The sequence below is a fragment of the Rathayibacter sp. AY1D9 genome, assembly GCF_002932395.1.
GTDB lineage: Bacteria > Actinomycetota > Actinomycetes > Actinomycetales > Microbacteriaceae > Rathayibacter.
Window position 1 is genome coordinate 1 of sequence record NZ_PSVQ01000009.1, and the last position, 88,763, is coordinate 88,763.

Sequence of the window (88,763 nt, forward strand, 5' to 3'; positions counted from 1 at the left end):
GGCGCGCCCTCGGGACCCTCGACCTCGAGGCCGAGGTGATCGCCTCCGACCTGGCCTCCGTCGACGCGCCCGCCGCCTGATCGGCACCGTCCTGGAGCAGCTCGCCGCCCGCTGACCCCCCGAGGTCCGGGCAGCCGTCCGCGCAGGAAGCCGACTCTCGGCACGCCGCTCCGCGGCCACTCGACCAGAAGGGGCGGACGACGGACGCCCTCCCACCGCACGGTAGACACATCGCGCCCTGGAAATGGGAGTCTTGATACGCCGCTCTGCGGCTACTCGACCAGCAGGAGGAGGGAGCGCCCTCTCACCGCAAGGTGGAGGGCGCGTCCGAGAATCGCGTGGCAGCGATTCGAGGCAGCCCGACGGAATACGCTCTGCGGAACGCACCCCGTCGGGAGGCCGACCGCGCTGAGCCGCGCAGGGAGCGGCTCAGAGTCGAGCTCAGCCCAGCGCTCGCTCGATCTTCTCCGTGATCTCGTTCTGGTCGAGGTAGTTGTCGATGACGACGACCTCGGCGAAGGTGCGGCCGATGCGGTCGACGAGCTCGCCGGAGGTGAGGATGACCTGCGCGTCGGCGGCGAGCGCGTCGACGGAGGCCAGGTCGGAGGCGATCACCTCGGCCTCGAGGTCGAGGGTCTCGAGGGCGCGCTCGGCGCCGAGCTTGAGGATGGCGGAGGTGCCGATTCCGGCGCCGCAGAGGGTGACGATCTTCATGCGCTTCTTCCGTGGTGCGGGTGGTGCGGGGTGCTGTCGGTGAGGACAGCGTTGATGCTGCGGAGGGTGCGGGCGGCGGCGAGGGCGCCGACCGCGTCCGGACGGCTGAGCACGTCGGCGAGCCCGGAGACGAAGCCGACGTGCCCGTGCGCCTGGGTGGCGGCGATCCCGATGACGACCGACACCGGGTCGTTGGTGCTGTGCCCGAAGGCGACGGGCTCGGCCAGCGTGACGACGGAGAGGCCGTCCGCGAGGACGTCGTTGCCGGGCCGGGCGTGCGCGAGGGCGAGCCCGGGCGCGATGACGATGTACGGCCCGAGCACGTCGACCTGCTCGACCATGCGCCGGGAGTAGGCGGCGTCCACCGCGCCGGTCCGCTCGAGAGCACGGCCCGCCTCGAGGACGACCTCCCGCCAGGATCCGGCGGAGTGGCGGAGGGCCACCGCCTCCTCGGGAAGCGCGTCGAGCGGCACCGTCAGGCCGCCTCGAAGCCGGCGCTGATCGTCTCGACGAGCTCGCGGCGCTCGTCGAGCGGCAGGAAGGCGGCGTGAGCCGCGTTCAGCTGGAAGGCCTCGAAGTCGTCGAGATCGTACCCGAACGCGTCCGACAGGAGGGCGAGCTCGCGGCTGAGGGTCGTCGCGCTCATCAGGCGGTTGTCGGTGTTCACCGTGACGCGGAAGCCCAGCTGGTAGAGCAGGTCGAAGGGGTGGTCGGCGAGCTCGGCACCCCACGCCGCGACGGCGCCGGTCTGCAGGTTGGAGGAGGGGCTGAGCTCGAGGGCGATCTCGCGGTCCTTCACCCACTCCGAGAGCTCGCCGAGGGTCACGTAGCTCGCGTCGTCGTCCTGGCGCTCGATGCGGATGTCCTCCGCGATCCGGACGCCGTGACCCAGGCGCAGCGCGCGGCCGTCGAGCAGGGCGGAGCGGATGCTGTCGAGGCCGTCCGCCTCCCCCGCGTGCACCGTGGTCGGGAAGTGCGCCGCCGCGAGCAGCTCGAAGGCGGGACGGTGCCTCGAGGCGGGGAAGCCCGCCTCGGCTCCGGCGATGTCGAAGCCGATCGCACCGCGCTCGCGGTGGCGCAGCGCCAGCTCGGCGACCTCGAGCGAGCGGTCGGCGTGCCGCATCGCGGTGATCAGCTGGCCGACGCGGATGCGGTGTCCCTCCGCCGCCGCCTCCTGCACGCCCTGCTGCAGCCCCTCCTGGACCGCCTCGACAGCCGCGTCGAGCGAGAGCCCGGCGCGCTGGTGCTGCTCCGGCGCCCAGCGCACCTCGCCGTGCACGACTCCGTCGGCGGCGAGGTCGAGCACGAACTCGCGGGCCACGCGCTCGAGCGCCGGCGCGGTCTGCATCACGGCGACCGTCGTCTCGAAGGTGGCGATGTAGTCGGTGAGGGAGCCGGAGTCGGCCGTGGCGCGGAACCACTCGGCGAGCGCGTCCGGCTCCTCGGCCGGGAGCGGCACGCCCGTCTCGCGGGCGATCTCGAGGACCGTCCCGGCCCGCAGCCCCCCGTCGAGGTGGTCGTGCAGCGACACCTTGGGGAGCTCGTCGATGAGGACGCCCTCGCCCGGGAGGAGGTACTCCTCGGTCTGATCGGTCACGGTGCTCCTCGCAGGTCGGCGGTGGTTCGCCGACCACCCTAGAGGGTCGGCGGGAGCGGCTCGCCGGGCGGCGCCTCCTCCGTGCCGGGCGGCGCGGGGCTAGGAGACGCGCTCCGCCACGAGGGGGCCGCCGCCGAGCACCTCGTCGCCGTCGTCGCCGATCCGGTAGGCACCGTCGAGCGCCTCGAGCGCCCGGGCGAAGCGCTCCGGCTCGTCGGCCGACAGCGTGAGCAGGGGCTGGCCCGCGCGGACGCGGTCGCCCGGCTTCGCGTGCAGGTCGATCCCCGCCGCGTGCTGCACCGCGTCGGACTGGCGGGCGCGTCCGGCGCCCAGGCGCCAGGCGGCGATGCCGAACGGCAGCGCCTGCTGCTCCACCAGGACGCCGTCGCGCTCGGCGACCACGACGTGGGTCTCGCGGGCCTCGGGGAGCGCCGCATCCGGATCCCCTCCCTGAGCGCGGATGACCGCGCGCCAGGTGTCCATCGCCGCGCCGCCGTCGAGGGCGCGCTCGACGTCCGCGTCCGGCTGCCCGGCGAGGGCCAGCATCTCGCGGGCCAGGGCCAGCGTCAGCTCCCGGACGTCCGAGGGGCCGCCGCCGGCGAGCACCTCGACCGACTCCCGCACCTCGTTCGCGTTGCCGATGGCCAGACCGAGCGGCACGTTCATGTTGGTCAGCAGCGCCGTGGTCCGCACCCCCGCGTCGTTGCCGAGGTCGACCATCGCCCGCGCCAGCTCCCGCGAGCGCTCGATGTCGACCATGAACGCGCCGGAGCCGAACTTCACGTCGAGCACCAGGGCGTCGGTCCCCTCGGCGATCTTCTTCGACATGATCGAGGACGCGATCAGCGGGATCGCCTCGACGGTTCCGGTGATGTCCCGGAGCGCGTAGAGCTTCTTGTCGGCGGGGGCCAGGCCCGAGCCCGCGGCGCAGATCACGCCGCCGACCGTCCGCAGCTGCTCCAGCATCTCCTCGTTGCCGAGGTCGGCCCGCCAGCCCGGGATCGACTCCAGCTTGTCGAGCGTTCCGCCCGTGTGGCCGAGCCCGCGTCCCGAGAGCTGGGGCACCGCCACGCCGAAGGAGGCGACCAGCGGCATCAGCGGCAGCGTGATCTTGTCGCCGACCCCGCCCGTGGAGTGCTTGTCGACCGTGCGCTTGCCGAGTCCGTCGAAGCGCATGCGCTCGCCGCTGGCGATCATGGCCAGGGTGAGGTCGCGGATCTCGTCGCGCTCCATCCCGTTCAGCAGGACCGCCATCGCGAAGGCCGCCATCTGCTCGTCAGCGACGTAGCCGCGGGTGTAGGCGTCGATCAGCCAGTCGATCTGCGCGGTCGAGAGCGTGCCGCGGTCGCGCTTGGTGCGGATGATGTCGACGGCGTCGAAGTCCTCGACGGGGGTGGTGCGGGTCATGCGGGGTCCTCGGTTCGGGAGTGGGAGCGGTGACGGCGGCCCTAGGAGGCGGCGTAGGCCTCGAGCGTGCGCGGGCCGAAGGCGTCGGGGATGACCTCGTCGATCGTCTTCACGCCCGACACGGTCTGGAGGAGCATGCCCTCGGCCGAGTGCTCGAAGAGCAGCTGGCGGCAGCGCCCGCAGGGCATCAGGACGCCGCCCTTCCCGTCGACGCAGGTGAAGGCGACGAGCCGGCCGCCGCCCGTCATGTGCAGAGAGGACACCAGCGCGCACTCGGCGCAGAGCGTGAGCCCGTAGGAGGCGTTCTCGACGTTGCAGCCCGAGATCGTCCGGCCGTCGTCCACGAGCGCGGCGACCCCGACGGGGAACTTCGAGTACGGGACGTAGGCGTGGCTCATGGCCTCGAGCGCGGCCTCGCGCAGCGCCTCCCAGTCGATGTCGGTCACGACGGCTCCTCTCAGGACTTCAGGTACGGCTTGCCGGCGGCGGCCGGTCCGCGGGACTGGCCGACGAGACCGGCCACCGCGAAGATCGTCACGACGTACGGCAGCATCAGCATGAACTCGCTGGGCACGGGCGAGCCGATGACGCCGAGCACGTTCTGCAGGTTGGTCGCGAAGCCGAACAGGAGCGACGCGAGCGTCGCCTTGATCGGGTCCCAGCGGCCGAAGATGACGGCGGCCAGGGCGATGAAGCCCGCACCCGCGGTCATCTCCTTGCCGAACGCGCCGACCGCGTCGAGCGTGTAGTACGCGCCGCCGACTCCGGCGATCGCCCCGGCGAGGGAGACGTTCCAGAAGCGCGTGCGGGCGACATCGATGCCCACGGTGTCCGCGGCCTGCGGGTGCTCGCCCACGGCGCGCAGGCGGAGGCCCCACTTGGTCTTGAACAGGCCCCACCACACCGCGAAGATCGCGAAGTACATCAGGTAGACGATCACCGTCTGGTTGAACAGGACGGCGCCCACGATCGGCACCTGGCTGAGCACCGGGATCGGGAGGCGGTCGAACTTCACCGGCGAGTTGAACGTCGACGCATCGGCGGAGAGGACCTGGGAGTAGAGGAAGCTCGTCAGGCCGGTCACCAGCACGTTCAGCACGACTCCGACGATCACCTGGTCGACCAGGTACTTGATCGCGAAGGCGGCCAGCACGAACGACACCAGGACGCTCGCGACCATCGCCGCGAGCAGGCCGAGCACCGGCTGGCGGGTGAGGGAGCCGACCATCGCCGCGGTGAAGGCGCCGGCGAGCAGCTGCCCCTCGATCGCGACGTTGACGACTCCGACACGCTCCGAGATGACGCCGCCGAGCGAGCCGAAGATCAGCGGAGTGGCGAGCCCGACGGTCCCGAGCAGCAGTCCCGAGACGGGCAGCGCGGCACCGGCCGACGCCCAGACGAGGAACCCGATCAGGAAGACCAGGGCGAAGACCGCCGAGAGCCAGAGCGGGATCCGGCGGCCGGCGCGGGTGAGCCCGGCCGACGCGACGGCCAGCGCGACCAGGAGGATCGCGACGACCACGCCCGTCCCCCGCGTCGGGAACGGGATGTCCGGCAGCGCGAAGAAGTCGGTCCCCGCGGCGAGGCGGAACGAGCTCGTCCCGTCGCGGCCGAGGGCCACGAAGAGGACGACGGCGAGCAGCGCGAAGACGCCGAACGCGATCGGCGCCTTCCAGCTGCGGATCACGACGCGGTCGGGGGCGGTGGCGACGGCGGTGCTCATGCGGACACCTCCGAGGTGCGGCGGGTGCGGCGCGTCGGGGCTGCCCCGGGCGTCGGGAGGCGGAAGATCGCGCGCACCAGCGGCGGTGCGGCGATGAAGAGGACGATCAGCGACTGCACGACGAGGACCACGTCGATCGGCACGCCCTCGGCGGCCTGCATCGAGTAGCCGCCCGCCTTGAAGGCGCCGAAGAGGATGCCGGCGAAGAACACGCCCCAGGGGCGGGAGCGGCCCAGCAGCGCGACCGTGATCGCGTCGAAGCCGATGCCCGCGTCGATCCCGGAGGTGAAGCCGGTCGTGACCGTCCCCATCACCTGGGCGCTGCCGGCCAGGCCGAGCAGGCCGCCGGAGAGCAGCATCGCGTACACGTAGCTGTTCTTCACGTCGATGCCCGCGACCCGTGCCGCGTGCGGGTTCTCCCCCACCGCGCGGAACTTGAAGCCGATCGTCGAGCGGTTCAGGAGCCACCAGACGAACACGGTAGCGAGGACCGCGAAGACGAAGCCGAGCGTGAGCGAGTATCCGGGGCCGAGGAGCGCCGGGAAGACCGCGGTCTCCTTCATCCCGGGCGACTTCGGGTTGTTCGAGCCGGGCGCCTGCAGCGCGCCGGGCGTCCGCAGGAGGTAGGAAATCAGGTAGAACGCGACGTAGTTGAGCATGATCGTGAGGATCACCTCGTGCGCGCCGGTGCGGGCCTTGAGCAGTCCCACGAGTCCGCCCCAGAGCGCGCCGCCCAGGATGCCGGCGGCGAGCGCGACGATCAGGTGCACGCCCCACGGGAGGTCGAAGGAGAAGCCGACCCAGCCCGCGCAGGCGGCGGCGATCAGCATCTGGCCGCGGCCGCCGATGTTGAACAGTCCGACGCGGAAGGCCAGCGCCACTCCGAGGCCGCCGGCGATCAGCGGGGTCGCGAAGGCCAGGGTGTCCGTCAGCGGCTTGATGCCGTTGGCGAAGCCCTCGCGGCGGAAGTTGTAGACCGAGCCCTGGAAGAGCGAGGAGTAGGCACCGGAGACGGACTGCCAGATCGCCTGCAGGGTGTCGAGCGGCCGGGCGAAGAAGTAGCCCGACGCCGCCTGGACGTCCTTGTCGGTCGCGGCGATCAGCACGCCGCCCGCGATGAGGGAGAGGAGCACGGCGAGCACCGACATCAGCGCGGTGCCGGAGAGGATCTCGCGCAGGACGCGGGAGGCGCCGCTCTCGAGCGGGCCGGAGCGCACCTCCTGATCCGGCTTCTGGCCGGGCTCGAGCCCGGACGCCTTCTCGGTCTCCGCGTCGGGATCGACCGCGGGCAGTTGCGCGTCGCTCACGCCGCCGCTCCCTTCTCGGCGGGCGCCTGCCCGGCCATCATGAGCCCCAGGACCTCGCGGGGCGTGTCGGCGGGGACGATGCCGATGATCCCGCCCTTGTACATGACCGCGATGCGGTCGGCGAGCGCCGCGACCTCGTCGAGCTCCGTCGACACCACGATCACGGGGACCCCGGTGTCGCGCGTCTCGACGATGCGCTTGTGGACGAACTCGATGGAGCCGACGTCGATGCCGCGGGTGGGCTGCGCCGCGATGAACAGCCGCAGCTCCCGGCTGAGCTCGCGCGCGAGCACCACCTTCTGCTGGTTGCCTCCGGAGAGGCGGCCGACGTGGGTGCCGATCCCCTGGGCGCGCACGTCGAACTCGCGCACCCGCTCCTCGGCGAAGCGCTCGAGCTCCTTCAGCCGCAGGCCCAGTCCCTTCACGAACGGACCGCGGTCGCTGCGGTCGAGCATGAGGTTCTCGGCGATCGTGAACTCGGCGACCAGACCGTCCTCGGTGCGGTCCTCGGGGACGAAGCCGACCCCCGACTCGAGGACGCGGCGCACGGACAGCCCGTCGAGGCGGCGCCCGTCCAGGGTCACCGAGCCCTCGACCCGCTCCTGCAGGCCCATGATCGCCTCGGTGAGCTCGGTCTGGCCGTTGCCCTGCACGCCCGCGATCGCGAGGATCTCGCCGCGGCGGACCTCGAAGGAGACGTCGTCGACGACGGCCTGGCCGTTGGCGTCGCGCACGGTGAGGTTCGAGACGACGAGGGCCTCGTCGCCCGGCACCGCCTGCTCCTTCTGCACCGTCAGCTCGACGGCGCGGCCCACCATCAGCGAGGCGAGCTCGGCGTTGCTCGCCGTCGGCGACGCCTCCCCCACGACTCTGCCGAGGCGGATGACGGTGATGCGGTCTCCGACCTCGCGCACCTCGCGGAGCTTGTGCGTGATGAAGACGATGGCGGTCCCGGCCGCACGCAGCTGGCGCATGATCGCGATCAGCTCGTCGGTCTCCTGCGGGGTCAGCACCGCGGTCGGCTCGTCGAACACGAGCACCCGGGCGTCGCGGGAGAGGGCCTTGATGATCTCGACCCGCTGCTGGACGCCGACGGGGAGGTCCTCGACCAGGGCGTCGGGATCCACGTCGAAGCCGAAGCGGTCCGAGATCTCGCGCACCCGGGCGCGCGCGGCAGCGAGGTCCAGGCGCCCGCCGGCCTTCGTCTCCTCGTGGCCCAGCATGACGTTCTCGGCGACGGTGAATACGGGGACGAGCATGAAGTGCTGGTGGACCATCCCGATGCCCGCCTTCATGGCGTCACCCGGACCGGAGAAGTGCTGGACCGCGTCGTCCAGCAGGATCTCCCCCTCCTCGGCCTGGTACAGGCCGTAGAGCACGTTCATGAGCGTCGACTTGCCCGCGCCGTTCTCGCCGAGGAGGCAGTGGATCTCACCGGGTTCGACGGTGAGATCGATGTGGTCGTTGGCCACGAGCGCGCCGAAGCGCTTCGTGATGCCACGCAGTTCGAGCTTCATGGGACCAATCTAACTTTCGGTTCGCGCCACGATGCGCCGTCGGCCGGGATCGAGGGACGCAGCGGAGCCGATCCGCCCGCCGGACCGACGAAGAGGCCGGCGGTCCCGAGGTGTGCTCGGGCCCGCCGGCCTCTTCGAGTAAGCGGCTAGGACGCCGCGGGAGCGGACGGGGAGGTGACGGTGATGGAGCCGTCGATGATGCCCGCCTTGATGGTGTCGAGCTCGCCCTGCAGGTCGCCCGAGACCTTCGACTCGAAGTCGTGGAACGGCGCGATGCCGACTCCGTCGTTCTCGAGGGTGCCCACGAAGGGAGTGGGGTCGAAGTCGTCGGCTCCGGCGGAGCTGGTGACGTCGGTCGTGCCGGCCTCGATGCCCTTGAGGATCGAGGTCAGGTACAGGTCGGCGCCGTCGGGGTAGGTCTCGTACAGGTCCGCGTCCACGCCGACCATCGCGATGTCCTTGCCGGAGTCGCGGATCGCCTCGATCGCCGACTGGAAGATCGGACCGCCGACGGGGAGGATGACGTCCGCGTTCTGGTCGATCAGCGACTGCGCGGCCGACTTGGCCTCGACGCCCGCCGCGAAGCCGCCGGTGAAGGAGCCGGTCTGCGCGTCGACGTCCCAGCCGACGACCTTGACGTCCTTCCCCTTCTGCTCGTTGTAGTACTTCACGCCGTCGGCGTAGCCGTCCATGAAGATCGTGACGGTCGGGAACTGCTGGCCGCCGTAGGTGCCGACGACGCCGGTCTTGGAGTACGACGCGGCCGCGTAGCCGGCGAGGAACGCCGCCTGCGAGGTGTCGAAGGTGATCGGCTTGACGTTCGGCAGGTCGATCGACGCGTCGTCGATGATCGCGAAGTCGATGTCCGTGTTCGCCTCGGCCGCGGCCGACGTGGCCTCGGCCAGCGCGAAGCCGACGGTGATGATCAGGTTGCAGCCCTGGTCGACGAGGCTGGTCAGGTTCGGGGCGTAGTCCGTCTCGGACTCCGAGGTGACGGTCTTCGGCGTGACGCCGAGGTCCTCCGAGGCCTTCACGAGGCCGTTGTAGCCGAGCTCGTTGAACGACTTGTCGTCGAACCCGCCCGCGTCGGAGACCATGCAGGGCAGGAAGTCGCCACCGGCGGCGGCGCTGGAGCCGCTCTCCTCGGGGGCGGAGGCGCAACCGGCGAGAAGCGCGGTGACGCCGAGGGCGGCGAGACCGCCGAACGCGGCCTTACGCGAGGTGATAGTCAAGATGTCGTCCTCCAGGAATGCGGCCCCGCGCGACGAGCGCAGCAGGGCGTCGATCCCCACACGTTACCCAATGTGACAAGCCGCTCAGCCGCCCGGACGGTGGTGGTCAGGAAGAGTTACACAGTGTTGATCTTCGCGACATGCGGAGCGTGTCGCGGGGCGGTCGGCTGTGCTCGATTCCGAGCCGCGGAGCGGCTCGGCGCGGTCGGCTGGGCTCGATTCCGAGCCGCGGAGCGGCTCGGCGCGGTCGGCTTCGCGACGGGTGCGTTCCGCAGAGCGGGTCGCGTCGGGCTGGCCTGAATCGCTTGGCACGCGGTTCCGGCTCGCGGCCCTCTCCCCTGCTGCCGGATGTCGAAGGCGTTCGGAGGAGCTCCGCGCTGCGCGCGGTCGGGCTCGACGCGATGCTCCTCCATGGTGGTCGAGTTGCCGCGGAAGCGGCGTATCGAGACCCGGCCACCAGCACCCAGGGCGATGGCCGAGGCCCTCATCGAGGGTGGTCGAGTGGCCGCGCGAACGGCGTATCAGGACCGCCGCACGCGCATGAGGCGAGGGGCGGAACGGCGAGGGGCGGAACGGCGAAGCGCGGCGCCTCCGAGGGGAGGGCCGCGCTTCGCCGGGTGTGACGGAGGGCTAGAGGACGTCGGTGCGGCCGGAGAGGCGCAGGGCGTCGACGACGCCCTTGACCTTCTGGGCGTTCTCGGTCGTGGTCACCAGGAGTGCGTCGGGGGTGTCCACGACGACGATGTCCTTCACTCCGATGAGGGCGATGGTGCGGTTGCCGCCGCTGACGACGATGCCCGTCGCGGAGTCGGCCAGAACACGCGCGTCCTCGCCGAGGATGGCGAGGTCCGAGCGGAGTCCGCTCGAGTGCAGCTTCGCGATCGAGGCGAAGTCGCCCACGTCGTCCCAGGAGAAGTGGCCGGGCACGACGGCCAGCTTGCCCGCGGCCGCGGCCGGCTCGGCGACGGAGTAGTCGATCGCGATCTTCTCCAGGCCCGGCCAGATGCGGTCGACGACCGCGCCGCGCTCCGGGGTGTCCCACGCGGCGGCGAGCTCGAGCAGTCCGGCGAGCAGCTTCGGCTTGGCGCGGCCGAGCTCCTCGAGGAGGCGGTCGGCGCGGGCGATGAACATGCCCGCGTTCCAGAGGTACTGACCGCTGGAGAGGTAGGCGCGCGCGGTGTCGGCGTCGGGCTTCTCGACGAAGGAGTCGACGGCGAGCGTGTGCGTCGCCCCGTCGATCCCGAGGTGCTTCCCCGTGCGGATGTAGCCGAAGCCCACGGCAGGCTCGGTCGGCGTGATGCCGATGGTCGCGATGTAGCCCGCGTCCGCCGCGACGACGGCCTCGGCGACCGCGTCGTGGAACAGCTGCTGACCGCTGATGACGTGGTCGGCGGCGAACGAGCCGATGATCACGCCCGGCTGGCGGCGCTCGAGGATGGCGGCGGCCAGGCCGATCGCGGCGGACGAGTCGCGCGGCTCGCTCTCGAGGACGACGTTGAGGTCCTCGAGGCTCTCGAGCTGCTCCTCGACGGCGGCGCGGTGCGCGCGCCCGGTCACGACCATGATCCGGTCGGCGCCCGAGATGGGCGCGAGGCGGTCCCAGGTGTCGCGGAGGAGGGTCTGTCCCGATCCCGTCAGATCGTGCAGGAACTTCGGGGCGTCGGCCCGGGAGAGCGGCCACAGCCTCGAGCCGATCCCGCCGGCGGGGATCACGCTGTAGAAGCGGTCGAGCGGGGCGCGGCCATCGGTCTCAGGTGATGTCATGTCCGCAGGATACAAGGGAGCCCGAGCGCGACCGTCCGTTCACCCGGGCGCGCGCCGCCGTTCATCCCGCCGCCGTAGCGTCCGGGGCGTGAGAGTCGCGGTCGTCACCGAGAGCTTCCTGCCGTCCTTGAACGGCGTGACCACGAGCGTCCTGCGGGTGCTCGACGAGTTCGCGGAGCGCGGGATCGAGGCGCTCGTCGTCTGCCCGGCCGCGGGGGCGCCGGGCCACTACGCGGGCCACCGCGTCGTGGAGCACCCGGCGATCGCCTACCGCGACTTCCCGGTCGGGATCCCCACGCTCGCCCTCACCCGGGAGCTGGCCGACTTCGAGCCCGACGTTGTGCACGTCGCCTCGCCCTTCCTCCTCGGCGCCCGCGCCATCGCCTCCGCCGGTCGGCTCGGGGTGCCGAGTGTCGCGATCTACCAGACGGACGTCGCGCGATTCGCGGCCCGCTACGGCATCCGCGGCGCCCGCGCCCTCGCCTGGCGGGTGATCCGCCAGATCCACGCCGGGGCGGACCTGACCCTCGCCCCCTCCACGAGCGCCCTCGACGACCTCGCCGCCGCCGGCATCGAGCGCACCGCGCTGTGGGGCCGCGGCGTGCAGAGCGAGCGCTTCCACCCGCGCCGCCGCTCCTCCCCCTACGCGCAGGCCGTCCGTGCCGGACTCGGCGCCGACGACGCGCTCGTCGGCTACATCGGGCGCCTCTCCCCCGAGAAGAGGGTGGAGCGGATGGCGGCGCTCGCCTCCCTCCCGCACGCGGAGCTGGTCGTGGGCGGCTACGGCCCCTCCTCCGCCCGGGTCGCCGCCGCCCTCGGCCCGGCGGCGCGGATGCTCGGCCGGCTCGACGGCGACCGGCTGCCGGCGGTCTTCGCCGCGCTCGACGTCTTCGTGCACACCGGAACGGAGGAGACGTTCGGCCAGACGGTGCAGGAGGCGCAGGCGTCCGGCACCGCGGTGGTCGCGCCGCACGCGGGCGGCCCCACCGACCTCATCGAGCACGGCGTGGACGGCCTGCTCTACGCGCCCGAGAGCGACTCCGACCTCCGCCGGCAGGTGGAGCGCCTGGTCCGAGATCCCGCACTGCGCGCCCGGCTCGGCGAGGCGGGCCGCCGCCGCGTGCTCCACCGCACCTGGAGCGCGCTCACCGACGAGCTCCTCGCGCACTACGCGACCGCGGGGGCGCCCGCCCTCGCCCTGCCCCGCAGCTAAGGCTCGCCTAAGCCGCGCCCGCCTGCGAGCGCGCTTAGAATCGGAGGGCGAGTTTCTCGTCGCTCCCCGCCCCGTCCCCGTCCACGCGACGTGGGAACAGGTCAGGCCGTCGGAGCACAACCAGGGAGGGTTGTTCGTGTCAGTTCAAGCTGCTCAAACCCTCGCACCCCGGAAGCAGGGGAAGATCCGGCGTCCGGCCGGCACCCTGTACCGCGGTCGCGAAGGCATGTGGTCGTGGGTGCTCCACCGGATCACCGGTGTCGCCATCTTCTTCTTCCTCCTCGTCCACGTCCTCGACTCCGCTCTCATCGCCGTGAGCCCCGAGGCGTACAACGCGGTCATCGGCACGTACAAGAACCCGATCATGGGACTCGGCGAGACCGGGCTCGTGGGCGCCATCGCGTTCCACGCGCTGAACGGCCTGCGGATCATCCTGGTCGACTTCTGGAGCTGGGCGACCCGCAACCAGCGCGTCCTCTTCTGGGTCGTCATGGGCCTCTGGGTCGTGCTGATGCTCGGCTTCGCGCCGCGCCACCTGATCAACGTCTTCAGCGAGGGGGGTGCGCATTGAGCACCGTCGCCGCACCGCGGACCCCGCACACCCCGACCCGCTCCTCCGGCACCAACTGGGAGAAGTGGGGCTGGATCTACATGCGCGCCTCCGGCGTCGTGCTGATCGTCCTGATCTTCGGGCACCTCATCTACAACCTGCTGCTGGGCGACGGCATCAAGGCCATCGACTTCGGCTTCGTCGGCGGCAAACTGGCGAACCCGTTCTGGCAGTGGTGGGACGTCCTCATGCTGTGGCTCGCGCTGATCCACGGCGGCAACGGCATGCGCACGCTGGTCAACGACTACGCGACCTCGCCCCTGCTGGCCAAGGCCTTCAAGGGCGGCATCCTCGTCGCCGTCGTCGCGCTGATCGCGCTCGGCACCTGGGTCGTCTTCGCGTTCGACCCGTGCCCCGCCGGCACCGCCGCGGACCTGCTGCCCTCCTTCTGCGCAGCGTGACCACGGTGCCGCGGATCGGAGAGGGGCCCGCGCCCCTCCCGGTCCGCGGCACCGCGTCCCGGCACCTCCCCCTCCCATCCCCGTACGACGGAGCACCCACCCCGTGAGCACACCAGGCCACTCCCACACCGGCGCCGACCAGAGCGCCTTCGCGCAGACCGTCGGACCCGACGGCGTCCACTACCACCAGTTCGACGTCGTCATCGTCGGCGCCGGCGGTGCCGGGATGCGCGCGGCCATCGAGGCCGGCCCCAAGGCGAGGACGGCCGTGATCTCGAAGCTGTACCCGACCCGCTCCCACACCGGAGCGGCGCAGGGCGGCATGGCCGCCGCCCTCGCGAACGTCGAGGAGGACAGCTGGGAGTGGCACACCTTCGACACCGTCAAGGGCGGCGACTACCTCGTCGACCAGGACGCGGCCGAGATCCTCGCGAAGGAGGCCATCGACGCGGTCATCGACCTCGAGAACATGGGCCTGCCCTTCAACCGCACCGAGGAGGGCAAGATCGACCAGCGCCGCTTCGGCGGCCACACCCGCGACCACGGCAAGGCGCCCGTCCGCCGGGCCTGCTACGCGGCCGACCGCACCGGCCACATGATCCTGCAGACGCTGTTCCAGAACTGCGTCCGGCTCGGCATCAACTTCTACAACGAGTTCTACGTCCTCGACCTGGTGATGACCGAGGTCGACGGAGTGGCCAAGCCCTCCGGCGTCGTCGCCTACGAGCTGGCCACGGGCGAGCTGCACGTCTTCCAGGCGAAGGCGATCATCTTCGCGACCGGCGGCTTCGGCAAGATCTACAAGACCACCTCCAACGCGCACACCCTCACCGGCGACGGCGTCGGCATCATCTGGCGCAAGGGTCTCCCCCTGGAGGACATGGAGTTCTTCCAGTTCCACCCGACCGGCCTCGCCGGCCTCGGCATCCTCCTCACCGAGGGAGCGCGAGGAGAGGGTGCGATCCTCCGCAACGCTTCGGGCGAGCGCTTCATGGAGCGCTACGCCCCCACTATCAAGGACCTTGCGCCGCGCGACATCGTCGCCCGCTGCATGGTCCAGGAGGTGGCGGAGGGCCGCGGCGCCGGACCGCACAAGGACTACGTGCTGCTGGACTGCACCCACCTGGGCGCCGAGGTCCTCGAGACCAAGCTCCCCGACATCACCGAGTTCGCCCGCACCTACCTGGGCGTCGACCCCGTCGTCGAGCCGGTCCCCGTCATGCCGACCGCGCACTACGCGATGGGCGGCATCCCGACCAACGTCAAGGCCGAGGTGCTCTCGGAAAACACGACCGTCGTCCCGGGCCTCTACGCCGCCGGCGAGTGCGCGTGCGTCTCGGTGCACGGCTCCAACCGCCTCGGCACCAACTCCCTCCTCGACATCAACGTCTTCGGCAAGCGCAGCGGCAACAACGCCGCCGACTACGCCAAGACGGTCGACTTCACCCCCCTGCCCGCCGACCCGGCCGGCGCGATCCGCGACATGCTCGCCTCGCTCCGCTCCGCGACCGGCACCGAGCGGATCGCCTCGATCCGCAAGGAGCTGCAGGACGAGATGGACAAGAACGCCCAGGTGTTCCGCACCGACGAGTCCCTCGAGGCCGTTACCGGGACCATCCAGCGCCTGCGCGACCGGTTCCGCAACATCTCGGTGCAGGACAAGGGCAAGCGCTTCAACACCGACCTCCTCGAGGCCGTCGAGCTGGGCTTCCTGCTCGACCTCGCCGAGGTCGTCGTCTACTCGGCGCGCAACCGCAAGGAGAGCCGCGGCGGCCACATGCGCGACGACTTCCCGAAGCGCGACGACGAGAACTACATGCAGCACACGATGGCGTACCTCTCCGGTGACGCCCACTCCTCCGACGCCGGTGACCACATCCGGCTCGACTGGAAGCCCGTCGTGATCACCCGGTACCAGCCGATGGAGAGGAAGTACTAGCCATGTCGACCGCTACCCTCGAGCAGCCGCCCGCCGCCCCCGCGGCCCCGGAGGCGTTCACCGTCACGTTCATCATCCGCCGCTTCGACCCCGAGGTGGACGCCGAGCCGCGCTGGCAGGACTTCGACGTCGAGATGTACTCGACCGACCGCGTCCTCGACGCCCTGCACCGCATCAAGTGGGACCAGGACGGATCGCTGACCTTCCGCCGCTCGTGCGCGCACGGCATCTGCGGATCCGACGCGATGCGGATCAACGGCCGCAACCGCCTGGCCTGCAAGACGCTGATCAAGGATCTCGACATCTCGCAGCCGATCTACATCGAGGCGATCAAGGGCCTGCCCCTCGAGAAGGACCTCGTCGTCGACATGGAGCCGTTCTTCGCCTCCTACCGCGAGGTGCAGCCGTTCCTGGTCGCCAACACCCCGGCACCCAAGGGCAAGGAGCGCGTGCAGTCGGTCGCCGATCGCGCCCGCTTCGACGACACCACGAAGTGCATCCTCTGCGCCGCGTGCACGTCGTCCTGCCCCGTGTTCTGGACCGACGGGCAGTACTTCGGCCCTGCGGCGATCGTGAACGCCCACCGCTTCATCTTCGACTCGCGCGACGACGCCGGTGGAGCGCGCCTGGACATCCTCAACGACAAGGAGGGCGTGTGGCGCTGCCGCACGACCTTCAACTGCACGGAGGCGTGCCCGCGCGGCATCCAGATCACGCAGGCGATCGCCGAGGTGAAGCAGGCCGTCATCCGCGGCCGCGCCTGATCCTCCCCCTCGCGAACGCGTCCGGCCCGCCGGGATCCTCGGATCCGGCGGGCCGGACGCGTTCCTGCGTGCAGGCGGGCGCGTGCACGGGAGCGCCGCGAGGCCTCAGTACGCTGGAGGAATGACCGAGGCGGCCGACACTCCCCGCGGGATCCCAGGCCTGTTCGAGCGGGTCATGCGGACGCGGCCGGTGCGGGTGATGCTCCACTACTCCGAGACCGGCGGGCCCCTCTTCGCCTCCGGACTCGCCTTCCAGGCCCTGTTCGCGGTCTTCGCGGCGCTCTTCGTCTTCTTCGCCGTCTTCGGCTTCTGGGTGCGCGACGACTCGGTGCTGCGCGACTCCCTCCTCGACCTGGTGACCCGCTCCGTCCCCGGCCTGATCGGCGGGAAGAACGCCCTCGTGTCGGTGGACGACCTGCTCGACTCGTCGATCCTCGGCTGGACGGGTGCGATCGCGGCCGCCGGCCTGCTCTGGACGGCGCTCAACTTCCTGGGGAGCCTGCGCCAGGCGGTCCGGCTGCTCTTCTCGCTCCCCGGACCCACGACCCTCTTCGTCCTGCTCAAGCTCAAGGACGCGGGGCTCGCCCTGGTCTTCGGGGCGGTGCTGCTGGTCTCGGCCGGTCTCTCCGTGTTCTCGACCTCGCTGGTGGACGTGGCGTTCGGCTTCCTCGGGATCGGCAGCGAGTCGATGCCGGCCCGTCTCGCCGGCAGCGCGGTCGGCCTGCTGATCATGCTCGCCCTGGACACGGGCACGCTCGCCGGCTCCTTCCGCATCCTCTCGGGCATCTCGATCCCCTGGAAGAACCTCTGGGCGGGGTCGCTGCTCGGCGGGATCGCTCTCGGCGCGCTCAAGGTCCTCGGAACGCAGCTGCTGGGCGGCGCCTCCCGCAATCCGCTGCTCGCCTCGTTCGCGGTCCTCATCGGTCTGCTGATCTGGTTCAACCTCGTCTGCCAGGTGATCCTGATCGCCGCGTCGTGGATCTCCGTCGGGATGAGCGACGCCGGGATCTCGGCGCGCAAGCTCACGCCGGAGGAGCGCGAGAAGGAGCGGGAGGAGCAGCTGCGCACCGCGCGCCGCACCCTCGCCGAGGCCGAGCGCGAGCGGCTTCGCGCCGCGCTGCCGGAGGCGTCCCTCCTGAAACGACGGCGCCTGGAGCGCCAGCTCGCGCAGCTCGAGGAGGAGCTCGAGCAGCTCGCCGCCTGACCCGGCGGTCCGCTTCCCGGTCTTCCCGGCGTCGCCGAGCCCGATTCCGCCTGCCGATTCTGTCCGTTTCTGTTGACTTCCCTCCTGAACGGGTCTAAAAAGAGGTAAACGCAGATTCGAGGTCGGCAACGACACCGCGGATCCGGCGCACCACCCACGGCGAGACGACGGAGTCCACATGTACGCACCGGAGCGGCACCAGGCGATCCTGGACCGCGCCCGCACCGACGGGCGCGTCGAGGTCCGCGACCTCGCCATCTCCCTCGCCGTGACGCCGGAGACGATCCGCCGCGATCTCACCAGCCTCGAGAAGCGGGGCCTGCTGCGCCGTGCGCACGGCGGCGCCATCCCCGTCGAGCGGCTGGGCATCGAGCCCGAGGTCGCCGCCCGCGAGGGACACCTCGCCGGCGAGAAGGACCGCATCGCCACCGCGGCCCTCGCCGAGGTGCCCGACGGCGGCTCGATCGCCATCGACGCCGGCACCACCACGGTGCGGCTGGCGGAGCTGCTCCCCCTGGACCGCCGGCTGACGGTCGTCACCCACTCCCTCCCCGTCGCGATGGCGCTCGTCGGCCGGCCCAACATCGACCTCCACCTCATCGGCGGGCACCTGCGCGGAGTCACGCAGGCCGCCGTCGGGCCGTGGGCCGCCCAGGCCCTCTCCACGGTCTCGGTGGACGTCGCCTTCATCGGCACGAACGGCCTCAGCCTCGAGCGCGGGCTCACCACCCCCGATCTCGACGAGGCCGTCGTCAAGTCCGCGATCATCGCCTCCGCGCGCCGGGTCGTGGTCCTCGCCGACCACTCGAAGTTCGGCCGGCAGGACTTCGGGCACGTCGCTCCGCTGTCCGCGGTCGACACCGTCATCACCGACGCCGATGTCGACGACGAGCTCGCCGACGACATCGAGTCGGCCGGCCCGGAGGTCGTCCGCGCATGATCGTCACCGTCACCGCCAACCCGAGCATCGACGTCACCCTCTCCACGAGCGGCTTCGCCGTCGGCGAGGTCAACCGCGCGCACGACGTGCGGCGCGACCCGGCCGGCAAGGGCGTCAACGTCGCCCGTGCCCTCGCGCGCAACGGCGTCGAGGCGACCGCGGTCTACCCGGCCGACGCCTCCACCGGCGTCGACCTGTCCACGATGCTCCGGGCCGCCGGAGTCCGCTCGGCCAGTGCGGCGATCGCCCACCCGATCCGCACCAACATCACCGTGGTCGACGACCGGACGGGCCGCACCACCAAGATCAACGAGCCCGGCCCCGCCGTCACGGAGGAGGAGGCTCACGCCCTCTCCGAGCTGATCGGCGAGCACGTCTCGGCCTCGCCCCGCTGGCTCGTCGCCTGCGGCAGCGTCCCCCCGGGATTGGGAGCGGACTTCTACCCCGCCCTCGGCCGCCTCGCCCTGCACTTCGGCGTCCCCCTCGCCGTCGACACCTCGGGAGCCCCCCTGACCGCGATCATCGCGGCCGGCACCGCCACCCTGGTGAAGCCCAACCTCGAGGAGCTCGAGGAGCTCCTCGGCCGCTCCCTGACGACGGTCGGAGACGTCGTCGCCGGAGCCCGTGAACTCCTGCAGCTGCCCGACGCGCGAGCGCTCGTCAGCCTCGGAGAGCACGGCGCCCTCCTCGTCACGGCGCACGCGTCGTGGTGGGCGGGCGCCCCCGCCGTCGTGCCCCTCAGCACCGTCGGCGCCGGCGACAGCACGCTCGCCGGCTACCTCTCGGCCGTCGACGCCACGGAGGCGGAGCGCCTCGCGACAGCAGTCGCGTGGGGTACCGCCGCCGTCCAGCTCCCGGGCAGCGAAGCCCCGGGTCCCGACTCCCTCCGCCTCGACGACGTCTCCGTCGTCGAGAACCCCGACCCCACCCTCCCGATTGGAGAACTGAGCGCATGACTGCTCTCACCGAGGCGTCGACGGTCATCGTCGACCTCACCGCCGCCACGAAGGACGAGGCCACCGCGCAGCTCGCGAAGACGCTCGCCGACGCCGGCCGCGTCACCGACCTCGACGGCTTCCTCGCCGACGTCCGCGACCGCGAGTCGCAGATGGCGACCGGCATGCCCGGCGGCATCGGGATCCCCCACGCCCGCTCCTCCCACGTCGTCTCGCCCAGCGTGGCGGTCGGCATCGCGAAGCAGGGCGTCGACTTCGGCGCCCCCGACGGCCCGGCCGACCTGATCTTCCTGATCGCGGCTCCGGACGGCGCCGACCAGGCGCACCTCAAGATCCTCGCCCAGCTCGCCCGCAAGCTGATCCACGAGTCCTTCACCGGTTCCCTCCGCGCCGCCGCCAGCGGCCAGGAGGTCGCGGACATCATCGCCCGAGAGGTCGTCGTCTCATGAGGATCGTCGCCGTCACGAGCTGCATCGCCGGCATCGCGCACACCTACATGGCGGCCGAGGCCCTCGAGCAGGCCGCGAAGAAGAAGGGGTACGAGATCCAGGTCGAGACCCAGGGCGCCGCGGGGTCCGATCCCATGTCGGACCGGACCATCGCCGACGCCGACGTCGTGATCCTCGCCGCCGACCTCGAGGTCCGCGGCAAGGAGCGCTTCGCCGGGAAGCCCACCCTCGAGGTGGGCACGTCGGAGGCGCTCGCGAAGGCGGCCGACGTCATCGACCGCGCCGTGGCGAAGGTGCAGGACGCGCCCGCCGCGAGCCCCGCCTCCGGCCCGCGCTTCGTCGCCGTGACCAGCTGCATCGCGGGCATCGCCCACACGTACATGGCGGCGGAGGCGCTCGAGCAGGCCGCGAAGAAGCGCGGCTACCCGATCCACGTCGAGACCCAGGGCGCGGCCGGCTCGGACGAGATGACCGCGGCCGACATCGCCGCCGCGGACGTCGTCATCCTCGCCGCCGACCTCGAGGTCCGCGGCAAGGACCGCTTCGCCGGCAAGCCGATCCTCCAGGTGGGCGTCGCCGAGGCCCTGTCCAAGCCGGACGAGGTCCTCGACCGCGCTCTGGCCCTCCGCGGCTCCGGCTCCGCCGCGTCCGCCCCCGCCCGCTCGACTCCGGCCGCGGCCCCCGCCGCGCCGAAGAAGGTCGGCGTCGGCACGCGCATCCGCCAGAACCTGATGACCGGCGTCTCCTACATGATCCCGTTCGTCGCGGCGGGCGGTCTGCTGATCGCGCTGTCGTTCCTGTTCGGCGGCTACCGGATCGTCGACTTCACGGCCCAGCAGATCATCGACGACGGCTTCAACGTCGCGAACATCACCGACTGGGCCGGAGTGATGTTCCTGATCGGAAGCGCGACCTTCGCGTTCCTGGTGCCGGTGCTCTCGGGCTTCATCGCCTTCGGCATCGCCGACCGTCCCGGCATCGCGCCGGGCTTCCTCGGCGGCGCGGTCGCGGTCACCGTCGGCGCGGGCTTCCTGGGCGGTCTCGCCTCCGGCTTCATCGCCGGCTACGCGGCCCTCTACATCTCGCGGATCAAGCTCCCCGCGGCGTTCAAGTCGCTGATGCCCGTCGTGATCATCCCCCTGATCGCCACCTTCATCACCGGCTTCCTGATGTTCGTGGTGCTCGGAGCGCCGCTCCGCGCACTGAGCGAGGGCCTGTCGTCCTGGCTCTCGGGCCTCTCGGGCGGCAACCTGATCATCCTGGGGATCATCCTCGGCCTCATGATGGCGTTCGACATGGGCGGTCCGGTCAACAAGGTGGCCTACGCCTTCGCGACCACCGGCCTCGCCTCCGTCCCCGCCGACGGCGACCCGAACTCCGTGCAGTTCAAGGTGATGGCGATCGTCATGGCCGCCGGCATGACCCCGCCGCTGGGTCTGGCCCTGGCCACGACGCTCCGCAAGCGCCTGTTCACCGACGCCGAGCGCCAGAACGGCAAGGCCGCCTACCTGCTGGGCGCGTCCTTCATCTCGGAGGGGGCCATCCCGTTCGCCGCGGTCGACCCGCTGCGCGTGATCCCGTCCGCCATGGTCGGCTCGGCCGTCACGGGTGCGCTCGTCGCGCTCTTCGGCTCCACCCTCCGCGCCCCGCACGGCGGCGTCTGGGTCACCGGGCTCGTCGGGCAGCCGATCCTCTACCTGGTCGCCATCCTGGTGGGCATGGTCGTCACGGCCGTCTGCGTGATCATCGCGAAGAGCATCAAGCGCGCCCCAGTGGTCGCCGAGGTGCCCGAGCCCGCCACCGCGCAAGCCGTCCCCGCCTGATCCCCTCCGACCGACCGTCCTGAGCGGTCCCGCCGGCGGTCGCCTCCGCGCTCCTCCCCCTCTCCGAGGGAGTCGCGCGAGGCGGCCGCCGGCTTCCGCGTTCCGGGGTGCGAGCGCGGCCGGGCGGCCCGCTCCGCGGCTCCGAATAGACTGCTCCGGTGACTCGCAGCACCCTCCGCATCGCCTCCGTCAACGTGAACGGCGTCCGCGCCGCCTACCGCAAGGGGATGGGCGACTGGCTCGCCGCGCGCGACGTCGACGTCCTGGCCCTGCAGGAGGTCCGCGCCTCCACGGACGACCTCACGGGGCTCCTCGGGGACGAGTGGGACGTGCTGCACGACGAGGCGACCGCCAAGGGGCGCGCCGGAGTCGCTCTCGCCTCGCGCAGGCGCGCCACGATCCACCGGGTGACGTTCGGCGCCGACGACTTCGACTCGGCCGGACGCTGGCTCGAGGCCGACTACGAGGTCGGCGGCCGCTCGCTCACCGTCGTCTCCACCTACGTCCACTCCGGCGAGGTCGGCACCCCCAAGCAGGTCGAGAAGTACCGCTTCCTCGACGCGATGGAGGCGCGCCTGCCCGAGATCCAGGCGCACAGCGAGCTCGCCGTGGTGATGGGCGACCTCAACGTCGGCCACCGCACGCTCGACATCAAGAACTGGAAGGGCAACGTCAAGAAGGCCGGCTTCCTCCCGGAGGAGCGCGCCTACGTCGACCGCTTCGTCGGCGCCGAGGGCGACCCGGACTACAACGCCGGTGCCGGACTGGGCTGGGTCGACCTCGGCCGCCGGTTCGCGGGCGAGGTGCCCGGACCGTACACGTGGTGGTCGCAGCGCGGCCAGGCCTTCGACACCGACACCGGCTGGCGCCTCGACTACCAGCTCGCCACGCCCGCGCTCGCCGACCTCGCCCGCAGCTACGAGGTCGACCGCGCCGCCTCCTACGACACCCGCTGGTCCGACCACTCCCCCGTGGTCGTCGACTACGAGCTCTGACCCTCTCCCCCGCGAACCGACCCCTCGAGGCCACCCATGACTCCCAGCACCCCGGGCGCCAAGCCCGTCATCTTCTCCGGCATGCAGCCCTCCTCCGGGTCGCTGCACCTCGGCAACTACATCGGCGCGCTGACCCAGTGGGTCGCGATGCAGGCGGACTTCGACGCCTACTTCTGCGTCGTCGACCTGCACGCGATCACGGTCCCGCAGGACCCGCAGCAGCTCCGCGAGCGCACCCGCGCGACCGCCGCGCAGTACATCGCCGCGGGCATCGACCCCGCGCGCTCGACCCTCTTCATCCAGTCCCACGTGCCCGCTCACGCCGAGCTCGCCTGGGTCCTCAACACCCTGACCGGCTTCGGCGAGGCCAGCCGGATGACGCAGTTCAAGGACAAGTCGGCGAAGCAGGGCGCTGAGGCCGCCTCGGTGGGCCTGTTCACCTACCCGATCCTGATGGCGGCCGACATCCTGCTGTACCAGACGGACGCGGTGCCGGTCGGCGAGGACCAGCGCCAGCACCTGGAGCTCACCCGCGATCTCGCCGCGCGCTTCAACTCGCGCTTCGGCGAGACCTTCGCCGTGCCGGAGCCCCACATCGTGCGCGAGACCGCGAAGATCTTCGACCTGCAGAACCCGGGCGCCAAGATGTCGAAGTCGGCGGAGTCGGACGCGGGCCTGCTCAGCGTGCTCGACGAGCCGAAGGCGACCGCGAAGAAGATCATGCGCGCCGTGACGGACACCGAGTCGGAGGTGCGCTTCGACCGGGCGGCGAAGCCCGGCGTCTCGAACCTGCTGACGATCTACTCGGTCCTCGCCGACCGCTCCGTCGAGTCGCTGGAGCAGGAGTACGCGGGCCGCGGCTACGGGGACCTCAAGAAGGGCCTCGTCGAGGTGGTCGCCGCCACCTTCGACCCGATCCGCGCGCGGACCGCGGAGCTGCTCGCCGACCCGGCCGAGCTCGACCGGGTCCTCTCCCTCGCCGCCGACCGCGCGTCCGAGACCGCGGAGCGCACGCTCGCCGCCGTCTACGACTCCGTCGGCCTCCTCCGCCGCGTCCGCTGAGGCGGCCGTGCTGCGGCTCGCGCTCTTCGACCTCGACGACACCCTCTTCGCCCATGCCCGCGCTGTGCGGGAGGGGATCGTCGCGTACGCCGCCTCGCTCGGCGCCGCCTACGCCGGCGAGCCGGCCGACGTGCAGCGCCGCTGGCACCTGCTCGAGGAGGAGCACTACCACCGCTACCTCGCGGGCGAGCTCGACTACGAGGGCCAGCGCCGGGCGCGCGCCACGGACTTCGCCGCGGAGGCCGGAGTCGGGCTGACTCCCGAGGAGGCGAGCTCCTGGTTCCGCGGGTACCTCGAGCACTACGTCGCCGCCTGGACCCTCCACGACGACGCGCTGCCCGTCCTCGACCGGCTCGACGCCGCCGGAGTCCGCCTCGGCGTCATCACCAACGGCGTGCTCGACTTCCAGCGGGGGAAGATCGACGGCACGGGCCTCTCCGGTCGCTTCGAGCACGTGATCGCCTCCGGCGACGTCGGCGTCGCCAAGCCGGACGCGAGGATCTTCGCGATCGCGTGCGAGCGGTTCGGGGTCTCTCCGGAGGAGGCCCTCTACGTCGGCGACCGGCTCGGCACCGACGCCGTCGGAGCGGCCGCTGCGGGCCTGCGCGGCGTCTGGCTCGACCGCGTCGGCGGTCCCGAGCACGGCCGCATGCTGCCGCCCGAGGCGGTCGAGCTGGGCGTGCGCCGGATCGCTTCCCTGGACGAGCTGGACGCGCAGCTCGGGCTGTCGGCGGACTGAGGCCCCGCCCGGTCCGGGTCTCGATAAGCCACCTGCAGCGACTACGCGACCAGCATGCAGGTCCGAATTGCCGGGTCTCGATGAGCCGTCTGCGGCGACCACTCGACCAGCATGGGTGTCCCCGAACCACCCCGTTGCGATACCCGTTGCGCCGTCGTCGGAACGACGAAGCGCCCCACCCGACCCGAGGGTCGGACAGGGCGCATCACCGTGAACGGACTCACGCCATCCGCTCGTCGCGCGAGGCGAACGTGGAGGACGCGTGTCAGCGTCGTCCCCTAGCCGGACGCGACCCGCTCCCCGAGACGCGACCACCTCGATGAGCCGACCGCGCCGCGGCAGGCAGGGACTGCCGCGGAGAAAACTACTGCACGTCCTCGTCGATCCAGTCGAAGGTCTTGGTGACGGCCTTCTTCCAGAGGCGGTACTGGCGGGCGGCCTCGTCCTGGTCCATCTGCGGGGTCCAGCGCGAGTCCTCCTGCCAGTTCTGGCGCAGGTCGTCGAGGTTCTCCCAGAAGCCGACCGCGAGACCGGCCGCGTAGGCCGCTCCGAGCGCGGTGGTCTCCGCGACGACCGGTCGGACGACCGGGACGCCGAGGATGTCGGCCTGGAACTGCATGAGCAGGTTGTTGGCGATCATCCCGCCGTCGACCTTGAGCTCCTGCAGGGGGACGCCGGAGTCGGCGTTGACCGCGTCCAGGACCTCGCGGGTCTGGAAGGCGGTCGCCTCGAGCGCGGCGCGGGCGATGTGGCCCTTGTTGACGTAGCGGGTGAGGCCGACGAGGGCTCCGCGGGCGTCGGAGCGCCAGTAGGGGGCGAACAGACCCGAGAAGGCGGGGACGAAGTACGCGCCTCCGTTGTCCTCGACCGTGGCGGCCAGCGCCTCGACCTCGGGGGCCGAGCCGATGAGGCCCAGGTTGTCGCGCAGCCACTGGATCAGCGAGCCGGAGACCGCGATCGAGCCCTCGAGCGCGTAGTGCACCTCGCCGTCGCCGAGCTTGTAGCCGATGGTGGTGAGCAGACCGTTCTTCGAGTGGACGATCTCGGTGCCCGTGTTGAAGATCAGGAAGTTGCCGGTGCCGTAGGTGTTCTTCGCCTCGCCCGGGTCGAACGCCGCCTGGCCGAAGGTCGCGGCCTGCTGGTCGCCGAGGATGCCGGCGATCGGGACTTCGCGCAGCAGCGACGAGGACTCGACGTGGCCGTAGACCTCGGAGGAGGAGCAGACCTCGGGGAGCATCGACTTCGGGACCCCGAAGGCCTCGAGGATGTCGTCGCGCCACTCGAGGGTCTCGAGGTCGAGGAACAGGGTGCGGGAGGCGTTGGTGACGTCGGTCTTGTGGACGCCGCCGTCGATGCCGCCGGTCAGGTTCCAGAGGACCCAGGTGTCCGTCGTGCCGAAGATCAGGTCGCCCGCCTCGGCCTTCTCGCGAGCACCCTCGACGTTCTCGAGGATCCAGACGATCTTGGTGCCGGAGAAGTAGGTCGCGAGCGGGAGGCCCACGATCGACTTGAAGCGGTCCGCGCCCTCGTCGCCGGCGAGGCGGTCGACGATCGACTGGGTGCGGGTGTCCTGCCAGACGATGGCGTTGTAGACGGGCTTGCCGGTCGTCCTGTCCCAGACGACAGCGGTCTCGCGCTGGTTGGTGATGCCGACGGAGGCGATGTCGTGGCGGGTCAGGTCGGCGCGGGAGAGAGCCTGGCCGATCACCTCGCGGACGTTGTTCCAGATCTCGATCGGGTCGTGCTCGACCCAGCCGGCGCGCGGGAAGATCTGCTCGTGCTCCTTCTGGCCGGTGGAGACGATCGATCCCTTCTTGTCGAAGATGATCGCGCGGGACGACGTGGTCCCCTGGTCGATAGCGATGACGTAGTCAGCCATGAATGATTACTCCTTCGTAACGGGGGTGAAAGGAAGCGCGGCGGTCTAGAGGACCGGGAGCAGCACGAGCGAGGCGAGGCCCGCGAGCACTCCACCGACGATCGGGCCGGCGACGGGCACCCAGGCGTAGCTCCAGTCGCTCGAGCCCTTGCCCTTGATCGGCAGGAGAGCGTGCGCGATGCGGGGGCCGAGGTCGCGGGCGGGGTTGATGGCGTAGCCGGTCGGGCCGCCGAGGGAGGCGCCGATCGCGATCACCAGGATGGCGACGGGCAGCGCGCCGAGCGCGGCCAGACCGCCGTCGCCCTGACGTCCGCCGCCGAAGCCGATGACGACGAAGACGAGGACGAAGGTGCCGATGACCTCGGTGACGAAGTTCCAGCCGTACGAGCGGATCGCCGGGCCGGTCGAGAAGACGCCGAGCTTGTTCGCCGCGTCGGGCTCCTCGTCGAAGTGCTGCTTGTAGGCGAGCCAGCAGAAGACGGCACCGAGGATCGCACCGATCATCTGGGCGAGGATGTAGACGAGGATCGAGACGATGTTGACGGGCACGCCGGATCCGAACTCGGTCGCTCCGCTCGCGACGAGGCCCAGGGTGACCGCGGGGTTGAGGTGCGCCCCCGAGTTGTACGAGACGATCACACCGGCGAAGACCGCGAAGCCCCAGCCGATGTTGACCATGAGGGTTCCGCCGTTGAGACCCTTGCTCTTCACGAGCGCGACGTTGGCGACGACACCGCAGCCGAGGAGCACGAGCATGGCCGTTCCCACGACTTCGGCGAGGAAGACCACTCCGAGATTGTCCACGTTGACCTTTTCCTTTTCGTAAGACGGACGCGCACAGGCGTCCGCGGCGGGCTTCGATGCCCGACGGTGTGAAGTTATCGGCGCCCTGTCCTAGCGACAAGGAACGGCGCGTGCACGTTTGTGCGTTGTCACGACGGAAGCCCCGGTCGAGGTGGTCCTCGGTCCGGGGCTTCCGTCGATCCGCGCCTGATCGCCGATCAGGAGGCGGGCACGGCCGTCGGGGTCTGCACCGAGGTGCCCCCGACGTCGACGCCGTTGTACTCCTTGAGGTGCGCGATGGTCGCGTCGACCTCCGACGCGCGGGCGGCGTCGTCCCAGCCCAGCACGGCGCCCGTGTGCTCGGCGAGCTCCTCGAGGAGCTCGCGGCTCAGGCCGCCCGTGAAGGCGTGGTTGGTGCGGCGCATCACCAGGTCGATGAGGTGCACCACGCTCTCGCGCTGGGCGAGGTAGCGGATCTCACCGGTGGTGAAGTCCTTGTCGAAGTCGAGCGCCTCGTCGTGTCCGTCGGCCAGGGCCTCGATGACCTCCTGCGCGCGGGTGCCGTAGCGCTCGAGCAGCTGGCCCGTGCGGGCCGAGGAGAGCCCGGAGCGGTGCTGGCTGATCCACTGCGCGCGGGACGCGTCGGTGCGCGGGAAGCCCTTGCCGCCTCCGATGGGGGTCTTCACGGTGGAGACGCGACGGGTCACGCCGATCCGCTTGAAGACCTCGTTCGAGAGGTGCTCCGACAGGGCGCGGAACGTCGTCCACTTGCCGCCGACCAGGCTGAGCACGGGCGAGCCGTTGCCGGGGAGCGTCGAGGGCTCGATGCGGTAGTCGCGGGAGACGAAGCCCGGGGCCTCGTCGTCGTGGCGGGGCAGCGGGCGGATGCCGGAGAACTTGAAGACGATCTGCGAACGGTCCACGCGGATGGCCGGGAAGACGTGGTTGACGAGCTCGAAGAAGTAGTCGATCTCCTCCTCCGTGCACACCGCCGGCTTCGTGGGGTCGGCGTCGATGTCGGTCGTGCCGACCATCACGCGGCCCTTGAGCGGGTAGATGAGGACGATGCGTCCGTCGCTGTGCTCGAAGAACATCTCGCGACCCTCGCAGGCCTCGACCAGCTCGGGGTTGTCGAGCACGATGTGCGAGCCCTTGGTGCCGCCCATGAATTTCGTGGACGTGCCGAGGGCCGTGTTGGTGAAGTCGGTCCACGGTCCGGAGACGTTGACGACGACGTCCGCCGCGAAGGTGAACTCCTCGCCGGACTCGCGGTCGCGGAGGACGACGCCCTTCTCGTCGGCGCCGACGGCCTCGACGTAGTTGGCCGCGCGGGCCTTCCTGCCGCCGATCAGCGCGTCGTGGAGCACGTCGAGCGCGAGGCGCTCGGGCTCGTGCACGGAGGCGTCGAAGTAGGTGGCGGTGTACTTGATCTTCGGGTCGAGCTTGGGGAGCTCGTTCAGCGAGCGCTTGCGCCCGTGGAACTGGTGGCGCGGGACCGTGCCGCCGTCGCGGGAGAAGAAGTCGTACATCGTGAGGCCGACCTTGATCAGCAGCGCACCGCGCTCCTGCGGCTTGCCCGACTTGTGGGTCAGGAAGCGCAGCGGAGCCGCGAGGATGCCCGAGAACGTCGAGTAGATCGGGATCGTCGTCTGCAGCGGCTTCACGTAATGGGGAGCGATCTTCAGCAGGCCGTTGCGCTCGTGCACGCCCTCGTTGACGAGTCGGAACTCGCCGTTCTCGAGGTAGCGGATGCCGCCGTGGATCATGTGGCTCGAGGCGCTCGAGGCACCGGAGACGTAGTCGCCGCGCTCGACGAGGGCGACGTCGACGCCGTTGAGCGCGAGCTCGCGGAAGGTCCCGATGCCGTTGATGCCACCGCCGATGACCAGGACCGTGGCGCGGGGGTTGTCGCGGAGAGCAGCGACGCTCTCGCGCAGAGCGGAGTTTCCGGGAGTTCCGTCGGACTGTGCCACTTCGTACTCGCCTTCGTGTCGTAGGGGTGTCGTCGAGGCCTCCGCACCAGCGTGCACCGGGGAGATGACCGATTGATTTCGCGGAGGAATACAGCCATCCTTGACCCGACAACACATCCGGTCAAGACGGGTGGAAATCCGTGCAGGGAGCGCTATGACCCCGGTGAGACCGGTCGTCGAACTCGACGAGACGACCCACGCGACCCATCCCGACAAGACGCGGGACGCGCTGCGTGCGGCCCAGCTGTACTACATGCAGGATCTGACGATGGACGCGATCGCGCACGAGCTGCACACGTCGCGCTCCTCCGTCTCGCGCCTGCTCTCGCACGCCCGCGCGACCGGCCTGGTCGACATCCAGATCCGCTCCCCCCTCGACCGGGCGAGCGCCCTCTCGGCCGAGGTGCGGTCCCACTTCGACATCACGGCGCACATCGTGCCGGTGCCGGACCACACCAGCGAGATCGACCGGCTCGAGCGGGTCGCCCTGTCCGCAGCGAGGATCCTCGGGCAGTTCATCGACTCGAACATGATCGTCGGCATCGCCTGGGGCTCCACGATGAGCGCGATCAGCCGCCACCTGATCGCCAAGGAGACGCACAACACGCAGATCGTGCAGCTGAACGGCGCCGGCAACACCGAGACCACGGGCATCAACTACTCGAGCGAGATCCTCCGCCGCTTCGGTGACGCCTACGCGGCGAAGGTCCAGCAGTTCCCGGTGCCGGCGTTCTTCGACGACCCGACCACCAAGCAGGCGGTGTGGCGCGAGCGCTCCACCCGACGGGTCCTGGAGCTGCAGCAGCGGATGGACGTGGCGCTGTTCGGGCTCGGGTCGCCGTTCGCGGCGGTCCCCTCGAAGGTCTACATCGGCGGCTACCTGGAGCCGAGCGACTTCACCTCGCTCAGCGGCTCCGGGGTCGTCGGCGACGTCGCGACGGTGTTCTACCGGTCCGACGGCAGCTGGGACGACATCCCCATGAACGAACGTGCAAGCGGTCCGGACCTCTCCACGGTGCGCCGCGCGTCGCGCCGGATCTGCGTCGTGTCGGGCGCCTCGAAGCTGCCGGGCCTGCGCGGCGCCCTGGCGGCCGGCCTCATCACCGACCTCATCCTCGACGAGGGAACGGCCCGCGCCCTCATCTCGGACTGACGCCTCCCGCCCCCTCCGCGGGACGCCGCTCGGGTACGCGGCACGCCGACACAGGCGCACCGGAGCGGCGTCTCGCGGGAGCGGTCAGGACTCGCGGGCGTGCGCGTCGAGGAACTCGTAGACCTCGGCGTCGTCGATGCCCGGGAAGGTCCCCGACGGGAGCGGCGCGAGCACGTGCGCGTGCAGGCGCGCGCTCGGCCAGGCGTTGCCGTCCCAGCGCGCGGCGAGCTCCGACGGGGCGCGTCGGCAGCAGGACTCGTCGGGGCAGCGGGAGAGCTCGCGGCGGTCGGTGTCGCGGCCTCGGAAGAAACGGGCCTCGGCGAACGGGACGCCCACGGTGATCGAGAACTCCTCGGTGGCGGTCGTGCCGGTCTGCGACGCCGACCAGAAGGTCCCCGCCGGGGTGTCGACGTACTGGTAGTACTCCGTCGTCCGGTTGGTCCGGGTGAACGCGGAGCGCGCCGACCAGTAGCGGCAGACCACCTGGCCCTCGACGGCCCCGGTGACGTCGGTCGGCAGCGGCAGCCCGTCGTTCTCGTAGGCCTTCTGGATCGAGCCGTCTCCCAGCACCCGCAGGAAGTGCATCCGGATGTCGAGGTGCGAGGTGAGCAGGTTCGTGAAGCGCAGGGCGGCGGCCTCGTGGGTGACGCCGAAGCCGTCGCGGAAGTCCTCCACCGAGATGTCCCGCTCGCGCTTCGCCTCCTGGAGGAACGCGACCGCCGGCTCCCGCGGCATCAGGCACGCGGCGGCGAAGTAGTTGATCTCGAGGCGCTGGCGGAGGAAGTCGGCGTAGGTCACCGGCCGCTCGTGCCCGAGGAGGCGGTGCGCCATCGCCTGCAGCGCCAGCGCCCGCAGGCCGTGGCCCCCGGGGATCGAGGCGGGCGGGAGGTAGATCCTGCCGTTCGCGAGGTCGATCACCGAGCGGGCGGAGTGCGGCAGGTCGCCGACGTGGATGATCTCGAAGCCGAGGTGCCGGGCCATCTTCGAGACGGAGCTGTGGGTCAGTGCTCCTCCGCGGTGCCCGACGGTGCGGAGCATCTCGCCCGCCACCTCCTCGATCTCGGGCAGGTAGGAGCTGCGCTCGCGCAGCTGGAGCCGCTGGGCGGTGTTGGCCCGGCGCGCCTCCTCCGGTGTGGCACTCGCCTCGCTCCGGCGCCGTGCGAGCTCGCGGTAGACGCCGAGGAACGCCTCCAGCACGGGCGTGCTCAGCCCCTTGTTGACCTTGAACTCGGGCAGGCCGAGCGAGCGGTACAGCGACCCCTTCTGCACGCGCGCCAGCTCGATCTCCAGCGCGGCCCGCTCGCTCGGCGGCTCGTCCGAGAGCAGCGCCGCCAGCTCGACGCCGAGCGCGGCCGCGAGGCGCTGCAGGAGGGAGAGGCGCGGCTCGCGGCGGCCCGTCTCGATCAGCGAGAGCTGGCTCCCCGACACGTCGACGCGCTCGGCGAGCTGCCCGAGGGTCAGTCCGCGCCGGGTGCGGAAGTGGCGCAGGCGCTGCCCGAGCAGCACGGCGTCGGAGCCCGGGGCGGGTGTCGAGGGATCGGTCACGGCGAGCTCCAGCGGTCGGTTGTGACGGAAGCGCAAAAAGGCGGTTTCTTGACCGCCTGAGCGCCGGGAATACCTCCTGATCCTCCTCCATCCTGGCTTCAGGCGCCACTGAGCGCCCCTCCCGGCCCGGCCGGCCTCTTCCCGGCTGCGGCCGGCGACTCCCCACCCCCGTCGACGACGACCACCGAAAGCGGAGCCAGCATGAGCATCTACAGCAACACCGTCCGACTCGAGCCGAGCACCATGACCGCGCCGACGTCCGTCCCCGCGCCCGTCGTGCCGCCGGCGCCCCTCGCCCTCCGCCGCTGGGTGCGCGAGACCGCCGCGATCCTCCAGCCCGACGCGATCGAGTGGAGCGACGGCTCCCCCGCGGAGTGGTACCGCCTCACCGAGCGGCTCGTCGCCTCCGGCACGCTCCTCCCGCTCAATCCGGAGTGGCGGCCCGGCTCGTTCCTGGCCCGCACCGACCCGGACGACGTCGCCCGGGTCGAGGACCGCACCTTCATCTGCACGACCGACGAGGCCGACGCGGGACCGACCAACAACTGGCGCGAGCCCGCCGCGATGAGGGCCGAGCTCGCTCCCCTCCTCGACGGAGCGATGCGCGGACGGACGATGTACGTCGTCCCGTTCTCGATGGGGCCCGTCGGCGGTCCGCTCTCGCAGCTGGGCGTCCAGGTCACCGACTCGGCCTACGCGGTGCTGAACCTGCGGATCATGGCGCGCGTGGGCTCCGAGCCGCTGGCCGCCTTCACCGAGGAGACCCCGTTCGTCCGCGGCGTGCACACCGTGGGGCTGCCCCTCCGCGACGCGGACGGCGTCACCCGCGAGGACGTCGCCTGGCCGTGCAGCCCCGTGAAGTACATCACCCAGTTCCCGGAGACGCGCGAGATCGTCTCGTACGGCTCCGGCTACGGCGGCAACGCCCTGCTGGCGAAGAAGTGCTTCGCCCTGCGCATCGCCTCGGCGATGGGGCGCGAGGAGGGCTGGCTCGCCGAGCACATGCTGCTGATCCGCATCGTCTCGCCCGAGGGACGGCGCTACCACGTCGCCGCCGCCTTCCCGAGCGCGTGCGGCAAGACCAACCTCGCGATGATGCAGCCCGCGATCCCCGGCTGGCGGGTCGAGACGCTGGGCGACGACATCACCTGGATGCGCCGCGGGGAGGATGGATGCCTCTGGGCGATGAACCCCGAGACGGGCTTCTTCGGCGTCGCTCCCGGCACCGGGGAGACCTCGAACCCGAACGCCGTGCAGACGCTCTGGGGCAACACGATCTTCACCAACGTCGCGCTCCGCGAGGACGGCGACGTGTGGTGGGAGGGCCTGACCGACGAGGTCCCGGAGCGGCTGACCGACTGGCGCGGGCAGCCGTGGACGCCGGCGTCCGGCACGCCCGCCGCGCACCCCAACTCCCGCTTCACCGCGCCGGCCGCGCAGTGCCCGTCGCTCTCCGCCGACTGGGACGCCCACGAGGGCGTGCCGCTGGACGCGATCGTCTTCGGTGGCCGACGGGCGAGCAACGTCCCGCTGGTCACGCAGGCCACCTCGTGGCAGCACGGCGTCTTCCTGGGTGCGACCGTCGCCTCCGAGAAGACCGCGGCCGCGGAGGGCACGGTCGGGGAGCTGCGCCGCGATCCGTTCGCGATGCTCCCCTTCTGCGGCTACAACATGGCCGACTACTTCGCGCACTGGCTCGCGATCGGCGCTGAGCTCGGCGATGCGGCGCCGGCGGTGTTCCAGGTCAACTGGTTCCGGAAGGACGCGGACGGCGAGTTCCTCTGGCCCGGCTTCGGCGAGAACGCGCGGGTGCTGCAGTGGCTCGTCCGCCGCCTGGAGGGGCTGGCGGAGGCGCGGCGGAGCCCCCTCGGCGACCTGCCGGTCGCGATCGACACGCACGGGCTCCGGCTCTCCGCGGCCCAGAAGGAGGAGCTGTTCTCCGTCCCGGTGGAGGCGTGGCTGGAGGAGTGCGCGCTCACGGAGGAGTTCTTCACGCGGTTCGGCGACCGGCTGCCGCCCGAGCTGTCCGCCGAGCTCCAGGCCCTGCGGCTCCGGCTCCTCGCCGAGAAGCTGCCGCTGGCGGCCTGATCCCCCTGACCGAGCCGGCTCCTGCCGGACACCCCTGTGGCCCGCGGGCGGATCATCCCCCTTTCCTCGCACCCCCGCGGGTCCACTCCCCCCTTCCGCTCCCACGACGACGGGCACCATGACCGACCGCATCACGCTCCGCTTCCTCGCCGCCCCGCAGGACGCCACCGCCGACGGCCGCAGCGCCCAGGCCGGCCGCGTCCTCGAGTGGATCGACAAGGCCGGCTACGCCTGCGCCGTGGGCTGGAGCGGCGGCTACTGCGTGACGGCGTACGTCGGCAACGTCCACTTCACCCGGCCCATCTCGGTCGGCAACCTGATCGAGGCGACCGCCCGCGTCATCCACACCGGGCGCACGAGCATGCACGTGCTGGTGCAGGTCGCGCAGGCGGATCCGCGGACCGGCCTCTACGAGGACGCCACGCACTGCCTCCTCGTGTTCGTGGCCGTCGACGACGAGAAGAGGCCGCGGTCGGTCCCGGAGTGGCGGCCCCGCTCGATCGAGGACCTGTCCCTCGCCGAGGGCGCCGCCGCGCGCATCGAGGGCCGCCGGAGGCTGCACGACGTGATGCGCGCCCAGGAGTACACCGAGGAGGGCACCGGTCCGCGGATCGTGTTCCGCTTCCTCGCGGCACCGGGAGACGTCAACTGGGGCGGCAACGCCCACGGCGGGATCGTGATGCGCTGGATCGACGAGGCGGCCGACGCGGTCGCGCAGCGCTGGACCGGCCGCGACTCTGTGGCCGTCTACTCCGGGGGGATCCACTTCTACCGTCCGGTGCGCATCGGGCATCTCGTCGAGGTGGAGGCGCGCCTCATCCACACGAGCGCCCGGAGCATGCACCTGGCGGTGCACGTGCGCTCCGGGGACCCGCGGACCGGCGAGCTGGAGCTGACCACGCAGTGCCGGAGCGTCTTCGTGGTGCGGGGCTCCGACGGGGCGGCCGAGCCGGTCCCGCCTCTCGAGCCGCGGACCGAGGAGGACCGGCGTCTGGACGCCCATGCGCGCGAGCTGATCCTCCTGCGCGCGGCGCTGCCGCCGCTCCCGCTCGCGGGGACGGCCGGCGCTAGGGTCGGAGCGTGAAGCTGCCGATCCTCGTCCTCAACGGCCCGAACCTGAACCTGCTCGGCACCCGCGAGCCCGAGCTCTACGGCTCGGACACCCTCGTCGACGCCGAGGCGCTGGCGGCGGAGGCGGCCGAGCGGCACGGCTTCACGGTCGAGACCTTCCAGAGCAGCTCGGAGGGCGCGATCGTCGACCGGCTGCACGCGGCTCGCGGCTCCGTCTCGGGAGTGGTGCTCAACGCCGGGGCGTACACGCACACGTCGATCGCGATCCGCGACGCCGTCCTCGCGACCGAGCTGCCGATGGTCGAGGTCCACGTGAGCAACGTGCACCGGCGCGAGCCGTTCCGGCAGCACTCCTACCTCTCGGACGTCGCGATCGCCGTGATCGTCGGCGCGGGGATCGCCGGCTACGGCTACGCGGTGGACGTGCTCGCGCGAGCGGCGGAGAAGCGATGAGCGGCCTCGGACGCTCCTTCGGCAGCGCGGTCGACGCCTACGACCGCGGGCGGCCCGGCTACCCCGACGACGCCGTCGACTGAATCGTGGGGCACGCCCCCGCGCCAGTGGCGGGCGCCTTCATCCCGGAGCGGGCCCGCGCGGCGGGAGCCGACGCCTCCGATCGGCTGCGCGCGGTGGACCTCGGCGCGGGAACGGGCAAGTTCACCGCGTCGCTCGCGTCCCGCGGCCTCGCCGTGACCGCGGTCGAGCCCGACGCGGAGATGCTCGCGCGGCTCGCCTCGAATCTGCCGGGGGTCCGCCCCGAGGAGGGGACGGCCGAGGCGATCCCCGCCGCGGACTCCTCCGCGGAGCTCGTCACCGCCGCGCAGTCGTGGCACTGGGTCGACGCCGAGCGCGCGGGAGCCGAAGTCGCCCGCGTCCTGGTGCCGGAGGGCGTGCTCGCGCTGGTGTGGAACATCCGCGACGAGTCGGTCCCCTGGGTGCGCCGGCTCGGCGAGGTCGCCGGAGCCTCCACCGCCGAGCGCTTCGAGACACTCCGGCCGCCGCTCGGCTCCGCTCTCGAGCGGGTGGCGTTCGCGGCCTTCGAGTGGTCCTTCGAGCTGGACCGAGCCGGGGTGCGGGACATGTTCGCGTCCCGCAGCTCCGTCATCGCGATGCCCGACGAGGAGCGCGCCGCGGTCCTCGCGGCGGTCGACGCCGTGGTGGACGAGGAGTCGGGCGGGAGCGGGACCGTCGCGATGCCGTACTCGACGCGCGTGACGATCGCGCGCCGCTCCTCCTCCGCCTGACTCCGCGCCGCGCGCCGCGGACCGCCCCGCCCGCCGACTACCCTCGGAGGGCGCCGCACCGGCGCGAGCACCGAGAGCACGAGGAGAGACGCACGTGAGCATCATCGCCGCCGCAGACGGGTCCGCACTGGGCAACCCCGGCCCCGCCGGCTGGGCCTGGTACGTCGACGACGAGCGCTGGGCCGCGGGCGGCTGGTCGCACGGCACGAACAACATCGGCGAGCTCACCGCGGTGCTCGAGCTGCTGCGCGCGACCGCGCAGGAGGAGGAGCCGCTGCACATCCTCTGCGACAGCCAGTACGCCATCAAGGCCTGCACCGAGTGGCTGCCGGGCTGGAAGCGGAAGGGCTGGCGCAAGGCCGACGGCAAGCCGGTGATGAACGTCGAGATCATCAAGGCGCTCGACGAGGAGCTGCAGGGCCGGGCGGTCACCTTCGAGTGGGTGAAGGGGCACGCCAACCACCGGATGAACGAAGCCGCCGACGTCCGCGCCCGGAGCGCCGCGACCGCCTACCAGCGCCGGCAGCCCGTCGACGCCGGACCCGGATGGCCGACGGCCGCCGCCGCGCCTGCCGCGGCCGCTGCGCCCCCCGTCGAGGACTCCGCCACCCTCTTCTAGCCGCGTTCCCCCTGGGGCAGCCGCAGCAGCCCCGTCGCCACCAGCTCGCGCACCCGCGGCAGCACCGAGTCGGACACCGCCTCCTCCTCGACCTGGAGGAGCGAGGCGACCGCCGCCGCGATCGCCGCCACCGTGAGCTCGCCGTCGCAGGCGCCGACCACGGCGGCGAGCGCCGTGTCGACCTCCTCGACCCGGGCGAAGCCGCCGCCCTGGCGCAGCCGCAGCACCGTCGGATCGTCGTTGCCCGGCCAGTAGTGCCGCTCCTCCGTGACGTCTCCGGCGACGACCAGGGCGAGACCCGCCAGAGCGCGATCGTCGATCGACGCGAGGGCCTCGGCCGCGTCGAGGCAGGCGGCGAGGTGGCCGCCCAGGCCCGCGGTCGCCACCGGCGTGGTGATCCGCTCGAGGCGGCGGATCGGCGGGCGGGGCTGCTCGGGCAGGCGGAGCGTGACGTAGCCGAAGCCGACGCCGGTCACCCCGCGCCGCTCGAAGTCGGTCAGCCAGGCGTCGACCAGCGCGTCGAACGCGGGGCCGCGAGTCGTGCCGCCGTCCCGGATCCAGGTCTCGGCGTAGACCGCCGGATCCTGACGCTCGCGCTCCACGACCCAGACGTCCAGCGGAGAGGCGGTCCCGCCCATCCAGGCGTCGAGCCCCTCGGGCCCCGCCTCGAGCGCCTGCTCCAGCGGGCTGCGGGCGTCGGCGAGCCAGTCCGCGATCCGGTCGAAGGCGTCCGCGCCCTCCCGGTACTCCCAGTTCCCCAGGAGCTGCGCGACACCGCCGGGCACCAGGTGCTCGGCTGCTCCGAGGATCACGCGGCGCACGATCTCGTCGCCCTCCAGCCCGCCGTCGCGGTACTCGTAGGAGGGGACGCCCTCGACTCGCGGCGTGATGACGAACGGCGGGTTCGTGACGATGTGGTCGAAGCGCTCCCCCGCGACCGGCTCGTAGAGGCTGCCGAGGCGGAACTCGATGTTCTCGATCCCGTTGAGCGCCGCGGTGAAGGAGGCGAGCGCGAGCGCGCGCTCGGAGATGTCGGTGGCGACCACCTGCTCGGCGTGGCGGGAGGCGTGCAGCGCCTGGATCCCGCAGCCGGTCCCCAGGTCGAGCACGCGGCCGACGGGTCGCTGGATCATCAGGCCGGTCAGCGTGAGGCTCGCGCCGCCGACGCCGAGCACGTGGTCCTCGTCGAGCGCGCGGCCGAGGGCGAGCTCCCCGAGGTCGGAGGCGATCCACCAGGAGGCCGCGCCGCGCTGGTCGACCACGTCGTAGGGGCGCAGGTCGAGGGCCGCGGTGACGACGGCTCCGGCCTCGACGCGCACCAGGCCGAGCTCCACCGCCCCCTCCAGCGCGAGAGCGCCGAACGCCTCGTCCGCGTCGTCGGCCGAGACGGGATCGGCCAGGAGGAACAGGCGGGCGAGGGTGGCCAGCGCGTCGTGGTCGCCGCTGCGCTCGAGGGCGCGGCGGGCGGGGACCCGGTCGCCGCGGTGCAGCGCCTCGGCCGCTTCGTCGCCCCAGAGCCCCCGCACGGCGTCCACGCCGTAGCGGGCGCGGATCAGATCGTCGCGCAGGAGGGCGATACGGGCTCGGTCGAACGGGTCTGCGGAGAACACCGCTCCATCCTCCTGCACGCGGGTCGGCCACCGGGGCCGCCGCGGCCGTACGATCGGAGGCATGCCGCTGACCGGAGAGTACGAACCCAGCACGTCCGAGTGGGCCCGCGAGCAGGCGGAGCTCTACGAGCGGACCGGCGGAGCCGAGGGGAACCTCCTCCGCGGCCGCCCCATCATCGTCCTGACCACCGTCGGCTCGAAGAGCGGGAAGCTCCGCAAGACCGCGCTGATGCGCGTCGAGCACGAGGGCGAGTACGTGGTCGTCGCGTCCAAGGGCGGCGCGCCCGAGCACCCCGTCTGGTACGGCAACATGCTCAAGGAGCCGCACGTCGAGCTGCAGGACGGGCCCGTGAAGAAGGACTACGCCGCGAGCGTGCTCGAGGGCGATCTGCGCGCGGCCTGGTGGGAGCGCGCGGTCGCCGCGTGGCCGGACTACGCCGAGTACCAGACGAAGACCGAGCGGCAGATCCCGCTCGTGCTGCTCACTCCCTGGTCCTGAGCGCGGCGGGCGGCTCGGCCCGTCGCTGAGGCGGCCGTCCTCCGGTCGAGGTCGCGCCGCACGGCAGGCGCCTCACGCGGGCGGCGAGCCCAGCGGATCCGGTCCGGCCTCAGACCCGGGCCGCGATGAGGTCGAGCACCTTCGGGCTCGAGAGCAGCGCGAAGTGGCCGACCACCGAGACCGCGATGTTCTCGTGCGCCCCGGCGAGGCGGCTCCCTCCGGGGATGTACTGGTCGCGCATCCCGTAGATCGACGTGATGCGCGCGTCGGCCTCGCGCTCGGCCAGCAGGGTGCGGATCAGCGGGCGGTGGGGTGCGAACTCCCGGAGCGCCCGCGCCGGGGCGATCCGTGCGAGCGACGAGCCGTTGAACGGGGTCGAGACGGCGATCATGCGCTCGATCCGCCCGTCCTCGCGGTCGTCGACGACCATCATGTGCTTGCCGATCAGGCCGCCCTTGCTGTGCGCGACGACGACGACTCCGCGCAGATCGTGCTCGCGCAGGTAGTCCTGGCCGAGTCCGGCCGACGCGACGATCGGCCGCGTGTTGTAGCCGAGCGCGGGCAGCACGTGGATCGGATGGCCCGCCGCGTGCAGCCTCTCGGCGATGGGCCGGAGGAACTGCCACGTCTCGTAGATCCCGGGGATGAGCAGCACCGGAGCGCCGTCGCCGGACGCGTACCGCGACACGTCCCAGCCCTCCCGCAGGTGCACGAAGCGCGAGCCGTAGGCGTAGCGGTAGTCGCGGAGGTACGCGCGCCGCAGCGAGGTCGAGCGGCGCGGGCGGGCGGAGTCACGCGCCGGCATGGGCCCGCTCCAGCTCCGCGATGTCGAGGCGGCTCATCGCGAGCATCGCCTGCAGAGCGCGCGCGGACGCCTCGGGGTCGGCGCCTCCGAGCAGACGCGGGAGGACCTCCGGCACGATCTGCCAGGACAGCCCCCAGCGGTCGCGGAGCCAGCCGCACCGGCTCTCCTCGCCGCCGTCCGCGATCAGGGCGTCCCACAGCCGGTCGAGCTCGGACTGGTCGCCGACGGTCACGACGATCGAGACGGCCTCGGTGAACGGGAACCGCGGCCCGGCGATGATCGCCTGGAACCGCTGCCCGTCGAGCTCGAACGTCACCGACAGCACCTCGCCGGGCGACGGGGAGCCCTCCGGCAGCACCTGGCTTCCGGTGATCCGCGAGTTCGGCACCAGCTCCGTGTAGAAGCGCGCCGCCTCCCCCGCGCCGTCGTCGAACCAGAGGAAGGTGCTGACCGCGCCCATCGGAGTCTCCGTCCTGCGCGGGAGGGTCTCCGCGGCTCCCTCAGTGTGCCGCGGTGGCGCCCTCCCCGCGACGGATCACAGCGGGTTGACGCCGAACGCCGTGGCCAGCTTGTCGATCTTCTTGGCGCGGCCCAGCCGGGGCAGGTCGCTGCCGTCGCGGATGACGCGGCCGCGGGCCTCGAAGTCGTCGAGGAAGTCGCGGGCCCAGGCGACGTCGGACGGCGTCGGGCTGATGACCTCGTTGATCACGGCGAGCTGCTCGGTGTCGAGGCAGAGCTTCCCGGTGAGGCCGAGCGAGACCGTGAGCGCGGACTGCTCGCGCAGCACGGGGTGGCTGTTCGAGACGGTCGGGCCGTCGATCGGGCCGGGCAGGTCGCCGATGCGCGAGGCGACGACCAGGCGCGAGCGCGGGTAGGCCATCGCGAGGTCGTCGGCGCTGGTGCCCGTGTCGCGGCGGTAGTCGCCGCTGCCGAACGCGAGGCGGAAGGTGCCGCGGGCGCGGGCGATCGAGACCGCCTCCTCGATGCCGAGGGCGGACTCGACCAGGGCGAGCACCGGGGTAGAGCCGCCGAGGCGGTCGAAGGTCTCGGTGACGTGCTCAGCGGCCTCGGTCTTGGCGAGCATGACGCCGGCGAGGCCGGGCAGGCCCTTCAGCGCGTCGACATCGTCGGACCAGAACGGGGTGGAGTGGTCGTTGATGCGGACCCAGGCGCGCTTCTCGCCGGTCAGCCACTCCGCGACGTCGGTCCGCGCGTCGGGCTTCGCCTTGGGGTCGACCGCGTCCTCGATGTCGAGGACGATCTGGTCGGCGCGGGACGCGTGCGCGGCGTCGAACGTGTCGGTGCGGGTGGCGTTCACCAGCAGCCAGGAGCGCGCGATCTCGGGGGCGACGTCGCGCCCCTTCCGCTTCGCGATGGCGGTGGTGGTGGTCTCGGGCAACGTCACGTTCGGGTCCTCTCGGTGGCGCGGTCCTCGCTCCGCGGACGCCACCGCTCTGCGACGGCGCCGGGGACAAGGGTAGCGGCTCCCCGTCGGCGGGGCTCCGGGCACTCCGGCGTCTCTCCACTCCGGGGCTGCGACGCCCCGAGCGCTCCGGATCAGCGGCCCTCCGGGCGCTCCCACAGCGTCAGCACCGTCGTCGGCACCCGGATCCGCTCGCGCGCGACGAACCCCGCCTCGGCGAGCACCGTGTCCGCCTCGCCCTCCGGCAGCGCCTGCCAGACCCGGTCCTCCCCGGCGAGCGCGGCGTGCAGCGCCTCGCCCTCCAGCAGGACGTCCGAATACGTGCCCGTCGTCCCGTACGGAGCGGCGAGGGCGACATCGTCCACGCCCGCGAACGCCTCCGGGTAGGCGGCGAGCGCCAGGCGAGGCCGGAGCGAGACCGTCCCGGAGGAGCCGAGGAGGACGGCGTCGCCCGGACGGGCCCGCTCCTCGACGGCGGCCGCCAGACCGCGGAGATCCTGCCCGGCCGGCTTCCCGGTGACCGTGCGCATCTGCACCAGGACCGGCACGGCGGCCACCGCGATCAGGGCGAGGAGGGCGACGCCCGTCCGGGCCCTGAACGAGTCGAGCGCGAGGCCGAGGAGGACCGCGAGAGCGGGCGTGCTCGACGCGAGGTAGCGCGGAGTGAACATCGGCTCGACGAGGAGGGTCCCGAGCACCAGCACCGCCGTCGGCAGCACGATCCAGAGGACGAGGGCCGGCAGGAGCGGCCCGCGCAGGCCGCCCCGCACCGCGGCGACCGCGAGGAGCGCGACGGCGATCCCGGCCAGCCACCACGCGGATCCGAAGAACGGCTCGACCAGGACGGTGAACGCGGTCACGGGCTGCGAGCGGAGCCAGCCGACCTGGCCGCTCTGCCCTGCGGCGAGGAGCAGCACCGGCACGGCGCCCAGTGCCGAGAGGGCGCTCGCCGGAAGAGCCCGCACGGCACCCCGGGGCGCCGCGGCCGCGGCGAGAGCGACGAGAGCCGGCAGCACCAGCACGGAGTAGAGGAACACGGCGTCCGCCAGACCTGCGACGGCCGCGAACGCGGTCCAGCGCAGGGCGCCTCCGGAGCGGGCCGCCCGCACGACGAGGACCGCCGCTCCCACCACGAGCGCGGTGGCCAGAGCAGAGGATCGCGCCTCGGTCCCCGAGAACGAGGACCGAGGGAGCAGCACGAGCACCGCGGCGGCGAGGAGTGCCGCCCGGGGCCGGTCGAACGATCGCAGCAGGACGACGACGCCCGCCGCCGCCGCTCCCGTGGCGAGAGCGGACGGCGCCCGCACCGCGAGCTCCGACTCCCCGGCGATCGCGATCCAGCCGTGCATCATCAGGCCGTAGACCAGGTGCACCGCGTCCTTCTCCTGCACGAAGGCGAGGAGCTCCCCCACCGGGAGCCGCGCCAGGCGGAGGGTCGCGGCCTCGTCGTTCCAGTAGGAGGGGATCCAGGAGCCGACGAGGGTCAGCGCGGTGGCGAGGGCGAGGACCGCGCTCGCGGGCAGGGTCCGGAGCGCGCGCATCCCGCCAGCGTAGAGGCCGGGCTCAGCGCGCCGAGCGCTCGGCGAGACCCTTCGCGTACGCGGCCTGGCCGACGTGCTGCGTGTCGTCGTCGATCACCGAGACCAGCCGCACCCCGAGGGTCACCGGCGGATCCCACTGCTCGTCGACGACGCGCTCGAGGTCCTCGTCGCCGAGCGTGTCGAGGAGGGCGAGCGTCTGCCGGTGCACGGCGTCGGCGTACTCCGCGAGCAGCGCGGCCGGCACCGCGGCGAGCGCCGCCACCTCGGCCGGCTCCTGCCCGTAGCCGGTCTCGTCGGGCCCGAAGGGCAGGCCGGACCGGCCGTGGAAGCCGTCGGCCGTCCACACCTGCTCGTGGCCGGCGAGCGGGGCGAGGTGGTCGTCCTGCACCCGGACGAGATGCCAGACGAGCCAGGCGGGCGAGTTCGAGCGGGCGTCCGCGCGGAACGCGAGCTGATCGGGGGTGCTGTCGTCGAGGACGGCGTGCACGTTCTCGTGCACCCGGCCGAAGGCGTCGCGGAGGAGGTCGATGGCTGCGCTCATGCCGCCAGCCTGCCGCTCCCGCGCCCGGTGCGGCACCCCCTCCGCGCGCCTCGGAGGAAGTGCGGAGGCGGGTGCCCGATACTCGGCCCGTGACCTCCGGATCCTCGAACCTGGCGACGAAGCCGTGGCTGACCTCCTACGCGGAGGGCGTGCCCGCCGAGATCGACCCTCCCACCCAGACCCTCGTCGACCTGCTCGAGGACTCGGTCGCGCGGTACCGCCGCGGCACCGCCCTCGAGTTCTTCGGCGCCGAGACCAGCTACGCCGAGCTCGGCGAGCAGGTCGCGCGCGCGGCGGAGGGCCTGCGGCGTCTGGGCGTGCGCGCCGGCGACCGCGTCGCGCTGGTGCTCCCGAACTGCCCCGAGCACGTCGTCGCGTTCTACGCGGCTCTCCGCCTCGGAGCGATCGTGGTCGAGCACAACCCGCTCTACACGCCGCGCGAGCTGCGGCGGCAGTTCGAGGACCACGGCGCCCGGTTCGCGGTCGTCTGGGACAAGATCGCCGACGTCGTCGCGACCATGCCCGCCGACCTGGGCATCGAGCGCGTCGTCTCCGTCGACCTCACCCGCTCCTTCCCGCTCGGCAAGCGCCTGGCGCTGCGGCTCCCCCTGCCGTCGGTGCGCCGGTCGCGCGAGAAGCTGACCGCGACCCCCCGCAGCCGCTCCCTGGTGCCCTTCGCGTCGCTGCTGAAGAACCGCCGCATCGCGCGCTCGCACCCCCGCCCGGTCCTCGGCGACACGGCCCTGCTGCAGTACACGAGCGGCACCACCGGGACGCCCAAGGGCGCGATCCTCTCGCACGCGAACCTCCGTGCGAACGCCCTGCAGGGCCGCGCCTGGGTGCCGGGCCTGCGCGAGGGCGACGAGACGTTCTACGCGGTGCTCCCCCTGTTCCACGCCTACGGGCTGACGCTGTGCCTGACCTTCGCGATCAGCATCGGCGCGAAGGTCGTGCTGTTCCCGGCCTTCGACGTCGGCCTCGTGAAGGCGGCCGCGAAGTCGTCGCCGCCCACCTTCCTCCCCGCGGTGCCGCCCGTGTACGACGCGCTGGCCCGCGCCTCCGAGCGCCACGAGCTCGACCTGCGCGGCATCCGCTTCGCGATCTCGGGAGCGATGAGCCTGCCGGTCGCGACGGTGGACCGGTGGGAGCGCGCGAGCCGGGGACTCCTGGTGGAGGGCTACGGCATGACCGAGAGCTCGCCGGTCGCCCTCGGGAACCCGGTCGGCCCGACCCGCCGGCCCGGCACCGTGGGCGTGCCGTTCCCCAGCACGACGATCCGCCTCGTCGACCCCGCCGATCCGTCGGTCGACCGCGGCCCGGGCGAGTCCGGCGAGCTCCTGCTCCGGGGGCCGCAGGTGTTCCAGGGGTACTGGAAGCGGCCGGAGGAGACGGCCGAGGCCCTCCTCCCCGGCGGCTGGCTGCGCACGGGCGACATCGCGACCGTCTCGGCCGACGGCTTCGTGACGATCGTCGACCGGGCCAAGGAGCTCATCATCACCGGCGGCTTCAACGTCTCCCCCTCCGAGGTCGAGGGAGTGCTGGAGTCGCACCCGGACGTGACGCGCGCGGCCGTCGTCGGGCTCCCCCGCGAGGACGGCGGCGAGAGCGTCGCGGCGGCCGTGGTCCTGCGGGCCGGGACGGCCGTGGATCCGGAGGCGCTGCGCGACTTCTGCCGGCTGCACCTGACGCCCTACAAGGTGCCCAGGCGGATCGTCCCGGTGGACGAGCTGCCGACCTCGCTGATCGGCAAGGTGCTGCGCCGCCAGGTGCGCGAGAGTCTGCTGGACTGAGGCGACCGGAGCGGGCGGTGGCCCGCGAGGAGGAGGACGACATGGCGAGGATCGTGCAGTACGAGCGGATCGGCGGGCCCGAGGTGCTCGAGACCGTCGAGGCGCCGGAGCCCGAGGCGGGGCCCGGCACCGTGGTGGTCGCCGTCCGCGCGGCCGGCGTGAACCCGATCGAGTGGAAGGTGCGCTCCGGCCTGCGCCCGAGCCCGCCGTTCGACGGTCCGCGGAGGCTCGGGTCGGACGGCTCCGGCGTGGTCTCCGCCGTCGGTCCGGGAGTGACCGGTTGGAGCGTCGGCGACCGGGTCATCGTCAGCGGCGCCACCGGCACCTACGCGACCGCCGTCGCGGTCTCCCCCGACTCCCTCGATCCGCTCCCCGACGGACTCGGCTTCGAGGAGGCGGCCGCGCTCGGCATCCCGGTCTCCACGGCCTACCAGGCGGTGGTCTCGCTCGGCGTCGCGGAGGGATCGACGTTCGTCGTCCACGCGGGCGCCGGAGCGGTCGGCCGGGCGGCGATCCAGTTCGCCGTCGACCGCGGAGCCCGGGTGATCGCCACGGCGAGCCCGGCGAATCACGAGGCGCTGCGCGCGCTCGGAGCGGTGCCGGTCGCCTACGGGCCCGGACTGCTCGAGCGGCTGCGTGCCACGGCGCCCGAGGGCGTCGACCGCGTGCTCGACGCGGCCGGGACGGACGAGGCGCTCGCCGCCTCGCTCGCGCTGGTGGAGGATCCGCAGCACGTCGGAACGGTGGTCGCCGGTCCTCGGGCGGCCGAGCTGGGCATCCGGGCCTGGAGCGGCGGCAGTCCCGTGCCGCTGACCGAGGAGGAGCAGAGCCTCCGCCGCGAGGGGGTGCCGCTGGCCGCCCGGCTGGCGAGCGAGGGGCGCTTCGCGGTCGCGACAGGTCCGCGCCTCCAGCTCGAGCAGGCCGCAGAGGCGCACCGGCTCAGCGAGGACGGCCACGTCCGCGGGAAGATCCTTCTCGTTCCCTGAGCCGGGCCGGCTCCCGGCATCCGTCTCCCCACCGCTTCCCCCGCTCTCACCGTCGAGAAGGAGTTCCCGTGTCCACTGACGACACCACCCCCGTGATCCTGGGGGGCGCCCGCACCCCGTTCGCCCGCTTCTCCGGAGCCTTCGCGCCGCTCTCGGGCGTCGAGCTCGGCGCCGCTGCCATCCGAGGGGCTCTCGAGCGCTCGGGCGCCTCCGCGGCCGACGTCGACGCGGTCGTGCTCGGCCAGGTGATCCAGGCCGGAGCCGGTCAGGGCCCCGCCCGGCAGGCCGCGGTCCTCGCGGGCCTGGGCTGGGACGTCCCGGCGGTCACGATCAACAAGCTCTGCCTGTCGGGTCTCACCGCGGTGATCGACGCGGCGCGGATGATCCGGCTCGGCGAGGCGCAGGTGGTCGTCGCCGGAGGGCAGGAGTCGATGACCAACGCGCCGCACCTCCTGCTCGGATCCCGCTCGGGCCTGGGTGTCGGTCCGCGTCCGCTCGAGGACGCACTCCTCCACGACGGCCTGCTCGATCCGTTCGACCGCCGCCTGATGGGGAGGGTGACCGACGACGGCAACGCCGCACGGGGCATCCGCCGCGAGCGCCAGGACGCCTTCGCCGCGCTCTCGCACCAGCGGGCCGCCGCGGCACGGTCCACCGGCGTGCTCGCCGAGGAGATCGTGCCGGTCGCGGTTCCGCAGCGGCGCGGACCGGACCTCGTCGTGTCCGCCGACGACGGGATCCGGGAGGACAGCACGGTCGAGACGCTCGCCCGGCTGGCCCCCGCGTTCTCGCCCGAGGGCACGATCACGGCGGGCAGCTCGTCCCCGATCACGGACGGCGCCGCCGCGCTGGTCGTCGTGTCCCGCGGCTGGGCCCGCGAGCGCGCACTGCCCTGGCTCGCGACCGTCGCCGAGCACGGGCAGGTCGCCGGACCGGACAACTCCCTGCATTCACAGCCGTCGGCGGCGATCCTCCGGGCGCTCGGCCGCCGCGGTGCAGCGGTGTCCGACCTGGACCTGATCGAGATCAACGAGGCGTTCGCCTCCGTCGTCCTCCAGTCGGCGGACGATCTCGGCGTCGAGCCCGAGGCGGTCAACCCCGACGGCGGGGCGATCGCGCTCGGCCACCCTGTGGGCGCCTCCGGGGCACGGCTGGCCCTGCACCTGGCGCTGGCCCTCCGGCGCCGGGGCGGCGGTATGGGCGTCGCCGCGCTCTGCGGCGGAGGCGGCCAGGGCGAGGCGCTGATCCTCGAGGGCTGACCGGCGGTCCGCCCCCAGGAGTGCATCGGCGCCTCCGGCTACGCTCGCGGGATGAGCATCCTGAGCGCCGACGGCCTCGCCTTCGTCACCGAGCGCCACCTGGCCACCCTCTCCACCCCCGGCCGCCAGGGCCGCCTGCACGTGGTCGCCGTGGGCTTCACCTACGAGGACGGCGTCGTCCGCGTCATCACCTCCCGCGAGAGCCAGAAGGTGCTCAACGTCCGGCGGGGCGGCACCGCGACGGTGGGGCAGGTCGACGGCATCCGGTGGCTGAGCCTGGGCGGTCCGGCCACGATCGAGGAGGAGCCGGACGCCGTGCAGCACGCCGTCGAGCTCTACTCCCAGCGCTACCGCACCCCGCGCCCGAACCCCCTCCGCGTCGCCATCCGCATCGACGTCGACTTCGCCCTCGCCTCCTCCGGCCTGCGCGCGGAGTAGCCGGGTGGCCCGCGGCGACGCGCTGGGCGGGGGCGGTGCCGTCTCCTCCCTCCGCACCTACCGCTACGTCCGCCTCTCCCTGGTGGCGGCCGTGGTGCTCCTCACGGCCGGCCTCGTCCACCAGGTCGTGATCGGAGGCCCGCTGCGCTCGATCAGCGCCTCGTACTACACCCCGGTCCGCTCCCTCTTCACCGGGGCGCTCTTCGCGGTCGGCGTCGCGCTGGTCGTCCTCGCCGGGAGGAGCGTGCGGCGCTTCCTCCTGCTGATGGCGGGCATGACGGCGCCGGTCATCGCGATCGTGCCGGTGCCCCTCGCCTCGGAGGAGCTGCAGCGCCTCCAGGGAGCGGTGTGCCCGGCGGGAGGGGCGTCGTGCCTTCCCACGACGGCCGCGGGTGATGTCGCCGCCTCCCTGCCCGCCTACCTGGTCACGGCCGCGGCCGTCCTCGTCGCCTCCGTGATCCTGCTCGCCCTCGACCGGGTCCTCGACCGCTGGGCGCTCGTCCGCACCGCGATCGCCGCCGCCCTCCTGATCGCTCTGGCGGCCTGGAGCACGCTTCCGTCGTTCCTGCGGCTCGGCCACTACGCCGCCGCCGGCGTCTTCTTCCTCCTCATCGCCGTCACCGCGGGTCTGCACGCCGTCGCGGTGCGCGAGGAGGGAGCGAGCGGGCCGGGGACGCCGCGCTTCTACTCCCGCTGCTACGCCGTTCTCGCGGTGCTGATCGCCGCGGTCGATGCGGCGCTGGTGCTCCTGCTTCTCACGGGGCGGGGAGCGGAACTTCTCGGCGAGCAGTGGCTCCTGCTCGGCGAGGCCGTCGCGCTCGCCCTCTTCGGGATCTTCTGGGTGCTGCAGACCGTCGAGAACTGGGATCGTCCCGACGTGCTGCTCGTCGCGCGGGGCTGAGGGGGCCGGTGGCGGCCCCCTCAGCCGCTCAGCGCTTGAGGGTGATCGAAGCGCTCCGCCCGAGGTTCCCTGCGGCGTCGGAGGCGTGCGCGACGATCGCGTACCGCCCGGCCGGGTAGGAGGAGGCCGAGACGGTCAGGCGCCACGTGCCGTCCGACGCCCTCGTCGCGTCGCCCAGCCGCGTGGCTCCGCTCCAGAAGCTCAGCTTTGTCGTGCCGACGTCGTCCTTGGCGGTGGCGACCAGGGTGACCGAGCCGCGCACCGTCGATCCGCTCGTCGGCGCGGTGATGACGGTCTTCGGAGCCGTCGTGTCGCGCGACGGCGCGGGCGAGCCCGTGGGTGCCGGAGCAGGAGCCGCGGTGGGCGCCGACGTGGGAGTCGGGGTCGGGGTCGGGGTCGGAGCCGGTTCGTCGCCGAGGCCCCAGGCCGTCCACAGCTCCTCCGCGATCATCGCCTGGCCGGCGACGTTCGGGTGGAAGTAGTCGACGTCCGTCGAGAGCTGGTCGAGCGAGATCGGAGCCGCCGTGAGGGCGCCGCCGTCCCAGACGCAGTCGTTCGCGGCGGATGCGCAGGCCGATTCGAGTGCCTCGTTGAAGTCGGCCTCCCGGTCCTCCGCCGCCGCGAGCGAGGCGGTGTAGGCCGAGCCGGTCAGCGGGGCTCCGGTCGTGGCGTCGACTCCGCGCTGGGTCCGGCAGACCCCGCCCCAGGCCCAGATCGCGGCGCCCGGCGTCGGCTTCACGGCCTCCCACTCCGACTCGATGTCCGGGACCGAGCCGACGAGCACCGTCGCCTCCGGCCACTCCTCGCCGATCGAGCGCAGGATCCGGGTCGCCGACGCGGCGAAGGAGGCCGCGGGCGTCATCGCGTAGCCGTCGCGGGAGTCGGGCGAGAGGCTCAGCGAGCAGAGGTCGTTGCCGCCGATCAGCAGCGTGACCACGTCCGGCTCCTCCCCGGCCGCGACCGCGGCGTCGATCCGCGACTCGACTCCGCTGATGACCGCGCCCGACTTCGCGTAGTTCACCGCGCGGACCGCCGTCCGCGGATCCGCCGCCGCCATCCGGCTCGCGATCGAGTCGACCGCGGGCGCCGATCCCGTCGCCCAGGAGTTCTCGACGCAGTCGCGGTTCACCCCGCAGGTCGTCGCCGCGCGCGTGATCGAGTCGCCGAGCGCGAGCAGCGTCTGCGTCCCGGACGCCTGCGCCGGCGGTGCCGCCAGGAGCCCCGCCAGGAGCGCGATCGCCCCCGCGCCGACCCCTGCCGCTCTCCGCCGTGCCCTGTGTGCTGTGGTCCCCATGTCGTCCCGTCCCCTGGTCGTCCGTCGCTCGAGTGCCTCGCGTGCTGCGAGAGCACGAGGGGCGAGCGTACGTCGCTGCGGATCCCCCGACGGACCGGAGGAGAACGGCTCCCGCCCGGCGCGGCCCGGATGGGGGACACGGAGGACGCACGGAGGCGGGCGGCCCACAGCTTCGGGCGCCCGATCGTCAGGACCTGCACGACCGGCCCGCGCGCTCTCCCGCCCGGAGAGCACGTGGACCGACGGCTCCTCCTCGATACTCTGAGGCGATGATCGGCCGTCGCCGTGGAGGGAAGAGGGATCAGCATGGACTACTCGAACGAGGACGATCTCAAGCAGAGGATCGGTATCGACTCCTGGAGGAATCTGTCGAAAGAGAAGTTCATAGCGTTCGCATCCGAGCTGCCGAACATGAGCGAGGAGCTCGCCCTGAAGGTCGTCGAGCAGTTCCCGGATTTCAAGAATCTCGTCCTCGACTCGTTCAGTGAAGTGCGAGATCAGGCGAGTTCAGCCGTTCGAGCCAACTGGAAGAGTCAGAAGAAGGTTCACAGGGCCTTCGCCGAGTACCGCGCCGTCCTGAACCGCGAACTGGATCGTGACACCCTGAGCGCGGCGGACCGCTACTCGGTCCTTCGGCTGTTCAAAGAAGCGATCGACGACGAAGCACTCAAGGATTCGGAGCACAAGGCGTTCGTGCTCCGGGCACTGGGCATCGTCGCGATGGTCGCAGTCGCCGGAGTCTCGACGGGAGTCGCCGTCCTCGGCGGTCGAGCCAGGATCGGCGGAGACGCCTAGTACCGAAGCCGATCCAACGGACCACTCCTCCGCCGACGAGCGCGTCGAGGCCGCGAGGCGGTCGACCCGCCGAACAGGCGAGGTTCCCGATCCGGCCGCCGGGAGAACACAGAAGGCCCGCTCTCTCGAGCGGGCCTTCCGTGGTGGTGGATCCGAGGGGATTCGAACCCCTGACCTCTTCATTGCGAACGAAGCGCGCTACCAACTGCGCCACGGACCCGTGCCTTCCGAGCCGTCACCGGCCCGAACAACTCGTCCACACTAGCACGGACGAGCAGGCGCCTCGCACTCGGGTCAGGCCCCGCGGCGGCGCTGCAGCGCCTGGTCGAGGTCGATCGCGTCGACGCCGTCCACGACGCCCATCGCGGCGAAGCGGGAGGAGGGACGCGGCGCCTCGGGAGCGGGAGCGGCGGCACGCGGGACGCGCAGCGGCGCCACCTCGGGAGCGGTCGCGGCGGCGCGCTGGGCGAGCTCCGCCTCCGCCGCGGCGGTGCGCAGGCGCTCCACGGCGTCGATCGACGCCATCGCGGAGGCGGCCACCGTGCCCCGGGAGAGGTAGAGCGGCTTGGGGAGCGGCTGCGGCGTCCAGCTCGCACGGTCCTCGGCGAGCTCCTCGGAGGCGTCGTCCGCCGCCTCCTCGGCGAGCTCGGCCTCGAAGACCTCGGCGCGCCGGCGCTCGGTCGCGGCGGCCGTCGTCGCTGTCGCGGCCGGAGCGGCGGCGCGGCGGCGACCCGGAGCCAGCAGGATCAGCGTGCCGAGCCCCGCGACGGCGAGGAGCAGGCCGACGAGCGGCACCGCACCCGTGCCGCCGAAGGGCAGCATCACGAGCCCGACCAGCGCGGCGACCGCCCCGACCAGCACGGCCAGCGCGGCGCCCTGGCGCCAGCGCAGGACCGAGGGCCCTGACCGCGTGCTCCGCCGTGCGCTCGCGGTCGCCCGTCGCAGCGCGTCGCGCGCCGCCTTCTCCGCCTGTGCCAGCTCCATCGCCTGTGCCTTCTCTTCGGCTCGTCGTCGTGTCTCGGTCACCCGGAGCCGGCGCTGCTGCAGCGCCACCTCGCGGGCCGTCGCCTCCGCACGCACGTGCTCGGGCACTTCCGCGGTCTCGGCGAGGATCCGCAGCGTCTGCTGCAGCCTCACCGCGTTGCGCTCGGTCGCGTTGTACGACCGCCTGCGCATCCACGTGGGGATCAAATAGGCGACCCACAGAACGGCGGCGAGCGCCCAGACGACGCCCCCGCCCAGCCAGTCGCTACTCATGCGGACAACGCTAGGAGCACCGGGCACTCCCGTCCGTCATTACGGGTAGGTGTGTCCGTGCGGATCGCGGATCAGCCGGGGCCCCGTCGGAGGGACACCGGCGCCGTCGGAGGGTCCGGAGAGACCCGAGCGGCGCGAGGCGCGGAGGTCCGCGTCGGTCGGCAGGCCGACCTCCGACGGGACCTGCCCGTCGAGGTAGCGGCGGAGCACGCCGCGGGGCACCTCCTCCGCCACGAGGGCGAAGCAGAAGTGGTCCCGCCAGTCGCCGTTGATGTGGATGAAGCGCCGCCGCAGGCCCTCGTAGCGGAAGCCGAGCTTCTCGACCACGCGCAGGCTCGGCCGGTTCTCCGGGCGGATGCAGATCTCGATCCGGTGCAGGCCCAGGTCGAGGAAGGCGTGGTCGGCAGCGAGTGCCACGGCGATCGGAGTGATCCCCCGCCCGGCGTAGCGCTCGGACACCCAGTAGCCGATCGACCCGGAGGAGAGCGAGCCGTACCCGATGTTCGAGATGTTGAGCTGCCCGGCGAGCTCGCCGTCCCAGTCGATGAGGAACGGCACTCCCCCGCCGGCCCGCGCGTTCTGCTGCAGCGAGCGGATGCTGGCGCGCACGTCGAACGCGGCGCCTCCCCGGGGGTCGGACGCCTCCCACTGGCGCAGCCACGACCGGTTCGCGATCAGCTCCCGCTCGAGAGGGCGGGCGTCGCGCACGCGGATGGGGCGGACGGTGACACGACCCTCGGTGAGCGTCGGGATCGGGAGCGGCATGATGCGACCCTACTGCTCCGCCGCACTGCGGGAGGGGGACTGGACTCCGCGGCGTTCCGTGCTCTCGGGGAACGGACGAACGGACGGGATCCCGTGCCGCAGCAGGGGGTCCCGTCCGTTCCGGAGGAGCGCTCGCCGGGGCTCAGAGGCCGGCGACGAAGTCCTTCAGCCAGGGCTTGAGGTCCTTGCCGAGGTCGTCGCGGTCGGAGGCGAGCTGCACGATGGCCTTGATGTAGTCGAGCTTGTCGCCGGTGTCGTAGCGGCGGCCGCGGAACACGACGCCGTAGACGCCGCCGAACTCGGCCGGGTCCTGCGCCATGCGCTCCAGCGCGTCGGTCAGCTGGATCTCGCCGCCCTTGCCCGGAGCGGTGTGCTCGAGCACGCCGAACACGTCGGGCTTCAGCACGTAGCGGCCGATGATCGCGAGGTTCGAGGGGGCGTCCTCCTTGGAGGGCTTCTCGACCAGCCCGGTGATCCGCACCACGTCGTCCTCGTCGGTCGCCTCGACCGCCGCGCAGCCGTAGAGGTGGATCTGGTCGGGGTCGACCTCGAGCAGCGCGACCACCGTGGTGTCGCGCTGCTCGGCGACGTCGATCATGCGGGAGAGCAGCGGGTCGCGGGCGTCGATCAGGTCGTCGCCGAGGAGCACGGCGAAGGGCTCGTCGCCGACGTGGCGCTGCGCGCGGGAGACCGCGTGGCCGAGGCCCTTCGGCTCGCCCTGACGGACGAAGTGCACGTCGGCGAGGTCGCTGGCGTACTTGACGTGCTCGAGCTTCTTGTCGTCCTTCTTCTGGGACAGGTTCTGCTCGAGCTCGGGCACCGAGTCGAAGTGGTTGGCGAGCGCGTTCTTGTTGCGCCCGATGATCACGAGCACGTCCTGGAGGCCGGCGTCCGCAGCCTCCTCGACCACGTACTGGATCGCCGGCTTGTCGACGACCGGCAGCATCTCCTTGGGGATGGCCTTCGTCGCCGGCAGGAAGCGGGTGCCGAGACCTGCGGCGGGGATGACTGCTTTGCGGATTCGAGTGCCCATGGGGCGCCATCCTAGCGGCGGGGGAAGTCGCGGGAGTTTCGCGCCAGGACCGGCGACGGAAGGCGCCGGACCCCGTTCCGGGGCGGTCCGGGACGAGCGTCCCTCAGGGTCGTCCGCGCGGAGGCCGGCGCGGGGCCCGGTTCTAGACTGAGCGCATGCCAGCCGACATCACGCACGAGAAGCGGGCGCTGCGCGCCGAGCTGCGCGAGCGCCGCCGCACGCAGACCTCGACCGCTCGCGACCAGGCCGCGGAGCAGATCACCGCCCACCTGATCGAGCTCGCCACCCGCGTGGGGGCCCGCTCCCTCGCGTGCTACCTCTCCGCTCCGGACGAGCCGAGCACCCGGCCGTTCCTGGGCTGGGCCGAGAGCCACGGCATCCGCGTCCTCTTCCCCGTCTCGCGCCAGGACGGCCTGCTCGACTGGGCGGTCGGCGACGGCCACACCGAGACCCAGGGCCTGTTCGGCATGCCCGAGCCCGTCGGGCAGCTGCTCGGCCCCATCGCGATCAACGACGTCGACCTCATCGTCGTCCCGGCCGCCACCGTCGACCGGCAGGGGATGCGGATGGGCTGGGGGCGCGGCTACTTCGACAAGACCCTCGGCTCGATGGAGAAGTGCCCGCCGGTCTACGCCGTCGTCTTCGACAGCGAGCTCGTCGACCGGGTGCCCAGCGAGGTCCACGACCAGGCCGTCGACGGAGTCGTCACTCCCTCCGGCATCGTCGACCTGCGCCACTGACCCCGTCCTCCTTCTCCCCCACCCGCCTCCGAGGAGCCCCCTGTGCCCACCTACTCCTACCGCTGCACGCAGTGCGGCAACGCCTTCGACATCCAGCAGAAGTTCACCGACGACACGCTCACCGAGTGCCCGAGCTGCCAGGGGGCGCTGCGCAAGGTGTTCAGCGCGGTCGGCGTGACCTTCAACGGCTCGGGCTTCTACCGCACCGACTCCCGCTCCGGCGGGAAGTCGAGCGAGGGCGGCTCCTCCTCCTCGGGTGCCGGCTCGTCCGGCTCGGGCGCATCCGGCTCCGGCTCATCCGACTCGTCGTCGGGCTCCTCGGGATCGGGCGGCTCCTCCTCCGGATCCTCGGGTTCATCGGGCTCGGGCGGCTCCTCGTCCGGCTCGGGGTCCTCGGGCTCCGGATCGTCCTTCTCCTCGTCGTCCTCGGGCTCCTCCGGGTCCTCCTCCTCGGGTTCCTCCTCCGGGAGCTGACCCGCCACCCACCGCTCACGGCAGAAACGGAACCATCATGATCAACGGCTTCAAAGAGTTCATCCTCCGCGGCAACGTCATCGACCTGGCTGTCGCCGTGGTCATCGGCGCCGCCTTCACGACCATCGTCAACGCGATCGTGACGGGGATCTTCAACCCGCTCATCGGCGTGATCTTCGACGCCTCCTCCCTCGAGGCCCTGGTCTGGCCCATCCGACCGGGAGAGAACGGCGAGGACCCGACCGTCATCGCCTACGGCTCGGTCGTCTCGGCCCTGATCCAGTTCGTGATCGTCGCCTTCGTCCTCTACTTCGCGTTCGTCCTGCCGATCAACCACCTCAAGAACGCTGCCTTCGCCAAGAAGGCCGCCGACGCCCCCGCCGCGGAGGACAAGGCCCCCACCGAGCTCGAGCTCCTCGCCGACATCCGCGACCTGCTCGCCAACAACGGCACCGCCACCACCGCGAACTCCGGCAAGCACGTCGACTGAGTCGCTCTGTCTCCTTCCGCCGGAGGCGGAAGAGGACCGCGGTCGGCTTCCCGATGGGGGAACGCTTCGCAGAGCGTTGTGCGAACGGTGCGTCCGAAACGTCGGCACGCGTTTCGGACGGCACCTGCACCTTCGGGAGGTCGCCGAACGGGACCTTCGGCGTCTCCGACGGGGGCTGATCGGCCCTGTCTCCACGCGCTCCTCGATACCGGCGGGCACCGGGCGGGAAGCGGTCGGTCAACGGGCACCGGACGGGTGCAGTCGGTCAGCGGGCGCTGGGCGTGCGCGGTCGCCAGCGGGCGCCGGGCCGAAGCGGACGGTCAGCGCGCACCGGACGGAAGCGGTCGTCAGCGGGCATCGGACGGGAAGCGGTCGGCCACCGTCGACGGGCCCGACGTGAGCGGTCGCCAGACGTCCGCGTGATGTGGTCGCCCGTCGAGCAGGGGCGTGCCGGGGTGAGGTCCGGGACCGGCGTCGACTCGCGGACCGCCAGCCGCGCGGGTGGAATCAGTAGTGCGGGGGGACGTCCTGGCGCAGGCGCGCGTCGTTCGGGCCGGTGTCGGGGCGCGCGGGCGGCGCGGAGGGGTCGGCGACCGGAGCATCGTGCGGGGACGGATCGGTGCCGGGCTTCGCGGGGAGCGTCGCCCGCCGGCCGCCGCGGGTGCGCCGCAACGGGCGGTCGGCACCCGCGGGGGCGCCGGGATCCTGCGCCACGATCAGTCGCGCGGCAGCGGCTCGACGGGCTGCGTCTCCCCCGACGCCGGAGCGGCGGCGGCAGCAGGAGCGGCGGGAGCAGCAGCGGTGGGAGCAGCAGCCTCGCCGGCGGCGGGAGCAGCGGTCTGCTCCTCCCCCGCGGTCGCACCGATCAGCCCGGCCACCCGCGCGGCCACGGCCTCGGGGTCGGCGAACAGCTCGAAGTTGTGCACCCGCAGGTAGTGCCAGCCCAGCCGGCGCAGTAGCTCCGGACGCAGGCGCAGCGACACGCGCAGGCTCTGCGTGCTCACGTCGCGGTCGGTCTCGACCACCACGGCACGGGTCCCGTGCGCGGCGACGAGGGCCAGCTTGCCCTTGTGCCCGATGTTGACCCGGAGTCCGCGGCGCTCGAGGCGCGCGGCGAGATCCACCAGCATCGGCTCCGAGTAGTCGTCGCGGTCGCTCGGCTGGACGCGGTCCTCCGCCTCCTGCAGCACCTGCGCGAGCGCGACCATGCCGTAGCGCATGCGCGACTCGTCGATGTCGCCCGGGCGGAAGCACGAGACGATGTCCATCGAGCGGCGGGCACGGGTCATCCCGACCGCCAGCAGGCGCTCTCCGCCCGGCTCCGCGAGAGCGCCGAAGTTCGACAGCAGGCGGCCGTGGGGCGTCCGGCCGTAGCCGATCGAGAAGATGACGCGGTCGCGGCTCTGCGCGACCGACTGCTCCAGCGTCACGACGGCGAAGGGCTCGGGACGGTCGCCGAGGATGAAGTCGCTCAGATCGGTGCGCTTGGCGAAGGCCGTCAGCACCGCCTGCTGCACCCGCACGGCGTGGCGAGGACTCGCGGTGATGACCATCAGCGACTCGCGCGGACGGATCACCGCGTGCTCGAGCACCAGCTCGACCACCTTCGCGACCTCGGCGTCGACGGACTCGACGGCTCCGGAGTCGTTCTCGGGCATGCCGTGCCCGCTCGCGATGTAGTGGAAGCGGAGCGAGTCGTGTCCGAGGAACGAGCCGGCCCAGGGCAGCGAGTCGATGCGGCCGCCGTAGAAGCGGCGGTTGACCAGCTCGGCCAGGTCCTCGCCGCCCGCGCGGTAGCTGCGGGTGAGCGTGACGGTGTTGAGCAGCTCGCCGAGGCGGGCGAGCGCCGACTGGGCGTGCAGCGCTTCCACGTCGGTCCGCGAGGCGGTGGAGCCGAACTCCGGCGTCTCGTCGACGCGCAGGCCGAAGGGAGTGGGGGTCTGCGTGACCGGGTCGCCGAACGCGACGACCTGCTTGGCCCGGCGGATCGCTCCGACGTTCTCGGCCAGCGTGGTCGCCCCGGCATCGACGAGGAACACCGCGTCGAAGGTCGTCTCGGTGCCGATGCGGTGCACCTCGTACGGCGAGGCGAGCCAGGCCGGAGCGAGCACGCGCGAGAGGTGCGGAGCGGCCTTCTGCAGCTCCTGAGGGGTCGTCGCCGCCTCGGTGCGCAGCAGCGCGCGCAGCGCGTCGCGCTCCTGCGGCCAGTCGACGAGCCCGATCTTCCAGGTCTCGGAGAGCTTCCAGGCCAGCAGCTCGGCGCTCGAGGCGGCGTGCGCCTCGTCGACGAGCTTGAAGTCGGCCTCGAGCCGGTCGAGCACGCTCGTGTTGCCGCCGAGCAGCGCACGCTCGTCGGTCAGCATGATCTCGAGCGCCGAGCGCCACCAGGCCAGGTCCAGCTCGCCCGCGACCAGCTCGGCCGGCACGTGGCGGCGCGAGAGGTCGGTGAGTAGCGGGTCCAGGCCCCAGTCGCGCAGGGTGGCGAGGAGGGTCGTCCGCTCCTGGAGGTTGGCCAGCACCTCGCTGTCCTCGGCGAGGCCGGACACCATCGAGGCCAGCTCGGCGAGAGGGAGCGAGGCGAGCTGCAGGTTCGTCCCGCGGCGGCCGAGCGGCTCGTCGAGACGGCTCAGCTGGTCGGTCACCTGCTGGTAGGCCACCTGCACGTCGGCGACGCCGACCGGGACCTCGGGGATCGTGCCGGCGACCGCGTAGCGCTGCCACAGCGTCCGCTGCTGCTGCACCCGGCGGAGCGCCGCGTTGAGGTCGGTGACGTGCGCGCCGGGACGCAGGTACTCGCGGGCGAGCTTCTTCAGGCGCCGGCGGTTGGTGGACGACATCTCGGCGGCCTCGCGGCGCGGCGAGGTGGCGACGATGAGGTCCTGGATCGAGCGGTCGAAGACGGCCGGCTGGAACTTGTCCAGCGTCTCGCGGACGTCCTGCAGCAGGCGCAGGTAGATGCCGAGCTCGGCGACCGACTCGAACGGGCGCATCCGCGTCTGGCCGATGACGTCCTGGGCGCGGTCGAGCAGGCGCGGCAGGTCGCGCAGGTGCAGTCGCTTGGCCAGCTCGTGGGCGACCTCGGCGTCGGCGGTGGAGTCGAACTGGGCCCCGTACCAGGGCGAGTCGCCCGGGCCGTAGCGGAACTCGCCCAGGCGCGCCGACTCGATCAGCATCCGGGTCGCCTCGGGGCGGCTGTGCGCGAGAGCGGTGACGGAGCGGCGGTCGAGGCGGGCGGCGGTCGACGGGGGCGTCCGCAGCTGCGAGAGGCGGGCGAGCTCCTCGAGGGCCTGCAGCGCCGAGACGCCGAAGCTCTCGTCGCGCCGGGAGAGCGCGCCGCGGTAGTCGAGCAGCACCTTCCGCAGCCGGAGCAGGGCGTCGTCGATCTCGCTGATGGAGGGGCGCGCGGCCTTCTCGTTGCGGCCGATCGACTGGATGAGGTCGCGGCGGAGCGTGCGGGGCCCGACCGCGATGCCGCCCAGGCCCGCCGAGAGCAGGCGCTGGTGGATGCTGTCGAGGCTCGACCGGCGGGCGCTGACGACCAGCACGCGCTTGTGCTGGGCGGCCAGGGCGCCGATCGCGTTGACGATGGTCTGGGTGCCGCCCGTGCCGGGGAGGGTCTTCACGACGAGCGAGTTGCCGGCCGCGATGTTCGCGATCACCTGCTCCTGCTCGGCGTCCGCGTCGAGGAGGAGGTTGTCGGTCGCCGGAGGACGCTCGTCCTGCGGGATGATCGACGCCACCTTCTGCGACTGCTGCAGCGCCCGCTTGGCGGCCGGGTTCCCGGCGACGGCGTCGAGGACGGGGTGCTCGAGCATCCGGGCGTCGCGGAGCATGTCGCCCGCCACGTCGGCGAAGCTCGAGACCACGAGGCGCGGGTGCACGGCGAACCACGGCAGGTGCGAGGTCAGGCCGCGCAGCTGGTCGATGACCGGCTGCGGCTTGAAGACGCCGTTCTGCACGGCCAGCTCGACGAACTGCTCGGGGTCGATCGTGATGCCGAACTGCTGCTTGAGGGCACGCGCGAGCTGCGGGTTGAAGTAGGGCTGGCCCTTGAGCTTGAGCTCGAAGTCGCGGCCGTAGCGGCGGATGGCGAGCGGGCGCAGGAGCACGGGTGCGGTGAACTCCGTGTCGCCGGCGCGCCACTGGGCGAGGCCGATGGCGAGGTGGACGCCCTCGATGCCGCGGACCGAGCGCAGCTCGATCCCCTTGTCGGTGATCGCACCCGCGGCGTTCTTCGCGGTGCGCAGGGCGAGCTCGTCGCGGATGAGCGAGGAGAGGAGCGTCGTCTTGCCCGAGATGAACGGGGGCAGCCCGCCGGGGTGCGTGGTCGAGAGCTCGATGCGCGTCCGGGGCGAGTCCACGAAGTGGAGCAGGGGCGACGGACCGCCGACCTTGGCGAGCTCGTCGCGCCACGACTGCCACACCGGATCGGCCACGTTGCCGCCCTGGTAGCCGGCCTCGCCGCTCGTCACCTGCACGGGAGAGGTCGCCGTCGGGGAGAGCCGATGCGCGGACGCCTCCCCCTGGTCACCGGATTCGGGTGAGGTCGCCACCGGTCCGGCTCCTGGGAAATCGTCGACTCGTTGCACACGGACACCCTAAACCGGGCACCTCCGAAAGGCCGTAGCGACGCGGGTCGGCGGCACGGCACCTCCGTACGGCTCACCGGGCCGGAGCATCGGAGGAACGCGGAGCCCAGGGTCGGATCGGCGAGCGCGCCCGCCCGATCGGGGCGGGCGGGGGGCTCAGGAGGGCCAGACGGCCAGGGGCGGCGCCGTCTCGACCCGGCGCTCGTCGCCGACCACGCGGATCCGGCTGCTCACGCGATCGTGCCCGGCGGCAGCGGCGACCGCGGTCATGACGAGCTGAGCGTGGTCGCGCGCGAGATGCCCGAAGGCGCTCCGCAGATCGACGGGACGGCCGGTGGCGAGCGACACGGCGATGCGGGCGACCGCCTCCTCCGAGAGGTCGAGGAGGCACGCCTGCTCGGCGAGGACGGCGAAGTCGATCCGCGGCGCGGCCTCCGTGGCGGCACCGGCCGCCCACGGGTGCTCGGGGCGGAGGCATCCGGCGCGGACGAGGAGCTGCTCCGCGGCCTCGAGGCCGGGCCCGGCGAGGACGGGGATCATGCCGCGGTCCGCTCGGCGCGGCGCCCGGAGGCGCGGACCCCGACGGACACGACGGCCGACAGCAGGCAGGCGACGCCGGCGATCAGCGGCGCGAGCCAGCCGAGGACGCTCACCTCGTCGACGTCCGTGCCGAAGTACTGCCAGTGCGCGATGGCGTAGACGGAGAGGGAGAAGAAGCAGAGCGCGACGCCCGTGAGCGCCGACACCAGGTCCGCCGGACGGACGAGGGGCTCGTGCTCCGCCGAGGCGGCCTGCTCGCTCGCGGGCTCGGAGAGGGCGGCGGCCGGGACCTGCGGGAGGGTCGCGGTGGCGGGGTGCTGCGTCATGTCTCCGAGGGAACCAGCCGCGCGGTGTCACGGTCGTCACTCGCTGGCATGACGTCCTGAGCCGAGCGGATGGTGGCGCAGTCGGCCGGTCAGGGAGCGACGGGGACGTCCGCTCGGGCCGGTCGGCGTCCGAGCGACGACTGGAACCGCAGCAGGTACCCGTCGGGATCGGCGACCACCAGCTGACGGACGCCCGCCTCCTCCGCTCCGACCCGGTACCAGCGGGTCTCGAGCGGCGAGAACAGCGGCGTCCCGGCCTCGGCGAGCGCCGCTGCCGTCCGGTCGGCGTCGTCGACGTGCAGCTGCAGGTTCATCCCCCGGCCGAGCGGGCGCTCCAGCGGTGCCGCGATCCAGTTGCGGCCCCGCCCCGCCTCTTCGAGCATCACGTGCGCGGAGCCGAGGACCAGGTACGCGAAGCCCTCCTCGGGCCGGGCGTAGTGGATCCGGAACCCGCAGGGACCGCACCAGAATCCCAGGCTCCGGTCGAGGTCGGCGACGAGCAGCTCGGGGACGAGATCGGGATCGGCCATCCGCGCGGTCTACGCCTCGGCGCTCTCGGGGCGCTTCGTGCGGCCCGGGAGCAGGAGCAGGCCCGAGACGCCCACGACGATCAGCAGGATGGCCGCGACCGTGACGAAGGAGGCCAGCGCCAGCACGGGCATGATGATCGTCAGGACGCCCGCGATGACCGAGGCGATCCCTGCCGCGATCGGCAGCCACGCGGGGCCGGCGACGGTGCGGCCGCTGGTGATGCTCGAGACGCCGTCGAGGATCCAGCCCGCGCCGATCACGAGGCCCAGGACGCTCAGCGACTCGAACGGGTTCGACAGGCACAGGATGCCCGCGACCAGGATCAGGGCGCCGAGCAGGCCCGCGAGCCAGCGCACCCGGGCATCGAGCCGCGAGGCGGTGAAGGCCAGCAGCAGGCGGAAGACGCCCGCGGCGATCAGGTGGATGCCGAAGACGATGGCGACGGTCAGCAGCGTCGGACCGGGGATCAGGACGGCGATGACGCCGAGCACGATCGCGATCAGCGAGACGGCGATGATCCACCAGCGCTCGACGGAGGTGCGGGACATCGTGGGCGCGGCGGTCTCGGACATGGCGTTCCTTCGCGTCGGGGAGTGCGGACCCCTCGAACGTTAGGGCACCGGGGCGGGGTGGCGCGGGGCCTTGCGCCCGCCCGCCCGAGGACGCAGGTCAGTGCCGCGATCCGGTGCGCGCCGCGGCACGGTGCCGCCGCACGCGGCGCACAACGAGCGCGAGCAGCAGCACGCCGAACGCGCTGTAGATGATCGCGTCGAGCACGCCCGCGTACTGGTCGACGAGCTCGTACTGCGTGCCGAGGGCCGCGCCGAGGCCGATCAGCAGGCCGTTCCAGACGCCGGAGCCGAGGATCGTCAGTCCCGAGAACAGCAGCAGGTTCATCCGCTCGGCCCCCGCGGGGAGCGAGATGAGGCTGCGCACGCCCGGGATGAGGCGACCGAAGAGGACCGCCCAGGTGCCGTGCCGGCGGAACCAGCCGACCGCCTTCTCGAAGTCCTCGCGGTCGACCAGCGGGAGCTTGGAGAGCAGGCGGATCGAGCGCTCCGTGCCGATGCGGTGGCCGAGCGCGTAGAGGATCAGGCCGCCGAGGTAGGCGCCGAGGGTCGCCGTGATCACGACCAGCACCAGGTTCATCCGGCCCTGCTGGGCGAGGAAGCCGGCCAGCGGCAGCACGAGCTCGCTCGGGATCGGCGGGAACACCGTCTCGATCAGCGTCAGCAGGCCGACGCCCGCCTCTCCGAGCGCGGCGATCACCCGCGCGGCGACGCCGACGAGTCCGGAGAGCTCGTCGATGCTGTCGGAGGAGGAGGCGGTCGCCACGGAGGCGGGGGCGAGGGCGAGGGTCGCGATCGTCATGACTGAGAAGCTACTCAGTCCGCCGAGCGCGCACCTGGGAATCCGGCGGCCCGCTCAGGGGCGGCCGGTGAGCACGACGGTGTCCGATCCCTGCAGCCGCACCTCGACCGAGGCGATCTCGGACAGCGGGAGCCCGGTGGCGAGGCTGGGCTCCATCGTCGTCCCCGGCGCGCTCGTCCACGATCCGACGGCCTCGGTGCCGCCCGAGGTGTCCGTGACGTAGAGGACGTAGCCGGCCGAGCCCGCGTACTGCTCGGCCGTGTCGGCCCAGCTGCAGTCCATGTCGATCCGCGTGCCCCACTGCTGCGGCACGAACCGCACGGAGGCCTCGACGGGGACGCCCGGAGCCGCGGCGAGCGAGACGGTCGAGCCGACGGTCTCGACGGGGGCGAGGGTCGGGCCGATCGCGAGCGGCAGGGCGACGGCGGCGGCGGCCGAGACGCCCGCGGCGGCGAGCACCAGGCCCGCGATGCGCAGCCGCGTGCGGCGGCGGACGGAGTCGGTGGCCGCGGCGAGGCGGGTCAGCAGTGCCGCCGGAGCCGGATCGCCGGCCGCCTCCGGCTCCTCGACCAGGCGCATCGCCTCGTCCTGGGGCAGGTGGGCCAGCAGGCCCGGCAGCGGGACGAACTCGGCGAGGGACTCGCGGCAGCCGGGGCAGGCGCGCAGGTGCAGCTCGTACTCGCGGCGGTCGGCAGCGGTCAGGGATCCGAGGAGGTACGCGGCGTCCCAGTCGCGGAAGGGGTCGTCGTGCCGGTCGTCGGAGGAGGGGTCGCGGCTCACAGCTCCGTCACCCCCCGCTCCTGCAGTGCGAGCTTGAGGGCCCGCATCCCGTAGTGCATCCGAGACTTGACGGTGCCCGGGGCGATCCCCAGCAGCGCGGCGATCTCGGTGACCGTGCGGCCGCCGTAGTAGGCGTGCACGATGACGGCGCGGTGGTCGTGGCTCAGTCCGCTGAGCGCGTCCGAGAGCAGCCAGGCGTCGAGCACCTGGTCGGTGCGGTCGGCGGTCGGGCGCTCGGGGACCTCGTCCGTGCCCAGCTCCCGGGCGTAGCGGGCGCTGCGGCGGTCGTCGATGACGAGGTTCCGGGCCACGGTGTAGAGCCAGGAGCGGGCGGCGGCCTCGCCCTGGGCGAGGATCTCGGGGTGCTTCCAGGCGCGCAGCAGCGCCTCCTGCACGACGTCCTCCGCCATCTGGCGGTCGCCGGTCAGGCGCAGCACGAACCGCCAGAGCGCGCTGGCGTGCTCGTCGTGCAGCGCACGCAGCATCTGGGCCTGATCCTCGGACATCTCCACCTCTTCCTGCACCAACGTAACGGGGGCCCGAACGGTTCAGCCGGTTCGCGCGAGCGGCCGCACTCTGGTACTCCGGAGTCGATGACCTTCCCCGATGCCGACGACGCCGCCCGCGTGCGCTCCTTCCTCCGCGACAACCGCTCGCGGATGCTCGACGACGTCCGGCACCTCGTGATGATCGAGAGCCCCAGCGACTCCCTCGAGGCGCTCGGCGAGCTGCACGCCTTCCTGGTGCACTGGGTGGGAGAACGGCTCGGGCACGACGCCGACGTGCAGCACGAGCGTGCGCAGGACGCGCCGACCGCGACCAGCTGGACCGTCCCGGCGAGCGGCGGCGCGAGACCGCACCGGGGCACGCGTCCGTTCGTGGCGCTGCTCGGCCACTACGACACGGTGTGGCCCCTGGGCACGACCCGCTCCTGGCCCTTCGCCGTCGACGGCGACCGCCTGAGCGGCCCGGGCAGCTACGACATGAAGGCCGGGCTGGTGCAGATGGTGTGGCTGGTGGCCGCGCTCCGCCACGCCGGCGTCCCGCATCCGGCCGTCCGCCTGGTGATGAGCGGGGACGAGGAGATCGGCAGCGCCGCCTCCCGCCCGTTCCTGGAGCGGCAGTGCGCGGGCGCCGACGCGGTCCTGGTGTTCGAGGGCGCGATCGGCGACGCGGTCAAGACGGCGCGCAAGGGCATCGGGCGCTTCGTGATCGACGTGGTCGGGGTCGAGGCGCACGCCGGGGTCGAGCCGGAGAAGGGGGCGAGCGCGATCCACGAGCTCGGCTCGCTGATCCCGCGGGTGCTGGCGATCGCGCGGGAGGAGGAGGGCACCTCGGTCAACATCGGAGTGGTCTCCGGCGGCTCGCGGGTCAACGTGACGACGGCCCGCGTGCGCCTGGAGCTGGAGGCGCGGATCCGCGGATCCGCCGAGGCCGCCCGCGTCGAGGCCGAGCTCGACGCGCTCACCGCCGCCGACCCGCGCATCCGGCTGGAGGTGCGCGGCTCCTGGGAGCGGCCCGTCTTCGAGCGGACCGCCTCCGTCGCCGCGCTCTACCGCAGGGCCGAGCGGGTCGCGAAGCGGATCGACGTCCCCCTCCGCGAGATCGCGGTCGGCGGGGCGAGCGACGGCAACCTCGTCGCCGCGCTGGGCCTGCCGGTCCTCGACGGGCTCGGCGCCCCGGGCGAGGGTGCGCACGCGCGCAGCGAGGCGATCGGCATCGAGGGCATGCTGGAGCGGACGGCGCTCGCCGCGCTGCTGGTCGCCAGCTTCGGCGACGAGCACTGACCGGCTGCAGAGGAAGGACGAGCGGATGACCCTGTACGAATCGCGCCCCGTGGGCGTCGTGATCGAGGCTCCGGCCGCGGAGGTGTACGCCTTCGTCTCCGACCCGGCGAACCTTCCGCGGTGGGCCGCGGGCCTCGCCTCCGCCGCGCTCGAAGAGGTCGACGGACGCTGGTTCGCCGACTCGCCGATGGGCCGGGTCGAGGTGCGCTTCGCCCCGCAGAACCCGTTCGGCGTCGCGGACCACGAGGTCACGCTCCCCGACGGGACGGTGGTGGACAATCCGCTCCGGGTGCTCGTGAACGGGGACGGCGCCGAGGTGGCCTTCACCGTGCGGCGGCGCCCCGGGATGAGCCTCGACGACTGGGACGAGGACTGCGCGCGGGTCGCGGACGACCTCGAATCGCTCCGGCTGCTGTTCGAGCGCGGGGCGCTGTAGGTTCGTCACAGCTCCGGCGCAGGGCCGGCACCCGTGAGAACGAGGACGCGATGACCTCCCCCGATCGTCCGAGCACCCGCCCCGCGAGCGGCATCGAGCTCAACGGCCTCGACACGATCCAGGAGTCGGAGCGGCACGGCCGCCCTCGCGACCTGTTCTGGCCGTGGTTCGCCGCGAACGTGTCCGTGCTCGGGCTGAGCTACGGCTCCTTCCTCCTCGGCTTCGGCCTCTCCTTCGGGCAGGCGACGCTCGTCAGCGTGATCGGGATCGTCGTCTCGTTCCTCTTCTGCGGTCTGGTCGCCGTCGCCGGCAAGCGCGGCTCCGCCCCCACGATGGTGCTCAGCCGGGCGGCCTTCGGGGTCGACGGCAACCGCCTCGTCTCGGTGATCTCCTGGCTGCTCACGGTGGGCTGGGAGACGGTGCTGGCCTCACTCGCGGTGCTCGCGACGGCGACGGTGTTCGAGGAGTTCGGCTGGGACGGGGGCGTGCTCACCAAGGTGGTCGCGCTGATCGTGGTCGCCGCGCTCATCGTGATCGCCGGGATCGCGGGTTTCCGCCTGATCATGCGGCTCCAGCTCGCGATCACCGTCGCGACCGCCGTGCTGACCGTGGTCTACGTCGTGCTCGTCCTCGACCGGATCGACCTCGCCGCCGTCGGCGCCCTGCCCGCGGGCTCGGCCGCCGCGGTCATCGGCGGGCTCGTGTTCATGATGACCGGCTTCGGGCTGGGCTGGGTGAACGCCGCGGCCGACTACTCCCGCTACCTCCCCCGCGGTGCCCGCACGAGCGGAGTGATCGCGTGGACGACGATCGGCGGAGCGGTCGCGCCCGTCGTGCTGGTGGTGGTCGGCCTGCTGCTGGCCGGCTCCTCGCAGGAGCTCTCGGACGCGATCGCCGCGGACCCGATCGGAGCGCTCGCCGGGATCCTGCCGACCTGGTTCCTGCTCCCCTTCATCGTCGTCGCGCTGCTCGGCCTGATCGGCGGGGCCGTGATGGACATCTACTCCTCGGGCCTGGCGCTGCTCAGCACGGGGCTCAAGGTCTCGCGGCCGGTGGCCGCCGGGATCGACGGCGTGCTGATGGTCCTCGGAGCGGTCTACGTCGTGTTCGTCGCGGGCGACTTCCTCGGCCCGTTCCAGGGCTTCCTGATCACCCTCGGCGTGCCGATCGCGGCCTGGCTCGGCGTCTTCCTCGCGGACCTCCTCCTCCGTCGGCGCGACTACGACCAGGAGGCTCTGTACGACTCCCGCGGCCGCTACGGCAGCGTCTCGGCGGTCCCCGTGGCCCTCGTGCTGATCGGCGCCGTCGTCGGCTGGGGCCTGGTGGTCAACTACTCCCCCGGGTTCGAGTGGGAGGGCTACCTCCTCGGCCCGCTCGGCGGCCGCGACGGCGACTGGGCCGGCGCCAACCTCGGCGTCCTCGTGGCGCTCGTGATCGGCTTCGCGGGAACGCTCGCCCTCTCGCGCGGGGCCGTCCGCCGCCAGGAGGCCTCGGCGTGAGCCTGCTCGTCGCGATCGACCTGCAGCACGTCTTCGCCGACGCCGAGTCGCCGTGGGGATCCGGCGGATTCGAGCGCGCGGCCGAGGGGACCCGCCGGCTCCTCCCGGCGTTCGGCGAGCGGGTCGTGACCACCCGCTTCGTCGCCCCGGAGCGGCCCGCCGGCGCGTGGATCCCCTACTACCGCGAGTGGCCGTTCGCGCTCGTCCCCGAGAGCGACCGGCTCTACGAGCTCGCGGCCGGGTTCGAGGGCCACCGCACGATCACCGCCACGACCTTCGGCAAGTGGGGGCCCGAGCTCGAGGCCGAGCTCGACGACTCCCGCGAGCTCGTGCTCACCGGCGTCTCGACCGACTGCTGCGTGCTCTCGACGGCGCTGGCGGCCGCGGACGCCGGAGTGCGGGTCAGGGTCGCCGCGGACGCCTGCGCGGGCGCCTCCGAGGCCGACCACCAGCGCGCGCTCGACGCCATGTCCCTGTACGCGCCGCTGATCGAGATCACGACCGTGGACGCGGTGCTGGCGGACCTGCGCGCCCGGGGCTGAGACCGCGGTCGGGACGCGAGCCGCTCGCGCCGGTCGGCCCCGCGCGTCGCGGGGCGACCCCGTCACCCGGCATGATGTCGGCATGTCCTCCACCGACGAGCGCGTCAGCCCGGCTTCCCGCACCCTGGTCATCGGCGAGGCGCTGATCGACATCGTCGAGCGCGACGGCAGCGCCACGGAGCACGTCGGCGGCTCCCCGGCCAACGTCGCCCTCACGCTCGCCCGACTCGGGCGACCCGCGACCCTCGTCACCGACATCGCCGACGACGAGCGCGGCCGCCGCATCAGCGCCCACCTCGAGGCCTCCGGAGTGGAGGTCCGGCACGGCGACTCGGAGCGCACCAGCACCGCTCGGGCGGTCCTCGCCGCGGACGGGTCGGCCCGCTACGTCTTCGACCTCTCCTGGAACCCGCCGGCGGCGGACCCGGAGGGCGCCTCCCACGTCCACACCGGTTCCATCGCGATCTTCCTCGAGCCGGGCGGATCCGCCGTGCTCGAGCTCCTCGAGGCTCTGCCCGCCGGAGTGACGGCGAGCGTCGACGCGAACATCCGCCCGGCTCTGGTCGGCGCGCACGCCGAGGCGCTCGCGCGCTTCGAGCGGATCGCCGCCGCGTGCGAGGTCGTGAAGCTCAGCGACGAGGACGCGGAGTGGCTCTACCCGACGATGCAGCTCGACGAGGTCCTCAGCCGGCTGCTCTCCCTCGGGTCGCAGCTCGCGGTCGTCACCCGCGGCGCGGAGGGACTTCTGCTGGCCTCGGCCGTCACGCGGGTGACCGTGCCCGCCGCCCGGATCGTGGTGGCGGACACGATCGGCGCCGGCGACTCCGCGATGGGCGCGATCCTCGACGAGGCGTTCCGCCAGGGCCTCGGCGCCGCGAACGGGATGCTGCTCGACGGCCCCGCCCTGCACGCGATCGGCCGCCACGCCGCGCACGTCGCCGGCATCACGACCTCCCGCTCCGGCGCGAACCCGCCCACCCGCGACGAGCTCTGAGGACCGGGGGCGGACCTTCTGCAGGACGCCCCTGGTGCTCGCGTCGGGACGCGGAGATACTGGGCGCACCTCGACGGAAAGGCGTGCCGTGCCCACTTCACTGAGCCCCTACATCGGCTTCGACGGCTCCGCGCAGGAGGCGATGGAGTTCTACCGGGACGTCCTCGGCGGCGAGCTCAGCTCCAGCCGCTTCGGCGACTTCGGGATGAGCGCGGATCCGGCCGACCAGGACCGGATCATGCACGCCCAGCTCGTCACGCCGAGCGGGATGATCCTGATGGGCTCCGACTCCCCCTCCTCGAGCCCGGCCGAGAGCGGCGCCCGCATCACGATCGCGCTCTTCGGCGACGACGACGCCGAGCTGAGCGGCTACTGGGACGGCCTGGCCGAGGGCGGCACGGTCGTCGAGCCGCTGGTCGCCTCGCCCTGGGGCGACCGCTTCGGGATGCTGGTCGACCGCTACGGCGTCGGCTGGATGGTGAACATCGCCGCTCCGCCGGCCTGACGCTCCTCCCCAGCGCGGGATCGGGGCACGCCTCCCCCGGGTGCGTCCACCCGTCCCGCCGGGCGCCGCGGCAGGCGCAGAATGGAGGGGCCGCTCCCGCTCCGGGAGCCGTCCCACCTCTCACGAAGGCTGCAGATGACGATCACGCTCGGGTACAAGGCATCGGCGGAGCAGTTCGGCGCCCGGGAGCTCGTCGAGCTCGCGGTCGGCGCCGAGCGGCACGGCTTCGAGACCGCGGTCGTCTCGGACCACTTCCAGCCGTGGCGGCACACGGGCGGGCACGCGCCGTTCTCCCTCGCCTGGCTCGCCGCGGCCGGTGAGCGCACCTCCACCATCACCCTCGGCACCTCCGTCATGACCCCGCACTACCGCTACAACCCCGCCGTCATCGCCCAGGCGTTCGGCACGCTCGGCGTGCTCTACCCCGAGCGGATCATGCTCGGCGTCGGCACCGGCGAGGCGCTGAACGAGGTCGCCACCGGCTATCAGGGCGCGGGCGAGCAGACCTGGCCCGACTTCAAGGAGCGCTTCGCCCGCCTGCGCGAGGCCGTGCGGCTGATGCGCGCGCTGTGGGCGGGCGACCGCGTCACCTTCGACGGCGAGTACTACTCCACGCACGAGGCGTCGATCTACGACAAGCCCGAGAGCGGCGTGCCGGTCTACATCGCGGCGGGCGGCCCCGTCGTCGCCAAGTACGCCGGCCGGGCGGGCGACGGCTTCATCTGCACGTCGGGCAAGGGCATGGAGCTCTACACCGAGAAGCTGCTCCCCGCCGTCGAGGCGGGCGCCGCGGCGGCCGATCGCGACTCCTCGACCATCGACCGCATGATCGAGATCAAGCTCTCCTACGATCCCGATCCGGCGCTCGCGCTCGAGAACACGCGCTTCTGGGCGCCGCTCTCGCTGTCGCCGGAGCAGAAGCACTCGCTGACCGATCCGGTCGACATGGAGCGCGCCGCCGACGAGCTGCCGATCGAGCAGGTCGCGAAGCGCTGGATCGTCGGCTCCGACCCCGAGGAGACGGTCGCGCAGATCAAGCCCTACGTCGACGCGGGCTTCACCCACCTGGTCTTCCACGCCCCGGGCGACGACCAGCAGCGCTTCTTCGACGCCTTCGAGCGCGACCTCGCGCCGCGGCTGCGCGCGCTCTGACCTCCCGCCTCCGCCACGACCCCCTTCGGAAGGGCCGCTCCCGCATGACCACGGCCACCCTGCTCGCCCGGCTCGACCGCGGCGAGGCGCTGACGCGCGAGACCGCCGAGGAGCTCCTCGGCGCGCGCGGCGACGACCTCGACCTGGTGCTGGAGGCCGCCGGCCGCCTGCGCGACGACGGACTCGCCCGCCGCGGACGGCCCGGCGTCGTCACCTACTCGCGGAAGGTCTTCGTCCCGCTGACCAAGCTCTGCCGCGACCGGTGCCACTACTGCGTCTTCGTGGAGACACCGGGCGGGCTCGCGGCCAAGCGCGAGTCGACCTTCATGGAGCCGGAGGAGATCCTCGAGGTCGCCCGCGCCGGTGCCGCGCTCGGCTGCAAGGAGGCCCTGTTCACGCTCGGCGACCGCCCGGAGGACCGGTGGCCGATCGCCCGCGCCTGGCTTGCCGAGCACGGCTACGCCTCGACGCTCGAGTACGTGCGCGCGATGGCCGTCCTGGTGATGAGCGAGACGGGCATGGTCACGCACCTGAACCCCGGCGTGATGTCGTGGGCCGAGCTGCAGCGGCTCCGCCCGGTCGCGCCCTCGATGGGCATGATGCTCGAGACGACCGCCGAGCGCCTCTGGTCCGAGAAGGGCGGCGTGCACTACGGCTCCCCGGACAAGGACCCGGCGCTGCGCCTGCGCGTGCTCGAGGACGCGGGACGCAGCCGCATCCCCTTCACCACCGGCGTGCTGCTGGGCATCGGCGAGAACGCGGCGGAGCGGGCGGACGCCCTCTTCGCGATCCGCGAGTCCCACGAGCGGTGGGGCCATGTGCAGGAGTGCATCGTCCAGAACTTCCGCGCGAAGCCGCGGACGGCCATGCAGAACGAGGTCGACCTCGAGCTGCAGGAGTACGTGGCCAACGTCGCGGTCGCGCGCCTCGTGCTGGGCGCCGAGGCGACGATCCAGGCGCCGCCGAACCTCACCGACGAGCAGGAGCTCGGGCTGCTGCTGCGCGCCGGGGTCGACGACTGGGGCGGTGTCAGCCCGCTCACGGCGGATCACGTGAATCCGGAGCGCCCCTGGCCGAACATCGACGACCTCGCGCGGCTCACCGCGGCGGCCGGCTACCGGCTGCACGAGCGGCTGACCGCCCACCCGCAGTACCTCCGCGACTCGGCCACCTGGATCGATCCGCGGGTCGCTCCCTACGTCGAGGCGCTCGCCGACCGCGGGACCTGGCTCGCCGACGAGGCGGCAGCGGTCCTCCCCCGGCCCTACCGCGACTCGCTCGACGCCATGCCCCGACCGGTCGCGCCCGCCCTCGGCGCCGTGCTCGCCCGGGCGGAGACGGACCCCGCCGGTCTCGAGGACGCCGACTACCTCGCCCTGCTCGCAGCCGACGGCGACGACCTCGACGCCCTCTCCGCTCTGGCGGACGACCTGCGGCACGACGCCGCCGGCGACGAGGTCTCGGTCGTCGTCAACCGCAACATCGACACCTCCCTCTGGGGAGACGGCGGGCTGACCGTCGAGCGGCTGGAGGAGCTCGCCGACGAGGCGGTCGCGCTCGGCGCCACCGAGCTCTGCCTCCAGGGCGCGATCGGACCGGAGCACCCGGGCGACGATCTGCTGCTGATCGTCCGCACGCTGAAGGAGCGGCAGCCCTCGCTGCACCTGCACGCCTACCGGCCCGGCGAGATCCTCGAGGTCGCCCGGCGCACGGGCCGAACCCTGCCCGCGATGCTCGACGCTCTGCGCGAGGCCGGCGTGGACTCCGTCCCGGGGACCGCCGCCCGCATCCTCGACGACGACGTCCGCGCCGTCCTGAGCGAAGGGACGGACCCGACCGTGGCCGAGTGGCGCGAGGCGATCACGGCCGCGCACCGCAGCGGCCTCCGCTCCACCTCGACCATGGTCTACGGACACGTCGAGACCCCCGAGCAGCAGCTCGCGCACCTGCGCACGCTCGCGGCGATCCAGGACGAGACCGGCGGCTTCACCGAGTTCATCGCGATGCCCTTCGTCCCGGCGGAGGCGCCTCCGGCCGTGGTGCGCGCGAGCCGGGGCGGGCCGACCCTCCGCGAGACCCGCGCCGTGCACGCCGTCGCACGGCTCGTCCTCCACGGCCGGATCGCCCACGTGCAGACCGCCTGGACCAAGCTCGGACTGCACGCGGCGCAGGTCCTCCTCCGCGGCGGGGCGGACGACCTCGGCGGTCTGCTGCTCGACGGCGCCCTGCGGCCCGAGGCCGGAGCGGAGGCCTACCGCTCGCTCGACATCGCGACCGTCGCCCGGCTGAGCGGCGAGATCGGCCGCGGCTGGCGCCAGCGCACCACGACGTACGGCGTGATCGCGCCGGAGAGGGCGCTGCGGGCGGAGCCCGTCGCAGCGGCGGGTCCGCAGCGGATGCGCCTCCCGGTCCGCGGGACCCGCCGGGCGTCATGACCCGCTCCGAGTACCTGCGGCGCCAGGCCGATCTGGTCCGGGAGGAGCGGATCGAGTCGGGCAGCGCCACCGTGCGGCTGCTGACCGCGGGCGCCGAGAGCCCGCGCGCGGTCCTGCTGCTGACCGGCGTCGGCCGGGGCGCGCGGAGCGACACCGGGCTGCTGCTGCCGATGCTGGCGCGGCGCCACCGCGTCGCCGCGCTCGAGCTCGCCGATCTCGGCGACCCCTGGCTCGACGGACCCGCCGCGGTCCGCGCCTCCCTGGACGCGCTCGGCGCCGACGAGGCCGTCCTGATCGGCCACTCGCTCGGAGCCGCCGTGGCCCTCGCCGCGGGCGATCGGCGGGTGCGCGCCCTCGCCCTCGTGGCCGGATGGCTGCGGCCGACGGAGCGCCTCCTCCGCGCGGCGCGCCTCTGGCCGATGCTCCCGCCCGACGCGCAGGAGGAGGCCGCTCGGCTCCTCGCCGTCCGCTCGGCCACCGCCTCCTCCCCGTGGGGCGCCGACGTCGCCAGGATGCTCGCCGCCTCCGCCCGGGCCGACGTCGCTGCGGCCGCCTCGGACTGCCGGGTTCCGACCCTCGTGGTCGGCTGCTCCGCCGACGCTGTCGCCGGAGTCGAGGGCGCCGAGGCCCTGCTCGGCGCGATCGACGACGCCCGCTACGCCGTCCTCGACGCCGGTCACGCGGTGCTCGCCGAGCGGCCCGCCGAGCTCCTCGCCGTCCTCAAGCACTTCCTCGCCGATCCGCACCGCGACCCGGCGGGCAGCGTCCTGGCGAGGACGACGGTCTGATGGACGTCGACGTCGTCGTGATCGGCGCCGGGTTCGCCGGGCTCGGAGCCGCGGTCCGCCTGGAGCGCCGCGGCGGGACCTCGTTCGTCGTGCTGGAGCGCGCCGAGCGGATCGGCGGGACCTGGCGGGACAACGTCTACCCCGGAGTCTCCTGCGACATCCCCTCGCACCTCTACTCCTACTCCTTCGCCCCCGAGGCCGACTGGTCGGCGTTCTACGCCCCCGGGGCCGAGATCCAGTCCTACCTCGAGCGCGTCGTCGAGAAGGAGGGCCTGGCGCCCCGGCTCCGGCTGGGGACCGAGGTGCTCGAGGCGGTCTTCGACGAGGAGGCGCACCGCTGGCGGGTGCGCACCTCCCGGGGCGACTACTCCGCCGCGGTCCTCCTCGTCTGCGCGGGGCGCCTCTCCGAGCCCCGCCTCCCGGCCGTCCCGGGCCTGGATTCGTTCGCGGGTCCCGCCTTCCACTCCGCACGCTGGCGGGACGACGTCGACCTCGACGGGAAGCGCGTCGGCATCGTCGGCTCGGGAGCCTCCGCCGTGCAGATCGTGCCGCACCTCGCCGAGCGCGCCGCCGAGGTGGTGCTCTTCCAGCGCTCGGCCCCGTACGTCGTCCCCCGCCGGAACCGCCCGTACCCGCCGGAGGAGCGCCGAACCCTCTCCCGCGCGCCCGGGGCCCTCGCGAGGCTCCGCGAGGAGCTGTTCTGGCGCGCCGAGCTCGGCTTCGCCGGCCGCGTCGCCGTGCCCGAGGCCATCGACCGGCTGCGGGCGGAGGCGCTCGGCCACCTCGAGGCGCAGATCATCGATCCCGCGCTCCGCGCCGTGCTGACTCCGGACTACGAGATCGGCTGCAAGCGCGTGCTCCTCTCGGACGACTACTACCCCGCTCTCGCGCAGCCGCACGTCCGCGTCGTCCCCGGTCCGCTCCGGCGCCTCACGGAGGGGGCCGCGCTCGGCGACGACGGCGTCCCGCACGGGGTCGACGTGCTCGTCTTCGCGACCGGCTTCCACTCCACGCGGCCGCCCTTCGCCCGGCGCATCCGCGGCCGCGGCGGCGTCCTCCTCGCCGACCGCTGGGCCGACGGCATGGTCGCGTACGAGTCGACCGCGGTCCACGGCTTCCCGAGCCTCTTCGTCGTCAACGGCCCCAACGCGAGCCTCGGCCACAACTCCGCGGTGCACATGATCGAGACGCAGATCGCCTACGTGCTCGCCGCGCTCGACCACCTCGCGGTCTCCGGCGCCGACCGGCTCGAGGTCACCGCCGAGGCCGAGGCCGCCTCCGTCGCACGGCTCGACGCCCTCAGCGCCGACACCGTCTGGACCAACGGCGGCTGCGAGAGCTGGTACCTGGACGACAACCGGCGACTCACCCTGCTCTGGCCCGACTTCGCCTTCGCCTTCCGCGAGGAGCTCGGCCGGTTCGACCCCTCCGCCTACACGACCTGACCGCGGCTCGCTATCGTGACCGCATGACCGACCGCGTGCTCGCTCCCGAACGGCCCGCCGACGGTGCGAAGCCGAAGGGACCGGCCTCGTACTTCCCGAGCATCGAGAAGACCTACGACCGTCCCGTCCAGGACTGGCTGGACCTCGCCGACGAGCGTCTGCGCTCCGAGCCGCACATGCAGGTCGTCACCTGGCTGAAGACCGAGCACGGCCTGGGCCACGGCCACGCCAACGCGATCGTCGCCTACGTCCGGGCCGCCCGCGCCTGACCGGTCCGCCCGTCGTCCGCACAGGCTAGGCCCGCCGGCCTCCCCGGACCACCCGTCGTCGGCGCCCGCGCCGTCCGGGGATAATCGGGGCATGCGCGAAGACGACGATGTCGATCTGGTGATCGACGCGTGGGCCGGGGCCCTGCCCGACCTCGATCTCGCGCCTCTGGACGTCGTCTCCCGCCTCCGCCGGCTCAGCCCGCGCGTGCAGGAGGTGCGGCGGCAGTCCTTCGCCGTCAGCGATCTCGCCCCGTGGGAGTTCGAGCTCCTCTCGCTGCTGCGGCAGCGCGGGGAGGGCGGGATGACGCCCTCGGCCCTGGCCACGCACCTCGCGCTGTCCAGCGGCAACCTCGCCAGCCGCGTCGACCGCCTCGGGGCCCGCGGGCTCGTGGTCCGCGAGCAGAACGCCGCCGACTCACGCAGCAAGATCGTCTCGCTCACCCCGCGGGGCACGAAGCGGGTCGACGAGGCGATGCGGAATCTCGTCGCCGCCGAGGGCGAGGTGCTCGCCGACCTGGACGCCGCGCAGATGTCGGTCCTCATCGAGTGCCTGCGGCGGATCAGCGACACCCTCGACCGACTGCAGTGACGCGCTACGCCCGACGAGCCTGAGAGGTCAAGCCCGTTCGGAGAGACGGGCACCGGACGTAGCGTGAAGCGTGCACGGTCGAGGCGTCAGCCACCCGTGCGAATGATCGCGAAAGCGGAGAGCACCATGACACAGATTTCTTCTATCCAACCCGCGCGATGGAGCCGGAACGGAGTCAGGATCGTCGTCGTTCCCGGGGCGGAGCTGCCCCGGTTCCGACTCGAGATCGACGCCCGACTGACCACCGCGCCCTCCCTCGTCCCCACCGGACCCTTCTCGACCGTCGAGGAGGCCGAGCGGGCCGCCGAGGTCGCCGCCGGCCTGCTGGGGGCGAAGATCCCGGCCTGAGCGCACACCCGTCGAGACGGCCGGATCAGCCCGCGAGCTCCGCGAGCGATCCGGTCGGGACCGCGATCCACCCCTCGGCCTCCGCCGCCTCCTGCAGTTCGGGAGGCACCGGCAGGGTCGCGCCCAGGGCGTGGGCGCGGGCGTTGAGAGCGGCGACGACGGCGTCGAACGCGTCGTCGGAGCGGCTCATCAGCGCGAGCGCGGGCGCCGGCACATCGAGCCAGGGCGCGGCCCGTCGCAGCGACTCCGCGGCGAGCGCCACGGCCTCCGGTCGCGTCTTGTACCCCGTGGTGTCCACTCCCCAGAGCCGCAGCGCCGCCGCCGGGTACGCCTCGACGAGCCGTCCGCGCCCGGAGCGGTCGACGTCCTCTCCGCTCGCGGCGAAGGCGTCGAGCAGCTCCGCACAGCGCATCGCGGTCATCCCGAGCCGGTCGGTCGAGACGCTGAGCGGCCAGCGGCCGGTGACCTCGCGCGCCACCCGGTCCGTCTCGCGGTACGCGAGGCGGCGGCGCCAGTCGCGTCCCGCGAGCGTCCGCGGCGAGACCTCCCGTCGCGTGTGCGCGGAGACGAACGCCGCGAACTCCACCGGCCAGCCGAACGCGCAGTCGATCCCGATGACCGCCGCGTCCCGTGACGCATCGACGATCGTCGCGTCCTCGGCGCCGAGTACGAGCGAGCGGACGACGGCCCGGCCGCCGGAGAACTCGAGGGCGGCGAGAGCGGTGCGCACCGGCTCCGCAGCGAGGTCGACACCGATCGTGAGCACGGGGACAGGGTAGGCGCTCCGGCGCTACGCTCGAGCGATGACGCCACCCGCTCCCTCCTCCCGGGCGGAGTCGGCCCGCGTGCCGGTCGCGCTTCTCCGCCTCCTCGTGGCCGCCGCCGTTCTGGTGGCCGTGATCGCGACGGCCGTCGACACCGCCTCTCGGACGCCGCTGAACCCGTTCAACTTCTTCGGCTTCTTCACCATCCAGAGCAACATCGTGCTGGCCGTCGTGCTCGGAGCCACCGCCGTGCTCGCGCTCCGCCGCCGTCCCGCGCCCGGCGGGCTCCTACTGGTGCGGGGTGCCTTCACCGGGTACATCATCGTCGTCGGCCTCGTCTACAACACCCTCCTCACCGATGTGGCGGGCGGAGTGGCGCTGCCGTGGGCCAACACCGTCATGCACGTGCTGTTCCCCGTCTACGGACTGCTCGACTGGCTGCTGCTCGCGGATCGCCCTCCGCTGCCGTGGCGCAGGCTCTGGCTGGTCGTGGTCTACCCGATCGTCTGGCTCGTCGTGGTGCTGATCCGCGGAGCGACGGACGGCTGGGTGCCCTATCCGTTCCTGGATCCCGCGACCGGGTACGGGCAGGTGTCGGTGTTCGTCGTCGTGATCGCGGTCGCGTTCCTCGCGTCGGGGGCGCTGGTCTGGGCGATGAGCCGGCTGCGGATCGTGCCGGTGGCAGGCGGCTGAGAGGACGCTCGCCTTCCAGACGGTTCCGCCCGCCGGACGACCGGATCCGCTGCCGTCGCGCACATCCGGCCCGTTCTGGGGTCACCCGTTCGGGGTCATCCGGGGCGCCGCTCCCCTAGCGTCAGCACCGACGGTTCCCCCACCGTCCTCCCCCTCGAGAACGGTCCCCCATGAGCCTCTCCCTCTCCCGCCCGCCGACCCCGAGCCGCCGCGTCCGCGCCCTCGCCGTCGGAGCCGCGCTCGCCCTCGCCGCCGCGCTGCTCCCGGCGCAGGCCGCCGCCGCCGCCACTCCCGCCACCCTCTCGGTGCTGAGCCTCGGCGACTCCATCACCCAGGCCTACGGGACCTGCGGCTCCTTCGCGGACTGCCCCCGCAACAACTGGTCCACCGGCACCAGCTCCTCCGTGAACTCCTTCGCCTCCCGCTTGCGGACCGCGCTCCCCGGCACCACCGTCACGACCGCGAACTTCGCCACCACCGGCGACGTCGTCGCGCAGGTCCCCTCGCGGATCGACGCCGCGGTCGCCGCCGGCGTGCGGCCGGACGTCGTCACCCTGCTCATCGGCGGCAACGACCTCTGCTCGCCCGACAACCGCGTCGCCTCCGACGGCTACACGATGACCCCGGCGAGCACGTTCCGCACCGGAGCCTCCGCCGCGATCACGAAGATCCGCACCACGTGGCCCTCCGCCCGCATCGTCCTCTCGTCGATGCCGAACGTGGCCTCCGAGTGGTCGGTCGTGAAGACCGGAGTCGGCGCGCTCGTCTGGGCGGGCGGCGACCTCTGCCGGACCACGCGCGGCGTCAGCTCCACCGGCCGCAGGCTCAGCAGCACAGCCGCTGCCGCCTCCGCCGCTGCCGCGAAGACGCGGACGACGCAGTACAACACCGCGCTGCAGACGGCGTGCAGCGCCGCCGGTCAGCTCTGCGACTGGGACGGCGGAGCGCTCACCGCGACCCCCGTCACCAAGGGCCTGATCGGGACCACCGACTACTTCCACCCGAGCGTCGCGGGTCAGGCGAAGATCGCCTCGATCCAGTGGGCGGCGTCGAACTTCTCGAAGTAGCGGCCTCCGGAGCGGCCGCTCACGCGTCGAGCGGCCGCTCACCCTCGCGGCGGCGACGCTGCTCCTCGGCGAGCCGCGCGTAGTGCGCCTCCTCGCGCTCGAGGTCGGCGAGCTGCTCCTCGGTGCTCTTCGGAGCGGGCCGCACCACCATCGGCGGCGGCGCCTGCTTCCGGCGGCGGGGCACTCGGCCGCCCGGCACGAAGGATCCGCCGTCGCCGCGCTTCCAGTCGTGCCCGAGCAGGAACCACAGCGAGACGCCGATGAGCGGGAGGAAGAAGATCAGCAGGATCCACACGATCTTGGGCAGGTTCTTGATGACGTTGTCCGGCTGCCGTACGACGTCGACCAGCGCGAGCACGGTCAGGACGATGATCACCAGCGAGAAGACGAACCCCATGCAGTCGAGGGTACGACGCCGAGGGCTCCCCGTCGCCGCTGTGCCGGCCGACGTCCGTGGCGCCTGCGGTCGAGGAGCGGCTCCGACGCATCTGCCCCGTGCCTCCGCGCTGTTCGGCGCCGATCCCGGGCACACGCCTGCTCCCCACGAACGCGTGCCACCATCGGACGATGACCGAGACGCCGCCCGCCCCCGCCTCGACGCCGGCGAGGAAGCGCCTGACCGCCGCGCGTCTCGCCCTGCTCGCCGGCCTCGTCCTCGCCGTCGCCGGACTCGCGGCCCTCGCGCTCGTGCCTCTGCAGTTCGCGAACATCGACCGTCAGGGCTTCGACTACGTGTGCAGCGTCAGCCTGGGCGGCGTCCCGCCCGAGGCAGGCGACCTGGTCCGCGGCTTCTGGTCGTGGTGGCCGCTGGGCGCGGCCTGCGAATGGACGCTGCTCGACGGCACGACGGTGGTCGACCTCCCCGACTGGTCGACGACCGCCGTCGCGATCGTGGGGGCCGTGCTGCTCGTCGTCGGCGCGGCACTCGCGATCGCGTCGCCGCTCCTCCGCAGGCGCGCTCCGGTCCCGTCCGTCTAGCGGTCGAAGAGGTTCCCGAGGTCGCCGAGCCCCGGCAGCTGGAAGTCGGAGCCGAACTCCGACACCTGCTCCCCCAGCCCGGACACGTGCTCACCCGCACCGGAGACGAACTCTCCCGCGCCGCCCGTGATGTCACCGAAGTCGCCCAGATCGCCGAACCCGCCGGCGAGGTTCTCGAAGTCCACGCCGAGGCCGGACGCCTGCGCGAGCAGCGGACCGGCGACGCTGCTGATCACGGCGCCGCCCGCGACCGCCGCGAGCAGTCCGCCCGCCGCGCCGAGCCCGATGCCCGCCGCCGCTCCGACGCCGGCACCCGCGAGGGCGCCGCGGGTCCCCGGCTTCGAGAACATCTTCTTGAGGAACCCCGGGTCGTGCGCCTCGCCGCGCGTCGCCGCGCGCGCCAGGTCCTCGGGTGCGGACGACCGCGGCTGCTCGTTCGCGGGCAGCTCGTCGCGGAGCCGCGCCTCGACCTGGGTGCGCTGCGCCGGCGTCAGCTTCGCGAACGCGTCGCGGTGCACCTGCTCGAGCTGCTCGGGGTCGGCGGTGCGGAGGAGGTAGTCGTAGCGCGCGATCGCTGCGCGGTCCTCCTGCGTGACCACCGGCTGCTGCCCGGGCCGGGCGTCCTGCGGGCGCGCGGAGGGTCGCCGCGGTGAGCCGTACTGCTGAGGCGGCTGGGCCTGCCCGCTCCGCGAGTCGCCTGTCACCTTGTCGGCGGCGGTGCGCACGAGGTCGCGCCAATCGGTCGTCCCGCTCGAGGACGACCCCGAGCCGCTCTTCGAATCGAGCGCCTTCGACGCCATGCCGAGAACGCGCTTGAACATGCTCACAGAGAACCTTCCGTCGAGTACCAGCCTCGATCATGGCGGCGCCGCCTGAGCGAAGGCCCGCGAGACGCCCTCAGAAGGCCGTGAGCGCTCGGAGCCTTGGGCGTCGCTCCGAGAGCGCATCCGTGCTCTCCGCCTGATCGAGGAGCTCGCGCACGTACCGCGGGCGGAGGACGGCCCGCCACATCCCGCCGAGAAGGGGGTCTCGGATTCCGCCGGCCACCGCCTGCGGATGGCCGCCATGCGACCGGCTATCGCGAGCAGCGCACTGAAACCCGCGCGCCGTCTGTCCGCGAACGTGTCCCGCTGGATGGAGAGGCTCAGGACGAGGACGGCCGAGAACCCGCGAAGGAGCTCCTCGGTCGTGCGTCCCTGCCGCCGAGGAGTCCCCACCCGGGCAGGACCATCGAGGGCTCGGACCGTCGTCGCCTCGACCAGCACAGCTCGGAGTGCTGGGCGGGCGGCAGACCGTGGCGTCAGACGGAGCGACGGCGCGGTCTTCCGATGGACTGATCCCGATCGCGGATCGTGGTGCCCCTGGAGGGACTCGAACCCCCAACCTGCTCCTTAGGACGGAGTCGCTCTTCCATTGAGCTACAGAGGCTGGCCGAGCCAGTGTACCCGCCGTGCCCCGCCCCCCGCGAAGCGACGACAGGGCCCCACCACAACGCCAGCGAAGCACGCCACGGCCCTCGTCGCGGCGACTGCGCGGCACACCCCTCTTGACACGAAGGCCTCCCGCCTCCATGGTTAGTTACAACACCAACTAACCACTCAACCCAGCACCGAAGGAGCCCGCGTGGACGACTCCCGCCCGCTCTTCCTGCAGATCGCCGAGCAGATCGAGAACGACATCATCGACGGCGCGCTGCCGGAGGAGTCGCAGGTCCCGTCGACCAACGAGTTCGCCGCGTTCCACCGCATCAACCCGGCCACCGCCGGCAAGGGCGTGAACCTGCTCGTCGACGACGGGGTGCTCTACAAGAAGAGGGGGATCGGCATGTTCGTCGCCGAGGGGGCGCGCGACCGGCTGGTCGAGAAGCGCCGCACGCAGTTCCGCGACCAGTTCGTCGCTCCGCTGCTCGCCGAGGCCGCCAAGCTCGGCCTCAGCACCGAGCAGCTCGCCGACATGATCACAGAAGGGGGATCGCGATGAGCGCGGTCATCGAGGTCCACGACCTCACCAAGAACTACGGACGCATGCGCGCCGTCGACGGCATCGGCTTCGCGCTGGAGGAGAACCGCATCCACGGCCTCCTCGGCCGCAACGGCGCGGGCAAGACGACACTGATGTCGCTGCTCACCGGCCAGGAGTTCGCCAGCTCGGGCGAGATCCGCGTCTTCGGGCAGTCGCCTGTGGAGAACGCCGCCGTCCTCTCCCGCACCTGCTTCATCAAGGAGAGCCAGAAGTACCCCGACGACTTCAAGGTGAAGCACGTCCTGCGCAGCGCTCCCTGGTTCTTCGACGGCTGGGACGAGGCGTTCGCCCGCGAGCTCGTCGAGGACTTCCGCCTCCCGGTCGACCGCAAGATCAAGAAGCTCTCCCGCGGACAGCTCTCGGCGATCGGAGTGATCGTCGGTCTCGCCTCCCGCGCCCCGCTCACGTTCTTCGACGAGCCGTACCTGGGGCTGGACGCCGTCGCCCGGCAGCTGTTCTACGACCGCCTCCTCCAGGACTTCGCCGAGCACCCGCGCACGGTCGTCCTCTCCACCCACCTCATCGACGAGGTCAGCAGCCTGCTCGAGCACGTCCTCGTCATCGACCAGGGCCGCCTCGTCGTGGACAGCGACGCGGAGGAGCTGCGGGGTGCCGCGGCGACCGTCATCGGACCCCGGCAGGCCGTCGAGTCGTTCACCGCCGGCCGCGAGGTCATCGCCCGCTCCGCTCTCGGCAGCCGCGCCTCGGCCACGCTCCCCCGGCTCGACGACGCCGGCCGCGCCTCCGCCGCCCGCCACGGGCTCGAACTCGAGTCCGTCCCCCTCCAGCAGCTCGTCGTCCAGCTCACCACCGGGAAGGCCTCGGAATGACCGCCCTCACCGGCGCCCCCGCGCGCCACGACACCGCCGCCGGCCGCCTCGGCAGCATCGTCCGCCTGCACTTCGCGAACCCCGCCACCATCCTCTACACGCCGCTGATCATCACGGCCGTCATCCTGTCGGGCAACCTGGTCGTCTGGTGGCTGATCCTCCGCGGGCTCGACTCCGGCGAGCGCCTCGAGGCGCAGGAGGGGATGACCTACTCCGGCGCGTCCTTCTTCCTCTTCGTCTACATGATGGTCGTGGCCGTCCAGTCGGTGAACGTCACCTTCGGCCTCGCCCTCGGCTACGGCGCCACCCGCCGCGACTTCTCCCTCGGCACGGCCCTCACCTTCGTCGCCCTCTCGGTCTTCTACACCGGCGTCTTCGTGGTCCTCGGGATCGTGGAGCGGGCGACCGACGGCTGGGGCTTCGGCGGCAGCTTCTTCCGCTCGATCTACTTCGGCGGGGACTCCGTGGGCGAGCAGGCCGTCGCGGTGCTCTGCGCCCTGCTCTTCTTCTTCTTCATCGGAGCGGCGACGGCGGCGGTCTACGTGCGCTGGCGCCAGCGCGGGATGCTGCTCTTCTTCGGGATCCTCGGCGCCCTCCTGCTGGCCGTGATCACCCTCCTCACGCTCACCGAGAACTGGCCCGCCGTCGGCTCCTTCTTCGGCAGCGTCGGATACGCGGGCGGCTACGCCCTCTCGCTCATCCCGACCGCGATCGCCGGAGTCGCGGGCTGGGCGATCCTCCGCCGCGCCACCCCGCGCAGCAGCTGACACCACCGCCACCGATCCGAGAGGACCGACCATGACCGCCCCCGCCCGCAGCTCCGCCTCCTCGCGGAGGATCCTCTCCGTTCTGAGGCTCCACCTCGCCCACCCCGGGACGGTCCTCGGCTGGCCGCTGCTCGTCCTGCTCGCCGTCCTCGCCGGCAACCTCGTGATCTGGTGGCTCGTCCTCCGCGGGATCGGGGCCGAGCGGGGCGGCGGCGACTCCGGCATCCTCCTCGTGGGGCCGGGGATGCTGATCGTCGTCTTCCTCTTCATCGGCTCCATCCAGGCCACGACGGCCACCTTCGGGCTGGCCCTGAGCTACGGAGCGACCCGGCGCGACCACGTCCTCGGCAGCGCCCTCGCCTTCGCGGCACTGTCCGTGCTCTGGTCGGCGATCGTCGTGGTCCTCGGGGCGATCGAGGAGGCGACCGGGGGCTGGTGGCTGGGCGGCGCGCTCTTCCTCGCCTCTCCCCTCGACGGCCCGTGGCTCGAGCGCTTCGTCGTCCTGCTCTGCTCGCTCCTCGCCGCCTTCGCCCTCGGCGGAGCAGCGGGAGCGGTCTTCCTCCGCTGGCGTGAGCGCGGAGTGACGGCCTTCCTCCTCGCCCTCGGAGCGGTGGCACTCGCGGTGGTCGTCGTCGTCGCTCTCGCCGGGGGCCGGCCGGTCGTGGTGGACGTCCTCGAGAGCGCGGGCACCGCCGGAGCCGCCGCTCTGCTCCTCGTCCCCGCCGCGCTCCTGACGGCGGTCGGCTCGCTGGTCCTCCGCCGGGCGACGCCGCGCGGCTGACCCCCTCCGGAACCGGGCCTGCAAGGCCCTTCCGCCCCGGGCGTCCGGATGCCAGCGTGGGCACATGGCCGACTCCCCCGCTCCGTCCCTCCTGCCCGTCCCCGAGCACAGCTGGATCGCGCGACCCGCCGACGCCGAGCTGACCCAGGACACTCTCGACACGGTCGACGCCTGGTGGCGCGCCGCGAACTACCTCGCGGTCGGACAGATCTACCTGCTCGCGAACCCGCTCCTGAAGACCCCGTTGAGCCGGGAGGACATCAAGCCCCGCCTGCTCGGCCACTGGGGCACCACCCCCGGCCTCAACCTGATCTACGCGCACCTGAACCGCGCGATCCGCGAGCGCCGCCAGCCGACCCTCTACATCACCGGTCCCGGCCACGGCGGACCGGGCATGGTCGCCAACGCCTACCTCGACGGCACCTACAGCGAGATCTACTCCCACATCGACGAGTCGGAGGAGGGGCTGCGCCGCCTCTTCCGCCAGTTCAGCTTCCCCGGGGGCATCCCCAGCCACGCCGCCCCCGAGACCCCGGGCAGCATCCACGAGGGCGGAGAGCTCGGGTACGCGCTGAGCCACGCGTACGGAGCGGCCTTCGACAACCCGGACCTCCTGGTCGCGGCGGTCGTCGGCGACGGCGAGGCCGAGACCGGCCCGCTCGCCACCAGCTGGCACTCCAACAAGTTCGTGAACCCGCTCACCGACGGCGTCGTCCTGCCGATCCTGCACCTCAACGGCTGGAAGATCGCGAACCCGACCGTCCTCGCCCGCATCCCGCAGGAGGAGCTCGACAGCCTCCTCCGCGGTTACGGCCACGAGCCGTTCCTCGTCGAGGGCGGCTTCGACGGCGAGGACCCGATGCGCGTGCACGAGCGGTTCGCCGACGTCCTGGACACGGTGCTCGACCGCATCGCGGCGATCAAGGAGCGCGCCGCCGCCGGCGACCTCTCACGCCCGGCCTGGCCGATGATCGTGCTGAAGACCCCGAAGGGCTGGACCTGCCCGACCGAGATCGACGGCGTCCAGGTGGAGGGCACCTACCGCTCGCACCAGGTCCCGCTGCCCAACGCCCGCGACACCGAGGCGCACACCCGCCTCCTCGAGGACTGGCTCCGCTCCTACCGGCCCGAGGAGCTCTTCACCGAGGAGGGCGGCGTGGTCGACCGCGTCCGCTCGCTGGCCCCCGAGGGCGAGCTGCGGATGAGCGCGACCCCGCACGCGAACGGCGGGCTGCTGCGGCAGACCCTCGACCTGCCCGACTTCCGCCGCTACGAGGTCGTCGTGGAGCAGCCGGGTGGCACCGTCGCGGAGGCGACGAAGGTGCTCGGCGAATGGCTCGCCGACGTCATCCGCGCCAACCCGACCAACTTCCGCCTCTTCGGGCCGGACGAGGTCGCGAGCAACCGGCTGCAGTCCGTCTACGCCGCCACCGACAAGCAGTGGGACGCCGAGCTCAGCCCCCTCGACGACCACCTGGCTCGCGCCGGGCGGGTCATGGAGGTGCTCTCGGAGCACCAGTGCCAGGGCTGGCTGGAGGGCTACCTGCTCACCGGCCGCCACGGGCTCTTCACCTGCTATGAGGCGTTCATCCACATCATCGACTCGATGTTCAACCAGCACGCGAAGTGGCTGGACGGCACCCGCGACATCGAGTGGCGCCGCCCGATCGCGAGCCTCAACTACCTGCTCTCGAGCCACGTCTGGCGCCAGGACCACAACGGCTTCAGCCACCAGGACCCGGGCTTCATCGACCACGTCGTCAACAAGAAGCCCGAGGTCGTGCGCGTATACCTGCCCTTCGACGCGAACACGCTCCTCTCGACCTACGACCACTGCCTCCGGAGCATGGACTACGTCAACGTGGTCGTCGCCGGCAAGCAGCCCTCGCCCCAGTGGCTCACGATGGCGGAGGCGGTCGCGCACTGCACGCGCGGCCTCGGCATCCTGGAGTGGGCGAGCAGCGAGCGGCAGGGCGAGTCCCCGGACGTCGTGCTCGCCTGCGCGGGCGACGTGCCGACCCTCGAGACCCTCGCGGCGGTGAGCATCCTCCGCGAGAAGCTGCCGGACCTCGCGATCCGCACGGTCAACGTGGTCGATCTGATGCGCCTGATGTCGGAGTCGGAGCACCCGCACGGCCTCTCCGACCGCGAGTTCGATGCGGTCTTCACCCCCGACCGCCCGATCGTGTTCGCGTACCACGGCTATCCGTGGCTCATCCACCGACTGACCTACAAGCGGACCGGCCACGGCAACCTGCACGTGCGCGGGTACAAGGAGAACGGCACCACCACCACTCCGTTCGACATGGTGATGCTCAACGACCTCGACCGCTACTCGCTGGTGATCGACGTCATCGACCGGACCCCCGGCCTCGGCGCCCGCGCCGCCGGTCTCCGCCAGGAGATGCAGGACGCCCGCATCCGCGCCCGCGCCTACACCCGCGAGCACGGCGAGGACATCCCCGAGGTCGCGAACTGGACCTGGGCCGGCGAGCGCTCCGGCAACGCCAGCGCCAACACCGGCAACGACAACGAATGACGCGGCGCGAGGGACGACCTCAGCGGCGTTGTCGTCAGGCGCGATACCGCCGGTATCGCTTCCTCCTCCGCCTTGCCGAGCCCGCCCCTCGCACCGCGTCCACTCGAACGGCGGAACGTCGTCATCGGATATCCGCGGGGGCGATGCCGACTCCGCAGCGTCAGGCTGCGGGCGCCAGGTAGTCGTCCCAGTCGGGCTGCGTCCGCTCCGCGCCGCGCACGAGCCAGGAGCCGGCGCGCGGCATCCGGGGGACGGTGCGCAGACGCCATCCCATCTCGTGCGGGGTGCGGTCGCTCTTGACGTTGTTGCAGCGCTGGCAGCAGGCGACGAGGTTCTCCCAGGTGTCCCGGCCCCCGCGCGACTTGGGCTGGATGTGGTCGATCGTCGCCGCGTGCTGACCGCAGTAGCCGCAGCGGTGGTTGTCCCGGCGGAGCACGCCCCGGCGCGACACCGGCACGCTGCGGCCGCTCGGGATGCGCACGTACCGGGTCAGCACGATCACCGAGGGCCGCACGTGGTCGCCGTGCGCGCTGTGCACCGGATTGCCCTCGTCCGCGGCGATCACGGTCGCCTTCTCCGTCATCAGCAGGACCAGGGCCCGCTTGAACGACACCACCGCGAGCGGCTCGTAGCCGGCGTTGAGAACCAGAGTGCGCATCAGTGACCTCCGTGCTGTCGCACGCCGTCGCGCGAAGGCGCCGCGACCACGAGCAAGGGCGCCGTCGTGATGACGGCGCCCTGCGAGGCCGCGGCGGAGTGCCGCGCGATGACGTGGAGTCGTATCCGCGTGTCGGAGGAGTGCACCGCCGCGGTGAGGACCCGCGCGCGTATCGAATCGGCCGGCCGCACGCGCGAGCGCAGCCCCACGCTGTGGCGCCCGCTCCGCTCGGCCATCCCGGCACTCCGTCCCTCGACGAATCGATCCGCTCGCCACGCGAGCGGACTGGGGTTCAGGTTAACCCTTCACGCCCGGAACACCAGGGGTCGGTCCGGATTCGTCACGCGGCGTTCACACGGCGGGACGACGAGAGCCCGCCCCCTCCAGGAGGGGACGGGCTCTCGAGCGGATCGACCGGGTCAGCCGTTGATGCGCACGATCCGGTAGTCGGAGGTCCACAGCGGCTGCACGCGGACGCTCGCGCCCTCGTACGGCGCGTGCAGGATGTTGCCGTTGCCCGCGTAGAAGCCGTCGTGGCCGTCCATGATGACGAGGTCGCCGGGCTGCGCGTCGGCGAGCGAGACGGGGGTGCCCATGGCGCCCTGGCCCGCAGCCGAGTGCGGCATCGAGATGCCGTACTGGGCGAAGACGTACATCACGAAGCCGGAGCAGTCGAAGCCGCTCGGGTCGGCTCCACCGAAGACGTAGGGCACGCCCTGGTACTGCATCGCCGTATCGAACACCGCCGAGAGGCTGTAGCTGGTGGTCGGGGCGGCGGCCGCGATCTCGCTGGCCGAGGCGCCGGAGTAGGAGTTGAACTCCTCGGCGGTCTCGGCGCGCGCCTCCGCGACGTCGCTCGTGTCGACGACGGGCTCGGCCACCACGACGGGCTCGGGCTCCGGTGCGGGCGGCGGGGGCGCCGCCTCGGCCGAGAAGCCGTCGCGGGCGATCGCGGCCTGCACCACTCCGCCGTCGACGGCGACGGTCTGCGCGGAGCCCTGGCGGAGGAGGTCGGCTCGCGACGCCGCGAACAGGCCGTCGTCCTGGCTGCCCGGAGTGAAGGCGTAGGCGGGGAGCGCCATCGTCGCGACCAGCGCGCCGGCGAAGCCGACCATCGCGACCTTGCCGACGACACGGCCCCGGCGCTTGCGCGGGGTCCCGGCCGGCGACGGCACGAAGTCGGTGATGTCCGCGCGGCGGGCAGGAGCTGCGGGAACGGCGCGACGGGAGACGGGTGCGTCCCCGTGGATCCGGGCGCGGATGACCGGGGGCCGGTTCTCGAAGGTCGCGTCGCCGGAGCGGTCGGGGTGGTTGGAGCGGAACCGGTCGGGTGAGCCACGGATAGCCGTGGTACGCGAACACGATCGGGCGGTCGGGGGTGAAGAC

General features: G+C 72.6%; 88 protein-coding genes and 2 tRNA genes. 50 read left to right on the forward strand and 40 right to left on the reverse strand.

What is annotated here, in order from left to right:
- Positions 1-441: 441 nt before the first annotated feature.
- From C5C50_RS05765 to C5C50_RS05810, 10 genes are all read right to left on the reverse strand, one after another.
- Positions 442-714 carry a PTS sugar transporter subunit IIB gene (locus C5C50_RS05765; protein ID WP_104226416.1) on the reverse strand — a complete coding sequence of 91 codons (273 nt, stop codon included), beginning with the start codon at positions 712-714 and terminating at the stop codon, positions 442-444.
- The gene (locus C5C50_RS05770) at positions 711-1,187 is read right to left on the reverse strand and encodes a PTS sugar transporter subunit IIA (protein ID WP_104273082.1); all 477 of its coding nucleotides are present in this window, start codon (positions 1,185-1,187) and stop codon (positions 711-713) included. The genes C5C50_RS05765 and C5C50_RS05770 overlap by 4 nt, the downstream gene beginning before the upstream one ends.
- A gap of 2 nt (positions 1,188-1,189) precedes the next feature.
- Positions 1,190-2,311 (reverse strand): adenosine deaminase, encoded by a 1,122-nt coding sequence (locus tag C5C50_RS05775; RefSeq protein ID WP_104268398.1) that lies wholly within the window; start codon positions 2,309-2,311, stop codon positions 1,190-1,192.
- Between the two features lie 99 nt (positions 2,312-2,410).
- Entirely contained in the window at positions 2,411-3,718 is a 1,308-nt protein-coding gene (locus C5C50_RS05780) for a thymidine phosphorylase (RefSeq protein ID WP_104263199.1), read from the reverse strand.
- Positions 3,719-3,759: 41 nt separating this feature from the next.
- Positions 3,760-4,164 carry a cytidine deaminase gene (locus tag C5C50_RS05785; RefSeq protein WP_104223180.1) on the reverse strand — a complete coding sequence of 135 codons (405 nt, stop codon included), beginning with the start codon at positions 4,162-4,164 and terminating at the stop codon, positions 3,760-3,762.
- 11 nt (positions 4,165-4,175) lie between these two features.
- Positions 4,176-5,441 (reverse strand): ABC transporter permease, encoded by a 1,266-nt coding sequence (locus tag C5C50_RS05790; protein WP_104223181.1) that lies wholly within the window; start codon positions 5,439-5,441, stop codon positions 4,176-4,178.
- Positions 5,438-6,748, reverse strand: a complete 1,311-nt coding sequence (locus tag C5C50_RS05795) for an ABC transporter permease (protein WP_219814082.1) — start codon at positions 6,746-6,748, stop codon at positions 5,438-5,440. The genes C5C50_RS05790 and C5C50_RS05795 overlap by 4 nt, the downstream gene beginning before the upstream one ends.
- Positions 6,745-8,265 carry an ABC transporter ATP-binding protein gene (locus tag C5C50_RS05800; protein WP_104226419.1) on the reverse strand — a complete coding sequence of 507 codons (1,521 nt, stop codon included), beginning with the start codon at positions 8,263-8,265 and terminating at the stop codon, positions 6,745-6,747. The genes C5C50_RS05795 and C5C50_RS05800 overlap by 4 nt, the downstream gene beginning before the upstream one ends.
- A 146-nt stretch (positions 8,266-8,411) precedes the next feature.
- Positions 8,412-9,497, reverse strand: a complete 1,086-nt coding sequence (locus tag C5C50_RS05805) for a BMP family protein (protein ID WP_104246690.1) — start codon at positions 9,495-9,497, stop codon at positions 8,412-8,414.
- Positions 9,498-10,127: 630 nt separating this feature from the next.
- On the reverse strand, positions 10,128-11,261 hold the full coding sequence (locus C5C50_RS05810) for a mannose-1-phosphate guanylyltransferase (protein ID WP_104223184.1): 1,134 nt from the start codon (positions 11,259-11,261) through the stop codon (positions 10,128-10,130).
- An 88-nt stretch (positions 11,262-11,349) separates the two neighbouring features.
- Here C5C50_RS05810 and C5C50_RS05815 point away from each other — a divergent pair, with 88 nt between their 5' ends.
- The 13 genes from C5C50_RS05815 to C5C50_RS05880 all read left to right on the forward strand — a co-directional run bounded on the left by C5C50_RS05815 (position 11,350) and on the right by C5C50_RS05880 (position 24,356).
- Positions 11,350-12,474: a glycosyltransferase family 1 protein gene (locus C5C50_RS05815; protein WP_181065415.1), complete on the forward strand. Its 1,125-nt coding sequence runs from the start codon at positions 11,350-11,352 to the stop codon at positions 12,472-12,474.
- Between the two features lie 136 nt (positions 12,475-12,610).
- Positions 12,611-13,045, forward strand: coding sequence for a succinate dehydrogenase, cytochrome b556 subunit (gene sdhC, locus C5C50_RS05820; RefSeq protein ID WP_374952907.1), 435 nt, complete (start codon positions 12,611-12,613; stop codon positions 13,043-13,045).
- Positions 13,042-13,485 (forward strand): succinate dehydrogenase hydrophobic membrane anchor subunit, encoded by a 444-nt coding sequence (locus tag C5C50_RS05825; protein WP_104223187.1) that lies wholly within the window; start codon positions 13,042-13,044, stop codon positions 13,483-13,485. The genes sdhC and C5C50_RS05825 overlap by 4 nt, the downstream gene beginning before the upstream one ends.
- Positions 13,486-13,687: 202 nt before the next feature.
- Positions 13,688-15,424, forward strand: coding sequence for a succinate dehydrogenase flavoprotein subunit (sdhA, locus tag C5C50_RS05830; protein ID WP_374954495.1), 1,737 nt, complete (start codon positions 13,688-13,690; stop codon positions 15,422-15,424).
- Positions 15,425-15,426: 2 nt separating this feature from the next.
- A complete protein-coding gene (locus C5C50_RS05835; protein ID WP_068254543.1) occupies positions 15,427-16,188 on the forward strand; it encodes a succinate dehydrogenase iron-sulfur subunit in 762 nt (253 codons plus the stop codon).
- Positions 16,189-16,309: 121 nt separating this feature from the next.
- A complete protein-coding gene (locus C5C50_RS05840; protein ID WP_104223189.1) occupies positions 16,310-17,392 on the forward strand; it encodes a YhjD/YihY/BrkB family envelope integrity protein in 1,083 nt (360 codons plus the stop codon).
- A 178-nt stretch (positions 17,393-17,570) separates the two neighbouring features.
- On the forward strand, positions 17,571-18,332 hold the full coding sequence (locus C5C50_RS05845; protein ID WP_104273084.1) for a DeoR/GlpR family DNA-binding transcription regulator: 762 nt from the start codon (positions 17,571-17,573) through the stop codon (positions 18,330-18,332).
- Positions 18,329-19,288 (forward strand): 1-phosphofructokinase family hexose kinase, encoded by a 960-nt coding sequence (locus C5C50_RS05850; protein ID WP_104226424.1) that lies wholly within the window; start codon positions 18,329-18,331, stop codon positions 19,286-19,288. Before C5C50_RS05845 ends, C5C50_RS05850 begins: the two co-directional genes overlap by 4 nt.
- Complete coding sequence (locus C5C50_RS05855; protein WP_097166616.1) at positions 19,285-19,737, forward strand: PTS sugar transporter subunit IIA; 453 nt, start codon at positions 19,285-19,287, stop codon at positions 19,735-19,737. Before C5C50_RS05850 ends, C5C50_RS05855 begins: the two co-directional genes overlap by 4 nt.
- The gene (locus C5C50_RS05865; protein WP_104232839.1) at positions 19,734-21,560 is read left to right on the forward strand and encodes a PTS fructose-like transporter subunit IIB; all 1,827 of its coding nucleotides are present in this window, start codon (positions 19,734-19,736) and stop codon (positions 21,558-21,560) included. Before C5C50_RS05855 ends, C5C50_RS05865 begins: the two co-directional genes overlap by 4 nt.
- Before the next feature lie 158 nt (positions 21,561-21,718).
- Positions 21,719-22,555, forward strand: coding sequence for an exodeoxyribonuclease III (locus C5C50_RS05870; protein ID WP_104223192.1), 837 nt, complete (start codon positions 21,719-21,721; stop codon positions 22,553-22,555).
- 36 nt (positions 22,556-22,591) lie between these two features.
- Complete coding sequence (gene trpS / locus C5C50_RS05875; protein ID WP_104273085.1) at positions 22,592-23,617, forward strand: tryptophan--tRNA ligase; 1,026 nt, start codon at positions 22,592-22,594, stop codon at positions 23,615-23,617.
- Between the two features lie 7 nt (positions 23,618-23,624).
- A complete protein-coding gene (locus C5C50_RS05880) occupies positions 23,625-24,356 on the forward strand; it encodes an HAD family hydrolase (protein ID WP_104273086.1) in 732 nt (243 codons plus the stop codon).
- A gap of 364 nt (positions 24,357-24,720) precedes the next feature.
- On the opposite strand, the gene glpK is transcribed toward C5C50_RS05880, so the two are convergent.
- The 3 genes from glpK to C5C50_RS05895 all read right to left on the reverse strand — a co-directional run bounded on the left by glpK (position 24,721) and on the right by C5C50_RS05895 (position 28,991).
- Positions 24,721-26,235, reverse strand: a complete 1,515-nt coding sequence (gene glpK / locus C5C50_RS05885; RefSeq protein WP_104226427.1) for a glycerol kinase GlpK — start codon at positions 26,233-26,235, stop codon at positions 24,721-24,723.
- Positions 26,236-26,280: 45 nt separating this feature from the next.
- Entirely contained in the window at positions 26,281-26,991 is a 711-nt protein-coding gene (locus C5C50_RS05890; protein ID WP_374952909.1) for an MIP/aquaporin family protein, read from the reverse strand.
- Positions 26,992-27,236: 245 nt separating this feature from the next.
- On the reverse strand, positions 27,237-28,991 hold the full coding sequence (locus tag C5C50_RS05895; RefSeq protein WP_258061232.1) for a glycerol-3-phosphate dehydrogenase/oxidase: 1,755 nt from the start codon (positions 28,989-28,991) through the stop codon (positions 27,237-27,239).
- Between the two features lie 154 nt (positions 28,992-29,145).
- Between C5C50_RS05895 and C5C50_RS05900 the strand changes: the two genes are divergently transcribed.
- Entirely contained in the window at positions 29,146-30,144 is a 999-nt protein-coding gene (locus tag C5C50_RS05900) for a sugar-binding transcriptional regulator (RefSeq protein WP_104223198.1), read from the forward strand.
- 84 nt (positions 30,145-30,228) lie between these two features.
- Here C5C50_RS05900 and C5C50_RS05905 read toward each other — a convergent pair whose 3' ends face one another.
- Complete coding sequence (locus tag C5C50_RS05905) at positions 30,229-31,689, reverse strand: helix-turn-helix domain-containing protein (RefSeq protein WP_104273087.1); 1,461 nt, start codon at positions 31,687-31,689, stop codon at positions 30,229-30,231.
- Between the two features lie 243 nt (positions 31,690-31,932).
- Here C5C50_RS05905 and C5C50_RS05910 point away from each other — a divergent pair, with 243 nt between their 5' ends.
- The 5 genes from C5C50_RS05910 (at position 31,933) to C5C50_RS05930 (ending at position 36,711) form a co-directional block, all read left to right on the forward strand.
- Positions 31,933-33,777: a phosphoenolpyruvate carboxykinase (GTP) gene (locus C5C50_RS05910; protein WP_104273112.1), complete on the forward strand. Its 1,845-nt coding sequence runs from the start codon at positions 31,933-31,935 to the stop codon at positions 33,775-33,777.
- 118 nt (positions 33,778-33,895) lie between these two features.
- Entirely contained in the window at positions 33,896-34,861 is a 966-nt protein-coding gene (locus C5C50_RS05915; protein ID WP_104246700.1) for an acyl-CoA thioesterase, read from the forward strand.
- Positions 34,858-35,301: a type II 3-dehydroquinate dehydratase gene (gene aroQ / locus C5C50_RS05920; RefSeq protein WP_104226430.1), complete on the forward strand. Its 444-nt coding sequence runs from the start codon at positions 34,858-34,860 to the stop codon at positions 35,299-35,301. The genes C5C50_RS05915 and aroQ overlap by 4 nt, the downstream gene beginning before the upstream one ends.
- Before the next feature lie 86 nt (positions 35,302-35,387).
- Complete coding sequence (locus tag C5C50_RS05925) at positions 35,388-36,092, forward strand: class I SAM-dependent methyltransferase (protein WP_104273088.1); 705 nt, start codon at positions 35,388-35,390, stop codon at positions 36,090-36,092.
- Between the two features lie 94 nt (positions 36,093-36,186).
- Entirely contained in the window at positions 36,187-36,711 is a 525-nt protein-coding gene (locus C5C50_RS05930; protein ID WP_104223203.1) for a ribonuclease H, read from the forward strand.
- On the opposite strand, the gene C5C50_RS05935 is transcribed toward C5C50_RS05930, so the two are convergent.
- Positions 36,708-38,384 (reverse strand): methyltransferase, encoded by a 1,677-nt coding sequence (locus C5C50_RS05935; RefSeq protein WP_104223204.1) that lies wholly within the window; start codon positions 38,382-38,384, stop codon positions 36,708-36,710. The genes C5C50_RS05930 and C5C50_RS05935 overlap by 4 nt on opposite strands.
- On the opposite strand from C5C50_RS05935, the gene C5C50_RS05940 reads away from it, so the two are divergent.
- A complete protein-coding gene (locus C5C50_RS05940; protein ID WP_104223205.1) occupies positions 38,383-38,820 on the forward strand; it encodes a nitroreductase family deazaflavin-dependent oxidoreductase in 438 nt (145 codons plus the stop codon). The genes C5C50_RS05935 and C5C50_RS05940 overlap by 2 nt on opposite strands.
- A gap of 109 nt (positions 38,821-38,929) precedes the next feature.
- On the opposite strand, the gene C5C50_RS05945 is transcribed toward C5C50_RS05940, so the two are convergent.
- The 5 genes from C5C50_RS05945 to C5C50_RS05965 form a co-directional block, all read right to left on the reverse strand.
- A complete protein-coding gene (locus C5C50_RS05945) occupies positions 38,930-39,625 on the reverse strand; it encodes a triacylglycerol lipase (protein ID WP_104249466.1) in 696 nt (231 codons plus the stop codon).
- Positions 39,612-40,085, reverse strand: a complete 474-nt coding sequence (locus C5C50_RS05950) for a VOC family protein (protein WP_104273089.1) — start codon at positions 40,083-40,085, stop codon at positions 39,612-39,614. Before C5C50_RS05950 ends, C5C50_RS05945 begins: the two co-directional genes overlap by 14 nt.
- Before the next feature lie 75 nt (positions 40,086-40,160).
- Entirely contained in the window at positions 40,161-41,024 is an 864-nt protein-coding gene (locus C5C50_RS05955) for a CoA ester lyase (RefSeq protein WP_219814084.1), read from the reverse strand.
- Positions 41,025-41,182: 158 nt separating this feature from the next.
- Positions 41,183-42,589, reverse strand: a complete 1,407-nt coding sequence (locus C5C50_RS05960) for a glycosyltransferase family 39 protein (protein ID WP_104273090.1) — start codon at positions 42,587-42,589, stop codon at positions 41,183-41,185.
- Positions 42,590-42,611: 22 nt separating this feature from the next.
- Positions 42,612-43,130 carry a DinB family protein gene (locus C5C50_RS05965; RefSeq protein WP_104223209.1) on the reverse strand — a complete coding sequence of 173 codons (519 nt, stop codon included), beginning with the start codon at positions 43,128-43,130 and terminating at the stop codon, positions 42,612-42,614.
- Positions 43,131-43,219: 89 nt separating this feature from the next.
- On the opposite strand from C5C50_RS05965, the gene C5C50_RS05970 reads away from it, so the two are divergent.
- The 5 genes from C5C50_RS05970 (at position 43,220) to C5C50_RS05990 (ending at position 48,504) form a co-directional block, all read left to right on the forward strand.
- Positions 43,220-44,920 carry a long-chain-fatty-acid--CoA ligase gene (locus C5C50_RS05970; protein WP_104273091.1) on the forward strand — a complete coding sequence of 567 codons (1,701 nt, stop codon included), beginning with the start codon at positions 43,220-43,222 and terminating at the stop codon, positions 44,918-44,920.
- Between the two features lie 41 nt (positions 44,921-44,961).
- The gene (locus tag C5C50_RS05975; RefSeq protein WP_104273114.1) at positions 44,962-45,906 is read left to right on the forward strand and encodes an NADP-dependent oxidoreductase; all 945 of its coding nucleotides are present in this window, start codon (positions 44,962-44,964) and stop codon (positions 45,904-45,906) included.
- Between the two features lie 68 nt (positions 45,907-45,974).
- Positions 45,975-47,165, forward strand: a complete 1,191-nt coding sequence (locus tag C5C50_RS05980) for an acetyl-CoA C-acyltransferase (RefSeq protein ID WP_104273092.1) — start codon at positions 45,975-45,977, stop codon at positions 47,163-47,165.
- 51 nt (positions 47,166-47,216) lie between these two features.
- Positions 47,217-47,603: a pyridoxamine 5'-phosphate oxidase family protein gene (locus C5C50_RS05985; RefSeq protein ID WP_104223212.1), complete on the forward strand. Its 387-nt coding sequence runs from the start codon at positions 47,217-47,219 to the stop codon at positions 47,601-47,603.
- Positions 47,604-47,607: 4 nt separating this feature from the next.
- Entirely contained in the window at positions 47,608-48,504 is an 897-nt protein-coding gene (locus tag C5C50_RS05990) for a hypothetical protein (RefSeq protein ID WP_104273093.1), read from the forward strand.
- A 28-nt stretch (positions 48,505-48,532) separates the two neighbouring features.
- Here C5C50_RS05990 and C5C50_RS05995 read toward each other — a convergent pair whose 3' ends face one another.
- Positions 48,533-49,798, reverse strand: coding sequence for a GDSL-type esterase/lipase family protein (locus tag C5C50_RS05995; protein WP_104273094.1), 1,266 nt, complete (start codon positions 49,796-49,798; stop codon positions 48,533-48,535).
- 306 nt (positions 49,799-50,104) lie between these two features.
- On the opposite strand from C5C50_RS05995, the gene C5C50_RS06000 reads away from it, so the two are divergent.
- The gene (locus tag C5C50_RS06000) at positions 50,105-50,593 is read left to right on the forward strand and encodes a hypothetical protein (protein WP_104226443.1); all 489 of its coding nucleotides are present in this window, start codon (positions 50,105-50,107) and stop codon (positions 50,591-50,593) included.
- Positions 50,594-50,737: 144 nt separating this feature from the next.
- On the opposite strand, the gene C5C50_RS06005 is transcribed toward C5C50_RS06000, so the two are convergent.
- The 4 genes from C5C50_RS06005 to galU form a co-directional block, all read right to left on the reverse strand.
- Positions 50,738-50,813, reverse strand: a tRNA-Ala gene (locus tag C5C50_RS06005).
- A gap of 74 nt (positions 50,814-50,887) precedes the next feature.
- Positions 50,888-51,850: a hypothetical protein gene (locus C5C50_RS06010; protein ID WP_104223216.1), complete on the reverse strand. Its 963-nt coding sequence runs from the start codon at positions 51,848-51,850 to the stop codon at positions 50,888-50,890.
- A 39-nt stretch (positions 51,851-51,889) separates the two neighbouring features.
- Complete coding sequence (locus C5C50_RS06015) at positions 51,890-52,615, reverse strand: GNAT family N-acetyltransferase (protein WP_104273095.1); 726 nt, start codon at positions 52,613-52,615, stop codon at positions 51,890-51,892.
- A gap of 142 nt (positions 52,616-52,757) precedes the next feature.
- Complete coding sequence (galU, locus tag C5C50_RS06020; protein WP_104223218.1) at positions 52,758-53,648, reverse strand: UTP--glucose-1-phosphate uridylyltransferase GalU; 891 nt, start codon at positions 53,646-53,648, stop codon at positions 52,758-52,760.
- Positions 53,649-53,803: 155 nt separating this feature from the next.
- Between galU and C5C50_RS06025 the strand changes: the two genes are divergently transcribed.
- From C5C50_RS06025 to mscL, 3 genes are read left to right on the forward strand one after another with little or no spacing between them, the layout of a single operon-like run.
- Positions 53,804-54,388 carry a 5-formyltetrahydrofolate cyclo-ligase gene (locus C5C50_RS06025; RefSeq protein ID WP_104223219.1) on the forward strand — a complete coding sequence of 195 codons (585 nt, stop codon included), beginning with the start codon at positions 53,804-53,806 and terminating at the stop codon, positions 54,386-54,388.
- A 42-nt stretch (positions 54,389-54,430) separates the two neighbouring features.
- On the forward strand, positions 54,431-54,862 hold the full coding sequence (locus C5C50_RS06030; protein ID WP_104273096.1) for an FmdB family zinc ribbon protein: 432 nt from the start codon (positions 54,431-54,433) through the stop codon (positions 54,860-54,862).
- Between the two features lie 37 nt (positions 54,863-54,899).
- Entirely contained in the window at positions 54,900-55,352 is a 453-nt protein-coding gene (gene mscL, locus C5C50_RS06035; RefSeq protein ID WP_181027096.1) for a large conductance mechanosensitive channel protein MscL, read from the forward strand.
- A 507-nt stretch (positions 55,353-55,859) separates the two neighbouring features.
- On the opposite strand, the gene C5C50_RS06040 is transcribed toward mscL, so the two are convergent.
- From C5C50_RS06040 to C5C50_RS06080, 9 genes are all read right to left on the reverse strand, one after another.
- Positions 55,860-56,066 carry a hypothetical protein gene (locus C5C50_RS06040; RefSeq protein WP_104273097.1) on the reverse strand — a complete coding sequence of 69 codons (207 nt, stop codon included), beginning with the start codon at positions 56,064-56,066 and terminating at the stop codon, positions 55,860-55,862.
- A gap of 2 nt (positions 56,067-56,068) precedes the next feature.
- Positions 56,069-59,905, reverse strand: coding sequence for a DEAD/DEAH box helicase (locus C5C50_RS06045; protein ID WP_374954494.1), 3,837 nt, complete (start codon positions 59,903-59,905; stop codon positions 56,069-56,071).
- Between the two features lie 192 nt (positions 59,906-60,097).
- Positions 60,098-60,481: a hypothetical protein gene (locus tag C5C50_RS06050; protein ID WP_104238332.1), complete on the reverse strand. Its 384-nt coding sequence runs from the start codon at positions 60,479-60,481 to the stop codon at positions 60,098-60,100.
- On the reverse strand, positions 60,478-60,807 hold the full coding sequence (locus C5C50_RS06055) for a hypothetical protein (protein WP_104273098.1): 330 nt from the start codon (positions 60,805-60,807) through the stop codon (positions 60,478-60,480). The genes C5C50_RS06050 and C5C50_RS06055 overlap by 4 nt, the downstream gene beginning before the upstream one ends.
- Positions 60,808-60,896: 89 nt before the next feature.
- Positions 60,897-61,337, reverse strand: coding sequence for a VOC family protein (locus tag C5C50_RS06060; protein ID WP_104225074.1), 441 nt, complete (start codon positions 61,335-61,337; stop codon positions 60,897-60,899).
- A gap of 9 nt (positions 61,338-61,346) precedes the next feature.
- Positions 61,347-61,910: an HdeD family acid-resistance protein gene (locus C5C50_RS06065; protein WP_104225073.1), complete on the reverse strand. Its 564-nt coding sequence runs from the start codon at positions 61,908-61,910 to the stop codon at positions 61,347-61,349.
- Positions 61,911-62,007: 97 nt separating this feature from the next.
- The gene (locus C5C50_RS06070; protein WP_104225072.1) at positions 62,008-62,709 is read right to left on the reverse strand and encodes a DedA family protein; all 702 of its coding nucleotides are present in this window, start codon (positions 62,707-62,709) and stop codon (positions 62,008-62,010) included.
- Between the two features lie 54 nt (positions 62,710-62,763).
- The gene (locus tag C5C50_RS06075) at positions 62,764-63,489 is read right to left on the reverse strand and encodes an anti-sigma factor (protein ID WP_104273099.1); all 726 of its coding nucleotides are present in this window, start codon (positions 63,487-63,489) and stop codon (positions 62,764-62,766) included.
- Positions 63,486-63,995 (reverse strand): sigma-70 family RNA polymerase sigma factor, encoded by a 510-nt coding sequence (locus C5C50_RS06080; protein WP_104225070.1) that lies wholly within the window; start codon positions 63,993-63,995, stop codon positions 63,486-63,488. Before C5C50_RS06080 ends, C5C50_RS06075 begins: the two co-directional genes overlap by 4 nt.
- A gap of 87 nt (positions 63,996-64,082) precedes the next feature.
- Between C5C50_RS06080 and C5C50_RS06085 the strand changes: the two genes are divergently transcribed.
- The 13 genes from C5C50_RS06085 to C5C50_RS06145 all read left to right on the forward strand — a co-directional run bounded on the left by C5C50_RS06085 (position 64,083) and on the right by C5C50_RS06145 (position 76,278).
- Complete coding sequence (locus C5C50_RS06085; RefSeq protein WP_104273100.1) at positions 64,083-65,276, forward strand: M20/M25/M40 family metallo-hydrolase; 1,194 nt, start codon at positions 64,083-64,085, stop codon at positions 65,274-65,276.
- Positions 65,277-65,301: 25 nt separating this feature from the next.
- Positions 65,302-65,712 carry an SRPBCC family protein gene (locus C5C50_RS06090; protein WP_104246714.1) on the forward strand — a complete coding sequence of 137 codons (411 nt, stop codon included), beginning with the start codon at positions 65,302-65,304 and terminating at the stop codon, positions 65,710-65,712.
- A 50-nt stretch (positions 65,713-65,762) separates the two neighbouring features.
- Positions 65,763-67,211, forward strand: coding sequence for a cytosine permease (locus C5C50_RS06095; RefSeq protein ID WP_104249451.1), 1,449 nt, complete (start codon positions 65,763-65,765; stop codon positions 67,209-67,211).
- Positions 67,208-67,753: a cysteine hydrolase family protein gene (locus C5C50_RS06100; protein WP_104273101.1), complete on the forward strand. Its 546-nt coding sequence runs from the start codon at positions 67,208-67,210 to the stop codon at positions 67,751-67,753. Before C5C50_RS06095 ends, C5C50_RS06100 begins: the two co-directional genes overlap by 4 nt.
- Positions 67,754-67,835: 82 nt before the next feature.
- On the forward strand, positions 67,836-68,747 hold the full coding sequence (locus C5C50_RS06105; protein WP_104232867.1) for a carbohydrate kinase: 912 nt from the start codon (positions 67,836-67,838) through the stop codon (positions 68,745-68,747).
- 88 nt (positions 68,748-68,835) lie between these two features.
- Entirely contained in the window at positions 68,836-69,252 is a 417-nt protein-coding gene (locus C5C50_RS06110) for a VOC family protein (protein ID WP_104246718.1), read from the forward strand.
- Between the two features lie 135 nt (positions 69,253-69,387).
- Positions 69,388-70,404, forward strand: a complete 1,017-nt coding sequence (gene fgd / locus C5C50_RS06115) for a glucose-6-phosphate dehydrogenase (coenzyme-F420) (protein WP_181074566.1) — start codon at positions 69,388-69,390, stop codon at positions 70,402-70,404.
- Between the two features lie 44 nt (positions 70,405-70,448).
- Positions 70,449-72,839 carry a 7,8-didemethyl-8-hydroxy-5-deazariboflavin synthase CofG gene (gene cofG / locus C5C50_RS06120; RefSeq protein WP_104273102.1) on the forward strand — a complete coding sequence of 797 codons (2,391 nt, stop codon included), beginning with the start codon at positions 70,449-70,451 and terminating at the stop codon, positions 72,837-72,839.
- Positions 72,836-73,627, forward strand: coding sequence for an alpha/beta fold hydrolase (locus tag C5C50_RS06125; protein WP_104273103.1), 792 nt, complete (start codon positions 72,836-72,838; stop codon positions 73,625-73,627). The genes cofG and C5C50_RS06125 overlap by 4 nt, the downstream gene beginning before the upstream one ends.
- Positions 73,627-75,072, forward strand: coding sequence for an NAD(P)/FAD-dependent oxidoreductase (locus C5C50_RS06130; protein ID WP_104273104.1), 1,446 nt, complete (start codon positions 73,627-73,629; stop codon positions 75,070-75,072). Before C5C50_RS06125 ends, C5C50_RS06130 begins: the two co-directional genes overlap by 1 nt.
- Before the next feature lie 23 nt (positions 75,073-75,095).
- A complete protein-coding gene (locus C5C50_RS06135; RefSeq protein ID WP_104273105.1) occupies positions 75,096-75,341 on the forward strand; it encodes a DUF4287 domain-containing protein in 246 nt (81 codons plus the stop codon).
- Between the two features lie 91 nt (positions 75,342-75,432).
- Entirely contained in the window at positions 75,433-75,930 is a 498-nt protein-coding gene (locus C5C50_RS06140) for a MarR family winged helix-turn-helix transcriptional regulator (protein WP_104261110.1), read from the forward strand.
- Between the two features lie 126 nt (positions 75,931-76,056).
- Positions 76,057-76,278: a hypothetical protein gene (locus tag C5C50_RS06145; protein ID WP_146076606.1), complete on the forward strand. Its 222-nt coding sequence runs from the start codon at positions 76,057-76,059 to the stop codon at positions 76,276-76,278.
- A gap of 25 nt (positions 76,279-76,303) precedes the next feature.
- Here C5C50_RS06145 and C5C50_RS06150 read toward each other — a convergent pair whose 3' ends face one another.
- Complete coding sequence (locus tag C5C50_RS06150; protein WP_104273106.1) at positions 76,304-77,044, reverse strand: DUF429 domain-containing protein; 741 nt, start codon at positions 77,042-77,044, stop codon at positions 76,304-76,306.
- Positions 77,045-77,081: 37 nt separating this feature from the next.
- Between C5C50_RS06150 and C5C50_RS06155 the strand changes: the two genes are divergently transcribed.
- Positions 77,082-77,735, forward strand: a complete 654-nt coding sequence (locus C5C50_RS06155; protein ID WP_104246723.1) for a Pr6Pr family membrane protein — start codon at positions 77,082-77,084, stop codon at positions 77,733-77,735.
- Positions 77,736-77,905: 170 nt separating this feature from the next.
- Positions 77,906-78,802 carry a GDSL-type esterase/lipase family protein gene (locus C5C50_RS06160; protein ID WP_104246724.1) on the forward strand — a complete coding sequence of 299 codons (897 nt, stop codon included), beginning with the start codon at positions 77,906-77,908 and terminating at the stop codon, positions 78,800-78,802.
- 19 nt (positions 78,803-78,821) lie between these two features.
- Here the strand turns inward: C5C50_RS06160 and C5C50_RS06165 are convergent, their stop codons facing one another.
- Complete coding sequence (locus C5C50_RS06165) at positions 78,822-79,199, reverse strand: PLD nuclease N-terminal domain-containing protein (protein WP_104273107.1); 378 nt, start codon at positions 79,197-79,199, stop codon at positions 78,822-78,824.
- A gap of 170 nt (positions 79,200-79,369) precedes the next feature.
- Between C5C50_RS06165 and C5C50_RS06170 the strand changes: the two genes are divergently transcribed.
- A complete protein-coding gene (locus tag C5C50_RS06170; protein WP_104249440.1) occupies positions 79,370-79,780 on the forward strand; it encodes a hypothetical protein in 411 nt (136 codons plus the stop codon).
- Here the strand turns inward: C5C50_RS06170 and C5C50_RS06175 are convergent.
- Complete coding sequence (locus C5C50_RS06175) at positions 79,777-80,601, reverse strand: hypothetical protein (protein WP_258066310.1); 825 nt, start codon at positions 80,599-80,601, stop codon at positions 79,777-79,779. The genes C5C50_RS06170 and C5C50_RS06175 overlap by 4 nt on opposite strands.
- A 532-nt stretch (positions 80,602-81,133) precedes the next feature.
- Positions 81,134-81,208 (reverse strand) — tRNA-Arg (locus C5C50_RS06180).
- Between the two features lie 195 nt (positions 81,209-81,403).
- Between C5C50_RS06180 and C5C50_RS06185 the strand changes: the two genes are divergently transcribed.
- The 5 genes from C5C50_RS06185 to C5C50_RS06205 all read left to right on the forward strand — a co-directional run bounded on the left by C5C50_RS06185 (position 81,404) and on the right by C5C50_RS06205 (position 86,719).
- Complete coding sequence (locus C5C50_RS06185) at positions 81,404-81,760, forward strand: GntR family transcriptional regulator (protein ID WP_104224613.1); 357 nt, start codon at positions 81,404-81,406, stop codon at positions 81,758-81,760.
- A complete protein-coding gene (locus C5C50_RS06190) occupies positions 81,757-82,632 on the forward strand; it encodes an ABC transporter ATP-binding protein (protein ID WP_104261710.1) in 876 nt (291 codons plus the stop codon). The genes C5C50_RS06185 and C5C50_RS06190 overlap by 4 nt, the downstream gene beginning before the upstream one ends.
- On the forward strand, positions 82,629-83,399 hold the full coding sequence (locus C5C50_RS06195; RefSeq protein ID WP_104258198.1) for an ABC transporter permease: 771 nt from the start codon (positions 82,629-82,631) through the stop codon (positions 83,397-83,399). The genes C5C50_RS06190 and C5C50_RS06195 overlap by 4 nt, the downstream gene beginning before the upstream one ends.
- A gap of 31 nt (positions 83,400-83,430) precedes the next feature.
- On the forward strand, positions 83,431-84,180 hold the full coding sequence (locus tag C5C50_RS06200; RefSeq protein ID WP_104273109.1) for a hypothetical protein: 750 nt from the start codon (positions 83,431-83,433) through the stop codon (positions 84,178-84,180).
- Positions 84,181-84,244: 64 nt separating this feature from the next.
- A complete protein-coding gene (locus tag C5C50_RS06205) occupies positions 84,245-86,719 on the forward strand; it encodes a phosphoketolase (protein ID WP_104273110.1) in 2,475 nt (824 codons plus the stop codon).
- A 160-nt stretch (positions 86,720-86,879) separates the two neighbouring features.
- On the opposite strand, the gene C5C50_RS06210 is transcribed toward C5C50_RS06205, so the two are convergent.
- Both C5C50_RS06210 and C5C50_RS16900 read right to left on the reverse strand, forming a co-directional pair.
- Positions 86,880-87,377 carry an HNH endonuclease gene (locus C5C50_RS06210; RefSeq protein ID WP_104224608.1) on the reverse strand — a complete coding sequence of 166 codons (498 nt, stop codon included), beginning with the start codon at positions 87,375-87,377 and terminating at the stop codon, positions 86,880-86,882.
- A gap of 419 nt (positions 87,378-87,796) precedes the next feature.
- Positions 87,797-88,763: C40 family peptidase (locus C5C50_RS16900; RefSeq protein WP_308471831.1), on the reverse strand; the 967-nt coding region annotated here is incomplete at its 5' end.

Excerpts from the sequence above, each read along its gene's own strand:
- C5C50_RS05765 (WP_104226416.1), bottom strand. The coding sequence starts at position 714 with ATGAAGATCGTCACCCTCTGCGGCGCCGGAATCGGCACCTCCGCCATC.
- C5C50_RS05780 (WP_104263199.1), bottom strand. The coding sequence starts at position 3,718 with ATGACCCGCACCACCCCCGTCGAGGACTTCGACGCCGTCGACATCATC.
- C5C50_RS05790 (WP_104223181.1), bottom strand. The coding sequence starts at position 5,441 with ATGAGCACCGCCGTCGCCACCGCCCCCGACCGCGTCGTGATCCGCAGC.
- C5C50_RS05800 (WP_104226419.1), bottom strand. The coding sequence starts at position 8,265 with ATGAAGCTCGAACTGCGTGGCATCACGAAGCGCTTCGGCGCGCTCGTG.
- C5C50_RS05810 (WP_104223184.1), bottom strand. The coding sequence starts at position 11,261 with ATGACATCACCTGAGACCGATGGCCGCGCCCCGCTCGACCGCTTCTAC.
- C5C50_RS05835 (WP_068254543.1), top strand. The coding sequence starts at position 15,427 with ATGTCGACCGCTACCCTCGAGCAGCCGCCCGCCGCCCCCGCGGCCCCG.
- C5C50_RS05840 (WP_104223189.1), top strand. The coding sequence starts at position 16,310 with ATGACCGAGGCGGCCGACACTCCCCGCGGGATCCCAGGCCTGTTCGAG.
- C5C50_RS05845 (WP_104273084.1), top strand. The coding sequence starts at position 17,571 with ATGTACGCACCGGAGCGGCACCAGGCGATCCTGGACCGCGCCCGCACC.
- C5C50_RS05850 (WP_104226424.1), top strand. The coding sequence starts at position 18,329 with ATGATCGTCACCGTCACCGCCAACCCGAGCATCGACGTCACCCTCTCC.
- C5C50_RS05855 (WP_097166616.1), top strand. The coding sequence starts at position 19,285 with ATGACTGCTCTCACCGAGGCGTCGACGGTCATCGTCGACCTCACCGCC.
- C5C50_RS05865 (WP_104232839.1), top strand. The coding sequence starts at position 19,734 with ATGAGGATCGTCGCCGTCACGAGCTGCATCGCCGGCATCGCGCACACC.
- trpS (WP_104273085.1), top strand. The coding sequence starts at position 22,592 with ATGACTCCCAGCACCCCGGGCGCCAAGCCCGTCATCTTCTCCGGCATG.
- glpK (WP_104226427.1), bottom strand. The coding sequence starts at position 26,235 with ATGGCTGACTACGTCATCGCTATCGACCAGGGGACCACGTCGTCCCGC.
- C5C50_RS05890 (WP_374952909.1), bottom strand. The coding sequence starts at position 26,991 with ATGCTCGTGCTCCTCGGCTGCGGTGTCGTCGCCAACGTCGCGCTCGTG.
- C5C50_RS05900 (WP_104223198.1), top strand. The coding sequence starts at position 29,146 with ATGACCCCGGTGAGACCGGTCGTCGAACTCGACGAGACGACCCACGCG.
- C5C50_RS05910 (WP_104273112.1), top strand. The coding sequence starts at position 31,933 with ATGACCGCGCCGACGTCCGTCCCCGCGCCCGTCGTGCCGCCGGCGCCC.
- C5C50_RS05915 (WP_104246700.1), top strand. The coding sequence starts at position 33,896 with ATGACCGACCGCATCACGCTCCGCTTCCTCGCCGCCCCGCAGGACGCC.
- C5C50_RS05940 (WP_104223205.1), top strand. The coding sequence starts at position 38,383 with ATGCCGCTGACCGGAGAGTACGAACCCAGCACGTCCGAGTGGGCCCGC.
- C5C50_RS05935 (WP_104223204.1), bottom strand. The coding sequence starts at position 38,384 with ATGCCTCCGATCGTACGGCCGCGGCGGCCCCGGTGGCCGACCCGCGTG.
- C5C50_RS05945 (WP_104249466.1), bottom strand. The coding sequence starts at position 39,625 with ATGCCGGCGCGTGACTCCGCCCGCCCGCGCCGCTCGACCTCGCTGCGG.
- C5C50_RS05950 (WP_104273089.1), bottom strand. The coding sequence starts at position 40,085 with ATGGGCGCGGTCAGCACCTTCCTCTGGTTCGACGACGGCGCGGGGGAG.
- C5C50_RS05960 (WP_104273090.1), bottom strand. The coding sequence starts at position 42,589 with ATGCGCGCGCTCCGGACCCTGCCCGCGAGCGCGGTCCTCGCCCTCGCC.
- C5C50_RS05965 (WP_104223209.1), bottom strand. The coding sequence starts at position 43,130 with ATGAGCGCAGCCATCGACCTCCTCCGCGACGCCTTCGGCCGGGTGCAC.
- C5C50_RS05975 (WP_104273114.1), top strand. The coding sequence starts at position 44,962 with ATGGCGAGGATCGTGCAGTACGAGCGGATCGGCGGGCCCGAGGTGCTC.
- C5C50_RS05985 (WP_104223212.1), top strand. The coding sequence starts at position 47,217 with ATGAGCATCCTGAGCGCCGACGGCCTCGCCTTCGTCACCGAGCGCCAC.
- C5C50_RS05995 (WP_104273094.1), bottom strand. The coding sequence starts at position 49,798 with ATGGGGACCACAGCACACAGGGCACGGCGGAGAGCGGCAGGGGTCGGC.
- C5C50_RS06000 (WP_104226443.1), top strand. The coding sequence starts at position 50,105 with ATGGACTACTCGAACGAGGACGATCTCAAGCAGAGGATCGGTATCGAC.
- C5C50_RS06010 (WP_104223216.1), bottom strand. The coding sequence starts at position 51,850 with ATGAGTAGCGACTGGCTGGGCGGGGGCGTCGTCTGGGCGCTCGCCGCC.
- C5C50_RS06015 (WP_104273095.1), bottom strand. The coding sequence starts at position 52,615 with ATGCCGCTCCCGATCCCGACGCTCACCGAGGGTCGTGTCACCGTCCGC.
- galU (WP_104223218.1), bottom strand. The coding sequence starts at position 53,648 with ATGGGCACTCGAATCCGCAAAGCAGTCATCCCCGCCGCAGGTCTCGGC.
- C5C50_RS06025 (WP_104223219.1), top strand. The coding sequence starts at position 53,804 with ATGCCAGCCGACATCACGCACGAGAAGCGGGCGCTGCGCGCCGAGCTG.
- mscL (WP_181027096.1), top strand. The coding sequence starts at position 54,900 with ATGATCAACGGCTTCAAAGAGTTCATCCTCCGCGGCAACGTCATCGAC.
- C5C50_RS06050 (WP_104238332.1), bottom strand. The coding sequence starts at position 60,481 with ATGATCCCCGTCCTCGCCGGGCCCGGCCTCGAGGCCGCGGAGCAGCTC.
- C5C50_RS06055 (WP_104273098.1), bottom strand. The coding sequence starts at position 60,807 with ATGACGCAGCACCCCGCCACCGCGACCCTCCCGCAGGTCCCGGCCGCC.
- C5C50_RS06060 (WP_104225074.1), bottom strand. The coding sequence starts at position 61,337 with ATGGCCGATCCCGATCTCGTCCCCGAGCTGCTCGTCGCCGACCTCGAC.
- C5C50_RS06065 (WP_104225073.1), bottom strand. The coding sequence starts at position 61,910 with ATGTCCGAGACCGCCGCGCCCACGATGTCCCGCACCTCCGTCGAGCGC.
- C5C50_RS06070 (WP_104225072.1), bottom strand. The coding sequence starts at position 62,709 with ATGACGATCGCGACCCTCGCCCTCGCCCCCGCCTCCGTGGCGACCGCC.
- C5C50_RS06080 (WP_104225070.1), bottom strand. The coding sequence starts at position 63,995 with ATGTCCGAGGATCAGGCCCAGATGCTGCGTGCGCTGCACGACGAGCAC.
- C5C50_RS06085 (WP_104273100.1), top strand. The coding sequence starts at position 64,083 with ATGACCTTCCCCGATGCCGACGACGCCGCCCGCGTGCGCTCCTTCCTC.
- C5C50_RS06090 (WP_104246714.1), top strand. The coding sequence starts at position 65,302 with ATGACCCTGTACGAATCGCGCCCCGTGGGCGTCGTGATCGAGGCTCCG.
- C5C50_RS06095 (WP_104249451.1), top strand. The coding sequence starts at position 65,763 with ATGACCTCCCCCGATCGTCCGAGCACCCGCCCCGCGAGCGGCATCGAG.
- C5C50_RS06105 (WP_104232867.1), top strand. The coding sequence starts at position 67,836 with ATGTCCTCCACCGACGAGCGCGTCAGCCCGGCTTCCCGCACCCTGGTC.
- fgd (WP_181074566.1), top strand. The coding sequence starts at position 69,388 with ATGACGATCACGCTCGGGTACAAGGCATCGGCGGAGCAGTTCGGCGCC.
- cofG (WP_104273102.1), top strand. The coding sequence starts at position 70,449 with ATGACCACGGCCACCCTGCTCGCCCGGCTCGACCGCGGCGAGGCGCTG.
- C5C50_RS06125 (WP_104273103.1), top strand. The coding sequence starts at position 72,836 with ATGACCCGCTCCGAGTACCTGCGGCGCCAGGCCGATCTGGTCCGGGAG.
- C5C50_RS06130 (WP_104273104.1), top strand. The coding sequence starts at position 73,627 with ATGGACGTCGACGTCGTCGTGATCGGCGCCGGGTTCGCCGGGCTCGGA.
- C5C50_RS06135 (WP_104273105.1), top strand. The coding sequence starts at position 75,096 with ATGACCGACCGCGTGCTCGCTCCCGAACGGCCCGCCGACGGTGCGAAG.
- C5C50_RS06140 (WP_104261110.1), top strand. The coding sequence starts at position 75,433 with ATGCGCGAAGACGACGATGTCGATCTGGTGATCGACGCGTGGGCCGGG.
- C5C50_RS06145 (WP_146076606.1), top strand. The coding sequence starts at position 76,057 with ATGACACAGATTTCTTCTATCCAACCCGCGCGATGGAGCCGGAACGGA.
- C5C50_RS06155 (WP_104246723.1), top strand. The coding sequence starts at position 77,082 with ATGACGCCACCCGCTCCCTCCTCCCGGGCGGAGTCGGCCCGCGTGCCG.
- C5C50_RS06160 (WP_104246724.1), top strand. The coding sequence starts at position 77,906 with ATGAGCCTCTCCCTCTCCCGCCCGCCGACCCCGAGCCGCCGCGTCCGC.
- C5C50_RS06165 (WP_104273107.1), bottom strand. The coding sequence starts at position 79,199 with ATGGGGTTCGTCTTCTCGCTGGTGATCATCGTCCTGACCGTGCTCGCG.
- C5C50_RS06170 (WP_104249440.1), top strand. The coding sequence starts at position 79,370 with ATGACCGAGACGCCGCCCGCCCCCGCCTCGACGCCGGCGAGGAAGCGC.
- C5C50_RS06175 (WP_258066310.1), bottom strand. The coding sequence starts at position 80,601 with ATGTTCAAGCGCGTTCTCGGCATGGCGTCGAAGGCGCTCGATTCGAAG.
- C5C50_RS06190 (WP_104261710.1), top strand. The coding sequence starts at position 81,757 with ATGAGCGCGGTCATCGAGGTCCACGACCTCACCAAGAACTACGGACGC.
- C5C50_RS06195 (WP_104258198.1), top strand. The coding sequence starts at position 82,629 with ATGACCGCCCTCACCGGCGCCCCCGCGCGCCACGACACCGCCGCCGGC.
- C5C50_RS06200 (WP_104273109.1), top strand. The coding sequence starts at position 83,431 with ATGACCGCCCCCGCCCGCAGCTCCGCCTCCTCGCGGAGGATCCTCTCC.
- C5C50_RS06205 (WP_104273110.1), top strand. The coding sequence starts at position 84,245 with ATGGCCGACTCCCCCGCTCCGTCCCTCCTGCCCGTCCCCGAGCACAGC.
- C5C50_RS06210 (WP_104224608.1), bottom strand. The coding sequence starts at position 87,377 with ATGCGCACTCTGGTTCTCAACGCCGGCTACGAGCCGCTCGCGGTGGTG.